Origin of the sequence: Vibrio sp. AH4, from assembly GCF_030710545.1 — a bacterium.
In the GTDB taxonomy this organism is placed as follows: Bacteria; Pseudomonadota; Gammaproteobacteria; order Enterobacterales; family Vibrionaceae; genus Vibrio; species Vibrio metoecus.
In genome coordinates this window covers 977,708-1,093,050 of sequence record NZ_JALAIV010000001.1, presented here as the reverse complement: position 1 = coordinate 1,093,050, position 115,343 = coordinate 977,708, and the positions used below count along the sequence as shown (strand labels likewise).

Below are 115,343 nucleotides of genomic sequence, written 5' to 3'. Positions count from 1 at the left end.
ATGAATTAACTGATAATCAGGCTCTCGACCTTCTTCTGTTGCTTTAATATCGAAGAGAACTAACTCGTCGACGTTTCGCATATTATAGATCTTGACTGTTTGAATAACAGAACCTGTTCTACGCCAAGAATTAAACGCTTCTCCCTTCACTAATCCAAAATCAGAATAAAGCATGGTTGGAATTATGCGACGTTTTAGCATAATCAAAGCTCCAAAAAGTTTTTTAATAGTCGAAGGCCTGCTTGTTGACTTTTTTCTGGATGAAATTGTGTTCCGAACACGTTGCCTTTTCCAACAACACAGTTAAAGGTTACTCCATGTGAAGAAGTCGCAATAACATTGTTCGAATCAACACCACTAAAGTGATAACTATGGACAAAATAGAAGTCCGTCCCTGTTGCAATTCCATTAAATAGAACCGAGTTACCATCATGTTGAACACTATTCCAACCCACATGTGGTATACGTATTTCCTTATCTTTGGACTCCATACGTATCACTTCACCAGCAATAAGGTCTAGCCCTTTTGACTCTCCGTGCTCGAAACCAAGTGTCGACAAAATTTGCATACCCAAGCAAATGCCGAGAATAGGTATATCATCAATAGCAGATTCAACGATAGCTTGATCTAAGCCTCTACTTCTTATTTCCTGCATAGCTTTTGAAAAAGAACCGACTCCAGGTAACAAGATTTTATCGGCCATCATAATGTCATCAGCTTTTTTGGCAATGACAGGTTCATAACCACAAACTGATATGGCTCGAACTACCGAGCCAATATTTCCCATACCGTAATCAACAACTGCAATCGTCATAAACGTCCTAGTTATCGTAATTAAGCTTGATTAGGTTACCTTGAGTATCTCTAATTAAGTTGCCCTTTCTGTCAGTTTTGAATAATTTCTTATTCGTAAACTTATCGCAGATCTCATCAAACTCTTCTTTTGACAAATCGATTTCTTCCAATACGCTCTCTAATGATCGATTTAAATACACTGAAGGGTAGGCACCATCGTTATGTTTTAGAAAATCAACGATATCTTTGCGTGCCAGTCGTCCACGGCGAATATGGTTATTGGCTTGATCTGTAGCACGGCCAAAACCATATTTAATGTACTTAAAGTAATCATGTATACGGTGATAATAATTATCTAAGTTTTCGTAATTAACTAAACTGCCTTCCGTAGGAGTAGGATAACTCTCAAAACCATATGCTTGGGCTAGCAAAGTATTGTTATAACCATCCCAAGGGAAATAATATCCGAGGAATATACCAGTGACACCGACTCGTTTAAGATCTTCATCTGAAGGATAAAAATACGGGATTAGATCTTTTCTGGTTATGTCATCTTGGCCAATAAGGTCTGAAACACGCATACCGAGCATCCCCCCAAACTCTTCTAACCAACGACGATCTAATACGTTGTTTTCAGCTGCCGCCGCAGGGCCACCGTATTCATGCTGTGAGTTTTCACCCCATACGATTAAAGGAATATTTTTTTCAACTGCAACCTGAATTGGGATCGTGAAGATTGTAACGTGTTCAGCCCATTGAATATCACCGACTTCTCGTAGTGCCAAGCGAGATAGCTTTCTTCTTACCTTTGGATTTGGAGTGACGTTGACATGATCAACACCAAGACGCTTTAAGTTTTCTAAATTTCGTCGACCAAGATCGGAAAGTGAATCTGTTTCTGCAGTAACACAAAGCGGATTTAGCCCAGCTTGCAATACTTTAATCACTTGATAAGTACTATCCTTGCCACCACTTACTGGAATAATGCAATCATAGTTTGAACCATCAATAGATTTATAACGCTCCGTTATTTCCAAGAATTCTTTGTTACGTGCAACCCAATCAATGTCTGTTCTATTTTCGAAATTGATACAAGCGCTACATTTACCTTCTTCATTGAACCACAGATCTGGTTTAGTTTCAGGATACATACATGAAGTACAATACTTAATTTTTTTCATAATAACTTTTTTACATTGCTGTTTAGAATATTAGTTAGAACCCAAACGACTTCATCTTGCTGTTTTTCAGTCATAGCATGAAACATCGGTAAGGAAATCGCTTCTCTGTAATATTGTTCAGACTCAGGAAAATCTCCTTCTCTGAAGCCCATTTTTTGATAATAAGGTTGAATATGGACAGGTATGTAATGCAAATTCACTCCAATCCCCTTATCTCTCAAAGCATCAAACACTTCTTTGTGTGTCAAAGATAGCTTATCTAACTGCAAACGGATCACATAAAGGTGAAGACCAGAGTAAGTATTCTCTAATTGATATGGTAATATTACAGGGAGTGACTTCAATAAGTCATTGTAGCGATCTGCAAGGTGATGGCGAGCTTTAATAAAGTCGTTTAATCGCTTCATCTGAGAAATACCCAGTGCCGCTTGAAGCTCTGTCATGCGATAGTTAAAGCCTAAATCGATCTGTTGATAATACCAAGCACCGTGACTTTCACCTTCCATTCGTTCAGGATCACGGGTAATACCATGACTACGAAGCAAAGCCATCTTATCTGCTAATGCTGTGCTATTGGTCACAACGGCACCACCTTCGGCTGTTGTGACAATTTTTACTGGGTGAAAGCTAAAAACGGTGATATCTGAATATTCACAGCTTCCAATGGGCTTGTCATGATATTGACCTCCTATAGCATGAGAGGCATCTTCAATCACTTTAAACCCATACTCTTCAGCTAGAATAGCAATAGCTCTCATATCACACGGCTGGCCACATAAGTGGACTGGTACAACAATTTTAGGAAGTGTACCATTGACTTTCGCTTGGATGAGCTTTTCTTCCAACTTTTGGGGGCAAAGGTTGTACGTCGCGGCATCAATATCCACAAAGTCAACTTTCGCCCCGCAGTACACCCCGCTGTTTGCTGAAGCCACAAAGGTAATTGGCGACGTCCATAACCAATCCCCCTCACCTAATCCTAATGCTAAACAAGCAATATGAAGTGCTGAAGTGGCACTATTTACCACTAATGCATGCTGAGCTCCAGTTTGGTTTACTAATGCTTGTTCAAACTCAGGAACTTTAGGCCCTTGTGTCAGAAAATCTGATTTTAATACTTCCACAACCGCATCAATATCTTGCTGGTTGATATCTTGCTTACCGTAAGGGATCACTGCTACTCTCACACTGTAAAATTAGGATCAATATTGGTTTTAATCAGTTCACGTAAGCTTTCAACGCTTTCCCATTCAGTATTGGTACCCGAATTGTATTTAAAGCCAAACGGTACTTTCTGTGCCTTATGATGTTTTAAATATTCATCTTCACTATAAGTAAAAGAAACTGATGGTAAAATTGCATAATACTTACCAAGGTCGATGGTATTAAGTGAATCGGTATCGGTGATCATCTCTTCATGAATTTTTTCACCAGGGCGAACTCCCACGACTTTAGTTTCGCACTCTGGCGCAATCGCGGTGGCAATATCCATGATGCGATATGAAGGAATTTTAGGCACAAAAATCTCGCCGCCTAGGTGGTTTTCAAGGGCATACATCACCATGTTTACCCCATCTTGCAGTGAAATATTAAAGCGGGTCATATCTTCATGGGTAATAGGCAACACACCTTCAGTACGTTTTTTCAAGAAGAATGGGATCACAGAACCACGTGACCCCATCACGTTACCGTAACGCACGACGCTAAAACGGATTTTTTTCGAACCCTTAATATTATTAGCCGCTGTAAACAATTTATCCGAAGCTAATTTTGTCGCGCCATACAGGTTGATGGGAGCACACGCTTTATCGGTTGAAAGTGCCACAACATCTTTTACACCACACTGAAGTGCTGCCTGGATCACATTTTCAGCACCATCAATGTTAGTGCGTATACATTCAGTTGGATTGTATTCAGCAGTATCCACTTGTTTGATTGCGGCAGCGTGAATGATCACATCAACCCCTTCGCAAGCTTGGATCATACGGCTACGGTCACGAACATCACCAATAAAGAAGCGAAGTTGAGGATATTCGTAATGTGGATATTTTTGTTTTAGCTCAAACTGTTTTAGCTCATCACGCGAAAAGATAATAATTTTCTCTACTTGCGGGTATTGATTCAAAATCGTTTTGATAAATTGCTTGCCGAACGATCCAGTTCCGCCCGTAATGAGTACTACTTTATTATTTAACATATAACTTTCACTCTTTGTGTTTATCCGGCCGATCAATAAATAGTCAACCTAAAATGATTTATTTTTTTAAGTTTGCTTTAAGACAAATACTTTACCGATAACATTTAAGGTAGTCAGTAAACTTTTTTTGAGACAAAAGCTGAATTTTTCCATTTTTGACACACTAAAAACTAACTATCTAATTGTAAAAAAAGGATTTTACTTGCAACTCTCCAAATGGAAAGCCGCAACGTTTAGGCTTTAGGCGCAGGGTTTTCCAATAATCCTGACCGGAAGGCACCGCACAGATTGCTAACAAAATGACATCCGTTAACTTGTGTTCAACTTTACTTTTGGGATGATAATCTGGAATGCTATCCAATTTGCCTATGGATGCATAAAAAACACTTAAAATAATCGTCAAATTGATCATCGGTTAATTGTTTGTTGTGTGATAACGTTATCCATCGGAACAAGAAAACTGTGAGCCATACAACCAAAGGCGGCCATATCTAAATTTTGCTCTACTAACTCTTCTATGTTGGCTAGTACATCATCAGAACCGGATATGGTTGTAAGATTCTAGAATCCTAAAGTTTAGGCTCTTTTTCTCTTCTCAACGCAAACCTCACCAGCACCATCGCCACACCCAGCATTCCGCCAAGTAAGGTGCTGATCACCACAATCAAAGCGCGCTTTGGTTTATCTCTAGTTAGTGGTTGTTTCGGTTGGTCTAAATAATAAAAACCATTGACCAACCACTTAGTATCTGCACTCAGTGCGTCAAAATCTAATTGGCTCAACTTGCTTTGTAAAATCGCCAGTTTTGGCTCAAACACACTCAGATCTTTGATTGATTTTAAAGCGTCCACTTTTGCTTTTAAGGCGCGGCTGCCAATGTTTATCGCGAAAATCTCTTGTTCACCTAAATTTTGTACTGGCTGCTTAATATCTGCCGCCTCAGCAATGGTTAACGCATATTGAGAACGCTCTAACTCAACCTGTAAACGTAATTGTGCCTGCTGAAGTAAGCTCTGCTCTTGCTGTATAAGTTCAACATGTTTAGCCGCCAATGTGCTAACTAAATCTTCATTCAGTTTTTGATTGAGGTTTTGATTAACAAACTCAGTATAGTCATTGAGCAAAGCGAAGCTGCTGGCTTTGTCTACAGATTGAAAGCTTAAGGTGAATGTGTCGCTATTTTTTTTATCTACGGCTGAAGCTTGAATACGCCCAAACCACTGCTCGTATAAATTCTGGATGCTCTCCGGCTCATCCGTTTGTGTAAGCCACCGCTTTTGCAACGTTAAAAAAGTAGGGTTAGTTTGCATAAAGCGACGTTTGGTGCCGTTAGCATTAAAGGTTTGAATAAATTGCTGAAAGATTAGCTTAGGGTCAATCAAGCTATTTAATGCATTACTGACAATTATGGTGCCATCTTCTTGGTACAAATCAAACACAGGCTGATAACGTTTCACGGCCTGTTGATAGGAAGTAACATTTTGTAGATGTGGTTGGCTCACAGTTGCTTTTGCACTCCACCATTCTTGGGCGGTTAATGCATAGCTTATGGCACCCACACTAAAAAACAATGTGGTCATAATGATTAGCCACTTCCCTTGCCATAGGGCTGCAAAAAGCTCTTTTAAATCAATCTCATCATTCGCCGGATAGGCGTAATGTGGGTATTGTGGCGGCTGAATGGGAGAGGTATTAGCTAATGAACTCACTGATTGCTCCTGCAGTATAGAAGTACAAATTTTTGACACGCTACCGCCCTTAGGTCTCGCTCCTAATAGCGTTATACACTATATAATTTTTCACGAAGTCTAAACCAAAACCCTTTACAGGGCGAGCCTTCAAAAGGCAGAGCTTAGATTTTGTGATTACAGTAAGAAAATGGCGGGCTATAATGCGTGCAACTGTTCGCATCTATAGGAATTCATAATGATTATCGTAACTGGCGGAGCTGGCATGATTGGCAGCAACATTATCAAAGCACTTAATGAGCGCGGTATCTCTGACATTCTGGTCGTCGATCATCTTAAAAATGGTCGTAAGTTCAAAAACTTGGTTGACCTGCAGATCGCTGATTATATGGATCGAGATGACTTCCTAGCTCAGATCATGGCGGGTGATGATTTTGGCCCAATTGATGCTATTTTCCATGAAGGGGCTTGCTCTGCGACCACAGAATGGGATGGCAAATATGTCATGCTCAACAACTATGAATACTCTAAAGAGCTGCTGCACTACTGTTTAGATCGTGAAATTCCCTTCCTGTATGCCTCTTCAGCAGCCACTTATGGTGAAACCGATACCTTTATTGAAGAACCGCAATACGAAGGCGCACTCAACGTTTACGGTTACTCGAAACAGCAATTTGATAATTATGTACGCCGCCTATGGCTAGATGCAAAACAACACGGTGAAACCTTATCGCAAATTACTGGTTTTCGTTACTTCAACGTATACGGCCCTCGTGAGCAGCATAAAGGCTCGATGGCTTCGGTTGCCTTTCATTTGAACAATCAAATGAACGCGGGTGAAAATCCGAAACTGTTTGCCGGTAGTGAGCACTTCAAACGTGATTTCGTGTATGTCGGCGATGTCGCTGCGGTCAATTTATGGTTTTTAGATAACGGTGTATCCGGTATTTTTAACTGCGGTACAGGTAAAGCGGAGTCGTTCAACGAGGTGGCGAAAGCGGTAATCGCTTTCCATGGTCGTGGCGAAGTGGAAACCATTCCATTCCCAGAGCACCTAAAAGGTGCTTACCAAGAGTTTACCGAGGCAGACCTCACCAAACTTCGTGCTGCTGGCTGTGATGTACAGTTCAAGACTGTAGCTGAAGGCGTCGCTGATTATATGACTTTAATTAACCACAAATAATCATTTCCCTCCTACCTTCCCCTTCCTAGGGGAAGGATAAAAGAGAAGAGAGACCTCTATGAAAATCGCTGTAGCAGGTACGGGCTATGTCGGTCTGTCCAACGCATTACTCCTAGCCCAAAACAATGAAGTGGTGGCCCTCGATATAAACTCAGAAAAAATCGAGATGCTTAATCGTGGTCAATCTCCAATTGTTGATAAGGAAATTGAGCTGTTTCTCCACGAAAAAGAACTCAATTTTACTGCGACAACAGATAAAGTAACTGCCTACCAAGGCGCTAGCTTTGTGATTATTGCGACTCCAACGGATTACGATCCCAACACTAACTATTTTAATACCGCATCTGTTGAAGCCGTTATCCGTGACGTTATGGCTACTAATCCCAATGCAATCATGGTTATAAAGTCAACAATTCCCGTTGGCCATACTGAAAAACTTAAGCGAGAGCTAAATTGCGACAATATTATTTTCTCTCCAGAATTTTTACGTGAGGGAAAAGCATTACACGATAACTTGTATCCATCTCGTATTATTGTGGGTGAGCAAAGCGAACGTGCACGAACTTTTGCAAAGTTACTCGTTCAAGGTGCCATGAAAAAAGACATTCCTGTCTTATTTACAAATTCCACAGAAGCAGAAGCAGTTAAACTGTTTTCGAACACCTATCTTGCCATGCGTGTTGCCTATTTCAATGAACTCGATTCTTACGCTGAAGTCCATGGCTTAGATAGCCGGCAGATAATTGAGGGCGTTGGACTAGATCCTCGTATTGGTAATCACTATAACAACCCGTCTTTTGGCTACGGTGGCTACTGCTTACCCAAAGACACCAAACAGTTGCTCGCAAACTATCAAGATGTGCCGAATAACATCATCGGTGCGATTGTCGATGCAAATAGTACACGTAAAGATTTCATTGCAGACTCTATCATTAAACGTCAACCTAAAGTCGTTGGTATTTATCGTTTAATTATGAAATCGGGTTCAGATAATTTCCGAGCGTCCTCAATTCAAGGGATCATGAAGCGCTTAAAAGCCAAAGGGATTGAAGTTATTGTGTATGAACCAATACTTACTGAGCCGCTCTTTTTTAACTCACGGATTGTTAATGACCTCGAAGAGTTCAAAACATCTTCTGATGTGATTGTCTCTAATCGAATGACCGAGGTATTAGAAGACGTCATAGAGAAAGTTTATACTCGTGACCTTTTTGGTTCTGATTAATCTCAGTCATGGCAATAAAAATAAACGTTAATATGTCGAATCTATTTACACTATTTTCCCTCTAAATCGAGAGGTTCCAACATTATGAAAGTTCTAATCATTGGACCCTCTTGGGTTGGGGATATGGTCATGTCCCAAAGTCTGTACCGTACTCTAAAGAAAAAAAATCCGAACTGTCATATTACGGTTTTAGCCCCTGATTGGTGTCGAGCTATTTTATCTCGTATGGCTGAAGTAGATGCGATCCTTGCCATGCCTATCGGGCATGGCAAGCTAGAGTTAAAACACCGTTGGCAAATCGCACGATCACTTAAGGCACAAAAGTTCGATCAGGCCATCGTGCTCCCAGGCTCACTCAAATCAGCACTCATTCCATGGTTGGCGAGAATACCAATACGTACCGGATGGTTAGGTGAAATGCGCTTTGGATTACTCAATGATTATCGAAAGCTTAATAAACCCGCGTTTCCGATGATGGTTGAACGCTACGTGGCACTAGCGTTCGATAAAAATGAGATCACTAACGCTAAAGAGCTACCTGAACCTATACTCTGGCCTTCTCTTAGCACTGATAGTGAACGACAGGAAAAACTGCGCATACATTTCGGATTACATGCAGAACGTCCAACGTTAGTCATTTGCCCAGGGGCAGAGTTTGGTCCAGCAAAACGTTGGCCGGAGTACCATTATGCAACTCTGTGTGAAAAAATCATTCTCCAAGGCTGGCAAGTGGTTATTTTTGGTTCACAGAAAGATCAACTTATTGGTGAACAAATCATTCAGGCCTTACCTACTGAACTCAACTCCTTTTGCTTAAATTTGGCGGGTCAAACCAAGCTCGAAGAAGCGGTCGATCTCATGGCCTCTTGCGATGCAGTAGTGAGTAATGACTCAGGCCTCATGCATGTTGCTGCTGCGTTGAATTTGCCATTAGTTGCACTATATGGCCCTTCCTCGCCGGACTTTACCCCGCCACTATCCAACAAGGCTCACATTATTCGACTAATCAGCGGTTATCACAAAGTTCGCAGAGGTGATGGCGAACAGGGCTACCATCAGAGTTTGATCGATATTCAGCCTCAACAGGTGTTTGATGCACTACAGAATCAACTAATACCTCAACAAGGAAACGAATAATGCGGGTTTTGTTGGTGAAAACCTCATCGATGGGTGATGTCATCCACACCTTACCGGCACTGACTGATGCCTCCAAAATGATCGACGACCTTCGTTTTGATTGGGTGGTGGAAGAAAACTTTGCGCAAATCCCAAGTTGGCATACGTGCGTTGAACACGTCATTCCGGTGGCACTTCGTCGGTGGCGTAAAACCCCCTTTCAAGCCAACACTCGCAAACAGTGGCAACACTTTCGCGAACAGGTCACACAAACGCATTACGATATGATTATCGATGCGCAAGGCCTACTGAAAAGTGCTTGGTTGACTCGACTTCCTCAAGCTCCCGTACACGGATACGATTGGTCATCTGTTCGTGAGCCTTTGGCATCACTGTTCTACCAACATAAGCACCATGTATCCAAAACTCAACATGCCGTAGAGCGCATCCGCTCTTTAATGTCCATGAGCTTAGGTTATAGTCTACCCAACACAACGGGTGACTATGCTATTGCCCATCACTTCAGACAAAATCCGAATAGTCATAATATCGCTCCCTATTGTGTTTTTTTGCATGCCACAACTCGAGCAGAAAAACATTGGCCAGAAAACCACTGGCGCACATTGATTGCGGCAATGAAACCCTTAGGTATAAGGGTTCGCTTGCCATGGGGAGCCCCCCATGAACAAGCACGCGCCCAAAGGCTAGCGTCAGGGTTTGATCATGTCGACGTCCTTCCCAGACTCACCTTGTCAGAAATTGCAGCTCAACTCGCAGATGCCACTGCGATTGTCTCTGTCGATACGGGACTGAGTCATCTCGCGGCCGCATTGGATAGACCAAATATAACGCTGTATGGGCCGACAGACCCTGGATTGATTGGTGGGTACGGTCAACAACAGCACCCACTTAGCGCCTCACTTTTAGGCTCTAACAACATTCAGACTCTGACTCCTAGCCATGTTCTAAACGTATTAGAACCAATACTTTCAGCGGAACTTTCCTTATGACCCAGGCTTGGCTTGAAACCTATTTACCACATCCGATTGACTGGCTAAAAACACATCGTGTACTGGTGATCAAACTACGCCACCACGGTGATGTACTGCTCAGTTCACCTGTTTTTCAAGTGCTGAAAAATCACCACCCACACCTTGAGATAGATGCACTGGTCTACCAAGATACCGCGCCGATGCTTGAGCAGCACCCAGCAATCAGTCAATTGCACGTAATAGATAAAAAATGGAAATCACAAGGGTTTCTTTCTACTGTTCGCCACGAATTGTCATTGATACAACAGCTTCGCCAACGAAATTATGATGTTGTCATCCACTTAACAGAATCGAGACGTGGTCTTTGGCTCAAATGGCTATGCAATGCATCTTATGGTATTGCCGGAAACTACTCAAATCGACAGGACAGACTTTGGAAACGAGCTTTCCCACTCCGCTATCCTTTGCCTCGCCAAGGTAACCGCCGTCACACGGTCGAAGTGCACCTCGACAGCCTGCGTAAATCAGGCATTGTTGTTAAACCAACAGAAAAAAAACTCGTTTTAAACCTAACCAATGCCGATTTTCAAAAACTTAAACATCAGGCGCCTACGTTACCTTCCGAGCCGTTTATCGTGCTACACCCAACCTCACGCTGGCTATTCAAAACTTGGCCTTTGGATCATTATCGCCTATTGATTGAACGTTTGTTAGAAGCCGGTCATAACATCGTGATTTCCGCGGCTCCAGATCCTGTGGAATTAGATTTAGTGAATCATATGTTGGATGGTTTAACACACCCTCGTTTGATTCGCTTAGATGGCCAGTTATCACTACGTACACTCGCCGCACTCATCAGTCGTGCAACTCTTATGGTTGGGGTCGATTCAGTACCAATGCATATTGCGGCTGCCGTGAATACCCCGTTGGTAGCGCTCTTTGGCCCGAGTGGCGACAACGAGTGGGGTCCATGGAGCCAACAAGCCCATGTGTTAACCAGCCAACATACTTGTCGTCCTTGCGGCTTTGATGGATGTGGGTCAGGAAAGGTGAGCGAGTGTCTCGTGAGCATTACTGTAGATACGGTGTATCAAGCAATTGAAAGGCAGCTCAATAAACATGACTAAACTGGCAATCGTACGACAAAAATACCGCCCTGATGGTGGTGCAGAGAAATTTGTCGCATCTGCACTCACCGCCCTGAGAGAAACGGAGTCGATAGATTTAACCGTCATTACTCGCCAGTGGCAGGGGGAGCTAGATCCTCATTATCATGTTTTACGCTGCGATCCTTTTAAGTGGGGAAGAGTCAGTCGTGAGCGAGGCTTTGCTAAACAAGCACAAGCACTGTTTGCTGATTTTGACCTAGTGCAGAGTCATGAACGCATACCTGGTTGTGATATTTTCCGAGCAGGAGATGGGGTTCATCGCTGCTGGCTAGAGCATAAATCTCGTATTCAGACACCCGCTCAGGCGAAGGCGATGCAACGTAGTCGCTTTCATCGCTATATCATAAATGCAGAACAAGCAATGTTTGATCATCCCAATCTTAAGGCTGTGATCTGTAATTCCAATTTGGTTAAAAGGGAAATTTGCCAACACTTTTCCCTCAACCCAGAGCGTATTCACGTAATCTATAATGCGGTTGATAATAAACAGTTTCATCCAGACTTACGTCGCTATCGTTTGCCAATTCGTCAGCAATTGGCGATCCCTGACAGTGCGCCCGTCATGCTGTATGTCGGATCCGGTTTTGAGCGTAAGGGGGTCGCCGCGGCAATAGAAGCCATCGCCCAAACCCATGCCCATCTACTCATTATTGGCCAAGATAAACAGGAAAAACGCTATAGAACACAGGCGAAAAATTTGGGATGCCAGGAACGCATTCATTTTCTTGGATTACAAAAACAGCCAGCGGCGTATTATGGGGCAGCCGATGGCTTTTTATTTCCAACCTTGTATGATCCATTTCCAAATGTCGTGCTTGAAGCCATGGCGGCTGGACTAGGTGTGATTACCAGTACCACCTGTGGCGCAAGCGATATTATTCGACATGGTGAGAATGGCTTTGTGACTGATGCCCTTGATATTGAAGCCATAGCTCAAGCGATTCGCAGCTTGTCCGACTCGCAAAGGTCTCTAGAGATCGGGCAGCAAGCAAGGATAACGGTCGAACCATTTACCGCTTCACGCTTAGCGGAACAACTAAACACTCTGTATCAACATTTATTACAGCAATACCGATCATGAAAAAATTACACATACTGCATACTGAGTCCTCCTGCGGTTGGGGTGGTCAAGAAATCCGAATTCTAACCGAATCAGAAGGCATGATGGCTAAAGGCCACCAAGTAACAATTGCCTGCCCAGCTGAGTCGAATATCTATAGAGCGGCTCAACAACGAGGCATCCCAGTATTCTCTTTGCCTATTCAACGCAAAAACTTGAAAGGGCTGCGAGCAATATCAAGCTTTCTTTCAAAACACAAATTTGATGTCATCAATACTCACAGTTCAACCGATAGTTGGTTGGTGTCATTGACGCTAATGTGGCGACGCCATCGTCCCGGAATCGTACGCACTCGTCACTTATCCACAACCGTCCATAATAATCTCGCCTCACGCTGGCTCTACCTGAAAGGCAATGATTTTTTAGTGACTACTGGAGAAAAATTACGCCAAACTTTACACCGTGACAATGGAATCCCTTTGGGAAAAATGCGCTCTGTCCCGACTGGGATTGATGCCCATCGTTTTACTCCTTGCGATGACAAAGTGGCCGCCAAAACACGAATTAATTTGCCTGCCGATAAAACCATTGTCGGAATTCTAGCTACAATTCGAACGTGGAAGGGACATGAATATCTTCTTCATGCTCTCGATGAACTAAAACGACATGACTACCATTTATTAATTGTGGGAGATGGCCCAAACCGAGCGAATGTAGAAAGCTGCATTGATAACCTACAGCTACGCTCGCAGGTTACCTTGGTAGGGAATCAAGATGATGTTGTTCCTTACCTCCAAGCTATGGATCTATTTTGTTTACCCTCTTATGGTAATGAAGGCGTTCCTCAAGGGATTATGCAAGCAATGCTATGCCGCTTACCTATCATATCGACCGATGTAGGTAGTATTCTGGAGGTTTTACATCCCCACAAAAATGGATTTTGTGTACCAACCAAAAATAGCAAAGAACTTGCTGAGGCACTTAAGTGTCTTTTAGAAGGCTCGGTATTGAGAGAGCAATTTGCAGAATATAGTTACCACCACGCACTCGCTCATTGCACACTGGATAAAATGGTCGATGAAATGGAAGAGATTTTTATACAGGTGGCGCGTTAAATGAGAAATTCTCGACTTGGGTTTCGTCTGTTACTACTTGTGGCTCTGCTATACCAGATCCCTAAACGCTGGCTTTTCAGATTCAAAAATGAACAGCCCGTTCGACGAATATTAATTATCCACCAGTTATTGCTCGGCGACGCCCTAATGACAACAGGGCTGCTAGCCGCATTACGCCAACGTTACCCAAAAGCCGAAATAACTCTTGCAGGACCGCCGTTTCTCGCTAACTTATATGAGACCCAACCTTATGGCGTGAAGTATCATCCCTTTACACCTAAGCAATGGACTCATTTATTTACACTGTGGAACAAAGGCCCCTTTGACCAAGCATATATCTTGCTCGATAACCGCTACAGTTGGACTGCTCTGGCCGTGGGATGTACGAAAATTATTGGCTATGCTGGACATTCTTGGCTTAAAGACTGGCCACTCAATGATATTCGTACACTACCTCAACAGGTAACCTCGATCACTGAACTACTTATCAAACTATCTGGGGATCAGACGCCTCCTCCTTATTCACCACAAGAGTGGCTAGTACCGAAGAGTCCACTTCCAGAGACGGTCGCCACTCCGTATGTGCTATTGCATGTAGGCGCTAGCACTTCATTAAAACACTGGCCTGATGCTTATTGGCAACAATTAGCCGCTGATTTAAGCAAACTAGGCTATCAACCTCTATGGACTGGAGGTCCAAACGAAGAGCCTCTTATCGAACGCATCGACCCTAAAAAAGAATACACCAGTTTGGTTGGCCAACTCTCTATTCCACAAATGTGGACACTGATTGAAGAGGCAACACTCCTAGTTTGCCTAGATACTGGGATTAGCCATATTGCTAAACACACCTTTACACCAACAGTCTCACTGTTTGGGCCTGGCTCTCCAGCTCTTGCTGGTGTATCTCCTTATTTTTCCGCTGCTCCATTTATCGCTATCGATGCAAATCCACATTGTCGCGATCAAGCCCTCTTTTTTAAGCGATCGTTGCCATGGGTTCGCCAGTGCAAACGCAGCATTCAGCAATGTCCAACACCCGGTGCATGCATGCAATCAATCTCTTACGAAACCGTGTGGCAATCCTGTCTACACTACTTAAAAAGAAACCTTGGCTGAGACTATTCGTCTTGCGTTAGCTCTAACTGCCGCAATTGCCAAAGCATTCCGAGTAATAACCAAAACAAGATTAAGTTATTTCGGATAAAAAAGTCATCAGTCATACTTTTGCAGAAGAAAAGAGCCATCAAACTCAAACCACTCAATTGTATGACCGTTGCGGGACGATGCAGAAAAGGCCGAGCAGCACTCGCATAAAGCAAAAGGAAAAGAACTAAACCTATCACCCCAAGCTGTAATTGCTTATTAAGCAATACATTGTGGGCATGCATTCCCGTATTCGCATCAAATTGCTTAGGAAAATCACCTAGAAAGGTAGCATTAAGGTTCATATAACCCGCGCCATAGCCAAATAGAATATGTCCTTCTGTTTTACTAAAATAGTATTTCCACATCCAAATGCGCGGATCATTCTTACTGACTTCCATCACCACTTGGGTTGGTTCGATAGATTCATCCACATAACGGAATTTAATCATAAAGGCTTGATATACACCATAAAATAACACTGGCACCATCAGCAGTGCTAATCCCCAGCGCATTTTTCGAGGTAAAAAGAAACACAAATAAACAGCCATTAACAACGCTAATAGAACAAAGCACAATATTCCCATCCGATTCTGCGTTAACAGAGTCGCATAAAGCATTGTGAGCTGATAACAGACCAATAATATGCCACACCACCGACGAGATAATGGTAAGTTCCATATCAGCAATCCGACCGCTGAAAACAACACTAAAATGGTTGAACCATCCCCGACATCTGGGAAATATTCTCTACTTAATCGTTGTAGCCCAAGAAAACCAAAACCTTGATGGGAATAAGCGATGACCACGAAAGCAAAACAAGTTCCCGCAACTAGAATCCAACTAATGAACCAAGTCTGAACCCGTGCTGACTGAACTTTCAATCCAAGAAAACCCACCAAAAAAGCGACTAGAGGATACAAAATCTCCTTACGCAAACCATGCCAAACTAAATCAGGGTTCTTTGTCCACAAGGAGGATGCGGCATACCATAATGCAAACGCTCCCCACCCCAACAACACTGAACGCAGTGTTTCCAAATTGCGGACATAGCATATGCTTAATATTAGTCCGAGTACGAGAAACCCCAGAACAACACCATTAACATGAGCATAAGGTAATAGAAAAACCAACCCGACTAGCGGCAGCAAAAATGCAAGCTGGAAAAAATAAGAACGATTAATCATGTGATAACTTTAAATACGACTTAAAAGCCTGTTGAGAAGATATGGATTCGGAAACGGCATTATGCGGTTTGAGGATTTCGTAACATTGGCACCACGGATGCCAATGTTCTATTGATGTCTCACCGAAAAAAACCAACAACTTTTTATCCAATGCTGCAGCCAAATGCATCGGGCCACCATCACTACAAATAACGCTTTCACATAATGATAACCCAGCTTTAAGAACCTCAACATTTTCAGTAGGCAATGGATAGACGGGCAGATTAGCACACAATTCCATCAGTTGCGTTGCACGACTTTCATCTCCAACATCTCGGATATCATCAGCTTTAGCGGGAGCCCAAAACAGAAGAAACTGCATCTGTGGATTGTGCTGGCTAATCAGATGAATCAGTTCAGCGTATTTTTCAACACTCCACCGACTTTTAGGACGCCGTACACTAATATGAATCCCAACGATAGCCTTATCTGGCGACAAATTAGGTAAGCGTGTTCGTACGGTTTCTAGACTCGAATCTTGTATAAAGATTCGGTTGGGTGGAATTACGGGGAGAGGCTCACTGAATACACGCAAATAGCTATGTACCTGCTCCACTTGATGCGCCCCGAAGAAATCGTCTGGATTGAACGGATGTGTAATCGCGTTTTCCCCTTCAATCGCCGCACCAATAATCCGCTGAGCGCCAACCGTTTTCGCCACTTTCAGACTATGGTAGCAAGGACGAGGATTCGCCAGAATCACCGTATCAAATCGCTGCTTTTTAATTTCAATCAGCGTGCATAATCTCTGCCAATACAATCCAAATAAAGATTGTCCCGGCTGACGATGCTTACTTTTCGTATAGGTAAAAACCCGATCGATATAAGGATTACCGGTTAATACTGGTGCATTCATAGTATTAACATAGGCACAAATGGTCGCATGAGGGAACAAGTGTCGCAATGACTCAAATAATGGTGTCGTGCATACTAAATCCCCAATGTTATCACGACGGATAACCAAGATATTTTTTACCATCTTCTAACGCTACCTGATAAAAATGTGTAAGATCGACTCAGTTTAAAATTGATAATAATACTGATGACGGCGCATGAATCGTTTTCTTTACACCTTTTTGCTCTACTGTTTCCAGCCACTGGTCTTACTCCGACTTGGGATTCGCTCAATACGCTCCCCCCAGTATAGAAATCGCATCAAGGAACGGTACGGACTAGCTTCACTACCACTGCGTGGTGGAATTTGGATTCACTCAGTATCCGTCGGAGAAACTATTGCTGCCATACCATTGGTCAAAGCACTACAGCAAGATTATCCACACCTTCCAATTACCATAACTACAATGACCCCAACGGGTTCGGAACAAGTTAAGCGTCATTTTGCCGACAGTGTACAGCATTGCTACTTACCTTACGATCTTCCATGTGCAATGAGCCGCCTAATCAATCGCATGGAGCCCAAACTTGCCATTATTATGGAAACTGAGTTATGGCCGAACATGATACATCAGCTTCATCGAAAAAGGATCCCAATATTGCTGGCTAACGCTCGCTTGTCAGAACGATCTCAACGAGGCTATCAGAAAGTTGCAAGATTAACTCGCTCACTACTAAGCGAGTTATCCGCTGTTGCCGCTCAAAATGACACCGATGGTCAACGCTTCATCCAACTCGGATTAGAGGCTAACAAGTTGCATGTCACTGGTAGCATTAAATTTGATATTCAAGCTTCAGATAGCGCAATTCAGCAAGGTCAAGCACTCAAAAGTCTATGGAAAAGTGATCGTCCAGTATGGGTTGCAGCAAGCACACATCAAGGGGAAGATGAACTACTGCTCAAAGCCCACCAACACTTTCTCACCCATGCACCTGATGCTCTATTAATTCTAGTGCCTCGCCATCCTGAGCGCTTTGATCGAGTGGCAGTATTGGTTGAGCAAACGGGTCTATCTATGCAGCGCAAAACACAATTAGGCAAATTCAATAACGCAACACAGGTTCTACTTGGTGACACAATGGGAGAATTGATGAGCCTATTTTCAGCGGCTGATTTTGCGTTCATAGGTGGTAGCCTCGTCGAACATGGCGGCCATAATCCTCTTGAAGCAGCAGCGTTTGGATTGCCGATTATGATGGGACCCTCTCATTTTAACTTCTCCACTATTGCTGAAAAATTAACTGATGGTGGAGCCATGATAACCGTTAACTCCCCAGAGGAACTTGCTCAACAGTTGATTGAGTGGCAAAAAGATCGCTCAAGTGCTCAAACTATGGGAAAAAATGCGTTACAAGTTTTGCAACACAATCAAGGGGCTCTTACTCGACATGTCGCACTCATTAAACAGTTACTGGGAGATCATTCATTATGAATACCCTCTCTGTCGTATTAATTACGCATAACGCCGCGAAAACGCTAGCAGCAACACTCGAATCCGTACGCTGGGCCGATGAAATTATTGTGCTCGACAGTGGTAGTAATGATGACACACTCGCGATCGCTCAAACTTTTGGTGCTCAGTGTTATCAACAAACGGACTGGCAAGGTTTTGGCCGTCAGCGACAAATAGCTCAATCATATGCCTCTTCTGATTACGTTTTAATGCTAGATAGCGATGAGCAAGTAACTTCAGAACTTTATCGTAGTATTCAAGGCATCTTGCAACAACCTGTGCAACGAAACATTGCCTATGCGTGCGCTCGACGTAACCGTTTTATCGGACGTTATATGAAACATTGTGGTTGGTATCCTGACCATGTAATTCGTCTCTATTTACGTGAAGAGCGGCAATACAATAATGATAGAGTACACGAATCATTGAACATGGATCAGGCACATCTGCATTATCTTGATGGCGACCTACTACACGAAACTGCACCTAATTTCATTGAATTTCAGCAAAAACAACTACGTTATGCAGAACAATGGGCCCTACAGCGCCAACAACAAGGTAAGCAAGGCTCACTATGGCAGGCATTCTCACACAGCCTATCCGCTTTTCTTAAAACCTACTTAATTCGAAAAGGTTTTTTAGATGGCAAACACGGTATTGTCTTATCGCTGATTGTCACTCAATACACCTTTAACAAATATGTGGCTCTATGGGCATTGACTCAAAAAAAAGGATGAAACATTGATGAATAGAGTGATTTATCCCGGAACGTTTGATCCAGTAACGAACGGACATCTAGATATTATTGAACGTTCAAGTCGACTATTCGATGAAACAATTATCGCGGTAGCGGCCAGCCCTAGTAAAAAAACCATGTTTACTTTGGATGAACGAGTGGCAATTCTGCGTGACGCGGTTGCTCATTTACCACATGTCACTGTTGAAGGATTCTCTGGGCTTCTAGTTGATTTTGCTGTGCAGAAACAAGCAAATCTATTAGTTCGAGGACTAAGAACAACAATGGATTTCGAATATGAATTCGGTCTAACCAGTATGTATCGCAAACTCATGCCTAAACTGGAAAGCATTTTTCTGACTCCCAGTGAAGAATACGCCTTTCTTTCCTCAACCATTGTACGAGAAGTGGCTTTACATGGAGGCGATATTTCACGATTTGTTCCGCCATCCGTTGCTCAGAAAATGGCAGAAAAGATACAACCATAATCCTATGGGCGAGTCACACCCGCCCATAGACTATAACCAATGACTAGCACTGATAATACTGACGATACCAGTCAACAAACTCTTGTACCCCCTGCAATACACCAACCTTAGGTCTATAGCCGGTTGCTGTAAACAGATCTTCCGTGTCAGCATAAGTCGTATACACATCACCGGGTTGCATTGGCAACATGTTCTTCTTCGCTTCAATACCTAATGCAATTTCTAACGCCTTGATATAATCCATTAACTGAACAGGGCTACCGTGACCAATATTATATACGCGGTAAGGCGCTGAACTGGTGGCTGGAGAACCTGATTCGACCGTCCAATCAGCATTCGCTTGTGGCACCACATCTTTAATACGAATAATGCCTTCCACAATGTCATCGATATAGGTGAAATCACGCATCATATCGCCATTGTTATATACATCGATCGATTCACCACTGATAATAGCTTTCGTGAACTTAAACAATGCCATATCAGGTCTCCCCCACGGTCCATAGACAGTAAAGAAGCGTAATCCGGTCGTTGGTACACCATACAAGTGAGAATAAGTATGAGCCATTAACTCATTAGATTTTTTGGTTGCAGCATAGAGAGAGATAGGATGGTCAACACTATCTGATGTGTTGAATGGCGTTTTACGATTCAGACCATACACAGAACTAGATGATGCATATACCAGGTGCTTGATTTTATGATGGCGGCAACCTTCTAAGATCGTCAAATGACCAACCAAATTGCTATCGGCATAAGACATTGGATTATCTATTGAATAACGCACCCCTGCTTGAGCTGCCAAATGAATAACTTTATCAAACTGCTCTCGAACAAATAAATCCGCTACCGCTTCACGATCAGCAATATCCATTTCAATAAAGGAAAAATGCTCATGTGCTGCACGTTTTAATCGAGCCTCTTTTAAGGCAATATCGTAGTAATCATTCAGGTTATCAATACCCACTACGTCATGGCCTTCCGCACATAAACGTTCAATGACTGCTGAGCCAATAAAACCAGCGGCTCCAGTTACTAAATATTTCATCGCAATTCTCTTTTCAGAACGAAATCTACGTGGTTTATATCACAGTTCTTCGACATATGCCTGCGGTTAAAACTGACATTTCACACAAAAAAATGAGTTGCGCTGAGCAATTTTCTGCTCACAAAGCGGCTCACCACAATTCGGGCAAGGCTGTTTGGCTTTGCCATACACTTGCAGCTCTTGCGCGAAATAGCCCGGCTTACCATCGCTTTGGGTAAAATCTTTCAACGTAGTGCCACCTTGCTTAATCGCCACTTGCAGCACTTGTTTGATGTTCGCCACTAAGGTTTGCCACTCCTCTAAACTCAGCGAATGAGCGGGGCGCAGTGGATGGAGGCGTGATGTAAACAGCGATTCATTGGCGTAGATATTACCCACACCCACGACTGCGGCGTTGTCCATGATAAAAGCTTTGACTGCGATGCGTTTGTTGCGCGCTTTGTCCATCATATATTCAGCGTTAAAGGCTTCGGTCAGCGGCTCAGGCCCCAAACGCCCGAGCACTTCGTGGCTTTCATCTGGCGCACACCATAACCAAGCCCCGAAGCGGCGCGGATCGTTATAGCGCAGCCGTTTGCCACTGGTCATCACCAGATCCACATGATCGTGTTTCGCAGCAGGAAAATCGCCATCCAAAATACGCAGTGAACCGGACATACCTAAATGCACAATCGCACTGCCGACGGCGGTTTCAATAATCAGATACTTGGCTCGACGATGAATCGCGAGAATAGTTTGCCCTTCAAGCTGTTTCAGCTCTTGAGGGATCGGCCAGCGCAACTTGGGCGTACGTAACACTAAGGATTGAATGGTGCCGCCGACCAAATGTGGCGAGATCCCTAAACGACTGACTTCAACTTCAGGTAATTCCGGCATGACAACCTCTTACAATGGCGCAGGAAATAGATAACTCGTCTCAACAGAGACCGCAATCCAACGATCTTGCCAATTTTTTAGCAACCAAAATTGGGGAGTCTGATAGAAGGTGATCCTTTGTGGCTCTTCGCGATCGGCATACCACACTTCTATCGTTTGTGCGGTTGGTAATGCCGGTTGCAATGAACGATACGTCGCATCATCCACTTCCGTTCCCGTTATGGATTGCCAACGCTGCACTAATTCTTGTCCTTCGACACTCAGCTCTGGGGTCGATAGCCACTCTTCACGGCTTTTTTCTAATGAAAATTCGGGGAAATGCAGTGCCTGCAAAGTCGCATCAACTCGAAGTAACGAAGGAAACTGGCTTGAAGAGTCCGGTAAGAGATAGGTTTTTATGATCGTCGGTAAATTGATCACGGCAATAAAACCAATAACAGCCAAAATCAGAATATTGTTCCAACGGCGGCGTCGAGGGGGGGAAACGCGCATAATCACTCCTTGCGATAAGCAAACGTTCAAAGAGTAGCAAAGTGATGAAAGAGATCCTAGCCATCACCAAGTTCCTTAAATGGCAGACTTTCAGCTACTGAGGTTAACCCATAAATCACAGACAGAAAAAAACCCAACCAAAGGCTGGGTTTTTTCACACACTGTAAGAGCTCGAATCAATTACTTGATTTTTGCTTCTTTGTACATAACGTGTTGACGAATTACAGGATCATATTTCTTGATCTCGAATTTGCCAGGCATGTTACGCTTGTTTTTGTCAGTGGTGTAAAAGTGACCTGTATCTGCAGATGATACTAGGCGGATTTTTTCGCGAATGCCTTTAGCCATTGCTCAATTCCTCTTAAACGTTTTCGCCACGTGCACGGATCTCTACAAGAACAGCATCGATGCCTTTCTTGTCGATGATACGCATACCTTTAGCAGTTAGACGTAGTTTAACAAAACGTTTTTCGCTCTCTACCCAGAAACGATGAGTTTGTAGGTTCGGCAGAAAACGACGCTTAGTAGCATTTTTTGCGTGTGAGCGGTTGTTACCAACGGCAGGACGCTTACCAGTTACTTGGCATACTCGTGACATGAATGTCTTCTCCAAATCGTTTCAGCTCGATATCAACCTTGGTGGCCGAACCTCTCTCTCTTTCCAAAATAAGAAGTTGAGGTTAAAAACCGTTATGGAATACCCATACAAGGCTATCAAAGGTCGCGCATTATACTAACTTGCCGCACATTGCTCAAGACCCGAACAGATCCTTTTCGCAGGATTTGCTGATCTTTTTACGGTGCGAGCTGAATCAGGGTTAAAAAATGTCGGGGCATATTAGCAGATTCTCGCTAACTCACAAGCTTAAAAATGCCGCAAACCATAAGTGTTGACTATATCCAGCCGCGTTCAGCAAAAGAGACCACTTCACCATCGCCAATCACGAAATGGTCAAGCACACGAATCTCCACTAACCCGAGCGCATCACGCAGGCGATCGGTGATCCTTCGATCGGCTTGACTGGGTTCCGCAATCCCTGACGGATGATTGTGCGCAAATATCACTGCGGCCGCATTATGATGCAGCGCTCGCTTCACGACTTCCCGTGGGTAAACGCTCGCCGCATCAATAGTGCCTTCAAATAATATTTCATCGCGGATGACGCGATGTTGGTTATCCAAAAATAAAATATAGAAGGCTTCGCGCTGCCGATCGCGCAACACGCTCGACAAATAAAGTTTGGTTTGCTGAGGACTGGTCAGTGCATCACCACGTTTTAAGGTTTCTGCGAGATAGCGCTGCGTCATTTCCAAAACGGCTTGCAGTTGAACGTATTTCGCCTCCCCCAACCCTTTGTGACGACAAAATTCTTGTTGCGATGCACAAAACAGTGCGCGCAATGAGCCAAAATCGCGCAGCAGCAGATCGGCTAAGGCGAGCACGTTCATGCCCTGCGTTCCTGTACGTAAAAAAATAGCCAGCAATTCGGCATCGCTCAATGCTTGTGAACCACGTTGCAACAACTTTTCACGCGGCATGGATTCGACGGGTAACTGTTTTAGGCTCATGACGATTCTCTGAGGGGATTTCGCTTACACAAGCCAGAGAAAACACAGGGCCGCAAGCGGCCCTAATAAAGTTTCGAATCACCTCAAACCATGATGTAACTCCACTGTTACTTAAAGCTTAAAGTGGCCAACCAGCGATCCCATCTCTTGTCCAGCCTCCGCTAGACGTGAGCTGATTGCTTGCGAGCTGTTTAGGTTATCGTTCAATTGCGTGACGATGTGTTGAATCGCGACTAGATTTTGATTGATCTCTTCGGCTACTGCGCTTTGTTGCTCAGCCGCCGAAGCAGTTTGGATACCCATGTCATGAATTAAATGAACCGCTTGCGAGATCCCCGCTAAGCTCTCTTTAATTTGGACGGATTCTAACGCCGTTTTTTCGCCACGCTCTTGGCTAAGACTCATGCTGCTTACGGCTTTATTCACGCCTTGATGTAACGCGTTAAGCATGTCACCAATTTCTTTGGTGCTGTTTTGGGTACGACTTGCTAACGATCGCACCTCATCCGCCACTACGGCAAAGCCGCGCCCTTGCTCACCAGCACGCGCAGCCTCAATCGCGGCGTTAAGTGCCAACAGGTTGGTCTGATCGGCGATATCGCCAATCACTTTCAAAACTTGCGTAATTTTTGCGGCTTGTTGGCTAAGGTGAACGATCGCCTCCGATGTCTGGTTAACCTCATTGACCAATTCACCAATCCCGTCAATCGCTAGATTGACTTCAGTTTGTGCTGAAACAATTTGTACGTTGGCTGATTCAATGGCTTGGGCAGTCGCTTGAGTATTGCCTGCCACTTCACGAGCTGTTGCACTCATCTCCGTTACAGCCGCCACCACTTTCTCGGTTTCTAGGCAATGATGGCTCATTTTCTGGCTAGCCGCAGATGTTTGCTTATCCAGATCCTGCGCTGCTTGTTCAACGGAAATAGCCGAACAACGGAGTTGTTCGATCATCGGATGCAGCTTATCCATAAAGGCATTAAACGCTTTCGCCACATCGCCAATCTCATCTTGGCTTTCGACTTTGAGGCGAGCACTGAGATCACCACCGCCTGCCGCCACATCTTGTAATGAGCTGACGACATGTTGTAGTGGAGCGATGCCACGCGAGACCACAAATCCAACAGCAACAATCGTAATCAGCAATCCAAATAAAGACATGCTGATGGCATACACCGTCTGATCATACAGTTCCGCTTCTCGTTCTTGGCGTTTGGCTTGTACTTGCTGATCAACATCATCAATATAGATGCCGGTACCCAGTACCCAATCCCATTTCGGCAGGTATTCGGCATAACCGAGTTTAGGGGCTTGTGCATTAATCGTCGGTTTGTGCCACGAAAAATACAGGAAACCATCCCCTGATTTTGAGGCATCAATCAGACCAGCAATCACCGCGACGCCATTTTCATCTTTCATACCGTAGAGGTTTTTTCCCTCCAACTCTGGTTTGATCGCATGTAATGTGTTTACCCCTTTTGAATCATAAGCAAAGAAGTAACCATCACTGTCAAAACGCATTGCTTTAAGAATTTGCTTGGCCTGTTCTTGGTTTTCACCGGCTTTATCACTCTCATAGAGAGGCTTAACTGCCGTGACCCCCATCATTAAGTAGGCTTTGAGTTCATTTTTCTTAGCCTGAATCAACGTATCACGATACTGATTCAGTTCTTGTTGCAGGCTTTCATGGCCACTGCGGTAATACACCAAAGTGACTAGGGTGGTAATAATGATTAAAGGTATAACAGTTAAAAGTAGTAATTTGGTACGGCTACGTAGAGAAGACAGCATAAGATTCCCTTTATATTATTGTTAGTGTTGTGAATAACTTATCTCATATCCATGGTCTATTGTCTGTGAAATGACCGATGCTTTGCAGCTCGACCAGTAGCGCAATGCACAGCGGCGGTTGTGACTCCAACTTTTAACTTGAGCTGTGCTAACATAGCGCGCAGATTTTTTGAGGGTTCCCAAATGCAAACATTGGCAGGCAAAAAGATTCTGCTCGGTATCAGCGGTGGTATCGCGGCATACAAGTGTGCAGAATTGACTCGTCGATTGGTGGAGCGCGGTGCGACCGTGCAAGTGGTCATGACCCACGCCGCCAAAGAATTCATCACCCCACTAACCATGCAAGCCGTCTCTGGACGTCCAGTGTCGGATAGCTTGCTTGATCCTGCGGCAGAAGCTTCGATGGGGCATATCGAGCTCGCTAAATGGGCCGATTTGGTGTTGCTGGCACCAGCGACTGCCGATCTCATCGCGCGCATGGCCGCAGGCATGGGCAATGATTTGCTGACCACACTGATTCTGGCTACTAACGCCCCAGTCGCGATTGCGCCGGCTATGAATCAGCAGATGTATCGCAATATCGCCACCCAAGAAAATCTACAAACGCTCGCCCGCCGAGGTTACACCCTTTGGGGACCGGCGGCGGGCGAACAAGCCTGTGGTGATGTCGGCCCCGGTCGTATGTTGGAACCAATGGAATTAGTGGCGCGCTGCGAAAGCTTCTTCGCCCCGAAAATTCTGCTCGGCAAACGTGTGCTGATCACCGCAGGTCCCACTCGTGAAGCGCTCGACCCAGTACGCTACATCACCAACCACAGCTCAGGTAAAATGGGCTTTGCGCTCGCCAAAGCCGCCGCGCAGCTCGGCGCTGACGTCACGCTGGTCAGCGGGCCGGTGCATCTGCCAACGCCAGTGGGCGTCAATCGCATTGATGTGCAAAGTGGATTAGAAATGCACAGCGCAGTGATGAAAGAGGCAACCTCACACCAGATCTTTATCGCGTGCGCCGCGGTAGCCGACTACCGCCCACAAACCGTAGCCGAGCAGAAGATCAAAAAGAGCCGTGATAACGACACATTGACCATTGAGATGGTGAAAAATCCCGATATCGTGGCGTCTGTTGCGGCTCTGACTGAGAATCGACCGTTTACCGTTGGCTTTGCGGCAGAAACACAAGATGTCGAGACGTATGCGCGTGGCAAACTGGTGCGTAAAAATCTGGATATGATTTGTGCCAATGACGTTTCCGTGGCAGGGCAAGGTTTCAACAGTAATGACAACGCCTTAAGTGTGTTCTGGAAAAATGGGCAACAAAGCTTGCCTTTAACCAGTAAAGAAACACTCGCCACTGCGGTAATGCAATTAATTAATGACCAAATGTAGGTGCTATTTTCGCCACCTACTTCAACCATTTCTATCAACACGCTTCGAACAACCTCTGAGCTTAGTTAAACTTGAAGGGTTTCATCTCCGTCGCAGACTTTCTGGCTGCGACGGCGTATTTTTTGTTCATCAGCAGTGATAACCAAAAGGAAAGACGGGGCATGGCCGGCAATAAGAAAATCAACCGACGCGAAGAAATCCTGCAAGCTCTGGCAGAAATGCTGGAATCCAATGAAGGGGCTTCGCGCATTACTACCGCAAAACTGGCCAAACAGGTTGGCGTTTCAGAAGCTGCGCTCTATCGCCACTTCCCAAGCAAAGCTCGTATGTTTGAAGGGCTGATTGAGTTTATTGAAGAGTCGCTGATGTCGCGCATCAACCGCATCTTTGATGAAGAAAAAGACACGCTCAATCGCATTCGTTTGGTCATGCAGCTCTTGCTCGCTTTTGCTGAACGTAACCCAGGCTTGACACGCATTCTCTCCGGACATGCTTTAATGTTTGAGAATGAACGCTTGCGCGATCGTATCAACCAGTTGTTTGAACGGATTGAAACCTCTTTGCGCCAAATTCTGCGCGAACGTAAAATCCGCGAAGGAAAATCTTTCCCGGTCGATGAAAACATTCTTGCCGCGCAATTGCTCGGTCAGGTGGAAGGCAGTTTGAACCGCTTCGTGCGTTCTGATTTCAAATATCTGCCCACCGCCAATTTTGATGAATACTGGGCACTGCTGAGTGCGCAGATTAAGTGAGTACAATGATTCAAGAAAAATACAGCAAACCTGAATTCTCTTTCGCTTTATTACACCCTAAATATTGGGGAGTTTGGTTGGGTTTTGGCCTACTCGCCCTGCTGGTTAATTTGCTGCCTTATTCCGTATTACTAAAAATCGGCCGTGGTTTAGGCCAATTTTCGATGCGCTTTGGTAAGAAGCGCGTTCACATCGCCAAACGCAATCTGGAACTCGCTTTCCCAACCATGAGTCAAAGCGAGATCGACGCTTTTGTACTGGAGAACTTTAAAAACACCGGTATGGCGCTGATTGAAACTGGCATCACTTGGTTCTGGCCAACTTGGCGCTTCAAGCGCATTGTGATTGATAAAGATACCCAAGCAATGCGCCAACACATCCAGGCGGGCAAAGGCGTATTACTTTGCTGCGTACATGCACTCAATCTGGAAATCACCGCGCGTGCTTTTGGCGTACTGGGCATCGGTGGCTACGGCGTTTACCGCCCACACGACAATATTGCGTATAATTTTATTCAGTATTGGGGGCGCTCTCATAACGGAAATCAACTGGTCGACCGTAAAGACCTAAAGAAAATGATCCGAGTGATACGTAATGGTGAAAGACTTTTTTATTTACCCGATCATGATTACGGTCCCAATAAATCTGTGTTTGTGCCCTTTTTCTCAGTAGAGCAGGCATGTACGACGACAGGAACCAGTATCCTTGCTTATAGCTGCAAATGCCCTATCGTGATCGGCTCTGGGTTTCGTAATAGCAAAGGTCGCTATGAGATCATGGCTGATAAATCTATTGAAGCAGACTACCCACAAAAAGATGAAACCGCTGCCGCTGCATACATGAATAAATTTGTCGAAGAGATTATACTGCGCGCCCCCGAGCAGTGGATGTGGCTACACAAACGTTTCAAAACGATGCCAGATTCAACAATGAACCATTCACGATATCAGTAACGAGGAATTTGTGAGCGATCAAGATAACGGCATTGTACGCCATCTGCATAACCCACAATTTGAGTGGCATTTTTTGCACCCAAAACATTGGGGAACATGGGTTGGCATTGCTTTCGCGGCACTGCTAGCCTTTATTCCTTGGCGATTGCGCGATCGATTAGCCACTTCACTCTCTAAGCTGATCATAACCAAAAATAACCGTGTCGTGCGACATGCCCGTGCCAATCTCGCCCACTGTTTCCCACAGAAGAATGACGTTGAGCGTGAAAAAATCTTGTATGGCACGTTTGCCACCGCAGCACAATTTATGTTGGGTTATTCGGAACTATTGGTGCGTTCAACTAAGCACAATACTGCTCGTGGCGAATTGATCGGTGAAGAAAACTTGCTGCCTCTGCTCAATAAAGGTGAACGCGTTATTCTGTTAGTCCCACACTCTTGGGCGATCGATTATGCTGCCGTCATGCTGGCCGCTCGTGGCTATAAAGTCGCGAACATCATGAAGCCACAGCGCAACCCGATTGCCGATTGGCTGATGCACATCCAACGTATGCAGTATGGTGGCCGTATTTTTACTCGCGAATCTGGCATTAAACCTTTCTTGCGTTCGATTCAATCTGGTTATGTTGGCTACTGGGTACCAGATGAAGATCACGGCCCACAAAACTCCGTGTTTGTACCGTTTTTTGCTACCGAAAAAGCCACGCTCAAAGGGTTTGGCAAAATGGCTAAGCTGTGTAAAGCACACGTGGTGCCTTTAATGTCATGCTACAACAGTGACTCAGGACGTTATGAAGTGCATATTTTGCCTGCGCTGCAAAATTTTCCGACAGGAGATGAAGAAGCCGATGCACAGGCGATGAATCAAGCGATAGAAGCACTTGTCACCCCCCACCCAGAACAATATATGTGGAATTTACGACTGCTCAAAACACAACGCGATGGCAGTGATATTTATAGTAAATATCACTAATACGAGCCAAACCAAGTACAAAAAACAGCCCCAATTGGGGCTGTTTTTCGTTTTCTATTTGCGCGTTAATCTTTGGCTTAAATGCCGTATTGCGCGCGGTACGCTTTGACCGCTTCTAAATGCTCGGCATTACCGCCTTGCTGTTCAAGATAGGTGATGAGATCGGTCAAACTCACAATCGAAATCACCGCACAGCCGAAATCGCGCTCTACTTCTTGAATCGCAGACAGCTCACCCTTGCCTTTCTCTTGGCGATCGATCGCGACCAGCACGCCAGCTAAATCAGCCTTGTTGGCTTGGATAAGCTCCATCGATTCACGAATCGCCGTACCGGCGGTGATCACATCATCCACCAGCATAATGCGGCCCTCTAACTTGCTGCCCACCAGATTACCGCCTTCGCCGTGATTTTTGGCTTCTTTGCGATTAAAGCAATAAGGCGTATCCACATCGTGGTGATCCGCCAGCGCTACCGCCGTAGTAGTCGCAATCGGAATTCCTTTGTAAGCAGGGCCAAACAGCACATCAAACTCAATACCAGAATCGACTAACGCTGCCGCATAAAAACGACCCAAGCGCGCTAAATCACGGCCAGTATTAAACAGACCAGCGTTAAAGAAATAAGGACTTTTACGGCCTGATTTCAAAGTAAATTCGCCAAACTTCAGCACCTGTTTTTCTAGGGCAAACTCAATAAATTCACGCTGGTACGCTTTCATCACATCTTCTCTAATTTACGATTTAAGAACAATTCATCTTCTAATATATTGGCGAGAGAACAAATCAACACGCCTATGCAAAAAGATGATGGCAAAAAAATAGCCCCCAATTGGGAGCTACTTGATCAATCTAATAACGATGCCTTCTGCACCGCGACAATATCCGCAATGCCTTTTTTGGCCACGGCCAACAATTCCAGCAACTGCTCATGACTGAACGGCTCACCTTCCGCGGTACCTTGAATTTCAATCATCTTGCCTTCTTCGGTCATGACCACGTTCATATCCGTATCAGCGGCAGAATCTTCAACGTATTCCAGATCGCACAGCACATCTTCACCTAAGATACCAACCGAAACCGCAGCCACATGGCCTTTCATCGGGTTCTTCTTCAGTTGGCCTTTAGCCATCAAATGAGCAAAAGCATCGGCCAGTGCGACACTTGCACCGGTAATCGAAGCGGTACGTGTACCACCATCGGCTTGAATCACATCACAATCGACCGTGATCATGATTTCGCTCATCGCTTCCAGATCTACCACTGCACGTAGGCTGCGCGCGATCAGACGCTGAATTTCCATGGTACGGCCGCCTTGCTTACCATTGGTCGCTTCACGGCGGGTGCGTGAATGGGTTGCGCGTGGCAACATGCCGTATTCCGCGGTCACCCAGCCTTTACCTTGGCCTTTTAACCAACGTGGCACACCTTCTTCAATGCTGGCATTACACAACACTTTGGTGTTGCCAAATTCCACCAATACCGAGCCTTCTGCGTACGCAGTGTAGTGACGGGTGATTTTGATGGGGCGAACTTGGTCCGCAGCGCGGTTATCTGGACGCATAGGGTCTCGACCTTTTCGTGGCTGTATCAATTCAGTTGGGGCGGGATTATAGCCCAAAGCCCCTACAGGCGCTAGGTTAACGAATTCAGCACGGTAGCGCCGTTCTACCTGCTTTGCTACTATTAGCGCCAGTCACAAAGAGATGAAAGCAAAGGACATCCTGATGATTTACAGCATGACTGCGTACGCACGCAAAGAAGTCAAAGGCGATTGGGGCAGCGCCGTGTGGGAAATTCGCTCGGTAAACCAACGTTATTTAGAAACGTACTTCCGCCTGCCAGAGCAGTTCCGTGGTTTAGAACCACTGCTGCGCGAGCGTTTTCGTCAGCGCCTGTCACGCGGTAAGATCGAGTGTCATTTGCGCTTTGAAGCGAATCCAGCCGCACAAAGCCATCTCACCATCAATGAAGGGCTCGCCCAGCAAGTGATTAATGCGGCAAGCCAGATCATGCACATGACTGGTGAACTCAGCCGCATTAACCCATTCCAAGTGATGCAGTGGCCGGGCGTGATGGAAACGCCAGAGCAAGATATGGACGCCATCAACCAAGCGCTACTCAGTGCGTTTGATGAAGGCGTGGACGAATTTATCGCCGCGCGTGGTCGTGAAGGCGACAACATGAAAGCGCTGATTGAGCAACGTTTGGAAGCGATCAGCGCCGAAGTGGTCAAAGTGCGTGCGCGCATGCCGGAAATTCTGGAATGGCAACGCGAGCGTCTATTCAGCAAGTTTGAAGAAGCGAAAATCGAGCTCGATGCGAGCCGTGTAGAGCAAGAGCTTATCCTACTGGCGCAGAAATCCGATGTTGCTGAAGAGCTGGATCGCCTTGATTCTCATGTCAAAGAAGCGCGTGAAGTACTGAAAAAAGGTGGCTCATGTGGTCGTAAACTCGATTTCATGATGCAAGAGTTCAACCGTGAATCGAACACCCTAGCATCAAAATCCATCTCGACCGATATCACCGCCTCCGGCGTGGAGCTAAAAGTGCTTATCGAACAGATGCGAGAGCAGATCCAAAATATCGAATAATCCTTAAAGCCTCGTTGATTCGAGGCTTTTATCTAATGTCCTTTACCTCTTATTGATTGGAAACCCATGGAACGATTTATCGAAAAACTTCTTTACTCTGCACGTTGGATTATGGCGCCGATTTATCTTGGCTTAAGCCTGCTGCTGCTCGCGCTAGGTATTAAATTCTTCCAAGAAATTTTCCACCTACTGCCAAACATTTTTACCATCAAAGAAGTCGATTTGATCCTAATTGCGCTCTCGTTGATTGATGTGTCACTGGTCGGCGGTTTGATTGTGATGGTGATGTTTTCGGGCTATGAAAACTTCGTGTCTAAGCTCGATATCGATGAGGGTGAGGATAAACTCGGCTGGCTAGGCAAGCTAGATACTAGCTCACTGAAAAACAAGGTTTCCGCTTCGATTGTGGCGATCTCTTCGATTCATCTGCTCAAAGTGTTTATGAATACGGAAAACATCGCCAGTGACAAAATCAAATGGTACTTGCTGCTGCACATTACTTTTGTGTTGTCGGCGTTTGCCATGGGTTATTTGGATAAGCTCACCAAGAAGTAATCTGATTACCAGAAAAAAAGCGCCCTCCTTAGGGCGCTTTTACTATCCCCCGCGAGATGAGGGGGATACCTACAGGGAACACCATCAGCTTAGATCAACGTCTTTACAGCCAAAGAAGTAGGTAGTGATAAAACCGATACCATAAGAGATAAGCAAACCACCGACAAACACCGCCATACCCGCAAAAATACCTTCGGCCGAAGTCATCAGGGGAATCGCCACCACACCGGATGGGCCAAACACGGTATTAAGGCCAACCGGCAACCCCAAATAAGAGATGAGACCGATAAAGAAGCCACCTGCCGCACCGCCAATACAGGCAGTGACAAAAGGTTTCACCCGCGGTAGCGTCACGCCATAAATCAGTGGCTCACCAATGCCGAGAATGCCCGGGATGATCGCCCCTTTAATTTGGGTGCGAATCGTGGTCTCTTTTTTGGCTCTCGCGTACAGCGCCAGTGAAGCACCTACTTGCCCAGCGCCTGCCATGGCAAGGATCGGGAACAGTGAGTTAAAGCCTTGCGCTTCCATCAGTGCGAAATAAACCGGCACAAAACCTTGGTGAATACCAAACACCACCGAGATTAAGAACAAACCAGCCAAGATAGCAGCACCGAGTGGGTTATCGTTGAGGTTTAAAAACAGCCATGACATGCCTTTAAACAGCTCACCGCCGATAGGCATGATGATGAGGAAAGTCACCGCGCCCATGATCAGCAAAGTCACCACCGAAGTCAGGATCATATCCAAATCATCCGGCATGTATTCACGCACTTTACGTTCCACTTGCGCGCCTAAAATTGCCGCCAGTAATACCCCGATGATGTTGCCACGCGGGTCAATTGCAAAGCCGAAGAACTCACTCATCCCCGAATAAATGCCTTTGGTTGCTTCTGGGTCATAACCAAGTACAAACAGCGAAGCCAGAATAGCTCCGTTCACGCCAGAGCCGCCAAATGCCTGCTGCGCGTTATAGCCAATCAAGATGCTGAGAAACGCAAACAGCCCTTTGCCAAACACTTTGAGGTAAGCCACCAGATCGAGCATAAACTCGCTCGGGGTTTGGCCAACCACGTAGATTTGCTCAAGCAGAGTCGCAATGCCCAGCAGCAAGCCTGCGGCAATAAATCCGGGGATCAGCGGGGTAAAAATGGTGGCAAACTTGCTCAAAAAGCGTTGTACCGCACTGGTTTGCTTGCTCTTCATCTGCTTTTTCTGCTGCGCGGCAATCGTGGAGAGATCCGCCTCGCTCACTGCAGCTGCCACGTTGTCGCCCGATTCAATCAAGGCATTCATCATATCCGCGGCCGTTTGTGCTTTACCGGGACCGAGGATGATCTGCAGTTGCGCGTCACTTTCAACCACACCCATCACTCCGGAAATTTTTTTCAATGCCGCATGATCAGCGAGCGCAGAATTATTCAGCGTTAAACGCAAGCGAGTCATGCAGTTGCCACATTTGGCGACGTTACCACTGCCGCCCACCAGAGACAGCACTTGTGCCATCATGGTTTGGGTTATTTTGGCCATCATCGGCTCCTTCTCTCTGCTGTTTATTCTTGGTTGAGCGCTGCGCGGATAAAGCCTTGGTGCTGCGCCAGTTTTTGTGCGGCTTGCTCTGCGCTAAAACCGCCCAAAATCATCAAAATGGCGGTCTTACAGTGGCGACCACACGCGGCCAATGCCGCTTCCGCTTGCTCAGCACTCACACCCGTCGCTTCCACCACAATATTGGTTTGTCGTTGGATGAGCTTGGCGTTGGTCGCTTCCACATCCACCATCAGGTTGCCAAACACTTTGCCACTTTTGATCATCGCGCCGGTAGTCAGCATATTGAGCACCAGTTTCTGCGCAGTGCCCGCTTTCATACGTGATGAGCCCGTAACCACTTCCGCACCGACTACCGGGGTAATCACAATATCCGCGCACGCCTCCATCGGGCAGCCCGGGTTACACGCTAGTGACACGACGGTGGCACCGACCGAGCGTGCGTACTCCATTCCCGCAATCACATACGGTGTACGGCCACTGGCCGCGATGCCAACCAGCACATCCTTTTCATTAAGGTTCAGGGACTTGAGATCGCTTTGGCCTAGCTCGCGGTTGTCTTCCGCATTTTCGACTGCTTTTAAAATCGCAGTGTGGCCACCGGCAATCAGACCAATCACTTGCTCAGGTTGACTGCCATAAGTCGGTGGACATTCACTTGCATCCAGAATCCCTAAACGACCAGACGTGCCTGCGCCCATATAAATCAAGCGTCCACCTTGAGCAAAAGCAGCGGTAATCGCTTCCACCGCTTGCGCGACTTGTGGCAAGGTTTGCGCGACCGCCAAGGCGACCAACTGATCTTGTTGGTTGATCACTTGCAGCATGTCCAACGTGGACAAGGTATCAATCTGTTCACTGGCTGGATTACGGCTTTCGGTCACTAAGCGGGTTAAATCAATCTTCATAAGGCTTCTCGGCAAATTTCGAATTGAGGCGATTCTATGGAATAAAATATTCCATTTTGGTGATAAGAATCACAATTAAGGTTATTCTTTAAGCAGGCGTTTTTTGGAATAATCGTGAAAAGCATCGAGAAAAACAAACGTTCAACCATGAAGCTATTGATTGAGAAAGAGTGAAGCGTGGCAGGCATTATTCCTACAATGGAATAATTTATTCATAAGGAGTGTAAAAAATGTCCGTACTACAACGCATCGTCAGCCGTCGCACCCAACTTTCCGAGAGTGGCCGCCAGATTGGTGATTGGGTTCTCGCCAATGCGGCGCAGGCGGCAGCGATGACCAGCCAAGATTTGGCCGCGTGGGCCAATGTGAGCCAATCGAGCATAGTCAAATTTACCCAACGGCTTGGTTTTAAAGGCTACAGCGAATTTAAACTCGCCCTCACCGAAGAGCTGGGACGTAAACAAGTCATGGTCAACCAGCCTTTACACAGCAACATCTTGGCCGATGACCCCGTCGCCGTAATTGCCCAAAAACTGGTGCAAACCAAAACCGAAGCGATGTTTCACACGACCAATGCCCTGCGTTTGGATGAGTTTAGTGAGGCGATCAGCTGGATTCAGCAAGCGGTGCGGGTACAGATCATCGGGATTGGTGGCTCAGCGCTGGTCGCCAAAGATCTCGCATTTAAGCTGCTCAAGCTCGGCATTACCGCGCTCACGGAGCAAGATAGCCATGTGCAGATCGCGACCGCTCGCACCTTACATAGCCAAGATGTGCTGATTGCAATTTCATTTTCCGGAGAAAAGCGCGAAATTCTGATTGCAGCGGAAGCGGCCAAACAGCAAGGCGCGAAAGTGATTGCCCTAACTACACCGAACAAAAATCGCTTACGTGAGATAGCCGATCTGGCACTGGATACGATTGCCGATGAAACGCAGTACCGCAGCTCTGCGATTGCTTCGCGTACCGCGCAAAACGTGCTGACCGACCTGATTTTTCTCACCCTCACTCAGCAGCGTGAAACGTCCGCGCGGCAGTTGCTCGATGACATTTCTTCCGACATTCGCCAGATGCGTTGAGAGGCGAGCGCCTCTCAACTGAGGGGTTAGCGTGCACGCTGACTGAGTAACAGCAGCAGGAAATAGCTGCCACCAATGATTGCCACTAGCGTGCCTGCGGCAATTTGCGCGGGGAATAACAAGGCTTGCCCCAACCAGTCTGCCCACAACATCAAAGTGCCGCCCACCAAGGCGGCAAGCAGAAGTTGAGATGACGCACGCTGCGCCCCGAGCATCATCGCCATGTGAGGCGCAATCAAACCGACAAAGCTGACGGGCCCCATGGTCGCGGTCACCAAAGCGCACAACAGCGCGACCAAGATCAGCAAAACTAAGCTGGCGCGACTTGCACTCAAGCCGCGAGCAGTAGCAAAACCACGCCCAATCGAGATCAAGGTAAGCCAACGGGACAAGCCAAGCGCCAACAGTGTTAACCCCACCACACCCACGCTGAGCAGCAAAGCTTGCTCGCCCGTGACACGATAAGTTGAGCCCGATAGCCACAGCAAAATCTGATAGCTGTCGCCCGTTCCTTTAGCCAAGGTAAATTGCACTAAAGCTTCCAACAGTGCGGTGATGGCAATCCCAGTCAAAATCAGGCTAGCAGGCGCGTAATGATGGCGACGTCCAAGCAGCAACAGCACCACCAATACCGCAGCGCTGCCAAGCAGCGCCGTCATCCAGTGGGTGCTCTGCAAACTTTGCCCTAAAAACAAGCTAGCAAACACCAAGGCAAACGTAGCCCCCGAAGAGACGCCCAAAATATCAGGGCTGGCTAACGGGTTATAAATCAGCCGTTGCAGTAACGTTCCCGCGATCGCCAATCCCACCCCAGCAAACAGCGCGGTGAGCATACGCGGCCAACGAAGCGGCCATTGAAACTCACTCGGCAGCGCCCAGCTTGCACTTTCCATCTGCCAACCAATATGTAAACCCAGAGCCAAAAATAAAGCCGCTGCAATGAGCATCACCGCCCATCGAGAAGGCGAACGGCGATGTGGAGACAAGGAGATAGAGAGCGAATCCTGCGCTTGGAGCTGGCGACGACTAAACCAGATCAGCGCCGGAGCACCAATCACGGCGGCGGTAATGCCGCTAGGCACAACTTCCTCCGCCCACACGCTCAGACCCATGGCGAGCATGTCAGTGGCAAGCAGCAACAACGCGCCAAGCAGTGCGCTGCTGTACAACTCCATTTTTGGGGTGCGCGCCCCTAGTGAACGGGTAATATTCGGCGTTAATAAACCGATAAAACCGATCACCCCAACCGCAGTAATCGATGCGGATACCAACCAAATCCCACCCGCCATCAGAAACAAGAAAGCAGGCAATACCGCTAAACCACGCGCCGCCGCCCCTTCATGGCCGAGCCGAAGCAAAGTCAGCACTCGCGGTGCAAACAGCAGTAACGGGAACACCAAAGCCAAACGCGGCAGCAACCAAGTGAGCCACTCCCAGCCGTTTTGCGCTAAATCACCGGCGCCCCACATAAATACATTCTGGGCGAACTCTTCGTTCAGCAGTACCAAGGCCGTGGCAATCGAACCTAACAAAATGTTCACTACCATGCCGGAAACCACTAGCGGTAATCCGGTGAGATTGCGTAGCCCCGCAATCGAGATTATCAGTGCGAAAGCGAGCAGCGCTCCGGCCATCGCAGCCAATGCGCTGTAATCGGCCACCCAATCACTGAACCAGATATTGACGATAATCAGCCCCAACCAAGCACCGGATGAGGTTCCCAACGTCAGCGGTGAGGTGAGTCGGTTTTGGGTCAACTGCTGCATCAAGCTGCCCACCAACCCAAGCACCGCGCCCACCACTATGGCCATCACCGCACGGGGTAGCTGCGCGTAGATAAAATTCACCTGCGCGAAACTTTGCGCGGCTTGATTACCGAGCACCAGTTGCCACTGCTCATTGAGGGTTAAACTGTGCCCCCACTGCACACTCACCAGCGCCAACAGCAGAGTCAGCGCCCCCAAACCAGTTAAACGCAGCACACTCATGATTGTGGTGCCACCGCCAGCAAGCTTTCGGTGATCGCTTCTGCGCTATAACGCAGCGACATCGCCCCGCCATAGCTCCACACGGAACGCACGGAATTGACACGCCCCGCCTGCACAAACGGCATCGCTCGCCACAGCACAGATTTTTGCACTTTTTTCTCTTCCGCAAACGGCAAGAAATAGAGCACATACCCTTGCTCAACGTGTTGCAACTCACTCAAGCGTTTTTGCACTATGCCCCACTCTTTCGGCGGCTGCGGCAGCGCTGACGATAAACCGAGCTGTTCTAGCACATATTGCGGCGTGGAGTTTTCGGTATACAAAAACACCGAGGTTGGGTTGGCAAAACGCAGCGTCACCACCGCAGGTAAAGTGTCACCAAAGGCGTGCTGTAGCGAAGCTTTCAGCTCAGCAAAACGGGCATACATCGCCTCCAGTTTTTGCTGCGCCACCGCCTCTTTACCAAACAAGGTGGCTAAGGTTTTAAAGTGGCTAATCGCCACTTGGGCGGCGTTATCTTGCTCGGAAAAATTGGGTAGATACACCACTGGCGCGATGCGCCCTAAGGTGGCCAGCAAATCTTGTTGCGGCCCTGCGGCTAAAATGACATCCGGTTTAAGTGCGGCGATTTTCTCTAAATTCGGCTCAGTACGAGTGCCAATATCTTGCACCGAACTTGGCACCTCGGGTTGCACAACCCACTGCACGTAAGAACTCAATTCCGGCGCGCCAACGGGCTGAATGCCCAGTTCAAGCACTTGTTCAAGCAGATCCCAGTTCAGCACCACCACTCGCTGTGGAACCTCAGCAAAAGTGTGCGTCCCTTGGCTATCCGTCAGCACAATTTGTGCTTGCACGGGCAGTGCGAATAGACAAAGCGCGGCAAGCCAGACAAAAACGGCCTTTGGTCGGCCAATGTTCCGCAGACGAACATTCCATAGACTCATCAAGCACATACGATCGCAACCTTATTAGTAGAAGAGTGGGAAATGGGATTCGGGTGATCAATCAAACGGATCGGTGAGTGATACAGATCCGACAACCGCTGCTCATCGAGCAACAATTCAGCACCGCCTTCAAAGGCGATCTGCCCCTGCTTAAGCGCCACAATGTGGGTCGCGTAGCGCAGCGCCAAATTGAGATCATGCAAAATCACGATAATACCCACGCCTTGGGTTTGATTGAGCTCGGCCAGCAGCGCCATCAATTGATATTGGTGATGCACATCAAGCGCCGACGTCGGCTCATCCAAAATCAACACCGGAGATTGCTGCGCAAGCAGCATCGCCACCCAAGCGCGTTGACGCTCACCGCCGGAAAGCTCATCCGCCAAGTTATGCGCAAAACCACTCACACCCGTTTTTTCAAGTGCCGCATCGATAATCAGCTCATCTTCCTTGCGCCAACGACCCAAGGTGCCGCGCCACGGAAAGCGCCCTAAACGCACCAACTCACGCACGGTTAATCCAGCGCTGGTCGGCAATTTCTGCGGCAAAAAGGCCACGGCTTTGGCGAGGGTTTTACTCGGCAGTGATGAGAGTGATTGACCATTGAGGGTCACTTGACCATTATCGGGCGACTGTTGGCCCGACAGTAAACTGACTAAGGTGGATTTGCCGGAACCGTTGTGACCGAGCACGACTGTCAGCTCATGGGTCGGAATGGTCAAATGATCGATCGCCAAAATGGTGCGCCCACCGCGAACCATTTGAATATCAGCTAACTGAAACATTGATCCCCCTAATAATTGGCATTCAATAAAAACAACAAATCCCGCCAGAAGCGGGAGTTGTCTGGCAGCCAATCATCCAAGAATACGGATAATTGGCTACCCCAAACGGCAAGTTCACAACAATTGCCGATTACCAGCGATAGTTGGCACTGAGCACCGCGCTGCGTGATTGGCCGTAGTAACACCAGTAATCACACCCAGAAACGAACTCGCGATCAAACAGGTTGTTGATGTTGAGCTGCGCTTGCCAGTTTTCCGTGATTTCATAGCCCGCCATCAGATCCACCAAGGTTACACTCGGCACCGTACGATCGCTCGAACGCGGGTTATCTTTTGACTCCCCGACATAACGTACGCCGGAGCCAAACGTCCAACCTTGTAGGCCAAGCTGCGCCGCATCGTAATCCAGCCATGCTGACGCTTGATGTTTCGGGATCAAACCGGCTTGTTGTGTGCCCTTGTCACCCGTTTCATCGGTTTTGGCATCCGTGAAGGTGTAGCTGGCGGTCAGTTTGAGGCTATCGGTAACATACCCCACGCTTTCGACTTCAATGCCCTGTGCGGTCATTTCACCCGTTTGCGTCGCCACAAAAGTCGTTGGGTTGGTCACCAGCGCATTTTGTTGGGTGATATCAAACCAAGCCAGATTGATGTAACCATCATAAAACTCTGGCTGATACTTCACACCCACCTCGGTTTGTTCGCCTTTCAGTGGCTTATACAACTCACCCGTCGCGCTATCGATGGTGCTGAGCACATCAAACGATTGTGAATAGCTGAGGTAAGGTGATACACCATTGCTGGCCAGATACATCAAACCCGCATTGAATGAAAACTCCGCATCGCTGCGGCTTTTACGCTGCGCGTTCTTTTGGCTTTCGTTTTCAGTATCGACCCAATCCATACGGCCGCCAATCAAACCAATCCACTGCTGATCCAGCTTGATTTGGTACTGCGCGTACAGGCTCGCTTGCTCTTTGGTAATGGTGCGATCCGCTGCGGAAGATTCATCGATAGGCGTGTAATTGCCATAAATTGGGTTGAACGGATTGATGGTGCCAAAGCTGTAGTTATCTAACTCAACACCTTGAGTCTGGTGGCGTTGCAACTCTAAGCCCATCAACAGCGTGTTTTCAACACGGGCAGAATCCCACTTCGCCACCGCTTTGTTATCTAAGCTCAAGCTTTCGGTTGAACCATCACGGAACACAATGCCTTGCGTTAATGTGTCTTTACTTGGGTCATCATTCGAGAAAGCGTAGCTGCTGCGCAGATAGAGATCGTTATCGCCGTAATTGAAGGTCTGTGACAGCGCCCAGACATCATTAAGATCATGCTCGAACAAGTAACCCAATGATACCTGACGACGCTCATACTTGTCGTAATCCGGTTGCCCTAAGTTGGTGGAGGGATCGATATGACCAAAGTTGGAATCGATTAAGGTGCCCGCCGCAGGGAAAAATGGGTTAGTCGGTACACCGCTGTCTTCCAAAAAGCTCGCCAACAGGGTTAAACGGGTTTGCTCAGAAATATCGATGCTGAGACTGGGCGCAAGGTAGTTACGGCTGGTTTGCGTACCGTTCAACTGCCCATCATTCTCTTTCATCAACGCGACTAAACGGTAACGCACGGAACCGTCTTGATTCGCGTAATCGGAGATGTCTAAGGTTAAGGTGCGCAGCGCGTCATTGCCCACTTGTAGGCCAACCTCACCTTGTGGAATGTCGGTCGGTTTCTTCTGCACCGCATTGACCACCCCACCCGGAGGTGCCTCACCATACAAAATCGAAGCAGGGCCTTTCAGCACTTCAATACGCTCTAAAGCGTAAGGCTCGACCAACCACGTGTAGTAACCATCACGGAACAGGCGGCTGCCATCTTGGTAGGTTGCGGCATCAAAACCACGCACTTTGAGCCAATCAGTATCATTGTCCGCGCCATAAGGTTGAGCAGTCACGCCGGAGGTATAGCGCAGCGCTTCATCCAATTTTTGTGGTGCGCGAGCCACAATCTCTTCTTGAGTGACAATCGATAGCGCTTTTGGCGTTTCTTGAGCGGGGGTTTCCACTTTCAAGGCTGAAGCGGTCACCACTAAGGTTTCTAACTGCTGAGTTTCTTGATCGGTATTGGCCATTGCACTTGGTGCAGCAACCAAAACGACAGGGATGAAGTGCAAGCGAAGCGCACGACGAATGTATTGTCCGATCTGACTCGGGCGAATATTGTGCATAATAAAACCTCTGCTATAGATTTGAGAATCGTTTTTATTAGTATTAATTTTACGCAATTTTAGTGATAATTAGCTTAATTAAAAAGTAAAAATTGCGAATATTTCTCAATTACGTTCATTAAGGCACCTTGTTCATGTTCCAATGGTTTGAAAAACTGACCGAACCTTTCCCGGCTCAAGAGCCGCAAACACCGCCTAAATCTTTGGTTGCTTTCTGTCGTTACTACACGCAAGGCTTTGAAAAACCGCTGTTATTGATGTCGCTACTCAGCGCCTGCGTAGCGATGGCGGAAGTCACACTCGTGCGTTACATGGGGGAGATTGTTGATATTCTCAGCACTCAAGAGCGCCATCAGTTTTGGGAAATGCATGGCGAACGGCTGTGGACGATGGCGGCACTGGTACTGGTAGTGATGCCGATTCTGGCACTCGTGCACTCAATGTTGCTGCATCAAACCATTTTGGGTAACTACCCGATGTCGATCCGCTGGTCGACTCATCGCTATTTACTCAAACAAAGTATCGGCTTCTTCCAACGTGATTTTGCTGGGCGCGTTGCGACAAAAGTGATGCAAAATGCGAATAGCGTGCGCGAAACGGTGCTGAAATTGGTCGATCTGTCGGTCTATATCGCGGTGTATATGGTGTCGATGCTGGTGATGATTGCCGAGGCTGACAAAGTTTTGGTGGTGCCGATCCTCGTTTGGCTGCTCTTCTATATCGCGATTCAGGTCTACTTCGTACCCCGCCTAAAAACCATTTCGACCGATCAAGCCAACGCACAATCGCAAATGACCGGGCGGATTGTTGATACCTACACCAACATCACCACCGTAAAACTGTTCTCCCACTCTCAACGCGAAACCACCTACGCAAAATCGGGCATGCAGCAGTTTCTACACACGGTTTACCGCCAGATGCGTACCTTAACCTCGCTTCTCTACAGTGTGGATCTGATCAACTATCTGTTGCTGTTTAGCATTGCAGCCCTCTCGATCCAGTTATGGCTCGCGGAAACGGTCACCGTCGGGGTGATCGCAATTGGCATTACCATCGCGCTGCGCATGCAAGGCATGTCAAAGTGGATCATGTGGGAAATTCGCGCTCTGTTTGAAAGCGTTGGCACCGTGATTGACAGCATGAACACCATAGCGAACCCAGTGGAAATTGAGGATCGCCCACAAGCAAAATCGCTCCAAGTGAAATTTGGTGAGCTGAGCTTCTCGCAAGTTCGTTTTGGTTACAGCGCGCAAAAAACCGTGTTTGACGATCTCAACTTAGTGATTCAAGCCGGAGAGAAAGTCGGCATTGTCGGCCGCTCTGGCGCTGGCAAATCCACGTTAGTCAATCTACTGCTGCGTTTTTATGATGTGCAAAGCGGTCAGATTCGAATTGATGGGCAAGACATTAGCCATGTCAGCCAAGAGTCGTTGCGCCGCCATATCGGCATGATCACCCAAGATACTTCACTGCTGCACCGCTCGATCCGCGATAACATTTTGTACGGCGACCCGGATGCCGATCAAGCCGCTATCGAAGAAGCCGCTCGCCAAGCGCATGCTCATGATTTCATTCATGAGTTGCAAGATGAACAAGGCCGCACTGGGTATGATGTTCAAGTCGGTGAACGTGGCGTGAAACTGTCTGGCGGCCAACGTCAACGTATTGCGATCGCACGTGTGCTCCTGAAAAACGCGCCCATCTTAATCATGGACGAAGCAACTTCCGCACTCGATTCTGAAGTGGAATCGGCCATTCAAGAGAATCTGCACACTCTGATGGCAGGCAAAACCGTGATTGCGATTGCGCACCGTTTATCGACGATTGCCGCGATGGATCGGCTGATTGTGATGGATGAAGGGAAAATCGTAGAGCAAGGCACGCATCAAGAGCTACTGGCGCACAAAGGGATTTATGCCCAGTTATGGGCGCACCAGACCGGCGGTTTTATTGGCGAAGCCTAATTCTTGATAACAATGATAAAGCCCCGCAAGGGGCTTTTTACTGCGCCTCTTCGGCACAGTGCATGCGGTGAAACACGCGGTGAATAGCGGGGGCAAATAACGTAGCGAGGGAGACAAAAAACACCGTCTCAATGAATAAGCTATAAAAAGCCAAAAAGAGGTGTAAGGCCGCAGATTGGTGGAAATCCGCCACCGGATAAGGGAGCTCAAGGCCGCTCACCATCGAGAGTGCATTAAGCCAAGCTTGAGCAGCAGCCAGCTCTGCCAGCAACATAAAGCCAATCACCCCTGGCAGCAGACCAACGAGCAATACCAATAAAGCAATCAACGCATAGCGCAGGCAACGCCACACAAACCGTTCAAACGAGATGACTTCTTGATGAATCGACTCTAAACGCATTCGCCTCTCCTCCATTGGTCATAGGTGGATTATCCGTAAGTGCTAAGACCTATAGGCACTAAAAACCATAAGTGCTAAAACCCATAAGTGCATGAGTCTTAGCATAAGGGGCGAAAAATAAAAGGAAAGCACAGACTGCGCGCGATGGAACAACGCTCGACTTTACTGGCTTAGATGCGCTGCAAGAGCTTGGCAATAAACGCCAGCTCCTCATCGCCCTGACCTGCGGTTAGGCTTTCCAGCCACAATGATTGGCTGTAATGCTCGCCGCGCAGCAGTAAATGGCAGCCTTCAAAATCAATTAGCCAAGTGTGCAGATCCGCATCGCACTGCTTTTCCAACACCCGAGCGGAAAGTAAGTTCACCAAACGCAAAGCGGTTTCAGCAAAAGCCTCAAAATCGAAGTTTTCGGCGCGCACAATCAAGCGCCCTTCCGCGGCAAGATAGTCACCTAAACCAAACTCAGCCATGATAGGTCAAATGCTCCTGAATCAGATCCAAAAACGGGTCGGCGTATTTTTCCAGCTTGCGCTGCCCAACCCCATTCACCGCCAACATTTCGCCATAAGAGGTTGGCATGATCTCCGCCATATCAATCAAGGTGGCATCACTGAACACCACATACGGTGGTAACCCTTCGTCATCAGCGATCGATTTACGCAGCTTACGCAGTTTGGCAAACAGCTTTTTGTCGTAGTTTTTGCCCGACAATTTGTCGGATTTCGCCGCGCGCGCCGCGGTATCTAAACGCGGTACCGCCAGCTCAATATTCATTTCACCGCGCAGCAAAGGGCGCGCTTCTTCAGTCAGTTGCAACGTCGAGTTACGCGTGATGTTTTGGTAGAGCATGCCTTTGTGGATCAGTTGGCGGAAAATACTCACCCAGTAATCGTGGCTGTGATCGCGGCCGATGCCGTAGGTGGTGATTTTGTCGTGGCCATGCTCGCGAATACGGATGTTCTGCATCCCGCGCAGCACTTCCACCACATAGCCAATCCCGAAGTTTTGATTGACGCGATAGACACACGACAGCGCTTTGCGCGCCTCTTCCGTGGCATCAAAACGCTTGGGCGGGTCGAGGCAGATATCGCAGTTACCACATGGCTTATCGCGATATTCGCCAAAATAATTGAGCAACACTTGGCGGCGACAAGTTTGCGCTTCAGCAAACGCGCCCATGGCGGTGAGCTTGTGGCTTTCGACCTGTTTTTGCGCGCCATCGGGCTTTTCATCCAGCATGCGGCGCAGCCAGTTCATGTCGGCAGGGTCGTACAGCATCATGGCTTCAGCTGGCAGACCATCACGCCCTGCGCGGCCAGTTTCCTGATAGTAGGATTCAATGTTGCGTGGAATATCAAAATGCACCACAAAGCGCACGTTGGGTTTATTAATCCCCATGCCAAACGCCACGGTCGCCACCACAATTTGCAGGTCATCACGCTGAAACGCTTCTTGCACCCAAGCGCGCTCATCGGCGTCCATCCCCGCATGGTAACTGGCGGCGCGAATGTGGTTGCCACACAGTTTTTCAGTGAGCATTTCGACTTTTTTCCGGCTGCCACAATAGATGATGCCGCACTGCCCGCGCTGCGTTTCCAAATAGCGGATCACTTGCGAAACCGGCTTATGTTTTTCCACCAGCATGTAGCGAATATTCGGGCGATCAAAACTGCCCAGATACTGATGCGGCTCATTGAGCTGCAAACGCTGCATAATGTCGTGACGCGTTGCGTCATCCGCAGTCGCAGTCAGCGCCATCACAGGGATATTGGGAAAACGCTGCTTAAGCTGGCCTAACGAAGCGTACTCAGGGCGAAAATCGTGTCCCCATTGCGAAATACAGTGCGCTTCATCGACCGCAATCATAGCTAAAGGAAGATGGCTAAGACGCTCGATAAACTCGGCGGTCAATACCCGCTCTGGCGACACATACAACAGCTTGAGCTGCCCTGCGTGCATGCGGTTGTAAATCGCGATCAGCTCCTCGCGCGTCAACGTGGAATTCACGCACTCTGCCGCCACACCATTGGCTTTAAGCTGGTCAACCTGATCTTTCATCAGCGAAATCAGGGGAGAAATCACTAAGGTGACCCCTTCTAATACCAAAGCAGGGATCTGGTAACAGAGCGACTTACCACCACCAGTCGGCATAATGACCAAGCTATCACGCCCAGCCAGCGCCGCCTCAATCACCTCTTGCTGACCAACGCGAAATTGCTGATAACCAAACACCTCGTGCAATACACGTTCAGGAGTGGCAGGGAGAGCGGAAGATTCAGCCATTAAAGTCGCGGTCATATCGATAGAGTGCAAAGTAAGAGTCATGGGTCGCCAACAAGCTGGCTATTGTAGAGGGGTTACTCGGTGAATAAAACCGCAAAATACGTACAGGTTGTGATTCTCAGGTTATACTCCGATCCCTCCGCGGCCGACGCGGTCATAACGATAGCCAGAGAAATCATCCATGACGCCTGACCAACACAACGCTAAAAAAGGTATTCTGCTCGCCATCAGCGCTTACACCATGTGGGGTGTGGCACCGATTTACTTCAAAGCACTTGGCGCCGTATCCGCACCAGAAATCCTCAGTCACCGTGTTCTGTGGTCATTTGTATTACTTGCCATACTCATTCACCTTGGTCGCCGTTGGCGCAACGTGGTGGGAGTAGTGCAAACTCCGCGCAAATTTTGGCTGCTGTTGCTCACCGCCTTGCTCGTAGGGGGTAACTGGTTGATTTTTATCTGGTCTATCAACGCTAACCATATGCTGGATGCCAGTTTAGGCTACTACATTAATCCGCTACTCAACGTGCTGCTCGGCATGCTGTTTTTAGGGGAGCGCTTGCGCAAATTGCAGTGGTTTGCGGTCGCGCTTGCCGCCATTGGGGTGGGTATTCAGTTGGTGGTGTTTGGCTCAGTGCCAATTGTGGCGATTGCCCTTGCCACCAGCTTTGGCTTTTATGGTCTGCTGCGTAAAAAGATCCAAGTCGACGCTCAAACGGGCTTGTTCCTTGAAACCCTATTTATGCTGCCGGCTGCGGCGATTTATCTGTTTTGGTTTGCTGACAGTACCACCAGTAATCTGCTACTCAATGGTTGGCAACTTAACCTACTGCTGATCTCCGCAGGAGCCGTCACTACCTTGCCTCTGCTGTGCTTTACCGGCGCCGCAGCACACCTCAAACTGTCTACCTTAGGCTTTTTCCAATACATTGGCCCAAGTTTGATGTTTTTACTGGCAGTCCTGGTGTATGGCGAGGCTTTCACCAGCGATAAAGCCATTACCTTTGCTTTTATTTGGGGCGCACTCCTCATCTTCAGTTTTGATGGTTTAAAAGCAGGACATGCCGCACGGCGTACACGTTAGTTCACGCACCGAGGTAAGTAATCCCTTGCTTACCTCTCAATTCCATCTCCTCTAACTCGTTCAATCCTGAGACATTGCTGCATAAATCGGCGATTTAGCCAACAACCTGCTAGAACAACTCTTTAACCCACCGTTAACATGACATCTTCATAACAACGAAAATGGAGATGGGCATGAATTGGACTCATACCCCCTTGGCGCTTTCTGCGCTGATGTTTGCGATAGCTGCACAAGCCACCCCGAATCAAGCCACCGATGCGGTTGCGCCAGAACAAGCCACTGGCTTTGAGCACAAACCGTTAGTCAAAGCCAAAAACTGGATGGTGACCGCAGCTAACCCACTGGCGAGCGAAGCGGGGGCTTCGATTTTACGCCAAGGCGGTAATGCGATAGATGCGATGGTAGCTACGCAACTGATGCTGGGCTTGGTTGAGCCGCAATCATCCGGCATTGGCGGTGGATCGTTTTTGGTCTACTGGGATGCCAAGAAAAAAGCGCTCACTACGTTCGATGGCCGCGAAACCGCGCCACTCAACGCCACACCTGAACTATTTTTAGATAGTACAGGTCAGCCAATGAAATTTTACGATGCCGTGGTCGGCGGTCGCTCGGTTGGTACTCCCGGCACGGTCAAACTGTTGTGGGAAACCCATCGTCAATACGGCAAGCTGGAATGGGCGCGCTTGATTGAACCTGTCGCCAAACTCGCCGAGCAAGGCTTTGAGGTAAGTCCTCGCCTCGCAGCATTAATTGCGGAAGATAAAGAGCGTTTAGGCCGTTTTCCTGCCACCAAAGCCTATTTCTTTGATGCACAAGGTGACCCCCTCACAGCCGGCACTTTACTGAAAAACCCGGACTACGCCGCCACTCTCAGAGCCATCGCACAGCAAGGCGCCTCCGCCTTCTATCAAGGTGACATTGCCAAAGACATCATCGCCACGGTGCAAAATGCGCCGGGCAATCCCGGTGTGCTCGCTCAGCAAGATTTTGATACGTACCAAGTCAAACAGCGTGCGCCCGTGTGCGCGGCTTACCAAACTTACCAAGTCTGCGGCATGGGGTTACCCAGCTCAGGCGGTCTGACAGTGGGACAAATTCTCGCCCTCACCGAGCAGTACGATCTTAAAGGTTGGGGCGCGCAGGATGTGAAATCATGGCAAGTGTTGGGTGATGCCTCACAACTGGCGTTTGCCGATCGCGGCTTGTACATGGCCGATCAAGATTATGTGCCCGTTCCGACCCAAGGCTTATTGGATAAAGCCTATCTGGCCGAGCGCGCTAAACTGATCCAACCCGGCAAAGCGCTGACCAGTGCGCCAGCAGGCAATCCGCCTTGGCATCATGCGCAGCTACGCAGCCCCGATCAGTCGATAGAACTGCCCTCCACCAGCCACTTCAACATTGTTGACCGTGAAGGCAACGTGGTTTCCTTCACCACCTCGATCGAAAACGCGTTCGGCTCACGCTTGTTGGTGCGCGGCTTTTTACTCAACAACGAACTGACCGATTTTTCGTTTGCCACGCAAAGTGAAGGTCGCCCGATTGCCAATCGCCTAGAGCCGGGCAAACGCCCACGCTCTTCAATGGCACCGACCATTGTCTTGCAGGATAACCAACCCTATCTGGCGATTGGCTCACCCGGTGGCAGCCGAATTATTGGCTATGTGGCGCAAGCTCTGATTGCGCACATTCAATGGGATATGGACATTCAAGCCGCGATCAATCAACCGCATGTGCTGAATCGTTTTGGCGAAATCGAGCTCGAACAAGGCACCTCCGCCGAGCAGTTCAAGCCCGCGCTGGAAAGCTTGGGAGCAAAAGTAGGGATCAAAGAGCTCAACTCAGGTCTGCACGCCATTCGTATTACCGCGCAAGGTCTTGAGGGAACCGCTGACCCTCGCCGTGAAGGCGTCGCCATCGGCGAGTAAGCGTTAACTCAAAAAGTGATGGGCAGAGTCTGTCCATCATTTTTTACTCGTACCTCATTTTTCCCACCCACGCGCAGAGGCACTGATCATTTTTTACAAGACAAGCTCTGACTCACCGCTTAAGATTTTGGTAACTTAGCCTACTTTTTGGTCTCTATGGATACAGTGAATTATCGCCCCAGCGCTTACCCCGCGATCAGTCTGATTGAAGCCGACTATCGCCAGTTTGCGTTTGAGCGTCACTATCATCTGGATATCCATATCGGTCTCATCACCCAAGGTGTACAACGTTTTTATCACCAAGGGGCTTGGCATCAAGTGGGACAAGGTGGTGTGGTACTGATGTCACCCGATGAATTGCATGATGGCCACGCGCACAGTAATACGGGCTATCAAGTACAAGTGTTCTCCATTGAACCTGAATGGTTACAGCAGACGCTCGAAGCCAACCAGATTGAGCAAGTGATCGGCTTTGAGCAGTTGATTGTACAAGACCCGACCCTATTTCACTCCTTGCAGCAACTTCACCATTTGCTGCGACAGGACAACCTCAGCCAGCTCGCCAAAGATTGCTTACCTTATCAAGGCTTTGCTCCGCTGCTTGAGCGTTATAGCTACCTAAAACAACCCACCGTCAAACCGCTTGGCCAACACAATCTCGCCCTACTCAAAGAGTGGGTACTCAGCCAGCTTGACCAACCGATCCGGCTCGAACAGTTAGCGCAATTGTGCCAACTCTCCCCAACTCAATTTCAGCGCCATTTTAAAGCGCAAACGGGGCTCACGCCTTACGCTTGGTTACGACGGCTACGCCTAGAGCAAGCAATGAAACTGCTGCAAAGTGGCAAACCAGGCACAGATGTCGCGTATCAGGTCGGCTTTTACGATCAGGCCCATTTCAGTAAAGCCTTCAAAGCCACTTATGGCCTTTCGCCTTCTTTGATCACTCGCTTTTCTTAACCACGCTGTCAAAAATTTACAAGCTCCTCGCGCTCGCCGCGCGGCATACTGGGTGAATAATGTGAGGAGAAAGCATGAACGAAATGTCCATTTTAGCCACCTTAGCCGGTGTGCATTTTATTGCCTTATTAAGCCCGGGCCCTGATGTCGCCTTAGTGGTGCAAAACGCCACACAGCACGGGCGTAAAACTGGCGTGATGATCGCGTTAGGTTTGTCATGCGGCATTTTAGTCCATTTGATTTTGAGCCTGACCGGCATTAGCTACTTAGTCAAACAGCAGCCAATGCCGTTTAACCTGTTACAACTGGCTGGCGGCAGCTACTTGCTTTATCTGGGGGTCGGCGCTTTGCAATCAGTGATGGCGCAAAAAAACGCCAGCACACCGACGCACAGCCCTGCGCTCTCCATTCTCGGCAACCGCCGTCAAGCCTTCACAAAAGGCATGATGACCAATCTCTTGAATCCCAAAGCTCTCGTGTTTTTTGTCAGCCTGTTATCTAGCCTGATCCCAGCCAGCATGTCCGTGTCTGGCAAGGTGAGTGCCGCCCTGATTTTGGTTGGCTTATCCCTAACTTGGTTCTCCTGTTTAGCTTGGCTGCTCACCACGTCTGCCATGCAACAACGTATGCAGCGCATTACGCGATCCGTCGATAGCATATGCGCTGCGGTGTTTATCTTGGCCGGTGGCGTGATTTTATGGCAAGCAAGCCGCGCTATAGCACAAACCTTCGGATGGCTATGATCCGACTTTGGCCGATCATGCTGTGCGAGATCTCTTACAAAGCGGTAGGACAAATTCGCTTTCTGCGATAAAAAACACTGACAAAAACAACATAAGCAATTGTTTTTAAATAAAATGTTCAAAATTTCATTATTTCGAACATCAAGAAATCGCTTCGCTTTGCTTGTTCAGAAAGCTCAGCTCAGTAAGATGAATCTCGTCGGAAGGATACTGACACGGAACAGGAAAGCACCAAGGATTGGTGATCTTCAGGAAGAAGAGTCGGACATTCAGGATGAATGCTCGGCAAGGAAAGCGTAATTGGACATTGAACGGACGCAATCGTTGCTAGGATGGTAACGACAAGGATGGGAAATGGACACCTCTGGACGAGGCAAGGACTGAACATCAGGATGATGGCAGGGACACCGCTCAGGGAACAAGTGATGTGAACTCGCTAGGATTGTGAGTTGTAATGGAAGACACAGGACACCGCTAGGATGGCGATGCAAGGATTGAGCTGACGGATTGCAGCGTACTATCAAGGATTAGATGCAGGGAGCACCTTTTAGTAGCTGGAATGCTGCGAGTAAGACTCTAACCCCGGTGGGCTTGCCCCCGGGGTTTTCTTTTTTCTCCCGAAAAGCCATCACCACTTAACTCCTCAACAGAAACGTTAATCGTTACTTTGTATCTAGGGGCAATTTGGCAATTTCTTCCCGACCTCCCCCTAAAAGGGGGGAGCTACGTCGCCGCCCTATTCTATCTACACCTTCTCTAATCTCGCGTAAGCCGTCACTAACCACTTAATGCCTTCGCCATTAAACGCCACTTGCACTCGGCTTTGCGGGCCACTGCCTTCAAAGTTAATGATGGTGCCTTCACCAAATTTCGGGTGACGGACTCGTGAGCCCAAATTAAAACCGGTTTCGTTAAAGCTTTCTTTTACTACGGTTTGGCTAAAGCGTCCTGTGCTAGTTGGGCGGCTGACTTGCGCCTTCATGCGTACTTCATCCAAACAGCCTTCTGGCAGTTCACGAATAAAGCGTGAGGGTTTGTGATACTTATCTTGCCCGTACAAGCGGCGCATTTCCGCGTAGGTGATGTAGAGCTTTTGCATCGCACGGGTCATACCGACGTAACACAGGCGACGCTCCTCTTCGAGACGCCCCGCCTCTTCGGCAGACATTTGGCTCGGGAACATGCCCTCTTCCACACCGACCATAAACACCAGCGGAAACTCTAATCCTTTGGCACTGTGCAAGGTCATCAGTTGTACCGCATCATCATGCTCATCGGCTTGACCTTCACCGGCTTCCAGTGCCGCATGGGTCAAAAATGCGGTCAGCATGGTCATCTCTTGCGCTTCTTCTGGCTTTTCAAACTGGCGCGTCGCCGTCACCAGCTCTTCCAAGTTTTCAATCCGCGCTTTGGATTTTTCGCCTTTTTCTTGCTGATACATCTCCAGCAGACCAGAGGTTTTTACCGCGTGGTCCGTGAGCACATGCAGCGGCATGTCGATGCCTTCCTCTTCCAAGGCGTTGATCAGTTCAACAAAGCGGCTCAGCGCGCTCGCAGCACGCCCAGTGAGCACTTGGTCATTGAGCAGACCGACACTGGCATCCCACAAGGTGCAGCCACGATCGCGCGCGGCAAAACGAATGGTCTCTAGGGTTTTATCACCCAAACCGCGCGGCGGCGTATTAATCACTCGCTCAAATGCGGTGTCGTCATTACGGTTATTAATCAAACGCAGATAACTCAGCGCATCTTTGATCTCTTGGCGTTCGAAAAAGCGCATCCCGCCATAAATTCGATAGGCCAAGCTCGCCTGCAATAATGCCTCTTCCAATACCCGCGACTGGGCGTTGTTACGATACAAGATCGCACAATCAGTGAGCGTGCCGCCTTGCTCCTGCCAGCCTTTGATTTTGCTGACCACAAAGCGCGCTTCATCGAGCTCGTTATACGCCGAATACACCGAAATGGGTTCGCCAACCAAACCTTCGGTCCACAACTGCTTGCCCATCCGCTCGCTGTTATTGGCGATCAGTGTGTTTGAGGCTTCCAAAATGGTTTTGGTGGAGCGGTAGTTTTGCTCCAGTCGAATGGTATTCACGCTCGGAAATTCGCGGGTAAATTTTTCGATGTTTTCCACTCGCGCGCCACGCCAGCCGTATATCGATTGGTCATCATCACCCACGATCATTACGTTCGACTGCGCACCCGCCATCATGCGTAGCCACGCGTACTGAATCGCGTTGGTGTCTTGGAATTCGTCGACCAAAATGTGCTTAAAGCGCGCCTGATAATGCTCACGGATGTGCTGATTACCACGCAGGAGCTCTAGGGTGCGCAGCAGAATTTCGGCGAAATCGACCAAGCCCGCGCGATCGCACGCTTCTTGGTAAGCGGTGTACAGCTTGAGATAAGTTTGAGTAACCGGATCAAAGGCGTTGATGTGCGCCGGGCGCAACCCTTCATCTTTTTGATTGTTGATCCACCACGCGACTTGGCGCGCCGGCCACTGTTTATCATCCAGATTGTGCGCTTTGATGAGGCGTTTGAGCAGACGCTGCTGATCGTCACTGTCGATGATCTGAAAATCTTCCAGCAGCTTAGCGTCGAGATAATGGGCGCGCAGAATGCGATGGCAAATACCGTGGAAAGTCCCACACCACATGCCAGAGGCGGTGCCATGCATCAGCTCTTCAATTCGGCCGCGCATTTCGGCTGCGGCTTTGTTGGTAAAGGTCACCGCCATCACCGAAAACGGTGAGGCTTCTTCCACCGACATCAGCCACGCAATCCGGTGCACCAGTACGCGGGTTTTACCACTGCCTGCACCGGCCAAAATCAGTAAGTTTTCCAGTGGCGCTGCCACCGCTTCGCGTTGTTTATCGTTGAGACCGTCGAGCAATAGAGAGGGATCGATCATGACTTCGCCACTGGTTATTTATACATAATGGCGGCGATTATAACCCCAAGTGTCGCAGATACCCAAACGTCTTGAATGGGCGTAGCGGTGGCCGGAAAAATTTCAGCCCACACGAGGTGGGCTGAAAGTACTATCGATTACGCGGCGATTCCGGCATGACGCAACAAAGCATCAATTTGTGGTTCGCGGCCACGGAAGCGCTTAAACAGCTCCATCGGCTCTTCGCTGCCACCCATCTCAAGGATGTTGTTGAGGAAGCTTTGGCCAGTCTCACGGTTGAAAATGCCTTCTTCTTCAAAGCGTGAGAACGCATCCGCCGAAAGCACCTCTGCCCACAAGTAGCTGTAGTAACCGGCGCTGTAGCCACCCGCAAAGATATGGCTAAAGCTGTGCGAGAAGCGGTTCCACTCCAAGCCCGGCAGCACCGCCACTTTCTTTTTCACTTCCGCCAAGGTTTCCAGCACTTTTGGCCCCACTTCTGGGTCGTAAGTGGTGTGCAGCGTGAAGTCGAACAATCCAAACTCCAACTGGCGCAGAATAAACATCGCCGATTGGAAGTTTTTCGCCGCCAACATTTTATCGAGCATGGCTTTCGGCAGTGGCTCACCGGTTTGGTAATGACCAGAAATGAACGCCAGCGCCTCTTCTTGCCAGCACCAGTTCTCCAAGAATTGGCTTGGCAGCTCGACTGCATCCCAAGGCACACCATTAATGCCGGATACCGCGCCCACTTCCACTTGCGTCAGCATATGGTGAATGCCGTGACCAAATTCGTGGAACAGGGTGGTCACTTCGTCGTGGGTAAACAGCGCAGGCTTATCGCCAACTGGGCGGTTGAAGTTACACGTCAGGTAAGCCACCGGTGTTTGCAGTGCGCCACTGTCGGTAGTGCGACGTACACGACACTCATCCATCCACGCGCCACCGCGTTTGTGTTCACGCGCATACAGGTCGAGATAGAAACTGCCACGCAGCGTTCCTTGCGCATCAAAAATATCAAAAAAGCGCACCGATTCGTGCCATACATCTACCCCTTGGCGCTCTTTGACTTGCATGCCAAACAATCGGCTCAGCACTTCAAACAGGCCATTCACCACTTTTTGTTCTGGGAAGTAAGGGCGCAGCTCTTCATCAGAGATTTCAAACAGATGCTGCTTTTGCTTTTCGCTGTAGTAAGCAATATCCCACAGCTCAAGCTGCTTAACGCCAAACTCACTTTCGGCAAATTGGCGCAGCTCTTCCACTTCACGCTCACCTTGTGGTTTGGCTTTGTTGGCGAGATCATTTAAGAAACCAAGCACTTGGTCAGTGGTTTGCGCCATTTTGGTCGCCAGCGATTTTTCGCTGTAAGTGCTAAAGCCGAGCATACGCGCGATCTCATGGCGCAGTTTGAGCTGCTCAGCAATGATTTCGCTGTTATCCCATTTACCCGCATTCGGGCCGCGATCCGAAGCGCGCGTGACATACGCTTCATACACTTCTTTGCGCAGTGCTTGGTTATCACAGTAAGTCATCACTGGTAGATAAGACGGAATATCCAAGGTCAGCAGATACCCCTCTAAACCTTTGGCTTCGGCTGCTGCTTGTGCCGCCGCCAGTGCCGATTCCGGCATGCCCGCGAGCAGGTTTACATCGGTGATCTGCTTGGTCCAACCCATGGTGGCATCCAGCACGTTATTGGAGAACTTAGAGCCCAGCTCAGACATACGCTTACTGATTTCGCCATAGCGCTTTTGCTCTTGCAGTGGCAAGCCGATGCCTGACAATTCAAAATCACGCAGACTGTCGCTGATGGTTTTTTGCTGCGCGCGATCGAGCTTGGCAAACTCCGCGCTCTCTTTAATGGTTTTGTAGGCTTCAAACAGCCCTTTATGCTGGCCAACCCAAGTGCTGTACTCGGACAACAGCGGTAAGCAGCTTTCGTAGGCTTCACGCAGCTCATCACTGTTCACCACCGAATTCATATGGCTGACCGGTGACCAGATACGACTTAAGCGATCATCGACCTCTTCAATCGGCGCTATCACACTTTCCCAGCTCGGTTGTGGATTTTCGGCTAAAACCTTATCTATGGTGTGGCGACAATCCGCTATCGCCTGCTCAACCGCTGGCTTTACGTGCTCCGGTTTAATCGCAGAAAACGGCGGCAGATCCGTAAAGGTAAGAAGTGGGTTTGACATAAAAAGATTCCTTTTCAGCATAGAGACAGGCCGAATTTTGACCTGTGAGTTGTATAAGTAAATATAGGTAGCAGAACGATTTTTCAATAGCTGCCCCAAGGAAAAGCGTTGCAAAATACGACTCACTCGCGCCTTAAATCCCCTAAAAAACCACGCCGTTACGCTGCGCGCTGCACGTAAAATCGGTATATAATCGAGCCAATATTTTTGTTTCTATTACTGGACGCAAGTCAATCAGCGGTCAGTACAGCGCCCCTCAAGCGGGTTTGAGAGTCTATTTTGTTAAGTTACCGACACAGTTTCCACGCAGGCAATCATGCGGATGTGCTCAAGCACATCGTACAGAGCCTGATCCTCAATTCTCTGCAACAAAAAGAGAAACCTTTTGTCTACCATGATACTCACTCTGGTGTGGGTCGTTACGATTTAACCCATGAATGGTCAGAAAAAACCGGAGAATACAAACAAGGCATTGCCCGCGTTTGGCAACAAGACAACATTCCGGCGGAGCTCGATAGCTATCTGGATGCGATTCGCCAGCTCAATCAAGGGGAAACGCTGCGTTACTACCCGGGTTCACCTCGAGTCGCCCGCGCCCATCTGCGTGAGCAGGATCGCATGGTACTGACTGAGCTGCATCCAAGCGATTACCCATTGTTGGAACAAGAGTTTCACCGCGATCGCCAAGTCTCTATTTATAAAGAAGATGGCTTCGCGCGCCTGAAAGCCAGTTTGCCGCCGCAAGAACGCCGCGGTTTAGTGCTGATTGACCCGCCTTACGAGCTCGCCAAAGAGTATCGCGACGTGGTGCAAGCGATCGCTCAGAGCTACAAACGCTGGGCAACAGGTATTTATGCGATTTGGTATCCGGTGGTCAATCGCTGCGATATCGATGACATGGTAGAGGGCTTGCAAGGTTTAGGCATTCGCAAAATCTTACAAATTGAGTTGGGCGTCTCTCCTGATACAAACGAACGCGGCATGACCGCTTCCGGCATGATTGTAGTCAACCCGCCATGGACGCTGGAAAGCCAGATGCAGACCATTCTGCCTTTCCTCAAACAGGCGATTGCCCCTGCGACGGGACATTACAAAGTTGAATGGGTTGTGCCTGAATAATCAGATTTTTCATCAAGGCGGGTGGATTGTGACGCCCTCGCCCTGATATAAGGAATACAAGAAAAGAGCGAAGAACATCTTCGCCAGACATAATTGGAGAAAGTAATGGCAACACATTTTGACTACCTGTGTATTGGTGGCGGCAGCGGCGGTATCGCTTCAGCCAACCGCGCGGCGATGTATGGCGCGAAAGTGGCTCTCATCGAAGCCAAAGATCTCGGCGGCACTTGTGTCAACGTTGGCTGCGTACCGAAAAAGGTGATGTGGCACGGCGCGCAAATCGCAGAAGCGATGCACCTTTATGCAGAAGATTACGGCTTTGATGTCGATGTGAAGAACTTCAACTGGGCAAAACTGATTGAAAGCCGCCAAGCCTACATTGGCCGCATCCATCAATCTTACGATCGGGTACTGGGCAACAATAAAGTTCACGTTATTAAGGGCTTCGCTAAGTTTGTCGATGCGAAAACCGTTGAAGTGAACGGCGAACTGTACACCGCTGACCACATTCTGATTGCCGTAGGTGGCCGCCCAAGCATTCCAAATATTCCAGGCGCAGAATACGGCATCGACTCGAACGGCTTTTTTGAGCTGAGCGAGCAGCCAAAACGCGTTGCGGTGATCGGTGCTGGTTACATCGCAGTAGAAATCGCGGGCGTACTGAATGCGCTAGGTACAGAAACTCATCTGTTCTGCCGCAAAGAGTCTCCACTGCGTAGCTTCGACCCCATGATCATCGAAACCTTAGTGGAAGTGATGAATACGGAAGGACCACAACTGCACACCCATAGCGTGCCAAAACAAGTGGTGAAAGAAGCCGATGGTAGCCTGACGCTTCATCTGGAAAATGGTCAGACGTACAACGTGGATACCCTGATTTGGGCGATCGGCCGCCACCCTGCCACCGATGCCATCAACCTGGCGGCAACGGGTGTTGCAACCAATGAGCAAGGCTACATCAAGGTCGATGAGTTCCAAAACACTAACGTTGCAGGCATTTACTGTGTTGGTGACATCATGGAAGGTGGCATTGAGCTGACTCCGGTGGCCGTAAAAGCAGGTCGCCAACTCTCTGAGCGCCTGTTTAACAACAAACTGAACGCCAAGATGGATTACCAGTTAGTGCCAACCGTGGTGTTTAGCCACCCACCGATCGGCACCATTGGTCTTACTGAGCCACAAGCGATTGCGCAATACGGCGCAGAGAATGTGAAAGTGTACAAATCCAGCTTCACCGCTATGTACACCGCCGTCACTTCTCACCGTCAGCCATGCAAAATGAAGCTGGTGTGCGCTGGCCCAGAAGAGACCGTGGTTGGCCTACACGGCATCGGTTTTGCGGTTGATGAAATGATCCAAGGTTTTGGTGTCGCGATGAAAATGGGCGCAACCAAAGCCGATTTCGATTCTGTGGTCGCAATTCACCCTACGGGCTCGGAAGAGTTCGTCACGATGCGGTAGCGGCATCGAGATTCCGTTCTGCTCAAAAAGAAAGCGGCCATCGCCGCTTTCTTTTTATCGATTTTTCTTTTTTAGAGAATCATGCCGAAAAGCTTTACTTCACACACACCACATTGAGCAGTGATGAGCCTTTTAACACATTGATTTTTCCGGTGGTGAACATCCCTTTGCGCCCTTCTCCCCAATACGGTAACTGTACTGGCCACTGATGTTGCTGCATCTGTTTCGATTTTAATAACGCTGACCACTCTTGTTCAGTAGCGAGACGCATCCCCAGATCTCTACATACAATCTGCGCGGCATCATAGTCGAGGCGATTCCACGCCTGATCATGCTCCATGTAAAACTGCACTTTCGGGTTGTCGCTGTACGGCACAGCAAAGGTTTGGCTACCTACTTTCACTTGTTGGCGCAACATAAAACTATTATTTCCCGAGGGCTTAGGTGTACTGTTGAGTTTTGCTACAGGTTTAGTCGCTGTGGCAATAGGCTCTGGTTTTGGCTCTACTTTCGGGGTACTCACTGGTTTTTTCATCGCAGCTTCAGAAGCCACCACCGTTGTGGTAGAGGCAGCAGCAGCGGGTTTCGCTTTCATCACCGGTTGTTGTGCCGAGGTTTTCACTACTTGGCGGATAAAGGCTTGCTCAAAGGTCGCCAGTTTTTTGACTTTTTTTAACTCTTTATTCGCCAGTTCAAAATCCGTGTAGGGGCCAATCAAACAGCGCGCGCCTTTGGGTTCAGGTTTGACCCAAATATCCGTGGAAATATGCTCATAGATGGATTTCACCGTTGCAAGCGGCATTGGCTTGCTTAACATGCCACACTGGATCCAGAACAGAGAATCGCCGCGCTTAGGCTTTTTTCCCCATAGGCCATCACCAATTGGGCAAGTTGCATCGAGCACCGGCAATTGATTCACCGCCGCTTGTTGCGCATCACACAAATACTCGCTGTTCGCCGCTAAAGCGATCGGAGAGAGCAACAGCAAAGCCGCACTCAGGTTGCAGCATAGAATCCATTTCGGCATCCGCTTATCTCCTTAATACTCTGTGACTGAAATCAGAATTCGAATCAGGCAAGTTATCTCGCCTCGAACACTTATTGGGATCCGGTATAGCAAAAATAAATGCAAAAAAAGAGCCGCATTCAAATACGGCTCTTAGTTTATGGACAGTTTGTGAAGCAAATCAATCAGATTCGCTTAGCCTTTGTAAATTTTCGGGTTGAACACATCACGCAACCAATCGCCGAGCAAGTTAATCACCAACACCAGCAATACCAACACTGCGCCAGGAAAGGCGGTGATCCACCAAGCGCCCGAGAAAATATAAGTAAAGCCGATGCTGATCAGTGAGCCGAGTGATGGCTGATCAACCGGCAAACCCAATCCAAGGAAAGAGAGTGCCGCCTCTGACATGATCGCGTTTGCCACCTGCACCGTTGAAATTACGAGGATAGGTGATAAACAGTTCGGCAGAATATGACGGAACATGATGCGCGGCGCTTTAAAGCCCATCACGCGTGCCGCTTCCACATACTCTTTTTTCTTTTCTGCCAATACCGAAGCACGTACGGTACGCGCGTATTGTGGCCATTCAGCCACGCCGATAATTACCACCAACATCACCACGGCGTATTGGCTGAAAAATTCACCACCAAAACTGGCTTTAAAAATTGCCGAGACGATGATCGCCACCATCATGGTCGAGAATGAGAGCTGAATATCGGCAAAGCGCATTAAAAAGCTATCAATGCGACCACCGAAATAGCCAGCGGATAAACCGATCACTATCCCTAATATCAGCTGCAATCCCACCGCCAAAAAGCCGATGGTCAACGACAAGCGCGAACCATACAGAATGGTCGAAAAAATGTCGCGCCCTTGTTCATCCGTTCCTAACCAAAAATGTTCATTGCCTCCTTCCATCCATGAGGGTGGAAGCTCCGCATCCATAATATCAATCGAAGAGAGATCATACGGGTTGGTTGGGGCGATCCACGGTGAGCTGATCGCGATGATCACAAACAACAAAAACACCGCAAAGCTGCTCATCGCCACTTTGTCGCGTAGAAAATAATACAGAAAATCCGACTGCTTAAAGCGCTCCCAACGTGAAGGAGCGGTAGATACTGCACTCATGGTTAAGCTCCTTTGCCAGTGAGGTTGACGGTTGGGTTAATCAGACCATACAAGAGGTCAACGATGGTGTTGGTCACCACGAAAATCAATCCAACGAAGATGACATACGCAGTGATAAGCGGGGTATCCACTCGGTTAATCGCCTCCAAAAACAGGAAGCCCGTACCCGGCCACTGGAAGACAGTTTCGGTCAAAATGGTGTACGCCACCATAGTACCGATTTGCACCCCACCCACCGTTAATACTGGCAGCATGGTGTTTTTCAACGCGTGTTGGTAATAGATTTTGTTGAGCGGTAAACCCTTAGCTTGCGCAAACTTGATGTATTCCGAGCTCAACACTTCAAGCATTTCTGAACGCACAAGGCGGATGAACAGTGGCAGCATAATCGATGCTAAAGCGATGGAAGGTAACACTAGATGGCGCAAACCATCGAGCGTGAAAAAGCCCGATTCCCAGCCCAGTAAATTCAGCGTTTCACCACGGCCATAGGAAGGCAACCAACCCAGCTCAATCGAAAATACGTACATCAACATGATCGCGGTTAAAAATACCGGAATCGAGATACCGATGCTGCTACCCGCCATCACTATCTTGGTAAACAAGCTTTTGGGATGAATGGCAGAGTACACCCCTAGTGGGATCGAAAAAACGATGATGATCAGTGTTGCGCCCAACACCAATTCGAGTGTCGCCACCAACTTATCAAAAATGACTTCTAGCGCCGGACGCTTAAAGAAATAGGATGTGCCTAAATCTCCTTGCACCGCCGCAGTAACAAAACGTGAGTATTTAACAATGAAGGGATCATTGAGGCCCAATTCGTCACGCAGTGCCTGACGCTCTGCTTCCGAAACTGACTGCCCAACAAGCTCGCGCAGCGGATCACCCAGGTTGTCCTGAATGGCAAACGCTACCAAACTGATCACAAACATCACTATCAGTGCCTGATACAGGCGCTTGACCAGAAACGAAAACATTCCTTGCCCCTTAACTTTCCATGTGAATCTGTGTGCGCGGTTAAGCGCCAAAACCTTTCAGCCTTAAAAAGGGTACTTTGCCCGACTGAAAGAAAACAAAGTACCCGAGATCGCACTCTGCGGGGTCAAGCCCCCGCAGAGCTGAGCGTAAAGAAAATTACTCTTTCACCACCAAGTCGCCAAAGTATGGGAAGTCCATACCATTGATGATCGGTGCGATATCTAGCGTACTTTTCGCAGCCCAAGATGGGTCTTGGAAGTGAAGAGGCACAAACGCCGCTTCGTTATACAGAATCTCTTCCACTTTCTTCAGCATCACACTGCGTTTTTCCAGATCGGTCTCTTCGTTCGATTGGTGGACTAACTTATCCACTTCTGCGTTAGAGTAGTAACCACAGTTGTATTGACCTTTACCCGTTTTCTCATCACGAGTCATGGTCAGGAACTCAGTGAAGTTCCCTGAATCCTCAGTATCTGGGTGCCAACCAATCATCAGCATATCCGCCGCACACTTATCAAACTCAGGCCAGTATTGCGCTTTTGGCATGGTTTTTAGGTCAACTTTAATACCAATTTTTGACAGCATTGCCGATGCGGCTTGTGCAATCTTCTCATCGTTCACGTAACGGTTGTTTGGCGCGATCATGGTGAGGGTGAAGCCCTTTTCATAACCTGCTTCTTTCATCAACTGTTTCGCTTTGTTGAGATCAAAGCGTGGCTTGAGGCTTTCGTTGTAACCCGCATAGCCAACTGGGCTTTGCTGCGCTGCCGTTGTGGCGGCACCTTTCATGACTTTTTCAACAATCCCTTCGTTGTTAATCGCGTAAACGATGGCTTGACGCACACGCACATCTTTCAGCGCTGGGTTGCTGTTTTGGTTCATTTGGAGGGTGATAACGCGCGTGCCAGGCATAGTGAATAGATCCACGCCTTTCGCATCTTTAATACGTTGATAATCGTTAGGAGCCACTGGTGCAATCATGTCAACACCGCCAGACAGCAGAGCCGCAACACGCGTTGCATCTTCTTTGATGACCGCCAGAGTTAGCTTGTCCACATTACCTTTTGAGGCTTTATCCCAATAGTTCGGGTTGCGTTGGAACTCCATCTTCACGCCTTGTTCACGTGCCGTCACGGTGAATGGGCCAGTGCCAGAAATGTGTTCCGAAGCGTAAGAGTTACCGTGTTTAACGATTTCCGCTTTATCTTTACCGTCAGCCGTCGTGCCGGTGTAGAATTTGCTGTCCATCGGGAAAATGTAGGTTGCTACGTTTTCAATCAGTGGATAGGTGCCCGCGGTTTTGATTTCAATCGTGTAATCATCCACCTTGGTCAGTGACACCAATGGCTCAAAGATGCCTTTAAAATCAGCCGATTCTTTCAAACGGTTAAACGTCCACACGACGTCATCTGCGGTGAAATCATTGCCTGAGTGGAATTTCACGCCTTTGCGCAAAGTGAAACGCATGGTTTCGTTATCCACACGCTGCCAAGATTCAGCCAGACGAGGTTCAAATTCCATTTTTTGTGTAAAGCGAATAAGTGGATCAAAGACCATGTGCGACAGTTGCAGAGTACCACCTGACAGCTGCTCATGTGGGTCCATTGAGACCGGGTCAGCGTCATAAGCCACGGTAATATCCGCGGCCATCGCACCAAAACTCAAGCCAGCCGCTATCAAAGCCAACGCCAGTTTGTTTTTCATGGTTTTCATTGCATAACTCCTTATGCGGGAATCCAGATCCCTAGTTTGTTGTATTTGCTTTTGTGACAATCGCCAACCAAACAGTTGGTCCATGGTTAACGGCTATGCTGCCGTAGTACTTTCGCGTAAGCCTGTAAACTCAGGCATTAAGGAAATCAACTTCTTACTGTATTCGTGCTGCGGATCCGTAAACAATTGCTCCGTCGGAGCCACTTCTAACAGTGTCCCCATCTGCATGACCCCGACGCGATCACACATCTGGCGGATCACCGGTAAGTCATGACTGATAAACAACATGGTTAAATTCAGCTCATCTTGCAGATCTTTGAGCAAATTCAGGATTTGCGCCTGCACCGACACATCCAGTGCCGAGGTAGGTTCATCACAAATCAGCAGACGTGGACGCGTCGCGAGCGCGCGCGCAATCGAGATCCGTTGACGCTGGCCACCTGAAAATTCATGAGGATATTTCAACCCTGCCATCGTGCCTAAACCAACGTGCTCAAGCAGATCATTAACAATTTGTCGGGTTTCACTCTCGCTACGAGTCAGTTTATGAAAGCGGATCGGCTCGGCGATGATGTCGAAAATCTTCATCCGTGGATTCATCGAGGTATACGGGTTTTGGAATACCATCTGCATTTGGCGACGCAGTGGGCGGCGCTCGTGTTCGGATTTCAGCGCGGTTAAATCAATGCCTTCAAAAGTCACACGACCATCATTGGGTTGATACAAACCAGCGATTACGCGCGCAATGGTCGATTTCCCTGAACCAGACTCGCCCACCAAACCAAAGGTTTCCCCTTCGTGTACTTCAAAGCTGACGTTATTCGAAGCTTGTACATACTCACGGCGGCTTTCAAACAGGGAATCTTTGGTCACAAAGCGCAGATTCACATTTTCTACTTTCAGCAATGAACCACTGTATTTACGGTGATCTTGGCTTTGCCCTAACCAATGATTCTTAACATCAAACGGCTTGAGCTCTTTCGCTTCTTCGATATAACTCACCAAAGGGAAACGGTCGAGTTTGCGATCTGATCGCGGAACCGCCGAAATCAAGCTGCGGGTATAAGAATGCTCGGGGGTACCTAGCACTTTCGCCGTTGGTCCAAACTCCACCAAATCACCGCGGTACATCACCGCGACACGGTCAGTCACGTTAGAGACCACGCCCATATCGTGAGTGACCAACATACAGCCGACGTTATTCTTCTTACATAACTCACGGATCAGACTCAAGATTTGGTCTTGAATCGACACATCGAGTGCCGTGGTGGGTTCATCGGCAATGATCAAATCAGGCTCACCGGCCAACGCGATCGCAATCACCACACGTTGGCGCATACCACCTGAAAATTGGTGAGGGTATTGCTTAAGACGGTTTTCTGGTTGTGGAATGCCCACTTGCTTCATGAGTGACAAAGCACGTTGATACGCCTCCTGAGCACTCACCTGCATGTTGGCATGAATCGTTTCCGTTAATTGATGTTCAACGGTAAACAACGGGTTCAGTGATGTCATCGGATCTTGGAAAATAAAACCGATTTTACTGCCACGCACTGCACGCATCGCTTGCGGCGAAAGACCCGATATTTTCTTACCGTTTAAATAGACCTCGCCACCAGCAATGGTTCCGGGAGGGCTTAATAAATCGATAACCGCGTTGCCGACGGTGGATTTTCCAGCCCCCGATTCACCCACCACACCAACAATTTCACCGCGTTGGATATCTAAAGTGAGTGATTTCACCGCCGCGTGCACGCCGTGACGGGAGGGGTATTCAATTCTAAGATTTTTGACTTCTAAAAGTGACATTCCATCAGACCTCTACAGCTGAGGCAGTACTCTGCCCTGTCTGAAGCACATCAGCGAAAAAAGGCGAGACTGATGTACATTTTGCATCCATTCAAATCAGAACAATATTCTGACAATTTATAAGCTTCTCAATTTGGCAAATCTTTCACACAAAAGCAACAAAGAGAGGATAAAAAATCGTCCTTAAGCAAAAACAATTTCCACAAAACACTGAATATGCAAAATAATCGCATATATTATTGGTCTTACCATTTTTAATTTATTGAAAAACTCTCGATACACCTAGTATTTGTTGCTGTTAATTATCCAATTCATAACAGGAGATAAAATAACCACTGAATAATTTATCCCACACTTTAAAATGCGCATTTAACAAAAAACAAACAACCATGAACTAGGCTATTAAGTCAAACCCATCAAACATCTCATTAAAGAGCCAATATCTAGTCATAAAGCCCAAATAAAAGCCCAAAAAACCAACGTAAAAACTATAAAAGCGTCACAAGACCATATACAGAACTAGACCAAAGGCAGGATAAAATCCAATCTATCAACCAGTTCTATCGATGAATTGTCGGCAAGATCGCAACTTATTAGTGATAAATAAGACCAAATATCCGCACCGGATGCATAAACAGAAATGGATAAAAAAAGTAAACTATTCATGGCAGATATAAAATGGCCACTGGAGTTATAAGCGTTGTACTTCAGAGAAGGAGGGAACAAAGGGGAGAAATAATAAAGAGGCAGAAATGCAAAAAGCCTCAGCAAATGCTGAGGCTTTAAAGAGTGGTCGGTGAAGAGGGATTCGAACCCCCGACCCTCTGGTCCCAAACCAGATGCGCTACCAAACTGCGCTATTCACCGACTTTTGTTTTGCTTAAGAAGCTTTCTTAAGACAGGAGATAGTTGACTATCACCTAAATAAATGGGGTGGCTAATGGGACTTGAACCCACGACAACCGGAATCACAATCCGGGGCTCTACCAACTGAGCTATAGCCACCACTGAAGCTTGCAATAACCGCTTGTCTGCCGTTATTTCAGACCACGCTAATCGCCTAGTCTTTCAATAAGTGGTCGGTGAAGAGGGATTCGAACCCCCGACCCTCTGGTCCCAAACCAGATGCGCTACCAAACTGCGCTATTCACCGACTTTGTTTTGCTTAAGAAGCTTTCTTAAGACAGGAGATAGTTGACTATCACCTAAATAAATGGGGTGGCTAATGGGACTCGAACCCACGACAACCGGAATCACAATCCGGGGCTCTACCAACTGAGCTATAGCCACCACTGAAATTCTTTACCGATATTCCCCGGGCGAAATGGCGCGCCCGAAAGGATTTGAACCTTCGACCTTTGGCTCCGGAGGCCAACGCTCTATCCAGCTGAGCTACGGGCGCATGCCCTATCGGCGGAGTGGAATAATACGTATATCACATTAGGGCGTCTAGTGTTTTTTTTACTTTTTTTACTGTTTGGCGCCTTTTTCATCAGATGCTTGCTACTATTCCCTTATAAAGGTTGTGACTCACCGCCGGAAGATCGCAACTTGTTGTTTATTGCAACAACTTCTCAGGATATAATCACCCAAAATTTACATTGATTTAACAGCAATTACCGTCTGTTAAATTGAAACACTCTAAAAATAATAGGTAAGCAGCACTTACCTTCGGAATGTAAAGTGAGTTAATGGATATGTCTCGATCACTCTTAAGCGTACTGTTCGCTGCTCTAACATTTTCAACAGCAGCGTTTGCCACTACCGATGCCGAAAAAAATGCAATTGCCGAACGCATCAAACCCGTGGGTAATGTCTATCTTGCTGGCAGTGAGCCCGTTAAAGCAGAACCAACCGGACCACGTGAAGGCTCTCAAGTTTATGGGACTTTCTGTATTGCTTGTCACGCCTCAGGGGTGAGCGGTGCGCCGAAAATTGGTAACGCGGCCGAATGGGGACCACGTATCGCCCAAGGTAAAGATGTGTTGAAAAATCATGCACTAAACGGCTTCAATGCCATGCCCCCAAAAGGCACGTGTATGGATTGTTCTGAGGATGAGATTGTGGCGGCGATTGAGCATATGACCGCTGGCCTATAAGTGCGTATCGATCATAAAAAGGGCTTGTTGTAACAAGCCCTTTTTTGTTTTTACTTCTTAAACATCGCTCTTAAGTTAGCGATATGCGCTTGTCCCTTGGCCATGCGCTCTTCTTGTGTGACGGGCTTTTTCTTCATTTCCCACTCAATGTCATCTTGCGGTAGTTCATCCAAAAATCGGCTTTGTGAAGGCTTAAGCAGCTCACCAAATTGACGACGCTCTTTACACACCATAAATGTCAACTCGCGTTGCGCTCGAGTAATGCCGACATACATTAAGCGGCGCTCTTCCTCTACATTCTCTTCATCAATACTGGTTTGGTGCGGCAAAATGCCCTCTTCTGCCCCGATCAGATAGACATACGGAAACTCTAAGCCTTTTGAGGCGTGCAGTGTCATCAGTTGTACCGCATCACTGTCATCGTTCTCTTCACCACGCTCCATCATGTCGCGCAGAGTTAAACGCTGTACCACTTCTTTCAGAGTTTTCTCTTCTTGATCGGGGTTATCTCCCTCTAAATCGGCCACGATCCATGAATAGAGATCGGAGACGTTTTTCATACGCATTTCAGCCGCTTTCGGGCTAGCCGATGTCTCGTATAACCAATCTTCATACCGAATATCACGCACTAATGCGCGTACAGCTTCTACACTATTGCCTCGTTCGGCATTATCAGCGATCGCGACCAACCACTCGGTAAATCGACGCAAGTTATCTAGCCCTCGCCCCGCCAAATGTTGCTCTAAGCCAAGCTCAAAACTCGCGGCAAATAGGCTTTTGCCCCGCATGTTGGCGTAACTGCCTAACTTTTCGAGCGTGGCTGGGCCGATTTCACGCTTCGGCGTATTCACAATGCGCAGAAATGCGTTGTCATCCTCTGGGTTAACGAGCACTCGCAAGTAAGCCATGATGTCTTTGATTTCCGCGCGGGCAAAAAACGAGGTACCGCCAGAGAGTTTGTACGGCACACGGTTTTGAGTCAGCGACTTTTCAATCAGGCGGGATTGATGATTACCGCGATAAAGAATGGCGTAGTCACGATATTCGGTTCGATTAAGAAACTTATGCGCAATGATCTCGGCAGTAACTCGCTCTGCTTCATGATCTTCATTATTCGCGAGAATGACTTTGAGCTTTTCCCCTTCCGCTAACTCAGAAAAGAGCGCTTTTTGGTAAACGTGGGGGTTATTGGCTATCAAGATGTTGGCAGCACGTAAGATACGACTTGTAGAGCGGTAGTTTTGCTCCAACTTAATCAGCTTTAAACTCGGAAAGTCTTCGCCCAGTAGCACTAAGTTTTGTGGCTTTGCACCACGCCACGAGTAGATGGATTGATCGTCGTCCCCTACCACCGTCAAACGGCCACGCTCACCGACCAGAAGTTTCACCAGCTCATACTGGCTGGTGTTGGTATCTTGATACTCATCCACCAGCAGATAGCGAATTCGGTTTTGCCAACGCTGGCGAACTTCTTCATTGCTGCGTAACAGTAAGACCGGTAGCAAGATCAAATCATCGAAATCGAGTGCGTTGTAGGACTGCATCTGTTTTTGGTAAAGCTCAAAACAGTGAGCGAACAGTTGTTGCTGCTCACCTTTTGCCATGGCTTTGGCTTGTGGTGGGGTCAGCATGTCATTTTTCCAGTTGGAAATGGTGCTCAGTAGCAAACGCAGTAAATCTTTATCACCATCCAGCTGTTTTTCGGTCAGTTCTTTCAATAAGGCCAACTGGTCTTGGTCATCAAACAACGAGAAGCCTGCTTTAAGGCCAAGTGCTTTGAACTCTCGACGAATAATATTCAAACCGAGGGTATGGAAAGTGGACACCATTAGCCCACGAGATTCGGCTTTACCTAAGCTCTGCGCGACTCGCTCTTTCATTTCACGTGCGGCTTTATTGGTAAAAGTCACCGCAGCGATGTTGCGTGCTTTATAGCCACATTGTTGGACCAAATAGGCAATTTTATTGGTGATCACACGCGTTTTACCCGAGCCTGCTCCCGCCAATACTAAACAGGGTCCAGAGACGTATTTGACGGCTTCATCTTGTCTTGGGTTCAGCTTCATGGTGCTCTCAATCCTCTCAATCTAGCCGCCAATAATAATCTGCTAGTCTTGGATTACCAACAAAGAAACTTTCTTTACAAAATTTTACTGCACAGATGTATTGCAAAACAGGGGGGATTAGCCGCTATAATGAACAAACGTTCATTTTCAGAGAAATGTGATGTCAGAATTGGTGCTCTGCGATAAACAGATCCAGATCTTAATCGCTGCAGAAAAACTGATTGCAGAACAGGGCTTTCATGGGCTTTCTATGCATAAGGTGGCCAAAGCAGCGAATATGGCGACGGGAACGATTTATCGTTACTTCCGCGATAAAGATCATTTATTGGTTGAAGTGCGTTTGCATGTCAGTCAAAGGATCGCTGAAGCAGTACAAGCCAATCTCAAAGATGACATGTCTTTGCAAGAACGTTTCCGTACTATGTGGCTTAATATTTGGACGTTGGCTGGCTCTTGTCGTGACATTATCAGTAATCGAGTGCAGTATGAGTCTTTACCAACAACAACTTGTTGCAACGTAAGGGAACTAGAGCAGAAAATGTTTGCCAAAGTCGAATTATTGTTCGACCAAGGAAAACAACAAGGACTTTTCAAACCTCTCGATAACCAGCTTCTTTCTGCGTTGAGTTTTGAAACTACAGTCATGCTTGCTCGTAAATACGCTTTAGGTTTTTATCAACTGGATGATTCAACTCTCGATGCAATGATTCAAGCCAGTTGGGATGCTATTACTCAACACTAATTTGGAGTTCGCACCAGAATGAAAAAGTGGACATTTTTTATGTTGCTTATCGCAATCCTGCTGTTTGGCAGTGTGATAGGCTTCAATCTTTTCAAACAAAAGAAAATTGCCGAGTACTTGGCAAATCGTCCTGAACCAGAGTTTCCGGTGACGGTAACTACAGTGAATCCTGTCGATTGGGTTCCGGTCATTGAAGCGATCGGTTTTATTGAACCGAACCAAGGTGTGACTTTGACCAGCGAAGCGTCAGGCGTTATTGACCAAATCCTATTTGAATCTGGCACTCAAGTATCCAAAGAGCAGCCTTTGGTATTGCTCGATTCATCTGTTGAAAAAGCCAGTTTAAAAAGTTCTGAAGCTCGCTTCCCGGCAGCAAAGGCAAAATATGAGCGCTACAAAGGTCTATTTGCAAAAGGCTCTATCTCGAAAGAATCTTATGATGAAGCTGAAGCGAACTACTACTCTCTCGCCGCAGAAATTGACGGTTTAAAAGCCAGCATTGCTCGTCGTGAAATCAAAGCTCCATTCGCTGGCGTGATCGGTATTCGTAATGTGTTCCTAGGCCAATACCTACAACCAGGAACGGACATTGTTCGCTTGGAAGACACCAGTGTCATGCGCCTACGTTTTACGGTGCCACAAACCGATATTTCGCGCATTTCGCTCAATCAAGAAGTCGACATTTTCGTTGATTCTTACCCACAAACGTCATTTAAAGGTTCGATTTCAGCCATTGAACCTGCGGTGAGCGTACAAAGTGGCTTGATCCAAGTACAAGCGAATATTCCAAATAGTGATGGCAAACTGCGTAGCGGTATGTTCGCGCGTGCCAACATTATTCTGCCGAAGTTGGATAACCAAGTCACCTTGCCACAAACCGCCATTACCTACACGCTCTACGGTGACAATGTTTATACCGTGACTGAAGAAAACGGCGAGAAACGCGTACAGCAACACGTGGTAAAAGTGGGTGAGCGAACCGAATCAATTGCTCACATTCTGGAAGGCGTTAAACCGGGCGATGTCGTTGTTACGACGGGTCAGGTACGTCTAAGTAACGGTGCTAAAGTTCGTATTGTTGAAAGCGATGCAACTACACCACCAGCAGAAACCCCAATGCTGTAAGCGGAGGCATCATGCGCTTTACTGATGTTTTTATAAAACGTCCAGTTTTAGCGGTATCCATCAGCTTTTTGATCGTACTGCTTGGTTTGCAAGCGATCTTCAAAATGCAGGTGCGTGAATACCCTGAAATGACCAATACCGTGATTACGGTGAGTACTGGCTATTACGGTGCCAGTGCTGATCTGATCCAAGGCTTTATTACCCAACCGCTAGAACAAGCGGTCGCACAAGCCGATAACATTGATTTCATGACATCGCAGTCGGTTCTCGGTCGCTCGACGATTACGGTAACCATGAAGCTCAACACCGATCCTAATGCGGCGTTGTCGGATGTATTGGCGAAAACCAACTCTGTTCGTTCACAGCTACCGAAAGAGTCGGAAGACCCAACCGTGACTATGTCGACAGGTTCAACGACCGCGGTACTGTACATTGGTTTTACCAGTGAAGAATTGGCTTCTAGCCAAATCACCGACTACTTAGAGCGAGTGGTTAATCCACAGCTTTACGCTGTCAATGGTGTATCCAGTATCGATCTGTACGGTGGTATGAAATACGCTCTGCGCGTATGGTTAGATCCTGCCAAAATGGCAGCGCTAAACCTCTCCGCAGCTGATGTGATGAGCATTCTGAATGCCAACAACTATCAGTCGGCTACCGGTCAAGCAATCGGTGAATTCGTGCTCTACAACGGCAGTGCCGATACTCAGGTATCGACCGTTGAAGAGCTAGAAAATCTGGTGGTTAAAGCCGAGAAAGGTAATGTAACTCGTCTGGGTGATATTGCTAAAGTGACGCTAGCGAAGAGCCATGATACTTATCGTGCGAGTGCTAACGGCCGTGAAGCGGTGGTTGCTGCAATCAATGCGGCGCCAAGTGCCAACCCAATCAACATTGCGAAAGATGTGCTCGACATGCTGCCTGAACTGCAGAAAAACATGCCAAGCAACATCAAAATGAACGTGCTTTATGACTCCACAGTTGCGATCAATGAGTCCATCCACGAGGTTATTAAAACCATCGTAGAAGCGGCGCTGATCGTTCTCGTGGTCATCACTCTGTTCTTGGGTTCACTGCGTGCCGTACTCATCCCAATTGTCACCATCCCGCTTTCACTGATTGGTGTCGCGATGGTGATGCAGATGATGGGCTTCTCTTGGAACCTGATGACTCTGCTAGCAATGGTGCTTGCGATCGGTCTGGTAGTAGACGATGCGATCGTGGTTCTGGAAAACGTTGACCGTCACATCAAAGAAGGGGAATCCCCTTTCCGTGCGGCGATCATTGGTACCCGTGAAATTGCCATCCCTGTTATTGCGATGACGCTCACCCTAGGTGCGGTATATGCTCCAATCGCGTTGATGGGAGGGATTACTGGTGCTCTATTCAAAGAGTTTGCGTTGACACTGGCTGGTTCGGTATTTGTCTCTGGCATCATCGCACTGACCTTGTCTCCAATGATGTGTTCAAAAATGCTCAAGGCGAATGAAGCGCCAAACAAATTTGAACTGAAAGTGCATCATTTGCTAGATCGCATGACAGCACGCTATGAGCGTATGCTCGGTGCGGTGATGGCGCATCGTCCTGTGGTCATTGCCTTTGCATTTATCGTATTTGCTAGCTTACCAATGCTGTTCAAGTTCATCCCAAGTGAACTGGCACCTTCGGAAGATAAAGGGGTGGTCATGTTGATGGGTACCGGCCCATCGAATGCAAACCTCGATTATCTGGCGAATACGATGGATGATGTGAATAAAATTCTGTCTGATCAGCCAGAAGTACAATTTGCTCAGGTGTTTACCGGTGTACCTAGCTCGAATCAGGCATTTGGTATTGCGTCAATGGTGCCATGGAGTCAGCGTGAAGCAAGCCAAGCGGATGTGACTAACCGTGTAGGCACCTTGGTAAAAGAGATCCCTGGTATGGCGGTAACCGCCTTCCAAATGCCAGAGCTCCCTGGTGCAGGTTCAGGTCTACCAATTCAGTTTGTCATCACTACGCCAAACAGCTTTGAAAGCCTGTTTACGATCGCGACCGATATTCTGACCGAAGTAAAATCAAGCCCGATGTTCGTTTACTCGGATCTTGACCTCAACTTCGATTCGGCAACGATGAAGATCAATATCGATAAGGACAAAGCCGGTGCTTATGGCGTGACCATGCAAGACATTGGTATCACACTCAGCACCATGATGGCCGACGGTTATGTCAACCGTATCGACCTCAATGGCCGTTCTTACGAAGTGATCCCACAAGTAGAACGTAAATGGCGTCTCAATCCGCAATCCATGAACAATTACTATGTTCGTGCTGCGGATGGAAACGTGATTCCACTCGGCAGCCTGATCACGATTGATGTCGTGGCTGAGCCTCGCTCTCTACCACACTTCAACCAGCTAAACTCCGCCACCGTTGGTGCAGTACCTTCACCAGGCACTGCAATGGGTGATGCGATTAACTGGTTTGAAAACTTGGCGAGCAGCAAACTGCCTAAAGGCTACAACCATGATTACATGGGTGAAGCTCGTCAATACGTAACCGAAGGTAGCGCATTGTATGCGACGTTCGGTCTAGCATTGGCGATCATCTTCTTGGTTCTGGCGATTCAGTTTGAATCTCTCAAAGATCCATTGGTTATCATGGTCTCTGTACCATTGGCGATTTGTGGTGCGTTGATCGCACTGGCATGGGGAACCGCGACGATGAACATCTACTCACAAGTAGGTCTGATCACCCTCGTGGGTCTTATCACCAAACACGGTATTTTGATTTGTGAAGTGGCTAAAGAAGAGCAGCTACACAACAAACTCAGCCGAATCGATGCCGTCATGCACGCAGCGAAAGTGCGTTTACGCCCAATCCTGATGACGACAGCCGCAATGATCGCAGGCCTCATCCCTCTGATGTACGCAACAGGGGCGGGTGCAGCACAGCGCTTCAGTATCGGTATCGTTATCGTTTCTGGTTTGGCAATCGGCACACTGTTTACTCTGTTTGTATTGCCTGTGATTTACAGCTATCTCGCAGAGAAACACAAACCGCTGCCGGTGTTTGTTGAAGACAAAGATCTGGAGAAGTTGGCACGTATTGATGAAGCGAAAGCCGCTCATCGTCAACTGTAATCCCAGCGATCAAACTCCATCACAAAAGGCCATCTCGATGGCCTTTTTTATTACCTCATCTAACGACATCATCCGATGAATTGCATAGAATGTTGGCAACTTAACAGGAGTAATCACTATGTTTGATGCAAAAAAACTTGAGCAAATCGCCAAGCAAATCCATGAGGCTATGCCACAACCTGTCAAAGAATTGGGTGCGGATGTAGAGCAAAAAGTACGTCAAGTCATTCAAGGCCAGCTCAACAAACTGGATGTGGTGAGCCGTGAAGAGTTTGATGTGCAGACCCAAGTTTTATTACGTACTCGCCAGAAGCTGACTGAATTAGAACAGAAGATGGCCGAACTCGAAGCCAAGTTAGCCGATAAATAAGCACTAGAGTCATACACTAAACACGTAAGTGCTCCGTTGCTTAGTGACCCAATAAAGAAAGGCTTAGTCAAATGACTAAGCCTTCTTGGTTTTTATTATAGTGTGTTGTTGTGTTTACTTTGGAAAATCAATTTGGGGATTAGTCGCCCACCGCGATACGCTTCATATCTTTCATGTAACCACGCAGCTCTTCACCAATGTATTCGACTGGATGATTGCGGATGATGCTGTTCACTTCGATCAGTGTCGCGTTATCCACTTGGTTAGACATAGCGCCCAAACCTTTACCAATCACATCGGTGCCGACTTTCGGCATGAACTTTTCACGCAGTAGCGGAACTGCCACATTGGCAAACAGATAGTTACCGTACTCAGCCGTGTCAGAAATTACCACGTTCATTTCATACAGACGCTTACGTGCTACCGTATTGGCAATCAGTGGAAGTTCGTGCAGTGATTCATAGTAAGCCGACTCATCGATGATGCCTGAAGCCGTCATCGCTTCAAACGCCAACTCAACCCCAGCACGCACCATCGCAATCATCAAAATACCGTTATCAAAGTATTCTTGCTCAGCAATTTTTACGTCGGTTGTAGGGTAATTCTCAAAGGCAGTTTCAGCGGTTTCTGCACGCCAGCCAAACAGATCTTTATCATCATTCGCCCAGTCAGCCATCATGGTGCTTGAGAAGTAGCCAGAGATGATGTCATCCATATGCTTGTTGTACAGAGGACGCATCAGATCTTTCAACTCTTCAGACAGCTCAAACGCTTTGATTTTAGCTGGGTTAGACAGACGATCCATCATGTGCGTGATGCCGCCAAACTTCAGTGCTTCCGTCACCGTTTCCCAACCAAATTGCAGAAGTTTACCTGCATAACCAGGATCGATGCCATCAGCGACCATCTTCTCGTAACAAACGATAGAGCCGGCTTGCAGCATACCGCATAGAATGGTTTGCTCACCCATCAAGTCAGATTTCACTTCCGCCACGAAAGAAGAAGCCAAACAGCCAGCGCGATGGCCACCTGTTGCCGCTGCCCATGCTTTCGCAATTTCCCAGCCTTCACCTTGCGGATCGTTTTCAGGGTGTACCGCGATAAGAGTTGGAACGCCAAAACCACGCTTATACTCTTCGCGAACTTCCGTACCCGGACATTTTGGTGCCACCATCACAACCGTGATGTCTTTACGGATCTGCATGCCTTCTTCAACGATATTAAAACCGTGCGAATAACCTAGCGCTGCACCTTGCTTCATCAGGGGCATCACCGCATTCACTACACTGGTGTGCTGCTTATCGGGAGTGAGGTTAACGACTAAATCTGCTGTTGGGATAAGTTGCTCGTAACTACCCACGTTAAAACCATTGTTTTTCGCGTTTTTGAATGACTGACGCTGTTCATCAATCGCAGCCTGACGCAAAGCGTAAGAGACATCTAAACCAGAATCACGCATGTTTAGACCTTGGTTCAAGCCTTGAGCACCACAGCCCACGATCACCACTTTCTTACCTTTTAGGTAGTCAGCTTCGGTTGCAAACTCTTCACGTGCCATAAAACGGCAGCGACCAAGTTGATCCAACTGTTCACGCAAGTTGAGCGTATTGAAATAATTCGCCATGTGGGTGCTCCTTAATAAGTGATTCCGTTAAGTCGGTGCGATATGACCGAATAAACTCATACTAAGCCAGAGACAAAATTGCGCAAAGTGATATATTCACAACTAGTTATTGCAACAAATGCAACATGGGGCCATTTAGTGAACATCAAAACCTTGCAGACATTCATCCATCTATGCGACTGTAAAAACTTCAGTAAAACCGCCTCTGCAATGCATCTTAGTCCGTCTGCACTCAGTAGGCAGATACAGAAACTTGAGCAGGACTTAGGCCACACGCTATTTCTGCGCGATAATCGCAGTGTCGAATTAACACCCGCAGCCCACCAATTGTTACCCGTTGCGGCACGCATCATTCACGATTGGCGACAACTGACAACAGAACTCAATGACCACAGCCAAGAGCTGCGTGGAGAGATAAAGCTGTTTTGCTCGGTTACCGCAAGCTATAGCCACCTACCAGAACTCCTCAGCGCATTTCGTCTAAAACACCCATATATAGAATTCAAATTACTGACTGGCGATCCGGCGCAAGCGATCGATAAAATCCTACAAGACGAAGCGGATATTGCGATATCAGCCATGCCAGAACAGCTACCTAGCCGTATTGAGTTCGCCACAATAAGCGAAATACCTCTCTCCGTCATCGCACCGCTTGGGATCAGCAGTTTTATCGATGAGTTACAAAAAGAGCAGCCTGATTGGAATCAAATACCGTTTATTGTTCCAGAGTCCGGAACTGCACGCGATAGAGCCAATACCTGGTTTAAGCAAATGAAGATAAAACCCAATATCTACGCTCAGATCGCAGGACATGAAGCGATTGTCAGTTTAGTCGCTCTAGGATGTGGTGTGGGTATTGCACCCGATGTGGTCATCAACAACAGCCCAGTGCGTGACAAGATTCAGCGTTTAAGCTTTACGCCCATCAAACCCTTCATGCTTGGTGTTTGCTGTAAACGTTCACAATTAGATAATCCGCTTGTCCAAGCGCTGTGGCGGGTCGTTTCCGCCAAGAAAAGTGTCATTGATAAATAAAGCACGTCTGACGTATGGGCTATTTCACTGTTTATCGATAGCCTATTCGTCAAAAATCAAAACAGTAAGAATGCAAAAAGGCCGCTGAATTATCAGCGGCCTTTCTTAATAGTGGCGGAGAGATAGGGATTTGAACCCTAGGATAGCTATTAACCATCGCCGGTTTTCAAGACCGGTGCTTTCAACCACTCAGCCATCTCTCCGCAAATTGTGTGCTAATAGTGTGGTGACACTATCAGCGAGATTAAAAGCCTGGCGATGTTCTACTCTCACATGGGGAAACCCCACACTACCATCGACGCTGTTTCGTTTCACTTCTGAGTTCGGGATGGAGTCAGGTGGGTCCAAAACGCTATGGTCGCCAAGCAAAATTTTAAAATCTGGAAAGCTGTTTTCGTTCTCACACACATTCTTATGCGCTCAGCTCTGAGTCCACTACAAAACCCCTTGGGTGTTGTATGGTTAAGCCTCACGGGCAATTAGTACAGGTTAGCTCAACGCCTCACAACGCTTACACACCCTGCCTATCAACGTTCTAGTCTCGAACAACCCTTTAGGACAGTTAAACTGTCAGGGAAGACTCATCTCAGGGCTCGCTTCCCGCTTAGATGCTTTCAGCGGTTATCGATTCCGAACTTAGCTACCGGGCAATGCGTCTGGCGACACAACCCGAACACCAGAGGTTCGTCCACTCCGGTCCTCTCGTACTAGGAGCAGCCCCCTTCAATCTTCCAACGCCCACGGCAGATAGGGACCGAACTGTCTCACGACGTTCTAAACCCAGCTCGCGTACCACTTTAAATGGCGAACAGCCATACCCTTGGGACCGACTTCAGCCCCAGGATGTGATGAGCCGACATCGAGGTGCCAAACACCGCCGTCGATATGAACTCTTGGGCGGTATCAGCCTGTTATCCCCGGAGTACCTTTTATCCGTTGAGCGATGGCCCTTCCATACAGAACCACCGGATCACTATGACCTGCTTTCGCACCTGCTCGAACCGTCATTCTCGCAGTTAAGCGGGCTTATGCCATTGCACTAACCTCACGATGTCCAACCGTGATTAGCCCACCTTCGTGCTCCTCCGTTACTCTTTGGGAGGAGACCGCCCCAGTCAAACTACCCACCAGGCACTGTCCTCAACCCAGATAATGGGTCTAAGTTAGAACATCAAACATACAAGGGTGGTATTTCAAGGACGGCTCCAACGCAACTGGCGTCACGTCTTCATAGCCTCCCACCTATCCTACACATGTAGGTTCAATGTTCAGTGCCAAGCTGTAGTAAAGGTTCACGGGGTCTTTCCGTCTAGCCGCGGGTACACTGCATCTTCACAGCGATTTCAATTTCACTGAGTCTCGGGTGGAGACAGCGTGGCCATCATTACGCCATTCGTGCAGGTCGGAACTTACCCGACAAGGAATTTCGCTACCTTAGGACCGTTATAGTTACGGCCGCCGTTTACCGGGGCTTCGATCAAGAGCTTCGCTTGCGCTAACCCCATCAATTAACCTTCCGGCACCGGGCAGGCGTCACACCGTATACGTCATCTTGCGATTTTGCACAGTGCTGTGTTTTTAATAAACAGTTGCAGCCACCTGGTATCTGCGACTCTCGTCAGCTCCATCCGCGAGGGACTTCACCATCAAGAGCGTACCTTCTCCCGAAGTTACGGTACCATTTTGCCTAGTTCCTTCACCCGAGTTCTCTCAAGCGCCTTGGTATTCTCTACCCGACCACCTGTGTCGGTTTGGGGTACGATTCCTGACTATCTGAAGCTTAGAGGCTTTTCCTGGAAGCATGGCATCAATGACTTCACTGCCGTAGCAGCTCGACGTCGTGTCTCAGCCTTAAAGAGAGCCGGATTTACCTAACTCTCAAGCCTACGCACTTGAACCAGGACAACCGTCGCCTGGCCCACCTAGCCTTCTCCGTCCCCCCATCGCAATAGTCAGAAGTACGGGAATATTAACCCGTTTCCCATCGATTACGCCTTTCGGCCTCACCTTAGGGGTCGACTCACCCTGCCCCGATTAACGTTGGACAGGAACCCTTGGTCTTCCGGCGGGGAGGTTTTTCACCCCCCTTGTCGTTACTCATGTCAGCATTCGCACTTCTGATACCTCCAGCAAACCTTACGATTCACCTTCAACGGCTTACAGAACGCTCCCCTACCCAATGTCTAAAAGACATTGCCGCAGCTTCGGTGTATTGCTTAGCCCCGTTACATCTTCCGCGCAGGCCGACTCGACTAGTGAGCTATTACGCTTTCTTTAAATGATGGCTGCTTCTAAGCCAACATCCTAGCTGTCTGAGCCTTCCCACATCGTTTCCCACTTAGCAATACTTTGGGACCTTAGCTGGCGGTCTGGGTTGTTTCCCTCTCCACGACGGACGTTAGCACCCGCCGTGTGTCTCCCGGATAGTACTTACTGGTATTCGGAGTTTGCAAAGGGTTGGTAAGTCGGGATGACCCCCTAGCCTTAACAGTGCTCTACCCCCAGTAGTATTCGTCCGAGGCGCTACCTAAATAGCTTTCGGGGAGAACCAGCTATCTCCGAGTTTGATTGGCCTTTCACCCCTAGCCACAAGTCATCCGCTAATTTTTCAACATTAGTCGGTTCGGTCCTCCAGTTGATGTTACTCAACCTTCAACCTGCCCATGGCTAGATCACCCGGTTTCGGGTCTATATCCAGAGACTGAGCGCCCAGTTAAGACTCGCTTTCGCTACGGCTCCCCTATACGGTTAACCTTGCCACTGAATATAAGTCGCTGACCCATTATACAAAAGGTACGCAGTCACACCACGAAGGTGCTCCTACTGCTTGTACGTACACGGTTTCAGGTTCTATTTCACTCCCCTCACAGGGGTTCTTTTCGCCTTTCCCTCACGGTACTGGTTCACTATCGGTCAGTCAGGAGTATTTAGCCTTGGAGGATGGTCCCCCCATATTCAGACAGGATATCACGTGTCCCGCCCTACTCGATTTCACGCTCGATGAAGCGTCGGTTACGGGGCTATCACCCTGTATCGCCAAGCTTTCCAGCTTGTTCACCTACTTCACCGAGTGCTTAAGGGCTAATCCAGGTTCGCTCGCCGCTACTACCGGAATCTCGGTTGATTTCTTCTCCTCGGGGTACTTAGATGTTTCAGTTCCCCCGGTTTGCTCTGTTAACCTATGTATTCAGTTAACAGTAACTGCTTATGCAGTTGGGTTTCCCCATTCGGAAATCGCAGACTCAAACGGCTCTTACTGCCTTATCTGCGCTTATCGCAAGTTAGTACGTCCTTCATCGCCTCTGACTGCCCAGGCATCCACCGTGTACGCTTAGTCACTTAACCATACAACCCGAAGGAGTTTCGGATTGTTGTTTAAACAACCTAAGTTGTCTCGCGTTTAATTTACATGAGTGCGAGACAGATTTTGCCGGACTCAAATTTTGAACAAGACCGAAGCCTTATTCGATACCAAGCACACTTGAATGTGTTGTTGGTGTTTATCTTTCGATAAACATTGAGAACTTTACAAACAACAATACATTGTTGTTTTGTCAGCTTTCCAAATTGTTAAAGAGCAAGATTTTCTGATGAAAACCATTTTTAAACATTCTCAGCGAAAATGCTTAAAGATGGTGGAGTTATGCGGGATCGAACCGCAGACCTCCTGCGTGCAAGGCAGGCGCTCTCCCAGCTGAGCTATAACCCCATCGTTAGTGGTGGGTCTGAGTGGACTCGAACCACCGACCTTACGCTTATCAGGCGTACGCTCTAACCACCTGAGCTACAGACCCACTTAATGCTCAAATCTAAACCGAATCAATCTGTGTGGACACTCATCACGATAATCATCGTGTAAGGAGGTGATCCAGCGCCAGGTTCCCCTAGCGCTACCTTGTTACGACTTCACCCCAGTCATGAACCACAAAGTGGCAAGCGTCCTCCCGAAGGTTAAACTACCTGCTTCTTTTGCAGCCCACTCCCATGGTGTGACGGGCGGTGTGTACAAGGCCCGGGAACGTATTCACCGCAACATTCTGATTTGCGATTACTAGCGATTCCGACTTCATGGAGTCGAGTTGCAGACTCCAATCCGGACTACGACGTACTTTGTGAGATTCGCTCCACCTCGCGGTATCGCTGCCCTCTGTATACGCCATTGTAGCACGTGTGTAGCCCTACTCGTAAGGGCCATGATGACTTGACGTCGTCCCCACCTTCCTCCGGTTTATCACCGGCAGTCTCCCTGGAGTTCCCACCATTACGTGCTGGCAAACAAGGATAAGGGTTGCGCTCGTTGCGGGACTTAACCCAACATTTCACAACACGAGCTGACGACAGCCATGCAGCACCTGTCTCAGAGCTCCCGAAGGCACTCCAGCGTCTCCGCTAGATTCTCTGGATGTCAAGAGTAGGTAAGGTTCTTCGCGTTGCATCGAATTAAACCACATGCTCCACCGCTTGTGCGGGCCCCCGTCAATTCATTTGAGTTTTAATCTTGCGACCGTACTCCCCAGGCGGTCTACTTAACGCGTTAGCTCCGAAAGCCACGACTCTAGGTCACAACCTCCAAGTAGACATCGTTTACGGCGTGGACTACCAGGGTATCTAATCCTGTTTGCTCCCCACGCTTTCGCATCTGAGTGTCAGTATCTGTCCAGGGGGCCGCCTTCGCCACCGGTATTCCTTCAGATCTCTACGCATTTCACCGCTACACCTGAAATTCTACCCCCCTCTACAGTACTCTAGCTTGTCAGTTTCAAATGCGATTCCTAGGTTGAGCCCAGGGCTTTCACATCTGACTTAACAAACCACCTGCATGCGCTTTACGCCCAGTAATTCCGATTAACGCTTGCACCCTCCGTATTACCGCGGCTGCTGGCACGGAGTTAGCCGGTGCTTCTTCTGTAGGTAACGTCAAATGATTAAGGTATTAGCTTAACCACCTTCCTCCCTACTGAAAGTACTTTACAACCCGAAGGCCTTCTTCATACACGCGGCATGGCTGCATCAGGCTTGCGCCCATTGTGCAATATTCCCCACTGCTGCCTCCCGTAGGAGTCTGGACCGTGTCTCAGTTCCAGTGTGGCTGATCATCCTCTCAGACCAGCTAGGGATCGTCGCCTTGGTGAGCCCTTACCTCACCAACTAGCTAATCCCACCTGGGCATATCCGGTAGCGCAAGGCCCGAAGGTCCCCTGCTTTGCTCTTGCGAGGTTATGCGGTATTAGCCATCGTTTCCAATGGTTATCCCCCTCTACCGGGCAATTTCCCAGGCATTACTCACCCGTCCGCCGCTCGCCACCCAAGGAACAAGTTCCTCTGTGCTGCCGCTCGACTTGCATGTGTTAGGCCTGCCGCCAGCGTTCAATCTGAGCCATGATCAAACTCTTCAATTAAAAGTTTTTTGAAGCTTTCGCTTCGGCTCAATGAATACTGATTACATTCTTTGCTTAATAAAAAGCGAAGTAATGTTGAATTGACTGTGCTGAATGATTGCTCATTCAAATGGTCACTCAGTTCATTGATAAATCTTTTTTGATTATCATCAACGAGTGCCCACACAGATTGATTGGTTTATATTGTTAAAGAGCTTGGCTTTCAGTGCTTTAGCACGTCAGCGAGGTGCGTATAATACGCTTCCCACTTTGAAAGTCAACATAAAACTCTAAAATTTTTAGAACTTTATGGTGACTCGTCTATTACTAGACCAGTCGGACCTTTTGTCTTCACTTTTAAAAAGTGAAAATAAATAGGAGCCTGGCGATGTTCTACTCTCACATGGGGAAACCCCACACTACCATCGACGCTGTTTCGTTTCACTTCTGAGTTCGGGATGGAGTCAGGTGGGTCCAAAACGCTATGGTCGCCAAGCAAAATTTTAAAATTCGGAAAGCTGTTTTCGTTCTCACACACATTCTTATGCGCTTAGCTTTGAGTCCACTACAAAACCCCTTGGGTGTTGTATGGTTAAGCCTCACGGGCAATTAGTACAGGTTAGCTCAACGCCTCACAACGCTTACACACCCTGCCTATCAACGTTCTAGTCTCGAACAACCCTTTAGGACAGTTAAACTGTCAGGGAAGACTCATCTCAGGGCTCGCTTCCCGCTTAGATGCTTTCAGCGGTTATCGATTCCGAACTTAGCTACCGGGCAATGCGTCTGGCGACACAACCCGAACACCAGAGGTTCGTCCACTCCGGTCCTCTCGTACTAGGAGCAGCCCCCTTCAATCTTCCAACGCCCACGGCAGATAGGGACCGAACTGTCTCACGACGTTCTAAACCCAGCTCGCGTACCACTTTAAATGGCGAACAGCCATACCCTTGGGACCGACTTCAGCCCCAGGATGTGATGAGCCGACATCGAGGTGCCAAACACCGCCGTCGATATGAACTCTTGGGCGGTATCAGCCTGTTATCCCCGGAGTACCTTTTATCCGTTGAGCGATGGCCCTTCCATACAGAACCACCGGATCACTATGACCTGCTTTCGCACCTGCTCGAACCGTCATTCTCGCAGTTAAGCGGGCTTATGCCATTGCACTAACCTCACGATGTCCAACCGTGATTAGCCCACCTTCGTGCTCCTCCGTTACTCTTTGGGAGGAGACCGCCCCAGTCAAACTACCCACCAGGCACTGTCCTCAACCCAGATAATGGGTCTAAGTTAGAACATCAAACATACAAGGGTGGTATTTCAAGGACGGCTCCAACGCAACTGGCGTCACGTCTTCATAGCCTCCCACCTATCCTACACATGTAGGTTCAATGTTCAGTGCCAAGCTGTAGTAAAGGTTCACGGGGTCTTTCCGTCTAGCCGCGGGTACACTGCATCTTCACAGCGATTTCAATTTCACTGAGTCTCGGGTGGAGACAGCGTGGCCATCATTACGCCATTCGTGCAGGTCGGAACTTACCCGACAAGGAATTTCGCTACCTTAGGACCGTTATAGTTACGGCCGCCGTTTACCGGGGCTTCGATCAAGAGCTTCGCTTACGCTAACCCCATCAATTAACCTTCCGGCACCGGGCAGGCGTCACACCGTATACGTCATCTTGCGATTTTGCACAGTGCTGTGTTTTTAATAAACAGTTGCAGCCACCTGGTATCTGCGACTCTCATCAGCTCCATCCGCGAGGGACTTCACCGTCAAGAGCGTACCTTCTCCCGAAGTTACGGTACCATTTTGCCTAGTTCCTTCACCCGAGTTCTCTCAAGCGCCTTGGTATTCTCTACCCGACCACCTGTGTCGGTTTGGGGTACGATTCCTGACTATCTGAAGCTTAGAGGCTTTTCCTGGAAGCATGGCATCAATGACTTCACTACCGTAGTAGCTCGACGTCGTGTCTCAGCCTTAGAAAGAGCCGGATTTACCTAACTCTCAAGCCTACGCACTTGAACCAGGACAACCGTCGCCTGGCCCACCTAGCCTTCTCCGTCCCCCCATCGCAATAGTCAGAAGTACGGGAATATTAACCCGTTTCCCATCGATTACGCCTTTCGGCCTCACCTTAGGGGTCGACTCACCCTGCCCCGATTAACGTTGGACAGGAACCCTTGGTCTTCCGGCGAGGAGGTTTTTCACCCCCTTTGTCGTTACTCATGTCAGCATTCGCACTTCTGATACCTCCAGCAAACCTTACGATTCACCTTCAACGGCTTACAGAACGCTCCCCTACCCAATGTCTAAAAGACATTGCCGCAGCTTCGGTGTATTGCTTAGCCCCGTTACATCTTCCGCGCAGGCCGACTCGACTAGTGAGCTATTACGCTTTCTTTAAATGATGGCTGCTTCTAAGCCAACATCCTAGCTGTCTGAGCCTTCCCACATCGTTTCCCACTTAGCAATACTTTGGGACCTTAGCTGGCGGTCTGGGTTGTTTCCCTCTCCACGACGGACGTTAGCACCCGCCGTGTGTCTCCCGGATAGTACTTACTGGTATTCGGAGTTTGCAAAGGGTTGGTAAGTCGGGATGACCCCCTAGCCTTAACAGTGCTCTACCCCCAGTAGTATTCGTCCGAGGCGCTACCTAAATAGCTTTCGGGGAGAACCAGCTATCTCCGAGTTTGATTGGCCTTTCACCCCTAGCCACAAGTCATCCGCTAATTTTTCAACATTAGTCGGTTCGGTCCTCCAGTTGATGTTACTCAACCTTCAACCTGCCCATGGCTAGATCACCCGGTTTCGGGTCTATATCCAGAGACTGAACGCCCAGTTAAGACTCGCTTTCGCTACGGCTCCCCTATACGGTTAACCTTGCCACTGAATATAAGTCGCTGACCCATTATACAAAAGGTACGCAGTCACACCACGAAGGTGCTCCTACTGCTTGTACGTACACGGTTTCAGGTTCTATTTCACTCCCCTCACAGGGGTTCTTTTCGCCTTTCCCTCACGGTACTGGTTCACTATCGGTCAGTCAGGAGTATTTAGCCTTGGAGGATGGTCCCCCCATATTCAGACAGGATATCACGTGTCCCGCCCTACTCGATTTCACGCTCGATGAAGCGTCGGTTACGGGGCTATCACCCTGTATCGCCAAGCTTTCCAGCTTGTTCACCTACTTCACCGAGTGCTTAAGGGCTAATCCAGGTTCGCTCGCCGCTACTACCGGAATCTCGGTTGATTTCTTCTCCTCGGGGTACTTAGATGTTTCAGTTCCCCCGGTTTGCTCTGTTAACCTATGTATTCAGTTAACAGTAACTGCTTATGCAGTTGGGTTTCCCCATTCGGAAATCGCAGACTCAAACGGCTCTTACTGCCTTATCTGCGCTTATCGCAAGTTAGTACGTCCTTCATCGCCTCTGACTGCCCAGGCATCCACCGTGTACGCTTAGTCACTTAACCATACAACCCGAAGGAGTTTCGGGTTGTTGTTTAAACAACCTAAGTTGTCTCGCGTTTAATTTACATGAGTGCGAGACAGATTTTGCCGGACTCAAATTTGAACAAGACCGAAGTCTTATTCGATACCAAGCACACTTGAATGTGTTGTTGGTGTTTATCTTTCGATAAACATTGAGAACTTTACAAACAACAATAAATTGTTGTTTTGTCAGCTTTCCAAATTGTTAAAGAGCAAAGTACTTCTTATTACTAAGAGCCACTTTTTAAAGACTTTCGGCGTCAAAAATCCGAACCACACAGTTTTTGGTGGTTTGGAAGTTCATTCCAAAAATACTTAAAGAGTGGTGGGCGATACCGGGTTCGAACCAGTGACCCCCTGCTTGTAAGGCAGGTGCTCTCCCAACTGAGCTAATCGCCCACATGTTTTACTTCCTGTGGAGGAAGGAAATGGTGGGTCGTGCAGGATTCGAACCTGCGACCAATTGATTAAAAGTCAACTGCTCTACCGACTGAGCTAACGACCCCCTAACTTCGCAACGGAAGTGGTATCCCGTAGGGGAGTCGAACCCCTGTTACCGCCGTGAAAGGGCGGTGTCCTAGGCCTCTAGACGAACGGGACACTAAGATACTCTTCTCTAATCTAAACCGAATCAATCTGTGTGGACACTCATCACGATAACCATCGTGTAAGGAGGTGATCCAGCGCCAGGTTCCCCTAGCGCTACCTTGTTACGACTTCACCCCAGTCATGAACCACAAAGTGGCAAGCGTCCTCCCGAAGGTTAAACTACCTGCTTCTTTTGCAGCCCACTCCCATGGTGTGACGGGCGGTGTGTACAAGGCCCGGGAACGTATTCACCGCAACATTCTGATTTGCGATTACTAGCGATTCCGACTTCATGGAGTCGAGTTGCAGACTCCAATCCGGACTACGACGTACTTTGTGAGATTCGCTCCACCTCGCGGTATCGCTGCCCTCTGTATACGCCATTGTAGCACGTGTGTAGCCCTACTCGTAAGGGCCATGATGACTTGACGTCGTCCCCACCTTCCTCCGGTTTATCACCGGCAGTCTCCCTGGAGTTCCCACCATTATGTGCTGGCAAACAAGGATAAGGGTTGCGCTCGTTGCGGGACTTAACCCAACATTTCACAACACGAGCTGACGACAGCCATGCAGCACCTGTCTCTCAGTTCCCGAAGGCACAAGACTGTCTCCAGTCTCTTCTGAGGATGTCAAGAGTAGGTAAGGTTCTTCGCGTTGCATCGAATTAAACCACATGCTCCACCGCTTGTGCGGGCCCCCGTCAATTCATTTGAGTTTTAATCTTGCGACCGTACTCCCCAGGCGGTCTACTTAACGCGTTAGCTCCGAAAGCCACGACTCTAGGTCACAACCTCCAAGTAGACATCGTTTACGGCGTGGACTACCAGGGTATCTAATCCTGTTTGCTCCCCACGCTTTCGCATCTGAGTGTCAGTATCTGTCCAGGGGGCCGCCTTCGCCACCGGTATTCCTTCAGATCTCTACGCATTTCACCGCTACACCTGAAATTCTACCCCCCTCTACAGTACTCTAGCTTGTCAGTTTCAAATGCGATTCCTAGGTTGAGCCCAGGGCTTTCACATCTGACTTAACAAACCACCTGCATGCGCTTTACGCCCAGTAATTCCGATTAACGCTTGCACCCTCCGTATTACCGCGGCTGCTGGCACGGAGTTAGCCGGTGCTTCTTCTGTAGGTAACGTCAAATGATTAAGGTATTAGCTTAACCACCTTCCTCCCTACTGAAAGTACTTTACAACCCGAAGGCCTTCTTCATACACGCGGCATGGCTGCATCAGGCTTGCGCCCATTGTGCAATATTCCCCACTGCTGCCTCCCGTAGGAGTCTGGACCGTGTCTCAGTTCCAGTGTGGCTGATCATCCTCTCAGACCAGCTAGGGATCGTCGCCTTGGTGAGCCCTTACCTCACCAACTAGCTAATCCCACCTGGGCATATCCGGTAGCGCAAGGCCCGAAGGTCCCCTGCTTTGCTCTTACGAGGTTATGCGGTATTAGCCATCGTTTCCAATGGTTATCCCCCTCTACCGGGCAATTTCCCAGGCATTACTCACCCGTCCGCCGCTCGCCACCCAAGGAACAAGTTCCTCTGTGCTGCCGCTCGACTTGCATGTGTTAGGCCTGCCGCCAGCGTTCAATCTGAGCCATGATCAAACTCTTCAATTAAAAGTTTTGTGAAGCTTTCGCTTCGGCTCAATGAATACTGATTACATTCTTTGCTTAATAAAAAGCGAAGTAATGTTGAATTGACTGTGCTGAATGATTGCTCATTCAAATGGTCACTCAGTTCATTGATAAATCTTTTTTGATTATCATCAACGAGTGCCCACACAGATTGATTGGTTTATATTGTTAAAGAGCGTTCTTCTTGGCAGTCTGCTTCAGAAGAGGCGGCCATTTTAGCGAGATAAACTGTCGTGTCAAACACTTTTTTCAGTTTATTTTCGTTGGCGATTTCGCCACCTAAAATACCGAACTGAATCACTGCTAACGCTTGTTGCGTCTGCCGTGTCAGTGAGGGCGCATTATAGAGATCTACTTCACACTGACAAGTGTTTTTTTCATTTTTTTTCGTCTTTTTTCACTGTTCGATGAAAAAAGAGTCACCAAGGCCTAAAAGTGATGGTTTTCTCTACCAATTGCGGAATTGTTCGGCAAATTGAGAGACTTTATTCCAGTTAGTGTACTCCACTTCTTTACTGGTATCCGTTTCTCCACCCGTTAACGTCATAATGAAACGTATCATCATTTTATCGAACCAACGGTAGCGCGGGTAATACAGAGCTCCAGCAAAGACAGCGATTCTCTCAGGCTGCCAAGGTGACTTTTTCAAGAAGGTTTGAATATAGACACTCCCTTCTGGTGTATCTTTTCCTTGCTCTTCTTTTCTCGCAGTGAGATTGACGCAGAAGAAAGCAGCTTTGCTATTAGCCAGCGCCGTGACATGACGTTGAATAAATTGATAGAGCTTTTCATTGAGGCGGCCATAACGAATGGATGCACCAATCAGAATTTTGTCGTAATCCGCCAACGCTATCGTATTGACCTGATGCAGATCTTGGATGTCACAATCATATTCAGGCATCTGTTGTGCAATACGTTCGATAATTTTCCGTGTCTGCCCTTCTTGGCTTGAATACAAAAGTAGTGCTTTCACTAGCGCTTTCCTCACAACTATTAGCTACGCCAGAATGTCGGCGTAAGCAGAATCAATAAAGTAAATATTTCTAAGCGACCAAACAGCATGGAGGCAATCAAAATCCACTTAGCTTTGTCATTCACATCCGCAAAGTGCACCGCAACTTCCCCAAGCCCCGGCCCCAAGTTATTGAGTGTGGCGGCAACCGCCGAAAATGCACTGAGCTCATCCATCCCTGTAGCGATTAATGCGAGCATGCAAACCACAAACACTAACGCATAAGCGGAGAAGAACCCCCATACCGCATCCACCACGCGCTGCGAGAGTGCTCTACCACCTAATTTAATCGGGTAGATGGCGCGTGGGTGAACGAGGCGTTTCATTTCCCTCGCTCCTTGTAGAGTCAACAACAACACACGGATCACTTTCATACCGCCACCAGTGGAGCCCGCACATCCTCCTATAAAAGAGGAGAAGAGTAATAACACCGGTAAGAAGATCGGCCAGTCCGAAAATCCCGTTGTGGTAAACCCTGCCGTGGTCGAAATGGATACGGTTTGGAACAGCGCTTGGTCAAACGCTTGGTAAAAACTGTCATAAGAGTGATGTTTCAACAAAACCGCAAAGCAGACAACAAACAGCAGAGTTTGAATCGCGCAGAAAGCACGAAACTCAGGATCGCGCCAATAATATTTAGGATGCACTCCACCTGTAGCAAAAGCAGCGTAGTGCAAAGTGAAGTTACACGAAGAAATCAGCAGGAATACGACGGTAATCAGGTTAATCGCGTAACTGTCGAAATAGCCCATACTGGCATCATGGGTAGAGAAGCCACCAATGGCGATAGTCGAGAAGCTATGACAGATGGCATCAAACAGGGTCATGCCTGCCAGCCAAAAAGCGGCGGCACATGCAATGGTTAAGCTTAAATAGATGTACCAAAGTGCTTTTGCGGTTTCTGCAATACGTGGGGTGACTTTGGTGTCTTTGACTGGTCCTGGGATTTCAGCTCGATATAACTGCATACCACCGATGCCAAGTACCGGCAAAATGGCTACTGCGAGTACGATGATCCCCATCCCACCAAACCATTGCAAAAATTGGCGATAGAAGAGGATTGCTTTGGGGAGTTCATCTAAGCCGACAATCACGGTAGCACCCGTAGTCGTTAACGCTGAAAAGGATTCGAAAAAGGCATCGGTGACTGAGATATTGGGATCAGCTGCGAGTAGAAAAGGCAATGAACCCGCACTGCCGATTACTGTCCAGAACAATACAACGATTAAAAAGCCATCTCGCGCTTTCAGTTCATGTTTGTGGTGGCGGTTCGGAAACCAGAATAAGCCGCCACACAGCAGCAGCACAAAAAAGGTTGAGACAAACGGCACACCCGCCCCATCGCGGTAGATTAAAGCCACCAACGCAGGCGCAAGCATAGAAACGCTAAATAGAGCGAGCAGAAGCCCGACAATACGAATAATTGAACGAAATTGCATTATGGTTTGTGCTGACTCGCTAAGTTCTGACAGTGTGTTCTGGTGAGCTGCTCACCTGTATTTTTGCGCCACTTTTATTGATCACGGCTTGTAGGAAAGCATCACATTGCAATGCTTCCAATTCCACGACCAATTGTACTTGTTCATTATAGTGAGCCTCCCTTTCCGTGGCTGAAAATTGCGCCATCAAAGAATGGAGTAATGGAATCATGGCGTAGTCTAGCGTTAGGTACACTAATGTGGTGATTTTTTTCTCAATAGTTTGAAGTTGCTTGAGGGCTTGCTGCACTCCACCACCATAGGCTTTTACTAACCCCCCAGTACCTAACAGCACACCACCATAATAACGCGTAACCACCGCGGTGATCTCACCAATCCCACTACCACTCAGTTGAGCCAAGATGGGTTTGCCCGCAGTACCCGATGGCTCACCATCATCACTAAATCCCCACAAACGAGAATCTTGCGGCCTCCCAGCCACAAACGCCCAGCAATGATGCCGAGCATCTGCATGACGGTGCTTTATTTCTTCAACAAACGCTTTCGCTGAGTCGACTCCCGGAGTGTGGGCCAGATACGTAATAAAGACGCTTTTTTTGATCTCTTCTTCAAACTGAGTGGATTCAGCAGGAATGAGATACGGCTGAAGATTCATGATTCGAGCACTCAAAAATAAAGTGGCACAGTCTAGCACGATATGCATTTGAAATAACGACTCTCAGCGATAGCGCACAATGTTAAACACTTGTTTAAAAAATGTATTGAAATTCGCCATTCTCCAGTTCACACTGAATCAACTGGTCAAACCAGAATTAACAACAATAACCGCTCTCACACGCAATCACCGATTGTATGTCACGGAGATAGACAATGATTTACCAAGCCAAAACCCTACAGGTAAACCAACTCGCTAATGGAATTGCCGAGCTGTCCTTTTGCGCTCCCGCTTCCGTTAACAAACTCGATCTACACACTCTGGAGTCACTCGATAAAGCGTTAGATGCGCTCGCCGCGGATCCCAGTGTCAAAGGCCTCCTGCTTAGCTCAGATAAAGAGGCTTTTATCGTCGGCGCTGATATCACCGAATTTCTGGGGCTATTTGCCAAACCAGAAGCGGAGTTGGATGAGTGGTTGCAGTTTGCCAATCGCATTTTTAACAAGCTGGAAGACTTACCTTTCCCGACCTTGTCAGCGTTAAAAGGCCACACACTTGGCGGCGGCTGTGAGTGTGTACTCGCCACCGATTTTCGGATCGGTGATGCCACCACCAGCATTGGCTTGCCTGAAACCAAACTGGGCATCATGCCGGGATTTGGCGGAACGGTGCGCCTACCTCGTTTGATTGGCGCAGACAGCGCGATGGAAATCATCACCCAAGGTAAAGCGTGCCGCGCGGAAGAAGCGTTAAAAGTGGGATTACTGGATGCGATTGTCGATAGTGATAAGCTGATCGACTCTGCGATCACCACGTTAAGCCAAGCGATTGAAGAGAAGTTGGATTGGCAAAAACGCCGCCAGCAGAAAACCTCAGCACTGACCTTAAGCAAACTGGAAGCCATGATGAGCTTTACTATGGCGAAAGGTTTGGTGGCTCAGGTGGCAGGCAAACACTACCCAGCACCAATGACCGCGGTCGTCGCCATTGAAGAAGCGGCGCGTTTATCACGCGATACTGCGCTAGATATCGAGCGCAAACACTTCATCAAGCTCGCAAAATCTACCGAAGCGCAAGCGCTAGTTGGTATTTTCCTCAATGATCAATACATCAAAGGCCTAGCCAAACAATCGGCAAAAGCCGCGAGCCAAGATACCACACACGCCGCCGTGCTCGGCGCGGGCATTATGGGTGGGGGCATCGCGTATCAATCGGCTCTCAAAGGCGTACCTGTGCTGATGAAAGACATCGCACCACACTCTTTAGAACTGGGCATGACCGAAGCGGCCAAGCTCCTCAACAAACAGTTAGAGCGCGGCAAGATCGATGGTTTCAAAATGGCTGGCATTCTGGCTTCCATCACCCCTTCTCTGCATTACGCAGGGATTGATCAAGCCGATGTAATTGTCGAAGCCGTGGTTGAAAACCCGAAAGTGAAAGCCGCGGTACTCAGCGAAGTGGAAGGATTGATCGACGCAGAGACGATTCTGACCTCCAACACCTCGACCATTCCAATTAATCTCCTCGCTAAATCACTCAAGCGCCCACAGAATTTCTGTGGCATGCACTTTTTTAACCCTGTGCATCGCATGCCTTTGGTGGAAATCATCCGTGGTGAACACACCTCAGAAGACACCATCAACCGAGTGGTTGCTTATGCGGCGAAAATGGGCAAATCACCGATTGTGGTCAATGACTGCCCAGGATTCTTCGTTAACCGCGTGCTGTTCCCTTACTTTGCGGGCTTTAGTCTGCTGATGCGTGATGGCGCGAACTTCACCGAAATCGACAAAGTGATGGAGCGTCAATTCGGCTGGCCAATGGGCCCAGCGTATTTGCTTGATGTGGTCGGCATTGATACTGCACACCATGCTCAGGCAGTGATGGCGGAAGGCTTCCCAACTCGCATGGCCAAATCTGGCCGAGAAGCGATTGATACCCTGTACGAAGCGAAAAAATTTGGCCAGAAAAATGGCAGCGGCTTCTATCAGTACACAGTAGATAAAAAAGGCAAACCGAAAAAATCCTTCAGCGATGAAGTGCTCGCCATTCTCGCGCCTGTATGCGGCGCACCACAAAGCTTTGACCCACAAACCATTATCGAACGAACCATGATTCCGATGATTAATGAAGTGGTGCTCTGTCTTGAAGAAGGGATCATCGCCTCCGCGCAAGAAGCTGACATGGCGTTGGTGTACGGTCTTGGCTTCCCTCCGTTCCGTGGTGGTGTATTCCGTTACCTAGATACCATAGGCATCGCTAACTATGTGGCTATGGCGGAAAAATACGCTGACCTCGGCGCGCTCTATCAAGTACCGCAACTGCTGAAGAACATGGCGCAACAAGGAACATCTTTCTACAGCGCTCAGCAAGCCAGTGCCCTGTAAATCGGTTTAGAAAAGGAATAACAAAATGAATACAGTAGTGATTGTTGATTGCCTACGTACTCCGATGGGACGCTCCAAAGGCGGTGCGTTTCGCCACCAACGTGCGGAAGATCTTTCAGCACATTTGATGAAGGGCATTCTGGCGCGCAACCCACAGGTCAATCCAAAAGAGATTGAAGACATTTATTGGGGCTGTGTGCAGCAAACCCTTGAACAAGGCTTTAACGTTGCGCGTAACGCAGCGCTGCTTGCGGGTCTGCCAATTGAGATTGGGGCAGTCACCGTCAACCGTTTGTGTGGATCGTCCATGCAAGCGCTGCATGATGCGGCGCGCGCAATCATGGTTGGCGATGCAGAGATCTGTTTAGTGGGAGGCGTTGAGCACATGGGCCACGTGCCAATGACTCACGGCGTTGATTTCCATCCGGGCCTGTCTAAGAACGTGGCCAAAGCAGCGGGAATGATGGGACTGACCGCAGAGATGCTCGGCAAACTGCATGGCATTAGCCGTCAGCAGCAAGATGAGTTCGCTGCGCGCTCTCATGCGCGTGCTCATGCAGCAACATTAGAAGGTCGCTTTAAAAACGAGATTCTGCCCACCGAGGGGCATGCTGCCGATGGTACGCTGTTCACCCTCGATTACGATGAAGTGATCCGCCCAGAAACCACTGTGGCGGGATTAGCTGAACTACGTCCCGTGTTCGATCCGGCCAACGGTACCGTGACCGCGGGAACCTCTTCGGCACTTTCGGATGGTGCTTCAGCGATGTTGGTGATGAGTGAACAGAAAGCCAAAGCACTCGGTTTAACCATTCGCGCTCGCATTAAAGCGATGGCCGTGGCTGGTTGCGATCCTTCGATCATGGGTTACGGCCCAGTACCTGCGACCCATAAAGCGCTGCAACGTGCGGGCTTAACCATGCAGGATATGGATGTGGTGGAATTGAACGAAGCGTTTGCCGCGCAATCTCTACCTTGCGCTAAAGACTTAGGCTTACTGGAGATGATGGATGACAAGGTCAACCTCAATGGCGGCGCGATAGCGCTCGGTCATCCACTGGGTTGCTCGGGTACACGTATCTCAACCACGCTGATCAATTTGATGGAAGCCAAAGATGCAAAATATGGCCTTGCTACCATGTGTATCGGCTTAGGTCAGGGTATCGCGACCATTTTTGAGCGCCCATAACCCTTCCGTTTTGTCTATCACTGAAGCGTCGTTTAAGAGCCAGCAACGCTGGCTCTTGTTATTAGGTTATTTAGCTTGTAGCCAATCACTGTAAAGTTGATCGCTACTGCCCAGATAATTCACCATCCACTCAATCAATTTATGATTATCGTCTTTGCGCCACACTAGGCAGCAGTGGCTAAGCAGTTTTTCATCGGGCAGTACCTTCTCCACCAACTGACCGCTGGCCAGTAGCGGCTGCGCCATATGCCTTGGCATATAGCCGACCCCGAGTCCACTTTTTAAACTTTCAATCGCGCTGTACCAGTTTGGCAATAGCAAACGGCGCTGTTTAGGGTAATGTTCAGTATGGCGTTTGGGTAATACGCTTGAGGTATCGTCCAAACAGATGGCTAAAAACTGGCTGATAAACTCTTCACTCAAATTCTGCTCGCGCACGCAGGGGTGATTGGGTGACATCACAAATGCCCAGTCAAGAATACCCATATCGCGCACTTCAAAATCGCCACCCACTGGTACTGCTGCCGTTGCGCCAATCACGATATCGGCGCGGCCTTGTGCAATCGCTTCCCACGAGCCGTTGAACACTTCCATGTTGATCTGTAGCTCGGCGAAATCAAAGGTTTGGTAGAAGGCTTCCACCATCGGCTTCATCTTATCCAGCTTGACTACGTTATCGAGTGTCACTTTCAAGGTTTTACGCCAACCATGCGCAGCACGTTTAGTTTGCGCGCGGATCTCCTCCATCTGGCGCAGTAACTGCCTTGCCTCAAGCATAAACAGCTCACCAGCCGGGGTTAGCTCGACCTTACGCGGTAAACGGCGAAACAGCACCACACCCAGTTCACTCTCTATTTGGCGCACACTGTAGCTGATCGCCGAAGGCACTTTGTGCAGCACCTCTGCTGCCGCAGTAAAACTGCCTAAACGCGCTACGGCATCCAACATCTCCAAAGAGGATTTGGAAAACATCACTCACCTACCTATCAATTTTTTTGCATGATAACCGAAAAATTTGCCGTTTCTCTTCATCACAAGACAAAACTAGAATGTAACTACAGAAAAATCCTGGTTGGCGCCAACGGATACTGAAAAAAACATGTGTGAATAATTTTGATGGACATGAAAAAATGAAAGTATCTTTCTTCCAGTTGGTTTACCTTTCGGCACTCTCCATGCTCGGTTTTATTGCCACCGACATGTATCTGCCTGCGTTTAAAATGATGGAAACCGCTTTTGCGACCGGCCCTGAACAAATCGCTCTATCACTGACGGTGTTCTTGGTAGGGATGGCGCTTGGTCAATTACTGTGGGGCTTAGCTTCCGACAAATTTGGCCATCGTAATACGCTGATTGCTGGCTTACTCGTTTTTACCCTCGCCTCTGCCGGACTCGCGTTTAGCTCAACGGTATGGCAACTGCTACTGCTGCGTTTTATCCAAGCGATTGGGGTGTGCGCGCCTGCGGTCATTTGGCAGGCGATGGTGATCAAGCGTTACCCAAGCTCAGTCAGCCAACAGCTGTTTGCGACCATCATGCCACTGGTAGCGCTCTCTCCAGCACTAGCACCGCAACTGGGTGTACTGCTGGCAGATTACTTTGGCTGGCACAGCATCTTTTTGACTTTAACCTTGATGGGTATTGTGTTGGTGGTGAGTACGGGCTTACAAACCAATGAAATTGCTGAGCCAAAAACCACTTCTATCGCGCAAGATATTAAAGGTTTACTGAAAAGCAAAACCTATCTCGGCAATGTGCTGATGTTTGCTTGTGCATCGGCGGCATTTTTTGCCTACCTGACCGGGATGCCGGAAATCATGGCGCAGCTTGGCTATCAAGCACGAGATATTGGCCTGAGCTTTATTCCACAAACCATTGCATTTATGGTGGGTGGCTACCTAGGTAAGAAAGCGGTTCAGAAATACGGTGATGAACTGGTGCTCAAACAGTTGATTGCGCTGTTTACCCTGTCAGCGGCGATGATTTTTGTCGCCTCACAATGGACGCTCAGCTCAATTTGGCCAATCTTGGCTCCATTCTGCTTGATTGCGGTGGCCAATGGTGCGCTTTACCCGATTGTGGTTAACCGTGCTTTATCCAGTGCTAAGCAAAGCCCAGCAACCGCTGCCGGATTACAAAACAGCTTACAGATCAGTGTCAGCAGTTTATCCAGCGCCCTAGTGGCTGCGCTTGCCAGCCAAGCTCAGCCAGTGACAGGCATTGCGATTGTGTTGTGTACAGGCGGGTTGTGGATAGGTTACATACTCTCTAACCGTCAGTTACGTGAACAGTTCACCACCCCAGACAATGCTCGCGTGGTCAGTGACGAATAAACTGTACTTGAGTAATACAAAAAGAGCCGCGAATGCGGCTCTTTTTTCAATCGGCTCAATTATTTCTTTTTCACCGGACGCTGCCAGCCAGCAATTTTGCGCTCTGGCGCGCGAGTGATGACTAACTCACCTTCAGCGACATTCTTAGTCAGAGTCGTACCAGCACCAATGGTCGCACCGTTACCGATCGTCACAGGCGCAACGAGCTGACAATCCGAGCCTACAAACACGTCATCACCAATCACGGTTTTATGTTTATTGGCACCGTCGTAGTTACAGGTGATCACCCCAGCGCCCACATTCACGCCTTTGCCAATCTCAGCATCGCCAAGATAAGTCAGGTGATTGGCTTTTGAGCCTTCGCCAAGACGAGCATTTTTCATCTCCACAAAGTTGCCGACATGAGCATCATCGCGTAGCTCTGCTCCGGGACGTAGACGAGTAAACGGCCCAACCGTACAGTTTTCACCGACCGTCGCCCCTTCAATTACGCTGTATGGGCGGATCACCGTGTTGTCATCAATCTCACAATCTTTGAGAATTGAGCCCGCGCCAATCACTACGTTATTACCGATCGATACATTGCCTTCAATAATCACGTTAACATCGATTTCCACATCCGAACCGCACTGCAGTGTTCCGCGCAGGTCAAAACGTGCAGGATCGCGCAGCATCACACCTTGCTCAAGCAGCTTCTTGGCCTGACGCGCTTGGAAAGCACGCTCAAGACGCGCCAATTGAATGCGATCGTTCACTCCTTCCACTTCAATTGAGTGCGAGGGATGTACCGCTTCCACCGCGCGGCCTTCATCATGCGCTGCCGCAATCACGTCAGTCAGGTAGTATTCGCCTTGCGCGTTATTGTTGTTCAAGCCTGCCAACCAACGCTTAAGATCACGGCCAGTTGCCACCAACACTCCAGTGTTGACTTCTTTGATCAGCTTTTGCTCTTCGCTGGCATCTTTTTGCTCAACGATCGCCACCACCGGGCCACGTTTACGTACGATACGGCCATAACCGGTTGGGTCATCCAGCACTACGGTCAGTAGTGCAATGCCATCGGTGGGCTGTGCTTCAAGTAAACTTTCAATAGTGTCTTCTGAAATCAGCGGAACATCACCATACAACACCAAGATTTTTTCATCATCTTGGAAATGTCGAGAGGCCTGATCTACGGCATGACCAGTACCCAACTGCTGTGCTTGCAATACCCAGTTAACGTTTTCATTGACCAGAGCCTGCTGCATCTGATCGCCACCATGGCCATAAACCAGATGGATATTTTGTGCGCCTAGGTTATTACACGTATCGATAACGTGTTTAACCATAGGCTTACCAGCCAATGTATGCAGCACCTTCGGCATATTAGAGTGCATACGAGTTCCTTTCCCTGCCGCGAGAATTACCGTACTGAATTTCATTTGTTATCTACCTAGTCATTTTTCTGCGTCGTATTTTAAACAGCAAACCGAAAATAGTTAATCAGCGATTATCTCGAAAATAAGAACGGCGATTATTTTCATAGAAAATCGCGTTGATTTATTGGTGATCAGTCAATAACGGGACAAAAAAATCCCTTAACCGTGCACTTTCTCGCGAATCAACACGCTCACAAGAAACAAAAAAGCCTGACATAGGTCAGGCTTTTTATCAGCTTGTAAGCATGATTAACGACGCTTTTTGGTCAATTCAATCACGCGAAGCTGCGCGATGGCTTTAGCCAGTTCACTGGCCGCTTGTGCAAAGTCCATGTCGCCATGCTGGTTGAGAATGCGCTCTTCCGCACGACGTTTGGCTTCTTCTGCCTTAGCTGCGTCCAGATCTTCTCCACGAATTGCAGTATCAGCCAACACAGTTGCTGTGCCCGGCTGAACCTCAACAATACCACCAGAGACATAAATGTACTCTTCGTGGCCGTGCAGTTTCACAATACGCACCATACCAGGCTTGATAGCGGTCAGCAGCGGTGTATGGCCGTGGAAAATACCCAGCTCACCTTCGCTACCGGTCACCTGAAACGTTTCAACCAAGCCAGAGAACAGTTTTTTCTCTGCGCTCACCACGTCCAGATGAAAGGTTATTGCTGCCATATCGCCTCCTAGTCAGCCTTATAGCTTCTTCGCATTCTCGATAGCATCGTCAATCGTACCGCAGTACATAAACGCTTGCTCTGGAATGTCATCGTAGTCACCTGCCAGCAGACCTTTGAAACCACGTAGGGTTTCTTTCAGAGATACGTATACCCCTGGATCGCCAGTAAAGACTTCTGCTACGTGGTAAGGCTGAGTCAGGAAACGTTCGATCTTACGCGCACGAGCAACCACTTGCTTGTCCGCTTCAGACAGTTCGTCCATACCTAGAATCGCGATGATGTCTTTCAGCTCTTTATAGCGTTGTAGCGTTGCTTGCACGCCACGCGCCACATCGTAGTGCTCTTGACCAACAACCAATGGATCCAATTGACGTGAAGTCGAATCCAGTGGGTCGATCGCAGGGTATAGACCCATAGCGGCGATGTTACGGTTCAGAACAACGGTTGCATCCAAGTGAGCAAACGTGGTTGCTGGTGACGGGTCAGTCAAGTCATCCGCAGGTACGTATACCGCTTGTACAGAGGTGATCGAACCTTTCTTGGTTGACGTGATACGTTCTTGCAGAACACCCATCTCTTCAGCCAGTGTTGGCTGGTAACCTACCGCTGAAGGCATACGGCCAAGCAGAGCAGATACTTCCGTTCCCGCCAGGGTGTAACGGTAGATGTTGTCGATAAACAGCAGTACGTCACGGCCTTCATCACGGAATCGTTCCGCCATGGTCAGACCGGTCAGTGCTACACGCAGACGGTTGCCTGGTGGCTCGTTCATCTGGCCGTAAACCATCGCTACTTTCGACAGTTCTGGCTGCTCAACGTTTACAACGCCCGCTTCCTGCATTTCGTGGTAGAAGTCGTTACCCTCACGAGTACGCTCACCAACCCCTGCAAAAACTGACAAACCTGAGTGTTGCAGCGCGATGTTGTTGATAAGTTCCATCATGTTAACGGTCTTACCTACACCCGCACCACCGAACAGACCGATTTTACCGCCTTTTGCAAACGGACAGATCAGGTCGATAACCTTAACACCCGTTTCCAGCAGTTCAGTTGCACTAGACTGTTCTTCGTAGCTTGGTGCAGGGCGGTGGATTGAATACACCTCTTCTGCGCCAATGTCGCCACGTTCGTCAATCGCATCACCAAGCACGTTCATGATACGACCTAGGGTTTTAGTACCTACTGGTACTGAAATTGGAGCGCCAGTGTTTTGTACTGTCATTCCACGACGTAAACCATCCGAGCTACCCATAACGATAGCGCGAATCACGCCACCGCCTAGCTGCTGTTGAACTTCCAGAACCAGACGTTCTTTGGAATCCACAACATTCAGAGCATCGTAAACACTTGGTACTTCGCTCTGTGGGAACTCTACGTCGACTACCGCACCGATGATCTGTACGATCTTACCTGTAGCCATCGTTAATCCTCTAAACTGTTTGTTTTACCTAAGCTTAAACCGCAGCCGCGCCGCCTACGATTTCCGACAATTCTTGTGTAATCGCTGCCTGACGGGCTTTGTTGTACACAAGCTGTAAATCATCAATCAGGTTGCTCGCGTTATCGGTAGCAGCTTTCATCGCAACCATTCGGGCTGCTTGCTCACACGCTAGGTTCTCTACAACACCTTGGTAAACCTGTGACTCGATGAAGCGCAGTAAAAGCGCATCCAACAGAGGCTTCGGTTCTGGTTCGTAGATGTAATCCCACATGTGACCACGCTGCATATCTTCGCTGTCCGATTTTGGCAAAGGTAGCAATTGATCGATCTTTGGTTTTTGCACCATGGTGTTCACAAACTGGTTGAACACCAGATAGAGGCGGTCTAACTCACCTTTATCGTATTTCTTCAGCATGACGCCGACCGAACCGATCAGATCTTCTAAGCTTGGGCTATCACCTAAACCAGAAACCTGAGCCGCTACTTTCGCGCCGCTGTTGTTGAAAAAAGAAGTGGCTTTTGAACCGATAATCGCCAGCTCAATTTGCGCGCCTTTTTCTTTCCAAACCTGCATATCAGTGATGGCTTTTTTGAACAGGTTAATGTTCAAGCCACCACACAAACCGCGGTCTGTAGAAATAATGATGTAACCAACACGCTTCGCTTCACGCTCTTCTAGATACGGATGACGATACTCTAGACTTGCGTTGGCGACATGACCGATCACTTTACGTATTGTTTGTGCGTAAGGGCGTGATGACTCCATAGCGTCCTGTGAACGACGCATTTTAGAAGCAGCCACCATTTCCATCGCTTTCGTAATCTTCTGAGTGCTTTTCACACTCCCGATCTTAGTACGTATCTCTTTTGCGCCGGCCATCGTTACTCTCCGTTAGTTGGTGGCAGAAACTGCCACCGACCTCATTACCAAGTTTGGGTTGCTTTGAAATCGTCAACCAGCTTTTTCAGCTGAGCTTCGATCTCATCGTTATAAGCACCCGTCTTGTCGATTTGCGCTGCCAATTCAGCGTAATGAGCACGAGCATACGATAGTAGAGCAGCTTCGAAGTCGAGAACCTTGTTCAGTTCTACGTCTGTCAGATAGCCACGTTCCGCAGCAAAGATCACCAGAGCCTGATCAAAGACAGACATTGGTGCATACTGTTTCTGCTTCATCAGTTCAGTAACTTTCTGACCGTGAGTCAGCTGACGCTTGGTCGCTTCATCCAGATCCGAAGAAAACTGAGCAAACGCTGCCAGTTCACGGTAAGCAGCCAGTGCAGTACGGATACCGCCAGAGAGCTTCTTAACGATCTTAGTTTGTGCTGCACCACCTACACGAGAAACTGAGATACCTGGGTCAACCGCTGGACGTACGCCCGCGTTGAACAGTTCAGTTTGTAGGAAGATCTGACCATCAGTGATCGAGATTACGTTAGTCGGTACGAATGCCGATACGTCACCAGCTTGAGTTTCGATGATTGGCAGAGCGGTTAGAGAACCGGTCTTACCTTTCACTTCACCCTTAGTGAAACGCTCTACGTACTCTTCGTTTACACGAGCTGCACGCTCTAGTAGACGAGAGTGGAGGTAGAATACGTCGCCAGGGAAAGCTTCACGACCTGGTGGACGACGCAGAAGCAGTGATATTTGACGGTAAGCAACAGCCTGTTTAGACAGGTCATCGTACACAATCAGCGCATCTTCACCGCGATCGCGGAAGTATTCACCCATCGCACAACCTGAGTAAGGTGCGAGGTATTGCAGTGCAGCAGATTCAGACGCTGAAGCCACCACAACAATGGTGTTTTTCAGTGCGCCGTGCTCTTCCAGTTTACGAACAACGTTCGCAATGGTTGACGCTTTCTGGCCGATAGCAACATAGATAGAGTAAATACCAGAGTTTTTCTGGTTGATGATCGCATCAATCGCCAATGCAGTTTTACCTGTTTGACGGTCACCGATGATCAGCTCACGCTGGCCACGGCCGATTGGGATCATCGAGTCAACTGATTTGTAACCAGTTTGAACAGGTTGATCAACCGATTTACGATCGATAACACCCGGTGCGATGACTTCAACAGGTGAAGTCAGTTTTGCACCGATTGGGCCTTTACCATCAATAGGCTCACCCAGAGTGTTAACCACGCGACCCAGCAGTTCAGGACCAACAGGAACTTCCAAAATACGGCCAGTACCCGTTACTTTCATGCCTTCACGCAGGTCTGCGTATGGACCCATTACTACCGCACCCACCGAGTCACGCTCAAGGTTAAGTGCCAGTGCATAACGGTTGCCCGGTAATTCAATCATTTCACCTTGCATAACATCTGCAAGGCCGTGAATACGAATGATACCGTCGCTTACCGATACGATAGTACCTTCGTTGCGAGCTTCACTAACAACGTTGAAAGATTCAATACGTTGTTTGATCAGATCGCTAATTTCCGTGGAATTAAGTTGCATGCTCCAATCCCCATCAAGACTGCAATGCATCGCTCAGACGCTTCAAACGTCCGCGTGCTGAGTTATCGATGACTAAGTCTCCGGCTCGAATAATGACCCCGCCAAGCAGAGTCTCATCTACACTGCAATTCAGCTGAACTTTGCGCTCTAAACGCTGCTCAAGCTTGCTGCCAATTTCTGAACGCTGTTGGTCACTGAGTTCAGTGGCGGAAATCACTTCCACATCCACTTTCTTCTCATGTTCCTGCTTCAATACTGCAAAGAGTTCATTGAGAGCTGGAATCGCCAACAGACGACCATTTTCTGCCATTACCTTAATCAGGTTTTGACCATGACCATCAAGCTGTTCGCCACAAACTGCAATAAAAATCTCAGCTAATTTACTCGCTGAGCCCGAGCTGGTTAACAGCTCGTGCATTTGTTCGTTTTTTGCGACTTCAGCGGTGAAAGCAAGCATCTGGCTCCAATGATCCAGTTGCTGTTTTTCTACCGCAAAATCAAAGGCTGCTTTAGCGTAGGGGCGTGCGATTGTAGTCAAATCCGACATATGCCCCCTCCGTTAAAGTTTTGCAGTAATGTTGTCGAGAATATCTTTGTGCGCATCTTTATCGATTGAACGCTCAATAATTTTCTCAGCACCAGCAATTGCCAGAGTTGCAACCTGTTTACGCAGCTCATCACGAGCACGGTTACGTTCTGCTTCAATCTCCGCTTCCGCTTGAGTCAGGATTTTCTGGCGTTCTGCCTGAGCTTCCTCACGAGCTTCGTCAATGATTTGCGCTTTACGTTTATTCGCTTGCTCAATGAGCTCAGTTGCTGTGCGTTTTGCTTCTTTCAATTGATCAGAAGCATTAGCTTGTGCCAGGTCGAGATCTTTCTTTGCACGCTCAGCGGCTTGCAAACCATCAGCAATTTTCTTCTGACGATCTTCAATTGCTTTGATAATCGGCGGCCATACATATTTCATGCAGAACCACACAAACATACCAAAAGCTAAAGCTTGACCTAGCAGAGTTGCGTTCATATTCACAACAGCTACCCCCTAAAGTGGACTTAGTGTTAATCAACGACAAATCGAAACGATTTGTCAGGACAAAGCGTGATTAACCAGCTAGCTGACCAACGAATGGGTTTGCGAATGTGAATAGCAGAGCGATTACGATACCGATCATTGGAACCGCATCCAACAGACCTGCGATGATGAACATCTTAACTTGCAGCATAGGAGCCATTTCTGGTTGACGAGCTGCGCCTTCCAAGAACTTACCGCCTAATACAGCGAAACCAATCGCAGTACCAACCGCACATAGACCAACAATAATAGCTACAGCGATTGCAGAGAAGCTCAATACAGTTTCCATCTAATTTCTCCAAAGATTCAATGGGTATTAAAAATTCAATTTATTAATGATCGTTATCTTCATGAGCCATTGACATATACACAATGGTCAACATCATAAATACAAACGACTGGATCAAAATAACCAAGATATGGAAGATAGCCCAAGGTAGGGATCCCATCCATTGCAGGTACCATGGCAGCATAGCCGCACAAAGAATAAACACTACCTCACCTGCGAACATGTTACCGAACAGACGCATACCGAGTGATAGCGGCTTCGCTAGCAGCGAAACAACCTCAATCAACAGGTTGAACGGGATCATGATCCAGTGATTAAACGGGTGTAGTGCTAACTCTTTTGCAAACCCGCCCAGACCTTTCACTTTGATGCTGTAGTAAATCATCAGAGCAAATACGCCTAGAGCCATAGCCATGGTGATATTCACATCAGCAGACGGCACCACCTTCAAATAAGGGATACCAAGCCAATGCTGTGCTGGGTAAGGTAAGAAATCGATAGGCACAAGGTCCATCAAGTTCATTAAAAATACCCAACAAAAGATAGTGAGTGCTAAAGGAGCAATTAGTGGATTGCGACCATGGAAAGTATCTTTGACGTTTTTGTCAACGAACTCTACCACCATCTCAACAGCACACTGCAGCTTACCCGGAACACCCGCTGTCGCTTTTCTGGCTACTGCACGAAATATTCCAAGGAATATCAGTCCAGTTAAAACAGAGAAGAACAGGCTATCGATGTGTACGTTCCAGAAACTCGACTCTTCCGCCACCAACCCCAACTTGTAAGTTGAAAGGTTAGAAAGGTGGTGAGTGATATAACTGGAAGGTGTGAGCGCTTCACCTGGCGCAGCCATAACTCATCCTATTTTTTGTTGTTAATGAATAGCACTGGCGCACAGATATTGATACCTAGAGCCAGCAAATAGGTTAGCTTCAGTGGAACAAGTTCCAACTGCATATACATGTAGGCAACGGAAAACAGAACTATGGTGATCAGTATTTTCAGCGCTTCGCCCGTATAAAACGAAATCGCGACCATTTTTAGCGCTCGCGCCCCTGCAAACAGGAAAGCACAAAACGCAAAAACAGCATTAGCAATGACAAAAATGCCACCACCAATCAACGCTGAAAGTCCCCAATCACCATTTACAGTCACTGCAAACGCAGCCGCCACAATCATAACTGCACTGAACTGGATCAATAACAATCGCTTTGCAAGCTCTCGTCCTTGCCTCGCTAGCACAGCTACCATGTATTCTTACCTCTAGTAATCACCACAGCTCGAACCGCTTTTTCGTACTGGGAAATTGGCGAAAATTATACGGTGGCATCAACTGATTGCAATGAAAACACCGCAAAAAGTTACAATTTTGCATACAATCCGACAACTTTCGCATAAACAATGTGAATTATCACAATTGATTTAAATCAATTATCTCACTTAGTTTTGTAGCTTGGCAATCAGTAGCTCTAATTTGTGAGGTTCATCAAGACTAATAGTCACTTTGGATTTACCGTTTGGAGATCTCACTATAGAGACTTTTGCCGCTAATTTCTCACTTAAATTTTGTGACAATTGTTGTGTTTCTAGGTCTTCTGACACGTTTTTTGCGTCAGATGGGTCACTTAAACATTTTTTTACAAGTTGTTCAGTTTGACGCACTGTCATCTGCTTCTTCGCAACTTGTTGAGCTATTTCAACTTGTTGTTCACCTTCTAACATCAACAGCGCGCGAGCATGACCCATTTCCAGTTGCTTAGTTTCTAGTAAACGCTTTACATCGTCACACAGTTGGTTAAGGCGCAGCAAGTTCGTCACTGTCGTACGTGATTTACCGATCACGTCAGCCACTTGCTGGTGGGTTAGGCTAAATTCATTTTGTAAACGATCCAAAGCTTGGGCTTCTTCCATCGCGTTCAGATCTTCACGTTGGATATTTTCGATCAAGGCCATGGCGATTGCCGCACGATCTTCCACTTGTTTGATCAAACAAGGCACTTGTTTTAGGCCCGCTTGTTTAGCCGCACGCCAGCGTCGCTCACCAGCGATAATCTCATAACCACCCGTTGATAAGTGGCGTACCACTATCGGCTGAATAATCCCTTGCGATTGAATCGAAGCCGCCAACTCTTCCAAGGCTTCAGGTGAAAGATCTTTGCGTGGCTGATAGATACCAGGTTTAAGGTTAGAGATGGACAAATCCGCCAACTCACCTTCGGTAGACATTGACTGGCTAAGTGAAGCGACTTGTTGCTTTTCGCGAGCCAACGAACTGGTGGCCAGCAGTGCATCCAGCCCTTTTCCTAAACCACGTTTAGTCATGTATACGAATTCCTATAGTTGTTTTATGCGGGAATTTCTTCGCGACGTAACATTTCGCCAGCCAATGCCAAATAGGCTTTGGCTCCTGCGGATTGTTTATCGTAATACATCGCTGGCTTACCATGACTTGGCGCTTCCGCCAAACGGACATTACGTGGAATGACCGTACGATAGACTTTACTACCAAAGTGCTTTTTCAATTGATCGGACACTTCATTGGCCAAACGGTTACGCGGGTCGTACATGGTACGCAATAAGCCTTCAATCTTGAGGTTATCATTGACCACCGCGGCAAGCTTGCTAATCGTATCCATTAACGCGGTTAAGCCTTCCAACGCAAAATACTCACATTGCATAGGAACCAGCACGGAATCTGCTGCTGCCATGGCGTTGATTGTAAGGAGGTTTAAAGAAGGCGGACAATCGATAAAGATGAAATCATAGTTATCACGCACTGGCGCCAAGGCATTTTTCAAACGTACTTCGCGGGCAAAGACTTCCATCAGTTTGATTTCAGCGGCAGTGACATCGCCATTAGCGGCGATTAAATCGTAATGACCAGTGGTTTTACGACAAACCACTTGATCAAAGGGCGCATCTTCAACTAACAGCTCATAAGCTGTGGAATCAACCTGATATTTATCAACCCCACTCGCCATGGTGGCATTCCCCTGCGGGTCAAGATCGACGACCAATACTTTGCGTTTGGTGGCGGCCATAGAGGCTGCCAGATTAATACAAGTTGTTGTTTTCCCAACTCCGCCTTTCTGATTGGCGATTGCTACGATTTTACCCACGGTATGCCTCGCTGTTATCCCTTGCGCGATAAGATTACAAGATGACGCTCACCTTCCAACTCAGGAACTTGCAAAGCTTTGATATCGGTCACAGAACACCATTCAGGGAGTAGGGTGATTTCGTCATCAGGCCTTACTCCTTTTAGCGCAAAAAAGACACCACTTCCGGCTTTAGGCAAATGTTGGCACCAATTCACCATATCTGTCATCGACGCAAATGCTCGACTTAATACGGCATCAAACCCTTGCTCCGGATCGAAATCTTCGACTCGACTCTGCACAGGCAACACGTTGGTGATCTTGAGTTCGTGGATCACTTGTTTGAGAAAACGGATCCGCTTACCTAGACTATCAAGCAGAACAAACTGCTTGTCTGGGTGCATGATCGCCAGAGGGATCCCAGGTAACCCAGGTCCCGTCCCAACATCAATAAAACGCTCACCATTTAGGTGTGGGCTGACAACCAAACTATCGAGAATGTGTTTCACCAACATTTCCATTGGGTCACGTACTGAAGTCAGATTGTATGCTTTGTTCCACTTGTCGAGCAGTTGAACATACCCCACCAACTGCTCACGTTGCTGCTCAGACACTGAGAGTGTGGTCTTGCTGATCAGGGCGTCTAGTTTGACTCGTAACGGATTCATTACGCCGCTTCTCCCTTTTTCAGCATGCCGTGTTTTTTCAAGTGAACCAACAAAATGGAAATAGCCGCAGGAGTGATCCCTGAAATACGCGAGGCAATACCGATTGTTTCTGGTTTTGCCGTGCTGAGCTTGAGAACCACTTCGTTAGAAAGTCCTTTAACTTGCTTGTAGTCCAAGTCAATCGGTAGCTTGGTATGTTCATGGCGCAGCGATTTTTCAATCTCATCTTGCTGACGCTGAATGTAACCATCGTATTTGACTTGAATCTCAACTTGTTCTGCAGCTTCACTATCTTCCAGAGCTGGCGTGTAAGCCGGCAAAGTCGTCAGTAACTCATAAGTCATTTCTGGACGACGCAACAGATCTTCCCCGCTGGCTTCACGCGACATTGGCGTTTTTAGCAGAGCATTGAGTTGTTCTACGCCAACCGAGTTTGGATTCATCCACGTTTCTTGCAGGCGCTGACGCTCTTTGGCCATATTGTCGATTTTTTGGTTGAAACGCGCCCAACGCGCATCATCCACGAGACCAAGTTCACGTGCTTTTTCAGTTAAACGTAAGTCGGCGTTGTCTTCACGCAGCAGCAAGCGATATTCCGCGCGCGAAGTAAACATACGGTAAGGTTCTTTGGTACCCATGGTTGAAAGATCATCAATCAATACGCCCATGTAAGCTTGATCACGACGTGGGCTCCAGCCTTCTTTGTCTTGACTGTACAAGCTAGCGTTCAAACCCGCCATCAAACCTTGCGCCGCCGCTTCTTCGTAACCAGTAGTGCCGTTGATTTGTCCTGCAAAGAACAAACCATGGATAAATTTGGTTTCATAGGTTTGTTTCAAATCACGAGGATCGAAGAAATCGTATTCAATCGCGTAACCTGGACGAACGATATGTGCGTTCTCAAAACCTTTCATTGAACGTACGATTTGTACTTGCACATCAAATGGTAAGCTGGTCGAAATGCCGTTCGGGTACAGTTCGGTCGTGGTTAAGCCTTCTGGTTCAATAAAGATCTGGTGGCTGTTTTTATCCGCAAAACGCATCACCTTATCTTCGATCGATGGACAGTAGCGTGGACCGATCCCCTCGATGATCCCAGCATACATCGGGCTGCGATCCAAATTAGCGCGGATCACATCATGGGTGCGATCATTGGTATGCGTGATGTAACACGGAATTTGACGTGGATGGTGCTCACGTTTCCCCATGAAAGAGAACACAGGAGTCGGGTTATCACCGTGTTGCGCTTCCAATACCGAGAAATCGACGCTATTGGCATCAATACGTGGTGGAGTGCCGGTTTTTAGACGATCCACGCGGAAAGGCAATTCACGCAAACGGTGTGCTAAAGCGATCGACGGAGGATCTCCTGCTCGACCACCAGAAAAGTTTTCTAAACCAATGTGGATCTTACCGCCAAGGAAGGTTCCTACCGTCAACACCACGGCTTTGGCATGAAATTTTAGGCCCATTTGGGTGACCACACCACGAATGTGATCGTTATCAACGATCACATCATCAACAGCCTGTTGGAACAGGGTGAGATTAGGGGTGTTTTCCAAAACATTACGCACATACGCTTTATACAGCGCACGATCCGCTTGCGCACGTGTTGCTCGTACCGCAGGACCTTTTGAGGCGTTAAGTGTTCGAAATTGAATACCTGCGTGATCGATAGCTTGTGCCATCAATCCGCCCATTGCATCCACTTCTTTGACTAAATGTCCTTTACCGATCCCACCAATCGCTGGGTTACAGGACATTTGGCCTAGGGTATCAATATTGTGCGTAAGAAGTAACGTACGCTGTCCTGTACGTGCTGCAGCGAGGGCGGCTTCCGTTCCTGCGTGACCGCCACCAACCACAATGACGTCAAATGTTTCGTGATAAAGCATGAACGACCTCAGGTATTCATTGAGACTATGGGTTAACAAAAGAGGCGTATTCTAACCTCTTTCGATTGGCGAGAGAATCGCTTTCCTGCTTTTTCCGATCCTGAGAGGTAATTAAATATATATAAAGATCTATATAGAGATCTTTTTATTAGATCTACTATTAAGGAGTAGGATCTTTGTGGATAAGTTAAAAATGATCAACAAGATCATGCGGATTGAGATGATCAGATCATGTGATCAAGCACTGATCTGATCATGGATTAGCTGGGATCAAAAATGGTGGTTATACACAGGCGGTGGTGAGGATAAAAGTTATTCTTTGGATAACTAAAGGAAGATCACCGGATAATACTATAGTTATCCACACAAGAGTTGCTTAAAAAAGCAACATTCGATTTTCGGTGGATACTCTTTTTATCCACAGTAAATAAAAAAGCGGCCTGAACAGCCGCTTGTGATATGTATAACGCGAGAGAGTTTAAAAGCGGTTAATCACACGCTTTAACCAAGCCTCTGCGGCATCTTCGGGTACTGGATGCTGCTGAATATCGATCGTAAAACAGTTGGCTAAAGGTTTTGCACCTATATCGGCTAGTAACTGGTAGGCATGCTTACCAGCAGCGCAGAAGGTATCGTAACTTGAATCACCAATAGCCACCACGGCGTAGCGTAGAGCGGCGGTATTAGGCGGTGTATCCTGCAGTGACTGGATAAAGGGTTGGATATTGTCTGGGTATTCACCCGCTCCGTGCGTTGAGGTGATGATCAACCAAGTCCCTTTTGCTGGGATGTCGTTAAACTTGGGTTGGTTGTGAATTTTGGTATCAAATCCCTGTTCTTGCAGTAGATCGCTGAGGTGGTCACCGACATATTCCGCACCGCCTAGGGTGCTGCCCGTAATGATATGAATCATAGCGTTACTCTATTTCCCAATACAGAATGATGAAAAAATCCGGCCAAGTAGATCATCAGAGCTGAACTCGCCCGTAATTTCGTTAAGGTGCTGTTGAGCGATACGTAGCTCTTCCGCAAGGATTTCTCCAGCCATATAGCCTTCGAGCTGTTGTTGGCCAATATCTAAGTGTTCTGCTGCGCGTTCTAGGGCATCAAGGTGGCGACGACGAGCCATAAAGCCTCCTTCTTGATTACCGGCAAAACCCATACACTCTTTAAGATGCTGACGTAGTGCATCGACACCGTGACCGGTTTTCGCAGAAAGGCGGATCAAGGTGGGTTGATTGACATGGCAGATCCCGAGCTGCTCACCCGTTTGATCTGCTTTGTTGCGGATCACCGTGATCCCAATATTCTCTGGCAGTTTGTCAACAAAATCAGGCCAAATGTCTTGTGGATCGGTCGCCTCTGTGGTGGTGCCATCGACCATAAACAGCACGCGGTCGGCTTGGCGTATTTCTTCCCACGCACGTTCGATGCCTATCTTTTCTACCGCATCAGAGGCATCACGTAGCCCTGCGGTATCGATGATGTGCAGTGGCATACCATCAATATGGATATGCTCGCGCAGGACATCACGAGTGGTTCCTGCGATGTCTGTGACGATGGCTGACTCTTTACCGGAAAGTGCGTTGAGTAGGCTGGATTTACCGGCATTTGGGCGTCCGGCAATCACCACTTTCATCCCTTCACGCATGATGGCGCCTTGATTGGCTTCACGGCGCACTGCGGCGAGGTTGTCGATGATGGTTTGCAGATCGGCGGAAACCTTACCGTCGGCCAGAAAGTCGATCTCTTCTTCTGGAAAATCAATCGCGGCTTCAACATAGATGCGTAGGTGAATCAGCGATTCCACCAAGGTATGGATACGTTTGGAAAACTCGCCTTGCAGCGATTGCAGCGCAGATTTGGCAGCTTGTTCTGAGCTAGCATCAATCAAATCAGCAATGGCTTCTGCTTGGGTTAAATCCATCTTGTCATTAAGGAAGGCTCGTTCTGAGAACTCCCCAGGACGAGCAGGACGTACGCCGTTAATCTGCAGAATGCGTCGAATCAGCATATCCATGACGACTGGGCCACCATGACCTTGTAGCTCAAGAACATCTTCCCCTGTAAACGAATGAGGGTTGGGGAAAAACAGCGCAATGCCTTGATCGAGTTGTTGGCCATTTTCATCAGTAAAAGGCAAGTATTCGGCATAGCGAGGGCGAAGCATGCGTCCGGTGACCGTTTGTGCCACATGGGCTGCTAACGGGCCTGATACACGAATTATGCCGACACCACCACGGCCGGGTGCCGTAGCCTGCGCGACAATGGTATCTGTTGTCATAGTGTTACCTGAACAGGATTAAATTAGGCTCATTGTAATCAGCAGCCAACAAAAAGGCGACCTTTTGGCCGCCTCTTTCTTACTCAGTTAAACTTACTTGGAATGTAAGCCTTTCTTCTCCAGCGCTTTATAAATCAGCGTTTGCTGGATAAGAGTTACGATGTTTGATACCAACCAGTACAGAACGAGTCCTGATGGGAACCACAGGAAGAAGAAGGTAAACATGACTGGCATGAAAGTCATGATCTTCTGCTGCATTGGATCGGTAACCGTTGTTGGGCTCATCTTCTGGATCACGAACATACTTGCACCCATCAGGAGTGGCAGGATGTAGTAAGGATCTTGTGCTGACAAGTCATGAATCCAACCAAAGAATGGAGAGTGACGCAGTTCTACCGACTCCATCAGTGCCCAGTACAGCGCAATGAAAATCGGCATTTGCAGTACGATCGGTAAACAACCACCGAGTGGGTTTACTTTCTCTTTCTTGTACAGCTCCATCATCTCTTGGCTCATGCGTTGACGGTCATCGCCAATACGTTCACGCATCGCTTGCAGTTTCGGTTGCAGCATGCGCATTTTCGCCATTGAAGTGTATTGTGCTTTGGTCAGTGGATACATTGCACCACGTACGATGAAGGTTAAGCAGATGATGGCCACACCCCAGTTGCCAACAAAGCTCTGAATCACAGACAGCAACCAGTGCAGAGGTTTTGCAATGAACCATAACCAGCCGTAGTCCACCACCAGATCAAGGTTAGGCGCCACGGCTGCCATTTTGTCTTGCAGTTTTGGGCCTACCCATAAGGTGGCTTCAAACTCTGCTTTATCGCCGTTCGCAATAGTCTTGTTCGGGGTACGGATACCGATATCGCCCAAGTTGCTGATCACGCGTGAGTAAAGTTGAGCTTGAGGCTCATTACGAGGGATCCATGCCGAAGCAAAGTAGTGCTGGATCATCGCTGCCCAGTTTACGGTTACATCGTTTGGTGCGCTAAGATTGCGATCTTTCATATCGTCGAAGCTGTACTTCTTGTAACGAACATCGCTGGTTGAGTACGCACCACCACGGTAAGTTGGCATGGCTAAGTTGCCACCAGAATCGAGCAGATTTTGGCGCAGGTGGGCATACATACCTAAAGTCGCAGGGTTGCCAGAGTTGTTGGCTACATCAAACACCACATCCACAGCGTAACTACCACGCTTAAGAATGAAGGTTTTGGTGTAATCGATGCCGTTGGCTTGATAGGTCATAGGAATGCGTAGTTCATCTTGGCCTTCGGCCAGAGTGAAACTCTCTGCATTCACTTGATAAGCAGGGCGGTTATTGCTAGTTACATCAATGCCTTGTGGGCCGACTAAACCACTTTGAGCAATAAACTGATGACCTTGGGTGTTTTGCAACAAGACAAAAGATTCAGCAGAATCGAGTTCTTCAGCATATTGATTCAGTTTTGCGCTGACGATATCGCCACCGAGCGTATCAATAGACAGAGTCAGTACATCGCTAGTCACGGTGATGGTTTTAGCCTGCGCTGCTGCATTTTGTGCAGGCGTTGGATCTAACTCATCTGAAAATGAAGGTGCATCAGCTGCGCCTGTGGATTGGGCTTGCTGTGTCGCTTGCGGTGCAGGATTCTTCGCTACTTGCCATTGTTGAAACAGCAGAAAAGAAACCAATGCCAGAGCGATTAACAAGATATTACGTTGAGAATCCATCGTTATTTATCTCTGTCTTGTTTTTGGACTGGTGGAACGGGGTCAAAGCCCCCTTCGTTCAAAGGGTGGCATTTTAATAGACGTTTGGTGGATAACCAACATCCTTTTATAAAACCGTGAGCTCGCAGCGCTTCTATCGCATACGTGGAACAAGTTGGAGTGAATCGACAGCGTGGGCCGATGAGTGGACTAATGAACCAC

93 protein-coding genes, 11 tRNA genes, 6 rRNA genes and 1 pseudogene (2 of these 111 running past the window's edge) are annotated in these 115,343 nt (G+C 48.0%); 34 read left to right on the top strand and 77 right to left on the bottom strand.

The window, feature by feature from the left end; all coding sequences use genetic code 11:
• From hisF to MKA69_RS05170, 7 genes and pseudogenes are all read right to left on the bottom strand, one after another.
• Window positions 1-201, bottom strand: the 5' portion of a protein-coding gene (hisF, locus tag MKA69_RS05195; RefSeq protein WP_305847627.1) for an imidazole glycerol phosphate synthase subunit HisF. The gene continues 555 nt to the left of window position 1, outside the view; the window shows 201 of its 756 coding nt (coding positions 1-201); it begins with the start codon at window positions 199-201; its stop codon lies off the left edge, out of view.
• A 2-nt stretch (window positions 202-203) separates the two neighbouring features.
• Window positions 204-815, bottom strand: a complete 612-nt coding sequence (hisH, locus tag MKA69_RS05190) for an imidazole glycerol phosphate synthase subunit HisH (RefSeq protein WP_305847626.1) — start codon at window positions 813-815, stop codon at window positions 204-206.
• A gap of 7 nt (window positions 816-822) precedes the next feature.
• Window positions 823-1,977 (bottom strand): N-acetyl sugar amidotransferase, encoded by a 1,155-nt coding sequence (locus MKA69_RS05185; protein ID WP_305847625.1) that lies wholly within the window; start codon window positions 1,975-1,977, stop codon window positions 823-825.
• The gene (pseC, locus tag MKA69_RS05180; RefSeq protein WP_305847624.1) at window positions 1,974-3,164 is read right to left on the bottom strand and encodes a UDP-4-amino-4,6-dideoxy-N-acetyl-beta-L-altrosamine transaminase; all 1,191 of its coding nucleotides are present in this window, start codon (window positions 3,162-3,164) and stop codon (window positions 1,974-1,976) included. The genes MKA69_RS05185 and pseC overlap by 4 nt, the downstream gene beginning before the upstream one ends.
• A complete protein-coding gene (gene pseB / locus MKA69_RS05175; protein WP_305847623.1) occupies window positions 3,161-4,174 on the bottom strand; it encodes a UDP-N-acetylglucosamine 4,6-dehydratase (inverting) in 1,014 nt (337 codons plus the stop codon). Before pseB ends, pseC begins: the two co-directional genes overlap by 4 nt.
• Before the next feature lie 256 nt (window positions 4,175-4,430).
• Window positions 4,431-4,586: pseudogene (locus MKA69_RS18190) on the bottom strand (transposase family protein); the annotation flags it as partial.
• A gap of 157 nt (window positions 4,587-4,743) precedes the next feature.
• Window positions 4,744-5,883, bottom strand: a complete 1,140-nt coding sequence (locus MKA69_RS05170; protein ID WP_305847622.1) for an LPS O-antigen chain length determinant protein WzzB — start codon at window positions 5,881-5,883, stop codon at window positions 4,744-4,746.
• A gap of 217 nt (window positions 5,884-6,100) precedes the next feature.
• Between MKA69_RS05170 and rfaD the strand changes: the two genes are divergently transcribed.
• From rfaD to MKA69_RS05130, 8 genes are all read left to right on the top strand, one after another.
• On the top strand, window positions 6,101-7,045 hold the full coding sequence (gene rfaD / locus MKA69_RS05165; protein ID WP_258463030.1) for an ADP-glyceromanno-heptose 6-epimerase: 945 nt from the start codon (window positions 6,101-6,103) through the stop codon (window positions 7,043-7,045).
• A 58-nt stretch (window positions 7,046-7,103) separates the two neighbouring features.
• On the top strand, window positions 7,104-8,270 hold the full coding sequence (locus tag MKA69_RS05160) for a nucleotide sugar dehydrogenase (RefSeq protein ID WP_258463031.1): 1,167 nt from the start codon (window positions 7,104-7,106) through the stop codon (window positions 8,268-8,270).
• 84 nt (window positions 8,271-8,354) lie between these two features.
• Window positions 8,355-9,407, top strand: a complete 1,053-nt coding sequence (waaF, locus tag MKA69_RS05155) for a lipopolysaccharide heptosyltransferase II (RefSeq protein ID WP_305847621.1) — start codon at window positions 8,355-8,357, stop codon at window positions 9,405-9,407.
• Entirely contained in the window at window positions 9,407-10,396 is a 990-nt protein-coding gene (gene rfaC, locus MKA69_RS05150) for a lipopolysaccharide heptosyltransferase RfaC (RefSeq protein WP_305847620.1), read from the top strand. Before waaF ends, rfaC begins: the two co-directional genes overlap by 1 nt.
• Complete coding sequence (rfaQ, locus tag MKA69_RS05145) at window positions 10,393-11,505, top strand: putative lipopolysaccharide heptosyltransferase III (protein ID WP_305847619.1); 1,113 nt, start codon at window positions 10,393-10,395, stop codon at window positions 11,503-11,505. The genes rfaC and rfaQ overlap by 4 nt, the downstream gene beginning before the upstream one ends.
• Window positions 11,498-12,628, top strand: a complete 1,131-nt coding sequence (locus MKA69_RS05140) for a glycosyltransferase family 4 protein (RefSeq protein ID WP_217970451.1) — start codon at window positions 11,498-11,500, stop codon at window positions 12,626-12,628. Before rfaQ ends, MKA69_RS05140 begins: the two co-directional genes overlap by 8 nt.
• Window positions 12,625-13,722: a glycosyltransferase family 4 protein gene (locus MKA69_RS05135; RefSeq protein ID WP_095469573.1), complete on the top strand. Its 1,098-nt coding sequence runs from the start codon at window positions 12,625-12,627 to the stop codon at window positions 13,720-13,722. The genes MKA69_RS05140 and MKA69_RS05135 overlap by 4 nt, the downstream gene beginning before the upstream one ends.
• Window positions 13,723-14,841 (top strand): glycosyltransferase family 9 protein, encoded by a 1,119-nt coding sequence (locus MKA69_RS05130; protein WP_305847618.1) that lies wholly within the window; start codon window positions 13,723-13,725, stop codon window positions 14,839-14,841.
• Between the two features lie 2 nt (window positions 14,842-14,843).
• Here MKA69_RS05130 and MKA69_RS05125 read toward each other — a convergent pair whose 3' ends face one another.
• Complete coding sequence (locus tag MKA69_RS05125; RefSeq protein WP_305847617.1) at window positions 14,844-16,055, bottom strand: O-antigen ligase; 1,212 nt, start codon at window positions 16,053-16,055, stop codon at window positions 14,844-14,846.
• The gene (locus MKA69_RS05120; RefSeq protein WP_305847616.1) at window positions 16,048-17,073 is read right to left on the bottom strand and encodes a glycosyltransferase family 9 protein; all 1,026 of its coding nucleotides are present in this window, start codon (window positions 17,071-17,073) and stop codon (window positions 16,048-16,050) included. Before MKA69_RS05120 ends, MKA69_RS05125 begins: the two co-directional genes overlap by 8 nt.
• 73 nt (window positions 17,074-17,146) lie before the next feature.
• Here MKA69_RS05120 and waaA point away from each other — a divergent pair, with 73 nt between their 5' ends.
• Genes waaA through coaD form a run of 3 tightly spaced genes read left to right on the top strand, consistent with a single transcriptional unit; the run spans window position 17,147 to window position 19,666 of the window.
• Entirely contained in the window at window positions 17,147-18,421 is a 1,275-nt protein-coding gene (gene waaA / locus MKA69_RS05115; RefSeq protein WP_305847615.1) for a lipid IV(A) 3-deoxy-D-manno-octulosonic acid transferase, read from the top strand.
• On the top strand, window positions 18,418-19,179 hold the full coding sequence (locus MKA69_RS05110) for a glycosyltransferase family 2 protein (protein ID WP_305847614.1): 762 nt from the start codon (window positions 18,418-18,420) through the stop codon (window positions 19,177-19,179). The genes waaA and MKA69_RS05110 overlap by 4 nt, the downstream gene beginning before the upstream one ends.
• A 4-nt stretch (window positions 19,180-19,183) precedes the next feature.
• Entirely contained in the window at window positions 19,184-19,666 is a 483-nt protein-coding gene (gene coaD, locus MKA69_RS05105; protein ID WP_305847613.1) for a pantetheine-phosphate adenylyltransferase, read from the top strand.
• A gap of 43 nt (window positions 19,667-19,709) precedes the next feature.
• Here the strand turns inward: coaD and MKA69_RS05100 are convergent, their stop codons facing one another.
• The 7 genes from MKA69_RS05100 to MKA69_RS05070 form a co-directional block, all read right to left on the bottom strand.
• Complete coding sequence (locus MKA69_RS05100) at window positions 19,710-20,714, bottom strand: NAD-dependent epimerase (RefSeq protein ID WP_055030378.1); 1,005 nt, start codon at window positions 20,712-20,714, stop codon at window positions 19,710-19,712.
• A 66-nt stretch (window positions 20,715-20,780) separates the two neighbouring features.
• Window positions 20,781-21,590 (bottom strand): bifunctional DNA-formamidopyrimidine glycosylase/DNA-(apurinic or apyrimidinic site) lyase, encoded by an 810-nt coding sequence (gene mutM / locus MKA69_RS05095; RefSeq protein ID WP_095469579.1) that lies wholly within the window; start codon window positions 21,588-21,590, stop codon window positions 20,781-20,783.
• Window positions 21,591-21,599: 9 nt separating this feature from the next.
• Window positions 21,600-22,082, bottom strand: a complete 483-nt coding sequence (locus MKA69_RS05090) for a hypothetical protein (RefSeq protein ID WP_001266260.1) — start codon at window positions 22,080-22,082, stop codon at window positions 21,600-21,602.
• Between the two features lie 180 nt (window positions 22,083-22,262).
• Window positions 22,263-22,430 (bottom strand): 50S ribosomal protein L33, encoded by a 168-nt coding sequence (rpmG, locus tag MKA69_RS05085; protein ID WP_001051799.1) that lies wholly within the window; start codon window positions 22,428-22,430, stop codon window positions 22,263-22,265.
• Between the two features lie 13 nt (window positions 22,431-22,443).
• On the bottom strand, window positions 22,444-22,680 hold the full coding sequence (gene rpmB, locus MKA69_RS05080) for a 50S ribosomal protein L28 (protein WP_000091952.1): 237 nt from the start codon (window positions 22,678-22,680) through the stop codon (window positions 22,444-22,446).
• 296 nt (window positions 22,681-22,976) lie between these two features.
• Window positions 22,977-23,651: a DNA repair protein RadC gene (gene radC / locus MKA69_RS05075; RefSeq protein ID WP_305847612.1), complete on the bottom strand. Its 675-nt coding sequence runs from the start codon at window positions 23,649-23,651 to the stop codon at window positions 22,977-22,979.
• Between the two features lie 111 nt (window positions 23,652-23,762).
• A complete protein-coding gene (locus tag MKA69_RS05070; protein WP_305847611.1) occupies window positions 23,763-25,442 on the bottom strand; it encodes a methyl-accepting chemotaxis protein in 1,680 nt (559 codons plus the stop codon).
• A gap of 183 nt (window positions 25,443-25,625) precedes the next feature.
• Between MKA69_RS05070 and coaBC the strand changes: the two genes are divergently transcribed.
• Window positions 25,626-26,825, top strand: a complete 1,200-nt coding sequence (coaBC, locus tag MKA69_RS05065) for a bifunctional phosphopantothenoylcysteine decarboxylase/phosphopantothenate--cysteine ligase CoaBC (RefSeq protein ID WP_305847610.1) — start codon at window positions 25,626-25,628, stop codon at window positions 26,823-26,825.
• A 65-nt stretch (window positions 26,826-26,890) separates the two neighbouring features.
• On the opposite strand, the gene MKA69_RS05060 is transcribed toward coaBC, so the two are convergent.
• Entirely contained in the window at window positions 26,891-27,031 is a 141-nt protein-coding gene (locus tag MKA69_RS05060; RefSeq protein ID WP_080551398.1) for a lipid A biosynthesis lauroyl acyltransferase, read from the bottom strand.
• Here MKA69_RS05060 and slmA point away from each other — a divergent pair.
• Genes slmA through lpxM form a run of 3 tightly spaced genes read left to right on the top strand, consistent with a single transcriptional unit; the run spans window position 26,987 to window position 29,503 of the window.
• The gene (gene slmA / locus MKA69_RS05055) at window positions 26,987-27,577 is read left to right on the top strand and encodes a nucleoid occlusion factor SlmA (RefSeq protein ID WP_000918349.1); all 591 of its coding nucleotides are present in this window, start codon (window positions 26,987-26,989) and stop codon (window positions 27,575-27,577) included. The two genes, MKA69_RS05060 and slmA, sit on opposite strands and share 45 nt — an antisense overlap.
• Window positions 27,578-27,582: 5 nt before the next feature.
• Complete coding sequence (gene lpxL, locus MKA69_RS05050; protein ID WP_305847609.1) at window positions 27,583-28,530, top strand: LpxL/LpxP family Kdo(2)-lipid IV(A) lauroyl/palmitoleoyl acyltransferase; 948 nt, start codon at window positions 27,583-27,585, stop codon at window positions 28,528-28,530.
• A gap of 10 nt (window positions 28,531-28,540) precedes the next feature.
• Window positions 28,541-29,503 carry a lauroyl-Kdo(2)-lipid IV(A) myristoyltransferase gene (lpxM, locus tag MKA69_RS05045; protein WP_305847608.1) on the top strand — a complete coding sequence of 321 codons (963 nt, stop codon included), beginning with the start codon at window positions 28,541-28,543 and terminating at the stop codon, window positions 29,501-29,503.
• Between the two features lie 77 nt (window positions 29,504-29,580).
• Here the strand turns inward: lpxM and pyrE are convergent, their stop codons facing one another.
• Together pyrE and rph are read right to left on the bottom strand one after the other, a co-directional pair.
• Window positions 29,581-30,222, bottom strand: coding sequence for an orotate phosphoribosyltransferase (pyrE, locus tag MKA69_RS05040; protein WP_055033895.1), 642 nt, complete (start codon window positions 30,220-30,222; stop codon window positions 29,581-29,583).
• A 125-nt stretch (window positions 30,223-30,347) separates the two neighbouring features.
• Entirely contained in the window at window positions 30,348-31,064 is a 717-nt protein-coding gene (gene rph, locus MKA69_RS05035) for a ribonuclease PH (protein WP_071192486.1), read from the bottom strand.
• A 163-nt stretch (window positions 31,065-31,227) separates the two neighbouring features.
• On the opposite strand from rph, the gene MKA69_RS05030 reads away from it, so the two are divergent.
• Window positions 31,228-32,094 (top strand): YicC/YloC family endoribonuclease, encoded by an 867-nt coding sequence (locus tag MKA69_RS05030; protein WP_055064641.1) that lies wholly within the window; start codon window positions 31,228-31,230, stop codon window positions 32,092-32,094.
• 66 nt (window positions 32,095-32,160) lie between these two features.
• Window positions 32,161-32,649, top strand: a complete 489-nt coding sequence (locus tag MKA69_RS05025; protein WP_305847607.1) for a TIGR00645 family protein — start codon at window positions 32,161-32,163, stop codon at window positions 32,647-32,649.
• Window positions 32,650-32,733: 84 nt separating this feature from the next.
• On the opposite strand, the gene murP is transcribed toward MKA69_RS05025, so the two are convergent.
• Together murP and murQ are read right to left on the bottom strand one after the other, a co-directional pair.
• On the bottom strand, window positions 32,734-34,179 hold the full coding sequence (murP, locus tag MKA69_RS05020) for a PTS N-acetylmuramic acid transporter subunit IIBC (RefSeq protein WP_305847606.1): 1,446 nt from the start codon (window positions 34,177-34,179) through the stop codon (window positions 32,734-32,736).
• Between the two features lie 23 nt (window positions 34,180-34,202).
• A complete protein-coding gene (murQ, locus tag MKA69_RS05015; protein ID WP_032478912.1) occupies window positions 34,203-35,105 on the bottom strand; it encodes an N-acetylmuramic acid 6-phosphate etherase in 903 nt (300 codons plus the stop codon).
• 230 nt (window positions 35,106-35,335) lie between these two features.
• On the opposite strand from murQ, the gene MKA69_RS05010 reads away from it, so the two are divergent.
• Window positions 35,336-36,184, top strand: coding sequence for a MurR/RpiR family transcriptional regulator (locus tag MKA69_RS05010; RefSeq protein WP_305847605.1), 849 nt, complete (start codon window positions 35,336-35,338; stop codon window positions 36,182-36,184).
• Window positions 36,185-36,210: 26 nt separating this feature from the next.
• Here the strand turns inward: MKA69_RS05010 and fhuB are convergent, their stop codons facing one another.
• The 4 genes from fhuB to fhuA form a co-directional block, all read right to left on the bottom strand.
• The gene (gene fhuB / locus MKA69_RS05005) at window positions 36,211-38,172 is read right to left on the bottom strand and encodes a Fe(3+)-hydroxamate ABC transporter permease FhuB (RefSeq protein ID WP_305847604.1); all 1,962 of its coding nucleotides are present in this window, start codon (window positions 38,170-38,172) and stop codon (window positions 36,211-36,213) included.
• A complete protein-coding gene (locus MKA69_RS05000; protein ID WP_305847603.1) occupies window positions 38,169-39,128 on the bottom strand; it encodes an iron-siderophore ABC transporter substrate-binding protein in 960 nt (319 codons plus the stop codon). The genes fhuB and MKA69_RS05000 overlap by 4 nt, the downstream gene beginning before the upstream one ends.
• Window positions 39,119-39,904 (bottom strand): ABC transporter ATP-binding protein, encoded by a 786-nt coding sequence (locus tag MKA69_RS04995; protein ID WP_114717290.1) that lies wholly within the window; start codon window positions 39,902-39,904, stop codon window positions 39,119-39,121. The genes MKA69_RS05000 and MKA69_RS04995 overlap by 10 nt, the downstream gene beginning before the upstream one ends.
• Before the next feature lie 130 nt (window positions 39,905-40,034).
• Window positions 40,035-42,134 (bottom strand): TonB-dependent siderophore receptor FhuA, encoded by a 2,100-nt coding sequence (gene fhuA, locus MKA69_RS04990; protein ID WP_305847602.1) that lies wholly within the window; start codon window positions 42,132-42,134, stop codon window positions 40,035-40,037.
• Window positions 42,135-42,268: 134 nt separating this feature from the next.
• On the opposite strand from fhuA, the gene MKA69_RS04985 reads away from it, so the two are divergent.
• Window positions 42,269-44,098 (top strand): ABC transporter ATP-binding protein, encoded by a 1,830-nt coding sequence (locus MKA69_RS04985; RefSeq protein ID WP_305847601.1) that lies wholly within the window; start codon window positions 42,269-42,271, stop codon window positions 44,096-44,098.
• Between the two features lie 37 nt (window positions 44,099-44,135).
• Here MKA69_RS04985 and MKA69_RS04980 read toward each other — a convergent pair whose 3' ends face one another.
• The 3 genes from MKA69_RS04980 to recQ form a co-directional block, all read right to left on the bottom strand.
• On the bottom strand, window positions 44,136-44,498 hold the full coding sequence (locus MKA69_RS04980) for a hypothetical protein (RefSeq protein WP_001235441.1): 363 nt from the start codon (window positions 44,496-44,498) through the stop codon (window positions 44,136-44,138).
• A 170-nt stretch (window positions 44,499-44,668) separates the two neighbouring features.
• Window positions 44,669-44,968, bottom strand: coding sequence for a DUF3630 family protein (locus tag MKA69_RS04975; protein ID WP_158120172.1), 300 nt, complete (start codon window positions 44,966-44,968; stop codon window positions 44,669-44,671).
• The gene (gene recQ / locus MKA69_RS04970; RefSeq protein ID WP_305848225.1) at window positions 44,961-46,796 is read right to left on the bottom strand and encodes an ATP-dependent DNA helicase RecQ; all 1,836 of its coding nucleotides are present in this window, start codon (window positions 46,794-46,796) and stop codon (window positions 44,961-44,963) included. Before recQ ends, MKA69_RS04975 begins: the two co-directional genes overlap by 8 nt.
• 166 nt (window positions 46,797-46,962) lie before the next feature.
• Here recQ and rarD point away from each other — a divergent pair, with 166 nt between their 5' ends.
• From rarD to MKA69_RS04950, 4 genes are all read left to right on the top strand, one after another.
• Window positions 46,963-47,865, top strand: coding sequence for an EamA family transporter RarD (gene rarD, locus MKA69_RS04965; protein WP_305847600.1), 903 nt, complete (start codon window positions 46,963-46,965; stop codon window positions 47,863-47,865).
• A 173-nt stretch (window positions 47,866-48,038) separates the two neighbouring features.
• Window positions 48,039-49,793, top strand: coding sequence for a gamma-glutamyltransferase (ggt, locus tag MKA69_RS04960; RefSeq protein ID WP_305847599.1), 1,755 nt, complete (start codon window positions 48,039-48,041; stop codon window positions 49,791-49,793).
• Window positions 49,794-49,949: 156 nt separating this feature from the next.
• Window positions 49,950-50,753 carry an AraC family transcriptional regulator gene (locus MKA69_RS04955; protein WP_000381934.1) on the top strand — a complete coding sequence of 268 codons (804 nt, stop codon included), beginning with the start codon at window positions 49,950-49,952 and terminating at the stop codon, window positions 50,751-50,753.
• A gap of 74 nt (window positions 50,754-50,827) precedes the next feature.
• Entirely contained in the window at window positions 50,828-51,496 is a 669-nt protein-coding gene (locus tag MKA69_RS04950; protein WP_305847598.1) for a LysE family translocator, read from the top strand.
• A 745-nt stretch (window positions 51,497-52,241) separates the two neighbouring features.
• Here the strand turns inward: MKA69_RS04950 and uvrD are convergent.
• Entirely contained in the window at window positions 52,242-54,413 is a 2,172-nt protein-coding gene (uvrD, locus tag MKA69_RS04945; RefSeq protein WP_002030505.1) for a DNA helicase II, read from the bottom strand.
• A 137-nt stretch (window positions 54,414-54,550) separates the two neighbouring features.
• The gene (gene prlC / locus MKA69_RS04940; RefSeq protein ID WP_000070212.1) at window positions 54,551-56,593 is read right to left on the bottom strand and encodes an oligopeptidase A; all 2,043 of its coding nucleotides are present in this window, start codon (window positions 56,591-56,593) and stop codon (window positions 54,551-54,553) included.
• Between the two features lie 279 nt (window positions 56,594-56,872).
• Between prlC and MKA69_RS04935 the strand changes: the two genes are divergently transcribed.
• The gene (locus MKA69_RS04935; RefSeq protein WP_113608671.1) at window positions 56,873-57,712 is read left to right on the top strand and encodes a 23S rRNA (adenine(2030)-N(6))-methyltransferase RlmJ; all 840 of its coding nucleotides are present in this window, start codon (window positions 56,873-56,875) and stop codon (window positions 57,710-57,712) included.
• A 105-nt stretch (window positions 57,713-57,817) separates the two neighbouring features.
• Complete coding sequence (gorA, locus tag MKA69_RS04930; protein ID WP_095459290.1) at window positions 57,818-59,173, top strand: glutathione-disulfide reductase; 1,356 nt, start codon at window positions 57,818-57,820, stop codon at window positions 59,171-59,173.
• A gap of 94 nt (window positions 59,174-59,267) precedes the next feature.
• Here the strand turns inward: gorA and MKA69_RS04925 are convergent, their stop codons facing one another.
• From MKA69_RS04925 to MKA69_RS04880, 10 genes are all read right to left on the bottom strand, one after another.
• Window positions 59,268-60,200: an SPOR domain-containing protein gene (locus MKA69_RS04925; protein WP_305847597.1), complete on the bottom strand. Its 933-nt coding sequence runs from the start codon at window positions 60,198-60,200 to the stop codon at window positions 59,268-59,270.
• A gap of 174 nt (window positions 60,201-60,374) precedes the next feature.
• Window positions 60,375-61,313, bottom strand: a complete 939-nt coding sequence (locus MKA69_RS04920) for an ABC transporter permease (RefSeq protein ID WP_001277189.1) — start codon at window positions 61,311-61,313, stop codon at window positions 60,375-60,377.
• 2 nt (window positions 61,314-61,315) lie between these two features.
• Window positions 61,316-62,293, bottom strand: coding sequence for an ABC transporter permease (locus tag MKA69_RS04915; RefSeq protein WP_000490821.1), 978 nt, complete (start codon window positions 62,291-62,293; stop codon window positions 61,316-61,318).
• Window positions 62,294-62,450: 157 nt separating this feature from the next.
• On the bottom strand, window positions 62,451-64,007 hold the full coding sequence (locus MKA69_RS04910) for an ABC transporter substrate-binding protein (protein ID WP_000855614.1): 1,557 nt from the start codon (window positions 64,005-64,007) through the stop codon (window positions 62,451-62,453).
• Between the two features lie 93 nt (window positions 64,008-64,100).
• Window positions 64,101-65,816, bottom strand: coding sequence for an ABC transporter ATP-binding protein (locus MKA69_RS04905; protein WP_055044255.1), 1,716 nt, complete (start codon window positions 65,814-65,816; stop codon window positions 64,101-64,103).
• A 790-nt stretch (window positions 65,817-66,606) separates the two neighbouring features.
• Window positions 66,607-66,683, bottom strand: a tRNA-Pro gene (locus tag MKA69_RS04900).
• 62 nt (window positions 66,684-66,745) lie between these two features.
• Window positions 66,746-66,821 (bottom strand) — tRNA-His (locus MKA69_RS04895).
• Window positions 66,822-66,892: 71 nt separating this feature from the next.
• Window positions 66,893-66,969 (bottom strand) — tRNA-Pro (locus MKA69_RS04890).
• 61 nt (window positions 66,970-67,030) lie between these two features.
• Window positions 67,031-67,106 (bottom strand) — tRNA-His (locus MKA69_RS04885).
• Between the two features lie 35 nt (window positions 67,107-67,141).
• Window positions 67,142-67,218: transfer RNA gene (locus MKA69_RS04880), tRNA-Arg, on the bottom strand.
• Between the two features lie 289 nt (window positions 67,219-67,507).
• On the opposite strand from MKA69_RS04880, the gene MKA69_RS04875 reads away from it, so the two are divergent.
• On the top strand, window positions 67,508-67,915 hold the full coding sequence (locus tag MKA69_RS04875) for a cytochrome c5 family protein (protein ID WP_000367642.1): 408 nt from the start codon (window positions 67,508-67,510) through the stop codon (window positions 67,913-67,915).
• A 50-nt stretch (window positions 67,916-67,965) separates the two neighbouring features.
• Here the strand turns inward: MKA69_RS04875 and rep are convergent, their stop codons facing one another.
• Entirely contained in the window at window positions 67,966-69,981 is a 2,016-nt protein-coding gene (rep, locus tag MKA69_RS04870; protein WP_305847596.1) for a DNA helicase Rep, read from the bottom strand.
• A gap of 160 nt (window positions 69,982-70,141) precedes the next feature.
• Between rep and vexR the strand changes: the two genes are divergently transcribed.
• From vexR to MKA69_RS04850, 4 genes are all read left to right on the top strand, one after another.
• Window positions 70,142-70,723: a TetR family transcriptional regulator VexR gene (gene vexR / locus MKA69_RS04865; protein WP_001293200.1), complete on the top strand. Its 582-nt coding sequence runs from the start codon at window positions 70,142-70,144 to the stop codon at window positions 70,721-70,723.
• A gap of 18 nt (window positions 70,724-70,741) precedes the next feature.
• A complete protein-coding gene (locus tag MKA69_RS04860; protein ID WP_305847595.1) occupies window positions 70,742-71,848 on the top strand; it encodes an efflux RND transporter periplasmic adaptor subunit in 1,107 nt (368 codons plus the stop codon).
• An 11-nt stretch (window positions 71,849-71,859) separates the two neighbouring features.
• Window positions 71,860-74,970 carry a multidrug efflux RND transporter permease subunit VexB gene (vexB, locus tag MKA69_RS04855; protein WP_001212853.1) on the top strand — a complete coding sequence of 1,037 codons (3,111 nt, stop codon included), beginning with the start codon at window positions 71,860-71,862 and terminating at the stop codon, window positions 74,968-74,970.
• A 118-nt stretch (window positions 74,971-75,088) separates the two neighbouring features.
• Entirely contained in the window at window positions 75,089-75,340 is a 252-nt protein-coding gene (locus MKA69_RS04850) for an accessory factor UbiK family protein (RefSeq protein WP_000458935.1), read from the top strand.
• Between the two features lie 139 nt (window positions 75,341-75,479).
• Here MKA69_RS04850 and ilvC read toward each other — a convergent pair whose 3' ends face one another.
• Window positions 75,480-76,964, bottom strand: coding sequence for a ketol-acid reductoisomerase (ilvC, locus tag MKA69_RS04845; RefSeq protein ID WP_305847594.1), 1,485 nt, complete (start codon window positions 76,962-76,964; stop codon window positions 75,480-75,482).
• 138 nt (window positions 76,965-77,102) lie between these two features.
• Here ilvC and ilvY point away from each other — a divergent pair, with 138 nt between their 5' ends.
• Complete coding sequence (gene ilvY / locus MKA69_RS04840) at window positions 77,103-77,999, top strand: HTH-type transcriptional activator IlvY (protein ID WP_305847593.1); 897 nt, start codon at window positions 77,103-77,105, stop codon at window positions 77,997-77,999.
• 112 nt (window positions 78,000-78,111) lie between these two features.
• On the opposite strand, the gene MKA69_RS04835 is transcribed toward ilvY, so the two are convergent.
• The 16 genes from MKA69_RS04835 to MKA69_RS04760 form a co-directional block, all read right to left on the bottom strand.
• Window positions 78,112-78,202, bottom strand: a tRNA-Ser gene (locus tag MKA69_RS04835).
• A 47-nt stretch (window positions 78,203-78,249) separates the two neighbouring features.
• A 5S ribosomal RNA gene (rrf, locus tag MKA69_RS04830) occupies window positions 78,250-78,365 on the bottom strand.
• A 92-nt stretch (window positions 78,366-78,457) separates the two neighbouring features.
• Window positions 78,458-81,344: ribosomal RNA gene (locus MKA69_RS04825) — 23S ribosomal RNA — on the bottom strand.
• A 288-nt stretch (window positions 81,345-81,632) separates the two neighbouring features.
• Window positions 81,633-81,708 (bottom strand) — tRNA-Ala (locus MKA69_RS04820).
• 8 nt (window positions 81,709-81,716) lie between these two features.
• A tRNA-Ile gene (locus tag MKA69_RS04815) sits at window positions 81,717-81,793 on the bottom strand.
• Window positions 81,794-81,855: 62 nt separating this feature from the next.
• Window positions 81,856-83,398: ribosomal RNA gene (locus tag MKA69_RS04810) — 16S ribosomal RNA — on the bottom strand.
• Window positions 83,399-83,757: 359 nt separating this feature from the next.
• Window positions 83,758-83,873, bottom strand: a 5S ribosomal RNA gene (gene rrf / locus MKA69_RS04805).
• 92 nt (window positions 83,874-83,965) lie between these two features.
• Window positions 83,966-86,852, bottom strand: a 23S ribosomal RNA gene (locus tag MKA69_RS04800).
• Window positions 86,853-87,194: 342 nt separating this feature from the next.
• Window positions 87,195-87,270, bottom strand: a tRNA-Val gene (locus MKA69_RS04795).
• Between the two features lie 30 nt (window positions 87,271-87,300).
• Window positions 87,301-87,376 (bottom strand) — tRNA-Lys (locus MKA69_RS04790).
• A 19-nt stretch (window positions 87,377-87,395) separates the two neighbouring features.
• Window positions 87,396-87,471, bottom strand: a tRNA-Glu gene (locus MKA69_RS04785).
• A gap of 68 nt (window positions 87,472-87,539) precedes the next feature.
• Window positions 87,540-89,082 (bottom strand): 16S ribosomal RNA (locus MKA69_RS04780).
• Together the 16S, 23S and 5S rRNA genes with 6 tRNA genes alongside form the textbook arrangement of a ribosomal RNA operon.
• 178 nt (window positions 89,083-89,260) lie before the next feature.
• Window positions 89,261-89,401, bottom strand: coding sequence for a hypothetical protein (locus tag MKA69_RS04775; RefSeq protein ID WP_022577358.1), 141 nt, complete (start codon window positions 89,399-89,401; stop codon window positions 89,261-89,263).
• Window positions 89,402-89,548: 147 nt separating this feature from the next.
• A complete protein-coding gene (gene hemG, locus MKA69_RS04770; RefSeq protein ID WP_055028246.1) occupies window positions 89,549-90,073 on the bottom strand; it encodes a menaquinone-dependent protoporphyrinogen IX dehydrogenase in 525 nt (174 codons plus the stop codon).
• A 20-nt stretch (window positions 90,074-90,093) separates the two neighbouring features.
• Window positions 90,094-91,551 carry a TrkH family potassium uptake protein gene (locus MKA69_RS04765; RefSeq protein ID WP_305847592.1) on the bottom strand — a complete coding sequence of 486 codons (1,458 nt, stop codon included), beginning with the start codon at window positions 91,549-91,551 and terminating at the stop codon, window positions 90,094-90,096.
• Window positions 91,552-91,570: 19 nt separating this feature from the next.
• Window positions 91,571-92,206 carry a YigZ family protein gene (locus MKA69_RS04760; RefSeq protein WP_001913211.1) on the bottom strand — a complete coding sequence of 212 codons (636 nt, stop codon included), beginning with the start codon at window positions 92,204-92,206 and terminating at the stop codon, window positions 91,571-91,573.
• 215 nt (window positions 92,207-92,421) lie between these two features.
• Here MKA69_RS04760 and fadB point away from each other — a divergent pair, with 215 nt between their 5' ends.
• A complete protein-coding gene (gene fadB, locus MKA69_RS04755; RefSeq protein WP_305847591.1) occupies window positions 92,422-94,593 on the top strand; it encodes a fatty acid oxidation complex subunit alpha FadB in 2,172 nt (723 codons plus the stop codon).
• 25 nt (window positions 94,594-94,618) lie between these two features.
• Window positions 94,619-95,782, top strand: coding sequence for an acetyl-CoA C-acyltransferase FadA (fadA, locus tag MKA69_RS04750; RefSeq protein ID WP_001099264.1), 1,164 nt, complete (start codon window positions 94,619-94,621; stop codon window positions 95,780-95,782).
• A 66-nt stretch (window positions 95,783-95,848) separates the two neighbouring features.
• On the opposite strand, the gene punR is transcribed toward fadA, so the two are convergent.
• Window positions 95,849-96,754 carry a DNA-binding transcriptional activator PunR gene (gene punR, locus MKA69_RS04745; protein ID WP_000491961.1) on the bottom strand — a complete coding sequence of 302 codons (906 nt, stop codon included), beginning with the start codon at window positions 96,752-96,754 and terminating at the stop codon, window positions 95,849-95,851.
• Window positions 96,755-96,912: 158 nt separating this feature from the next.
• On the opposite strand from punR, the gene punC reads away from it, so the two are divergent.
• Window positions 96,913-98,115, top strand: coding sequence for a purine nucleoside transporter PunC (punC, locus tag MKA69_RS04740; protein ID WP_142629909.1), 1,203 nt, complete (start codon window positions 96,913-96,915; stop codon window positions 98,113-98,115).
• A gap of 59 nt (window positions 98,116-98,174) precedes the next feature.
• Here punC and glmU read toward each other — a convergent pair whose 3' ends face one another.
• The 18 genes from glmU to yidD all read right to left on the bottom strand — a co-directional run.
• Window positions 98,175-99,536, bottom strand: a complete 1,362-nt coding sequence (glmU, locus tag MKA69_RS04735) for a bifunctional UDP-N-acetylglucosamine diphosphorylase/glucosamine-1-phosphate N-acetyltransferase GlmU (protein WP_305847590.1) — start codon at window positions 99,534-99,536, stop codon at window positions 98,175-98,177.
• A 246-nt stretch (window positions 99,537-99,782) separates the two neighbouring features.
• Window positions 99,783-100,205 (bottom strand): F0F1 ATP synthase subunit epsilon, encoded by a 423-nt coding sequence (locus tag MKA69_RS04730; protein ID WP_000719050.1) that lies wholly within the window; start codon window positions 100,203-100,205, stop codon window positions 99,783-99,785.
• 18 nt (window positions 100,206-100,223) lie between these two features.
• Window positions 100,224-101,627 (bottom strand): F0F1 ATP synthase subunit beta, encoded by a 1,404-nt coding sequence (atpD, locus tag MKA69_RS04725; RefSeq protein ID WP_000190492.1) that lies wholly within the window; start codon window positions 101,625-101,627, stop codon window positions 100,224-100,226.
• 34 nt (window positions 101,628-101,661) lie between these two features.
• Window positions 101,662-102,528 carry a F0F1 ATP synthase subunit gamma gene (gene atpG, locus MKA69_RS04720; protein WP_000896519.1) on the bottom strand — a complete coding sequence of 289 codons (867 nt, stop codon included), beginning with the start codon at window positions 102,526-102,528 and terminating at the stop codon, window positions 101,662-101,664.
• Between the two features lie 44 nt (window positions 102,529-102,572).
• Window positions 102,573-104,114, bottom strand: coding sequence for a F0F1 ATP synthase subunit alpha (atpA, locus tag MKA69_RS04715; RefSeq protein WP_001176737.1), 1,542 nt, complete (start codon window positions 104,112-104,114; stop codon window positions 102,573-102,575).
• Between the two features lie 13 nt (window positions 104,115-104,127).
• Complete coding sequence (atpH, locus tag MKA69_RS04710; RefSeq protein WP_001281805.1) at window positions 104,128-104,661, bottom strand: F0F1 ATP synthase subunit delta; 534 nt, start codon at window positions 104,659-104,661, stop codon at window positions 104,128-104,130.
• Window positions 104,662-104,673: 12 nt separating this feature from the next.
• Window positions 104,674-105,144, bottom strand: coding sequence for a F0F1 ATP synthase subunit B (atpF, locus tag MKA69_RS04705; protein ID WP_032470338.1), 471 nt, complete (start codon window positions 105,142-105,144; stop codon window positions 104,674-104,676).
• 73 nt (window positions 105,145-105,217) lie between these two features.
• Window positions 105,218-105,475: a F0F1 ATP synthase subunit C gene (gene atpE, locus MKA69_RS04700; RefSeq protein WP_000450922.1), complete on the bottom strand. Its 258-nt coding sequence runs from the start codon at window positions 105,473-105,475 to the stop codon at window positions 105,218-105,220.
• Between the two features lie 43 nt (window positions 105,476-105,518).
• On the bottom strand, window positions 105,519-106,331 hold the full coding sequence (gene atpB / locus MKA69_RS04695) for a F0F1 ATP synthase subunit A (RefSeq protein WP_000729878.1): 813 nt from the start codon (window positions 106,329-106,331) through the stop codon (window positions 105,519-105,521).
• Window positions 106,332-106,339: 8 nt separating this feature from the next.
• Window positions 106,340-106,729 carry a F0F1 ATP synthase subunit I gene (locus tag MKA69_RS04690; RefSeq protein WP_000226750.1) on the bottom strand — a complete coding sequence of 130 codons (390 nt, stop codon included), beginning with the start codon at window positions 106,727-106,729 and terminating at the stop codon, window positions 106,340-106,342.
• A gap of 189 nt (window positions 106,730-106,918) precedes the next feature.
• Entirely contained in the window at window positions 106,919-107,800 is an 882-nt protein-coding gene (locus tag MKA69_RS04685; protein WP_000166631.1) for a ParB/RepB/Spo0J family partition protein, read from the bottom strand.
• A gap of 23 nt (window positions 107,801-107,823) precedes the next feature.
• A complete protein-coding gene (locus MKA69_RS04680; protein WP_000516545.1) occupies window positions 107,824-108,597 on the bottom strand; it encodes a ParA family protein in 774 nt (257 codons plus the stop codon).
• 14 nt (window positions 108,598-108,611) lie between these two features.
• Complete coding sequence (gene rsmG / locus MKA69_RS04675; protein WP_055028243.1) at window positions 108,612-109,244, bottom strand: 16S rRNA (guanine(527)-N(7))-methyltransferase RsmG; 633 nt, start codon at window positions 109,242-109,244, stop codon at window positions 108,612-108,614.
• Window positions 109,244-111,139 carry a tRNA uridine-5-carboxymethylaminomethyl(34) synthesis enzyme MnmG gene (gene mnmG / locus MKA69_RS04670; RefSeq protein ID WP_000965603.1) on the bottom strand — a complete coding sequence of 632 codons (1,896 nt, stop codon included), beginning with the start codon at window positions 111,137-111,139 and terminating at the stop codon, window positions 109,244-109,246. Before mnmG ends, rsmG begins: the two co-directional genes overlap by 1 nt.
• A 478-nt stretch (window positions 111,140-111,617) precedes the next feature.
• Window positions 111,618-112,052: an FMN-binding protein MioC gene (gene mioC / locus MKA69_RS04665; protein WP_000581308.1), complete on the bottom strand. Its 435-nt coding sequence runs from the start codon at window positions 112,050-112,052 to the stop codon at window positions 111,618-111,620.
• A gap of 9 nt (window positions 112,053-112,061) precedes the next feature.
• On the bottom strand, window positions 112,062-113,423 hold the full coding sequence (gene mnmE / locus MKA69_RS04660) for a tRNA uridine-5-carboxymethylaminomethyl(34) synthesis GTPase MnmE (protein WP_305847589.1): 1,362 nt from the start codon (window positions 113,421-113,423) through the stop codon (window positions 112,062-112,064).
• 93 nt (window positions 113,424-113,516) lie between these two features.
• Window positions 113,517-115,142, bottom strand: a complete 1,626-nt coding sequence (gene yidC, locus MKA69_RS04655) for a membrane protein insertase YidC (protein WP_000378225.1) — start codon at window positions 115,140-115,142, stop codon at window positions 113,517-113,519.
• Window positions 115,143-115,144: 2 nt separating this feature from the next.
• Window positions 115,145-115,343, bottom strand: the 3' portion of a protein-coding gene (gene yidD / locus MKA69_RS04650) for a membrane protein insertion efficiency factor YidD (RefSeq protein ID WP_001886301.1). The gene runs 59 nt beyond the window's last position; 199 of the gene's 258 nt are visible here — the last part of the coding sequence; the start codon falls outside the window, past its right edge — the gene reads right to left on this strand; its stop codon occupies window positions 115,145-115,147.

Excerpts from the sequence above, each read along its gene's own strand:
- hisH (WP_305847626.1), bottom strand. The coding sequence starts at position 815 with ATGACGATTGCAGTTGTTGATTACGGTATGGGAAATATTGGCTCGGTA.
- MKA69_RS05185 (WP_305847625.1), bottom strand. The coding sequence starts at position 1,977 with ATGAAAAAAATTAAGTATTGTACTTCATGTATGTATCCTGAAACTAAA.
- pseB (WP_305847623.1), bottom strand. The coding sequence starts at position 4,174 with ATGTTAAATAATAAAGTAGTACTCATTACGGGCGGAACTGGATCGTTC.
- rfaD (WP_258463030.1), top strand. The coding sequence starts at position 6,101 with ATGATTATCGTAACTGGCGGAGCTGGCATGATTGGCAGCAACATTATC.
- MKA69_RS05160 (WP_258463031.1), top strand. The coding sequence starts at position 7,104 with ATGAAAATCGCTGTAGCAGGTACGGGCTATGTCGGTCTGTCCAACGCA.
- waaF (WP_305847621.1), top strand. The coding sequence starts at position 8,355 with ATGAAAGTTCTAATCATTGGACCCTCTTGGGTTGGGGATATGGTCATG.
- rfaC (WP_305847620.1), top strand. The coding sequence starts at position 9,407 with ATGCGGGTTTTGTTGGTGAAAACCTCATCGATGGGTGATGTCATCCAC.
- rfaQ (WP_305847619.1), top strand. The coding sequence starts at position 10,393 with ATGACCCAGGCTTGGCTTGAAACCTATTTACCACATCCGATTGACTGG.
- MKA69_RS05140 (WP_217970451.1), top strand. The coding sequence starts at position 11,498 with ATGACTAAACTGGCAATCGTACGACAAAAATACCGCCCTGATGGTGGT.
- MKA69_RS05135 (WP_095469573.1), top strand. The coding sequence starts at position 12,625 with ATGAAAAAATTACACATACTGCATACTGAGTCCTCCTGCGGTTGGGGT.
- MKA69_RS05130 (WP_305847618.1), top strand. The coding sequence starts at position 13,723 with ATGAGAAATTCTCGACTTGGGTTTCGTCTGTTACTACTTGTGGCTCTG.
- MKA69_RS05125 (WP_305847617.1), bottom strand. The coding sequence starts at position 16,055 with ATGATTAATCGTTCTTATTTTTTCCAGCTTGCATTTTTGCTGCCGCTA.
- MKA69_RS05120 (WP_305847616.1), bottom strand. The coding sequence starts at position 17,073 with ATGGTAAAAAATATCTTGGTTATCCGTCGTGATAACATTGGGGATTTA.
- waaA (WP_305847615.1), top strand. The coding sequence starts at position 17,147 with ATGAATCGTTTTCTTTACACCTTTTTGCTCTACTGTTTCCAGCCACTG.
- MKA69_RS05110 (WP_305847614.1), top strand. The coding sequence starts at position 18,418 with ATGAATACCCTCTCTGTCGTATTAATTACGCATAACGCCGCGAAAACG.
- MKA69_RS05100 (WP_055030378.1), bottom strand. The coding sequence starts at position 20,714 with ATGAAATATTTAGTAACTGGAGCCGCTGGTTTTATTGGCTCAGCAGTC.
- mutM (WP_095469579.1), bottom strand. The coding sequence starts at position 21,590 with ATGCCGGAATTACCTGAAGTTGAAGTCAGTCGTTTAGGGATCTCGCCA.
- MKA69_RS05090 (WP_001266260.1), bottom strand. The coding sequence starts at position 22,082 with ATGCGCGTTTCCCCCCCTCGACGCCGCCGTTGGAACAATATTCTGATT.
- rpmG (WP_001051799.1), bottom strand. The coding sequence starts at position 22,430 with ATGGCTAAAGGCATTCGCGAAAAAATCCGCCTAGTATCATCTGCAGAT.
- rpmB (WP_000091952.1), bottom strand. The coding sequence starts at position 22,680 with ATGTCACGAGTATGCCAAGTAACTGGTAAGCGTCCTGCCGTTGGTAAC.
- radC (WP_305847612.1), bottom strand. The coding sequence starts at position 23,651 with ATGAGCCTAAAACAGTTACCCGTCGAATCCATGCCGCGTGAAAAGTTG.
- MKA69_RS05070 (WP_305847611.1), bottom strand. The coding sequence starts at position 25,442 with ATGCTGTCTTCTCTACGTAGCCGTACCAAATTACTACTTTTAACTGTT.
- coaBC (WP_305847610.1), top strand. The coding sequence starts at position 25,626 with ATGCAAACATTGGCAGGCAAAAAGATTCTGCTCGGTATCAGCGGTGGT.
- slmA (WP_000918349.1), top strand. The coding sequence starts at position 26,987 with ATGGCCGGCAATAAGAAAATCAACCGACGCGAAGAAATCCTGCAAGCT.
- lpxL (WP_305847609.1), top strand. The coding sequence starts at position 27,583 with ATGATTCAAGAAAAATACAGCAAACCTGAATTCTCTTTCGCTTTATTA.
- pyrE (WP_055033895.1), bottom strand. The coding sequence starts at position 30,222 with ATGAAAGCGTACCAGCGTGAATTTATTGAGTTTGCCCTAGAAAAACAG.
- rph (WP_071192486.1), bottom strand. The coding sequence starts at position 31,064 with ATGCGTCCAGATAACCGCGCTGCGGACCAAGTTCGCCCCATCAAAATC.
- MKA69_RS05030 (WP_055064641.1), top strand. The coding sequence starts at position 31,228 with ATGATTTACAGCATGACTGCGTACGCACGCAAAGAAGTCAAAGGCGAT.
- MKA69_RS05025 (WP_305847607.1), top strand. The coding sequence starts at position 32,161 with ATGGAACGATTTATCGAAAAACTTCTTTACTCTGCACGTTGGATTATG.
- murP (WP_305847606.1), bottom strand. The coding sequence starts at position 34,179 with ATGGCCAAAATAACCCAAACCATGATGGCACAAGTGCTGTCTCTGGTG.
- murQ (WP_032478912.1), bottom strand. The coding sequence starts at position 35,105 with ATGAAGATTGATTTAACCCGCTTAGTGACCGAAAGCCGTAATCCAGCC.
- MKA69_RS05010 (WP_305847605.1), top strand. The coding sequence starts at position 35,336 with ATGTCCGTACTACAACGCATCGTCAGCCGTCGCACCCAACTTTCCGAG.
- fhuB (WP_305847604.1), bottom strand. The coding sequence starts at position 38,172 with ATGAGTGTGCTGCGTTTAACTGGTTTGGGGGCGCTGACTCTGCTGTTG.
- MKA69_RS05000 (WP_305847603.1), bottom strand. The coding sequence starts at position 39,128 with ATGTGCTTGATGAGTCTATGGAATGTTCGTCTGCGGAACATTGGCCGA.
- MKA69_RS04995 (WP_114717290.1), bottom strand. The coding sequence starts at position 39,904 with ATGTTTCAGTTAGCTGATATTCAAATGGTTCGCGGTGGGCGCACCATT.
- fhuA (WP_305847602.1), bottom strand. The coding sequence starts at position 42,134 with ATGCACAATATTCGCCCGAGTCAGATCGGACAATACATTCGTCGTGCG.
- MKA69_RS04985 (WP_305847601.1), top strand. The coding sequence starts at position 42,269 with ATGTTCCAATGGTTTGAAAAACTGACCGAACCTTTCCCGGCTCAAGAG.
- MKA69_RS04980 (WP_001235441.1), bottom strand. The coding sequence starts at position 44,498 with ATGCGTTTAGAGTCGATTCATCAAGAAGTCATCTCGTTTGAACGGTTT.
- MKA69_RS04975 (WP_158120172.1), bottom strand. The coding sequence starts at position 44,968 with ATGGCTGAGTTTGGTTTAGGTGACTATCTTGCCGCGGAAGGGCGCTTG.
- recQ (WP_305848225.1), bottom strand. The coding sequence starts at position 46,796 with ATGACCGCGACTTTAATGGCTGAATCTTCCGCTCTCCCTGCCACTCCT.
- rarD (WP_305847600.1), top strand. The coding sequence starts at position 46,963 with ATGACGCCTGACCAACACAACGCTAAAAAAGGTATTCTGCTCGCCATC.
- ggt (WP_305847599.1), top strand. The coding sequence starts at position 48,039 with ATGAATTGGACTCATACCCCCTTGGCGCTTTCTGCGCTGATGTTTGCG.
- MKA69_RS04955 (WP_000381934.1), top strand. The coding sequence starts at position 49,950 with ATGGATACAGTGAATTATCGCCCCAGCGCTTACCCCGCGATCAGTCTG.
- MKA69_RS04950 (WP_305847598.1), top strand. The coding sequence starts at position 50,828 with ATGAACGAAATGTCCATTTTAGCCACCTTAGCCGGTGTGCATTTTATT.
- uvrD (WP_002030505.1), bottom strand. The coding sequence starts at position 54,413 with ATGATCGATCCCTCTCTATTGCTCGACGGTCTCAACGATAAACAACGC.
- prlC (WP_000070212.1), bottom strand. The coding sequence starts at position 56,593 with ATGTCAAACCCACTTCTTACCTTTACGGATCTGCCGCCGTTTTCTGCG.
- gorA (WP_095459290.1), top strand. The coding sequence starts at position 57,818 with ATGGCAACACATTTTGACTACCTGTGTATTGGTGGCGGCAGCGGCGGT.
- MKA69_RS04925 (WP_305847597.1), bottom strand. The coding sequence starts at position 60,200 with ATGCCGAAATGGATTCTATGCTGCAACCTGAGTGCGGCTTTGCTGTTG.
- MKA69_RS04920 (WP_001277189.1), bottom strand. The coding sequence starts at position 61,313 with ATGAGTGCAGTATCTACCGCTCCTTCACGTTGGGAGCGCTTTAAGCAG.
- MKA69_RS04915 (WP_000490821.1), bottom strand. The coding sequence starts at position 62,293 with ATGTTTTCGTTTCTGGTCAAGCGCCTGTATCAGGCACTGATAGTGATG.
- MKA69_RS04910 (WP_000855614.1), bottom strand. The coding sequence starts at position 64,007 with ATGAAAACCATGAAAAACAAACTGGCGTTGGCTTTGATAGCGGCTGGC.
- MKA69_RS04905 (WP_055044255.1), bottom strand. The coding sequence starts at position 65,816 with ATGTCACTTTTAGAAGTCAAAAATCTTAGAATTGAATACCCCTCCCGT.
- MKA69_RS04875 (WP_000367642.1), top strand. The coding sequence starts at position 67,508 with ATGGATATGTCTCGATCACTCTTAAGCGTACTGTTCGCTGCTCTAACA.
- rep (WP_305847596.1), bottom strand. The coding sequence starts at position 69,981 with ATGAAGCTGAACCCAAGACAAGATGAAGCCGTCAAATACGTCTCTGGA.
- vexR (WP_001293200.1), top strand. The coding sequence starts at position 70,142 with ATGTCAGAATTGGTGCTCTGCGATAAACAGATCCAGATCTTAATCGCT.
- MKA69_RS04860 (WP_305847595.1), top strand. The coding sequence starts at position 70,742 with ATGAAAAAGTGGACATTTTTTATGTTGCTTATCGCAATCCTGCTGTTT.
- vexB (WP_001212853.1), top strand. The coding sequence starts at position 71,860 with ATGCGCTTTACTGATGTTTTTATAAAACGTCCAGTTTTAGCGGTATCC.
- MKA69_RS04850 (WP_000458935.1), top strand. The coding sequence starts at position 75,089 with ATGTTTGATGCAAAAAAACTTGAGCAAATCGCCAAGCAAATCCATGAG.
- ilvC (WP_305847594.1), bottom strand. The coding sequence starts at position 76,964 with ATGGCGAATTATTTCAATACGCTCAACTTGCGTGAACAGTTGGATCAA.
- MKA69_RS04765 (WP_305847592.1), bottom strand. The coding sequence starts at position 91,551 with ATGCAATTTCGTTCAATTATTCGTATTGTCGGGCTTCTGCTCGCTCTA.
- MKA69_RS04760 (WP_001913211.1), bottom strand. The coding sequence starts at position 92,206 with ATGAATCTTCAGCCGTATCTCATTCCTGCTGAATCCACTCAGTTTGAA.
- fadB (WP_305847591.1), top strand. The coding sequence starts at position 92,422 with ATGATTTACCAAGCCAAAACCCTACAGGTAAACCAACTCGCTAATGGA.
- fadA (WP_001099264.1), top strand. The coding sequence starts at position 94,619 with ATGAATACAGTAGTGATTGTTGATTGCCTACGTACTCCGATGGGACGC.
- punR (WP_000491961.1), bottom strand. The coding sequence starts at position 96,754 with ATGTTTTCCAAATCCTCTTTGGAGATGTTGGATGCCGTAGCGCGTTTA.
- punC (WP_142629909.1), top strand. The coding sequence starts at position 96,913 with ATGAAAGTATCTTTCTTCCAGTTGGTTTACCTTTCGGCACTCTCCATG.
- glmU (WP_305847590.1), bottom strand. The coding sequence starts at position 99,536 with ATGAAATTCAGTACGGTAATTCTCGCGGCAGGGAAAGGAACTCGTATG.
- MKA69_RS04730 (WP_000719050.1), bottom strand. The coding sequence starts at position 100,205 with ATGGCAGCAATAACCTTTCATCTGGACGTGGTGAGCGCAGAGAAAAAA.
- atpD (WP_000190492.1), bottom strand. The coding sequence starts at position 101,627 with ATGGCTACAGGTAAGATCGTACAGATCATCGGTGCGGTAGTCGACGTA.
- atpG (WP_000896519.1), bottom strand. The coding sequence starts at position 102,528 with ATGGCCGGCGCAAAAGAGATACGTACTAAGATCGGGAGTGTGAAAAGC.
- atpA (WP_001176737.1), bottom strand. The coding sequence starts at position 104,114 with ATGCAACTTAATTCCACGGAAATTAGCGATCTGATCAAACAACGTATT.
- atpH (WP_001281805.1), bottom strand. The coding sequence starts at position 104,661 with ATGTCGGATTTGACTACAATCGCACGCCCCTACGCTAAAGCAGCCTTT.
- atpE (WP_000450922.1), bottom strand. The coding sequence starts at position 105,475 with ATGGAAACTGTATTGAGCTTCTCTGCAATCGCTGTAGCTATTATTGTT.
- atpB (WP_000729878.1), bottom strand. The coding sequence starts at position 106,331 with ATGGCTGCGCCAGGTGAAGCGCTCACACCTTCCAGTTATATCACTCAC.
- MKA69_RS04690 (WP_000226750.1), bottom strand. The coding sequence starts at position 106,729 with ATGGTAGCTGTGCTAGCGAGGCAAGGACGAGAGCTTGCAAAGCGATTG.
- MKA69_RS04685 (WP_000166631.1), bottom strand. The coding sequence starts at position 107,800 with ATGACTAAACGTGGTTTAGGAAAAGGGCTGGATGCACTGCTGGCCACC.
- rsmG (WP_055028243.1), bottom strand. The coding sequence starts at position 109,244 with ATGAATCCGTTACGAGTCAAACTAGACGCCCTGATCAGCAAGACCACA.
- mnmG (WP_000965603.1), bottom strand. The coding sequence starts at position 111,139 with ATGCTTTATCACGAAACATTTGACGTCATTGTGGTTGGTGGCGGTCAC.
- mioC (WP_000581308.1), bottom strand. The coding sequence starts at position 112,052 with ATGATTCATATCATTACGGGCAGCACCCTAGGCGGTGCGGAATATGTC.
- mnmE (WP_305847589.1), bottom strand. The coding sequence starts at position 113,423 with ATGACAACAGATACCATTGTCGCGCAGGCTACGGCACCCGGCCGTGGT.
- yidC (WP_000378225.1), bottom strand. The coding sequence starts at position 115,142 with ATGGATTCTCAACGTAATATCTTGTTAATCGCTCTGGCATTGGTTTCT.